Source organism: Enterobacter cloacae complex sp. P43RS, from assembly GCF_014930585.1.
In the GTDB taxonomy this organism is placed as follows: Bacteria; Pseudomonadota; Gammaproteobacteria; order Enterobacterales; family Enterobacteriaceae; genus Enterobacter; species Enterobacter bugandensis.
The window spans coordinates 1-107,680 of sequence record NZ_JADBRJ010000002.1; the positions used below are offsets into that span (position 1 = coordinate 1).

At 55.6% G+C, this 107,680-nt stretch carries 97 protein-coding genes, 1 tRNA gene, 1 other RNA gene, 1 pseudogene and 1 other annotated feature; of the genes and pseudogenes, 54 read left to right on the forward strand and 46 right to left on the reverse strand.

All coding sequences use genetic code 11. The features are described 5' to 3' along the window. Positions 1-217: 217 nt before the first annotated feature. The 3 genes from clpB to rluD form a co-directional block, all read right to left on the reverse strand. Positions 218-2,791: an ATP-dependent chaperone ClpB gene (gene clpB / locus IM294_RS03840; RefSeq protein ID WP_041908644.1), complete on the reverse strand. Its 2,574-nt coding sequence runs from the start codon at positions 2,789-2,791 to the stop codon at positions 218-220. 129 nt (positions 2,792-2,920) lie between these two features. Continuing rightward, positions 2,921-3,652, reverse strand: coding sequence for a purine nucleoside phosphorylase YfiH (gene yfiH, locus IM294_RS03845; protein WP_126345019.1), 732 nt, complete (start codon positions 3,650-3,652; stop codon positions 2,921-2,923). Then, on the reverse strand, positions 3,649-4,629 hold the full coding sequence (rluD, locus tag IM294_RS03850) for a 23S rRNA pseudouridine(1911/1915/1917) synthase RluD (protein ID WP_028014116.1): 981 nt from the start codon (positions 4,627-4,629) through the stop codon (positions 3,649-3,651). The genes yfiH and rluD overlap by 4 nt, the downstream gene beginning before the upstream one ends. 131 nt (positions 4,630-4,760) lie before the next feature. Between rluD and bamD the strand changes: the two genes are divergently transcribed. From bamD to pheA, 4 genes are all read left to right on the forward strand, one after another. After that, complete coding sequence (gene bamD / locus IM294_RS03855; protein WP_023308867.1) at positions 4,761-5,498, forward strand: outer membrane protein assembly factor BamD; 738 nt, start codon at positions 4,761-4,763, stop codon at positions 5,496-5,498. A gap of 268 nt (positions 5,499-5,766) precedes the next feature. Continuing rightward, the gene (gene raiA, locus IM294_RS03860; protein WP_003863162.1) at positions 5,767-6,108 is read left to right on the forward strand and encodes a ribosome-associated translation inhibitor RaiA; all 342 of its coding nucleotides are present in this window, start codon (positions 5,767-5,769) and stop codon (positions 6,106-6,108) included. Between the two features lie 103 nt (positions 6,109-6,211). Further along, positions 6,212-6,337, forward strand: a sequence feature (Phe leader region). Further along, complete coding sequence (pheL, locus tag IM294_RS03865; protein WP_100249759.1) at positions 6,213-6,260, forward strand: pheA operon leader peptide PheL; 48 nt, start codon at positions 6,213-6,215, stop codon at positions 6,258-6,260. It overlaps the preceding feature by 48 nt. Before the next feature lie 30 nt (positions 6,338-6,367). Beyond that, a complete protein-coding gene (gene pheA / locus IM294_RS03870) occupies positions 6,368-7,528 on the forward strand; it encodes a bifunctional chorismate mutase/prephenate dehydratase (RefSeq protein WP_028014117.1) in 1,161 nt (386 codons plus the stop codon). On the opposite strand, the gene IM294_RS03875 is transcribed toward pheA, so the two are convergent. Genes IM294_RS03875 through aroF form a run of 3 tightly spaced genes read right to left on the reverse strand, consistent with a single transcriptional unit; the run spans position 7,525 to position 10,660 of the window. Next, positions 7,525-8,397: an SMP-30/gluconolactonase/LRE family protein gene (locus IM294_RS03875; protein ID WP_126817371.1), complete on the reverse strand. Its 873-nt coding sequence runs from the start codon at positions 8,395-8,397 to the stop codon at positions 7,525-7,527. The two genes, pheA and IM294_RS03875, sit on opposite strands and share 4 nt — an antisense overlap. Before the next feature lie 60 nt (positions 8,398-8,457). Continuing rightward, a complete protein-coding gene (gene tyrA, locus IM294_RS03880; RefSeq protein WP_028014119.1) occupies positions 8,458-9,579 on the reverse strand; it encodes a bifunctional chorismate mutase/prephenate dehydrogenase in 1,122 nt (373 codons plus the stop codon). 10 nt (positions 9,580-9,589) lie between these two features. Next, complete coding sequence (gene aroF, locus IM294_RS03885) at positions 9,590-10,660, reverse strand: 3-deoxy-7-phosphoheptulonate synthase AroF (RefSeq protein WP_041908638.1); 1,071 nt, start codon at positions 10,658-10,660, stop codon at positions 9,590-9,592. A gap of 213 nt (positions 10,661-10,873) precedes the next feature. On the opposite strand from aroF, the gene IM294_RS03890 reads away from it, so the two are divergent. From IM294_RS03890 to IM294_RS03905, 4 genes are all read left to right on the forward strand, one after another. Next, entirely contained in the window at positions 10,874-11,248 is a 375-nt protein-coding gene (locus tag IM294_RS03890; RefSeq protein ID WP_126817369.1) for a DUF2799 domain-containing protein, read from the forward strand. A 228-nt stretch (positions 11,249-11,476) separates the two neighbouring features. Continuing rightward, positions 11,477-11,938 (forward strand): YfiR family protein, encoded by a 462-nt coding sequence (locus IM294_RS03895; protein WP_370528543.1) that lies wholly within the window; start codon positions 11,477-11,479, stop codon positions 11,936-11,938. Next, positions 11,931-13,151, forward strand: coding sequence for a diguanylate cyclase DgcN (gene dgcN, locus IM294_RS03900; RefSeq protein ID WP_049136910.1), 1,221 nt, complete (start codon positions 11,931-11,933; stop codon positions 13,149-13,151). The genes IM294_RS03895 and dgcN overlap by 8 nt, the downstream gene beginning before the upstream one ends. A 12-nt stretch (positions 13,152-13,163) precedes the next feature. Then, entirely contained in the window at positions 13,164-13,649 is a 486-nt protein-coding gene (locus tag IM294_RS03905) for an OmpA family protein (protein WP_088204855.1), read from the forward strand. Between the two features lie 2 nt (positions 13,650-13,651). Here the strand turns inward: IM294_RS03905 and IM294_RS03910 are convergent, their stop codons facing one another. From IM294_RS03910 to ffh, 7 genes are all read right to left on the reverse strand, one after another. Then, on the reverse strand, positions 13,652-15,022 hold the full coding sequence (locus tag IM294_RS03910; protein WP_126817367.1) for a PepSY domain-containing protein: 1,371 nt from the start codon (positions 15,020-15,022) through the stop codon (positions 13,652-13,654). Positions 15,023-15,061: 39 nt separating this feature from the next. Then, on the reverse strand, positions 15,062-15,466 hold the full coding sequence (locus IM294_RS03915; protein ID WP_126817365.1) for a DUF2946 domain-containing protein: 405 nt from the start codon (positions 15,464-15,466) through the stop codon (positions 15,062-15,064). 132 nt (positions 15,467-15,598) lie between these two features. Continuing rightward, positions 15,599-15,946 carry a 50S ribosomal protein L19 gene (gene rplS / locus IM294_RS03920; RefSeq protein WP_002914145.1) on the reverse strand — a complete coding sequence of 116 codons (348 nt, stop codon included), beginning with the start codon at positions 15,944-15,946 and terminating at the stop codon, positions 15,599-15,601. Positions 15,947-15,989: 43 nt separating this feature from the next. Beyond that, positions 15,990-16,757 (reverse strand): tRNA (guanosine(37)-N1)-methyltransferase TrmD, encoded by a 768-nt coding sequence (gene trmD / locus IM294_RS03925; protein ID WP_003863138.1) that lies wholly within the window; start codon positions 16,755-16,757, stop codon positions 15,990-15,992. Positions 16,758-16,788: 31 nt separating this feature from the next. After that, complete coding sequence (gene rimM / locus IM294_RS03930; protein WP_028014127.1) at positions 16,789-17,328, reverse strand: ribosome maturation factor RimM; 540 nt, start codon at positions 17,326-17,328, stop codon at positions 16,789-16,791. A gap of 15 nt (positions 17,329-17,343) precedes the next feature. Continuing rightward, a complete protein-coding gene (rpsP, locus tag IM294_RS03935) occupies positions 17,344-17,592 on the reverse strand; it encodes a 30S ribosomal protein S16 (protein ID WP_022649067.1) in 249 nt (82 codons plus the stop codon). 116 nt (positions 17,593-17,708) lie between these two features. Continuing rightward, the gene (gene ffh / locus IM294_RS03940; RefSeq protein ID WP_126817363.1) at positions 17,709-19,070 is read right to left on the reverse strand and encodes a signal recognition particle protein; all 1,362 of its coding nucleotides are present in this window, start codon (positions 19,068-19,070) and stop codon (positions 17,709-17,711) included. Positions 19,071-19,236: 166 nt separating this feature from the next. Here ffh and IM294_RS03945 point away from each other — a divergent pair, with 166 nt between their 5' ends. Further along, entirely contained in the window at positions 19,237-20,028 is a 792-nt protein-coding gene (locus tag IM294_RS03945; RefSeq protein WP_032645009.1) for an inner membrane protein YpjD, read from the forward strand. A 19-nt stretch (positions 20,029-20,047) separates the two neighbouring features. Further along, positions 20,048-21,334, forward strand: coding sequence for an HlyC/CorC family transporter (locus IM294_RS03950; protein WP_032644905.1), 1,287 nt, complete (start codon positions 20,048-20,050; stop codon positions 21,332-21,334). A gap of 51 nt (positions 21,335-21,385) precedes the next feature. Here IM294_RS03950 and grpE read toward each other — a convergent pair whose 3' ends face one another. Continuing rightward, entirely contained in the window at positions 21,386-21,979 is a 594-nt protein-coding gene (gene grpE, locus IM294_RS03955) for a nucleotide exchange factor GrpE (protein WP_032644906.1), read from the reverse strand. 122 nt (positions 21,980-22,101) lie between these two features. On the opposite strand from grpE, the gene nadK reads away from it, so the two are divergent. The 3 genes from nadK (at position 22,102) to bamE (ending at position 25,204) form a co-directional block, all read left to right on the forward strand. Continuing rightward, a complete protein-coding gene (gene nadK / locus IM294_RS03960; protein WP_008502500.1) occupies positions 22,102-22,980 on the forward strand; it encodes an NAD(+) kinase in 879 nt (292 codons plus the stop codon). Between the two features lie 85 nt (positions 22,981-23,065). Continuing rightward, positions 23,066-24,727, forward strand: a complete 1,662-nt coding sequence (gene recN, locus IM294_RS03965; RefSeq protein ID WP_126817361.1) for a DNA repair protein RecN — start codon at positions 23,066-23,068, stop codon at positions 24,725-24,727. Between the two features lie 138 nt (positions 24,728-24,865). Continuing rightward, positions 24,866-25,204, forward strand: a complete 339-nt coding sequence (gene bamE, locus IM294_RS03970; RefSeq protein ID WP_028014132.1) for an outer membrane protein assembly factor BamE — start codon at positions 24,866-24,868, stop codon at positions 25,202-25,204. Positions 25,205-25,307: 103 nt separating this feature from the next. Here bamE and IM294_RS03975 read toward each other — a convergent pair whose 3' ends face one another. Both IM294_RS03975 and IM294_RS03980 read right to left on the reverse strand, forming a co-directional pair. Next, the gene (locus tag IM294_RS03975; RefSeq protein ID WP_047366684.1) at positions 25,308-25,595 is read right to left on the reverse strand and encodes an RnfH family protein; all 288 of its coding nucleotides are present in this window, start codon (positions 25,593-25,595) and stop codon (positions 25,308-25,310) included. Further along, positions 25,585-26,022 (reverse strand): type II toxin-antitoxin system RatA family toxin, encoded by a 438-nt coding sequence (locus tag IM294_RS03980; RefSeq protein WP_205626239.1) that lies wholly within the window; start codon positions 26,020-26,022, stop codon positions 25,585-25,587. The genes IM294_RS03975 and IM294_RS03980 overlap by 11 nt, the downstream gene beginning before the upstream one ends. A gap of 156 nt (positions 26,023-26,178) precedes the next feature. Between IM294_RS03980 and smpB the strand changes: the two genes are divergently transcribed. The 5 genes from smpB to IM294_RS04005 all read left to right on the forward strand — a co-directional run bounded on the left by smpB (position 26,179) and on the right by IM294_RS04005 (position 33,523). After that, entirely contained in the window at positions 26,179-26,661 is a 483-nt protein-coding gene (smpB, locus tag IM294_RS03985) for an SsrA-binding protein SmpB (RefSeq protein ID WP_008502505.1), read from the forward strand. Between the two features lie 89 nt (positions 26,662-26,750). Then, positions 26,751-27,114: a transfer-messenger RNA gene (ssrA, locus tag IM294_RS03990) on the forward strand. A 204-nt stretch (positions 27,115-27,318) separates the two neighbouring features. Beyond that, entirely contained in the window at positions 27,319-28,560 is a 1,242-nt protein-coding gene (locus IM294_RS03995; RefSeq protein WP_025107349.1) for an integrase, read from the forward strand. Between the two features lie 138 nt (positions 28,561-28,698). Next, entirely contained in the window at positions 28,699-32,328 is a 3,630-nt protein-coding gene (locus IM294_RS04000) for an ATP-binding protein (protein ID WP_025107348.1), read from the forward strand. A gap of 577 nt (positions 32,329-32,905) precedes the next feature. Next, the gene (locus IM294_RS04005) at positions 32,906-33,523 is read left to right on the forward strand and encodes a hypothetical protein (RefSeq protein WP_163594495.1); all 618 of its coding nucleotides are present in this window, start codon (positions 32,906-32,908) and stop codon (positions 33,521-33,523) included. A 355-nt stretch (positions 33,524-33,878) separates the two neighbouring features. On the opposite strand, the pseudogene IM294_RS04010 reads toward IM294_RS04005, so the two are convergent. Together IM294_RS04010 and IM294_RS04015 are read right to left on the reverse strand one after the other, a co-directional pair. Further along, positions 33,879-34,715: pseudogene (locus IM294_RS04010) on the reverse strand (DEAD/DEAH box helicase); the annotation flags it as partial. A gap of 276 nt (positions 34,716-34,991) precedes the next feature. Beyond that, entirely contained in the window at positions 34,992-35,879 is an 888-nt protein-coding gene (locus IM294_RS04015; RefSeq protein WP_040018962.1) for a LysR family transcriptional regulator, read from the reverse strand. 142 nt (positions 35,880-36,021) lie between these two features. Here IM294_RS04015 and IM294_RS04020 point away from each other — a divergent pair, with 142 nt between their 5' ends. The 3 genes from IM294_RS04020 (at position 36,022) to IM294_RS04030 (ending at position 38,866) form a co-directional block, all read left to right on the forward strand. Further along, complete coding sequence (locus IM294_RS04020) at positions 36,022-37,419, forward strand: amidohydrolase family protein (RefSeq protein WP_040018961.1); 1,398 nt, start codon at positions 36,022-36,024, stop codon at positions 37,417-37,419. 14 nt (positions 37,420-37,433) lie between these two features. Further along, a complete protein-coding gene (locus IM294_RS04025) occupies positions 37,434-37,907 on the forward strand; it encodes a DMT family transporter (protein ID WP_012539997.1) in 474 nt (157 codons plus the stop codon). Positions 37,908-38,005: 98 nt separating this feature from the next. Beyond that, positions 38,006-38,866, forward strand: a complete 861-nt coding sequence (locus tag IM294_RS04030; protein ID WP_163594408.1) for an SMP-30/gluconolactonase/LRE family protein — start codon at positions 38,006-38,008, stop codon at positions 38,864-38,866. Between the two features lie 105 nt (positions 38,867-38,971). On the opposite strand, the gene IM294_RS04035 is transcribed toward IM294_RS04030, so the two are convergent. Beyond that, positions 38,972-39,925, reverse strand: coding sequence for an aromatic alcohol reductase (locus IM294_RS04035; protein WP_040018958.1), 954 nt, complete (start codon positions 39,923-39,925; stop codon positions 38,972-38,974). Positions 39,926-39,994: 69 nt separating this feature from the next. Between IM294_RS04035 and IM294_RS04040 the strand changes: the two genes are divergently transcribed. Together IM294_RS04040 and IM294_RS04045 are read left to right on the forward strand one after the other, a co-directional pair. Beyond that, positions 39,995-40,429, forward strand: a complete 435-nt coding sequence (locus tag IM294_RS04040; protein WP_197719739.1) for a helix-turn-helix domain-containing protein — start codon at positions 39,995-39,997, stop codon at positions 40,427-40,429. A 329-nt stretch (positions 40,430-40,758) separates the two neighbouring features. Further along, a complete protein-coding gene (locus IM294_RS04045; RefSeq protein WP_012539955.1) occupies positions 40,759-41,715 on the forward strand; it encodes an alpha/beta hydrolase in 957 nt (318 codons plus the stop codon). A gap of 512 nt (positions 41,716-42,227) precedes the next feature. On the opposite strand, the gene IM294_RS04050 is transcribed toward IM294_RS04045, so the two are convergent. From IM294_RS04050 to IM294_RS04060, 3 genes are all read right to left on the reverse strand, one after another. Then, positions 42,228-43,274 (reverse strand): bifunctional transcriptional activator/DNA repair enzyme AdaA, encoded by a 1,047-nt coding sequence (locus IM294_RS04050; RefSeq protein ID WP_126817395.1) that lies wholly within the window; start codon positions 43,272-43,274, stop codon positions 42,228-42,230. Further along, the gene (locus tag IM294_RS04055; protein ID WP_100170766.1) at positions 43,258-44,034 is read right to left on the reverse strand and encodes an isocitrate lyase/phosphoenolpyruvate mutase family protein; all 777 of its coding nucleotides are present in this window, start codon (positions 44,032-44,034) and stop codon (positions 43,258-43,260) included. The genes IM294_RS04050 and IM294_RS04055 overlap by 17 nt, the downstream gene beginning before the upstream one ends. A gap of 111 nt (positions 44,035-44,145) precedes the next feature. Continuing rightward, the gene (locus IM294_RS04060; RefSeq protein ID WP_311388844.1) at positions 44,146-45,051 is read right to left on the reverse strand and encodes a LysR family transcriptional regulator; all 906 of its coding nucleotides are present in this window, start codon (positions 45,049-45,051) and stop codon (positions 44,146-44,148) included. 119 nt (positions 45,052-45,170) lie between these two features. Here IM294_RS04060 and IM294_RS04065 point away from each other — a divergent pair, with 119 nt between their 5' ends. From IM294_RS04065 to IM294_RS04075, 3 genes are all read left to right on the forward strand, one after another. After that, complete coding sequence (locus IM294_RS04065; protein ID WP_049136903.1) at positions 45,171-45,776, forward strand: NADPH-dependent F420 reductase; 606 nt, start codon at positions 45,171-45,173, stop codon at positions 45,774-45,776. 18 nt (positions 45,777-45,794) lie between these two features. Continuing rightward, positions 45,795-46,676, forward strand: a complete 882-nt coding sequence (locus tag IM294_RS04070) for a helix-turn-helix domain-containing protein (protein ID WP_047367536.1) — start codon at positions 45,795-45,797, stop codon at positions 46,674-46,676. A gap of 101 nt (positions 46,677-46,777) precedes the next feature. After that, entirely contained in the window at positions 46,778-47,524 is a 747-nt protein-coding gene (locus tag IM294_RS04075) for an SDR family oxidoreductase (protein WP_047367535.1), read from the forward strand. 53 nt (positions 47,525-47,577) lie between these two features. On the opposite strand, the gene IM294_RS04080 is transcribed toward IM294_RS04075, so the two are convergent. Further along, complete coding sequence (locus tag IM294_RS04080; RefSeq protein WP_047367534.1) at positions 47,578-48,300, reverse strand: SDR family oxidoreductase; 723 nt, start codon at positions 48,298-48,300, stop codon at positions 47,578-47,580. 98 nt (positions 48,301-48,398) lie between these two features. Here IM294_RS04080 and IM294_RS04085 point away from each other — a divergent pair, with 98 nt between their 5' ends. The 8 genes from IM294_RS04085 (at position 48,399) to IM294_RS04120 (ending at position 66,795) form a co-directional block, all read left to right on the forward strand. Then, positions 48,399-49,301, forward strand: a complete 903-nt coding sequence (locus IM294_RS04085) for a LysR family transcriptional regulator (protein WP_028014144.1) — start codon at positions 48,399-48,401, stop codon at positions 49,299-49,301. Positions 49,302-49,717: 416 nt separating this feature from the next. Then, entirely contained in the window at positions 49,718-50,074 is a 357-nt protein-coding gene (locus IM294_RS04090) for a hypothetical protein (protein WP_028014145.1), read from the forward strand. An 821-nt stretch (positions 50,075-50,895) separates the two neighbouring features. Further along, complete coding sequence (locus IM294_RS04095) at positions 50,896-60,996, forward strand: BapA/Bap/LapF family large adhesin (RefSeq protein WP_193360305.1); 10,101 nt, start codon at positions 50,896-50,898, stop codon at positions 60,994-60,996. An 80-nt stretch (positions 60,997-61,076) separates the two neighbouring features. Beyond that, on the forward strand, positions 61,077-62,480 hold the full coding sequence (locus tag IM294_RS04100; protein WP_041908566.1) for a TolC family outer membrane protein: 1,404 nt from the start codon (positions 61,077-61,079) through the stop codon (positions 62,478-62,480). After that, positions 62,477-64,672, forward strand: a complete 2,196-nt coding sequence (locus IM294_RS04105) for a type I secretion system permease/ATPase (RefSeq protein ID WP_126817350.1) — start codon at positions 62,477-62,479, stop codon at positions 64,670-64,672. The genes IM294_RS04100 and IM294_RS04105 overlap by 4 nt, the downstream gene beginning before the upstream one ends. Positions 64,673-64,682: 10 nt before the next feature. Then, entirely contained in the window at positions 64,683-65,852 is a 1,170-nt protein-coding gene (locus IM294_RS04110) for an HlyD family efflux transporter periplasmic adaptor subunit (protein WP_088204896.1), read from the forward strand. A gap of 285 nt (positions 65,853-66,137) precedes the next feature. After that, positions 66,138-66,437, forward strand: coding sequence for a type II toxin-antitoxin system RelE/ParE family toxin (locus IM294_RS04115; RefSeq protein ID WP_126817348.1), 300 nt, complete (start codon positions 66,138-66,140; stop codon positions 66,435-66,437). 10 nt (positions 66,438-66,447) lie between these two features. Continuing rightward, on the forward strand, positions 66,448-66,795 hold the full coding sequence (locus tag IM294_RS04120; RefSeq protein ID WP_126817346.1) for a HigA family addiction module antitoxin: 348 nt from the start codon (positions 66,448-66,450) through the stop codon (positions 66,793-66,795). Between the two features lies 1 nt (position 66,796). Here the strand turns inward: IM294_RS04120 and IM294_RS04125 are convergent, their stop codons facing one another. After that, complete coding sequence (locus IM294_RS04125; RefSeq protein ID WP_047367526.1) at positions 66,797-67,528, reverse strand: helix-turn-helix domain-containing protein; 732 nt, start codon at positions 67,526-67,528, stop codon at positions 66,797-66,799. A 97-nt stretch (positions 67,529-67,625) separates the two neighbouring features. Between IM294_RS04125 and IM294_RS04130 the strand changes: the two genes are divergently transcribed. Then, entirely contained in the window at positions 67,626-68,045 is a 420-nt protein-coding gene (locus tag IM294_RS04130) for a nuclear transport factor 2 family protein (RefSeq protein ID WP_045260879.1), read from the forward strand. Between the two features lie 45 nt (positions 68,046-68,090). Here IM294_RS04130 and IM294_RS04135 read toward each other — a convergent pair whose 3' ends face one another. Then, positions 68,091-69,272, reverse strand: coding sequence for a PLP-dependent aminotransferase family protein (locus IM294_RS04135; RefSeq protein ID WP_063155566.1), 1,182 nt, complete (start codon positions 69,270-69,272; stop codon positions 68,091-68,093). Between the two features lie 20 nt (positions 69,273-69,292). Continuing rightward, complete coding sequence (locus tag IM294_RS04140) at positions 69,293-70,180, reverse strand: LysR family transcriptional regulator (protein ID WP_045260881.1); 888 nt, start codon at positions 70,178-70,180, stop codon at positions 69,293-69,295. Positions 70,181-70,277: 97 nt separating this feature from the next. Here IM294_RS04140 and IM294_RS04145 point away from each other — a divergent pair, with 97 nt between their 5' ends. Then, complete coding sequence (locus IM294_RS04145; RefSeq protein ID WP_028014155.1) at positions 70,278-70,880, forward strand: short chain dehydrogenase; 603 nt, start codon at positions 70,278-70,280, stop codon at positions 70,878-70,880. Here the strand turns inward: IM294_RS04145 and IM294_RS04150 are convergent. From IM294_RS04150 to IM294_RS04170, 5 genes are all read right to left on the reverse strand, one after another. After that, positions 70,874-71,608, reverse strand: coding sequence for a bifunctional 2-polyprenyl-6-hydroxyphenol methylase/3-demethylubiquinol 3-O-methyltransferase UbiG (locus tag IM294_RS04150; protein WP_126817344.1), 735 nt, complete (start codon positions 71,606-71,608; stop codon positions 70,874-70,876). The two genes, IM294_RS04145 and IM294_RS04150, sit on opposite strands and share 7 nt — an antisense overlap. A 74-nt stretch (positions 71,609-71,682) precedes the next feature. Next, positions 71,683-72,681 carry a transketolase family protein gene (locus IM294_RS04155; RefSeq protein WP_126817343.1) on the reverse strand — a complete coding sequence of 333 codons (999 nt, stop codon included), beginning with the start codon at positions 72,679-72,681 and terminating at the stop codon, positions 71,683-71,685. Next, positions 72,681-73,526, reverse strand: coding sequence for a transketolase (locus IM294_RS04160; RefSeq protein ID WP_126817341.1), 846 nt, complete (start codon positions 73,524-73,526; stop codon positions 72,681-72,683). Before IM294_RS04160 ends, IM294_RS04155 begins: the two co-directional genes overlap by 1 nt. Before the next feature lie 12 nt (positions 73,527-73,538). After that, positions 73,539-74,288, reverse strand: coding sequence for an SDR family NAD(P)-dependent oxidoreductase (locus IM294_RS04165; RefSeq protein ID WP_126817339.1), 750 nt, complete (start codon positions 74,286-74,288; stop codon positions 73,539-73,541). A 36-nt stretch (positions 74,289-74,324) separates the two neighbouring features. After that, complete coding sequence (locus IM294_RS04170; protein ID WP_041908551.1) at positions 74,325-75,656, reverse strand: MFS transporter; 1,332 nt, start codon at positions 75,654-75,656, stop codon at positions 74,325-74,327. A gap of 215 nt (positions 75,657-75,871) precedes the next feature. Between IM294_RS04170 and IM294_RS04175 the strand changes: the two genes are divergently transcribed. Next, positions 75,872-76,792 (forward strand): LysR substrate-binding domain-containing protein, encoded by a 921-nt coding sequence (locus tag IM294_RS04175; RefSeq protein ID WP_028014161.1) that lies wholly within the window; start codon positions 75,872-75,874, stop codon positions 76,790-76,792. Between the two features lie 18 nt (positions 76,793-76,810). On the opposite strand, the gene IM294_RS04180 is transcribed toward IM294_RS04175, so the two are convergent. From IM294_RS04180 to IM294_RS04205, 6 genes are all read right to left on the reverse strand, one after another. Further along, positions 76,811-78,190, reverse strand: coding sequence for an amidohydrolase family protein (locus tag IM294_RS04180; RefSeq protein WP_126817337.1), 1,380 nt, complete (start codon positions 78,188-78,190; stop codon positions 76,811-76,813). A gap of 1 nt (position 78,191) precedes the next feature. Continuing rightward, a complete protein-coding gene (locus tag IM294_RS04185) occupies positions 78,192-79,148 on the reverse strand; it encodes a carbamate kinase family protein (RefSeq protein WP_126817335.1) in 957 nt (318 codons plus the stop codon). After that, positions 79,145-80,695, reverse strand: coding sequence for a hypothetical protein (locus tag IM294_RS04190; protein WP_045260886.1), 1,551 nt, complete (start codon positions 80,693-80,695; stop codon positions 79,145-79,147). Before IM294_RS04190 ends, IM294_RS04185 begins: the two co-directional genes overlap by 4 nt. Before the next feature lie 11 nt (positions 80,696-80,706). Then, complete coding sequence (locus IM294_RS04195; RefSeq protein WP_185860336.1) at positions 80,707-82,122, reverse strand: DUF1116 domain-containing protein; 1,416 nt, start codon at positions 82,120-82,122, stop codon at positions 80,707-80,709. Beyond that, the gene (gene fdrA, locus IM294_RS04200) at positions 82,122-83,663 is read right to left on the reverse strand and encodes an acyl-CoA synthetase FdrA (RefSeq protein ID WP_126817333.1); all 1,542 of its coding nucleotides are present in this window, start codon (positions 83,661-83,663) and stop codon (positions 82,122-82,124) included. The genes IM294_RS04195 and fdrA overlap by 1 nt, the downstream gene beginning before the upstream one ends. A 107-nt stretch (positions 83,664-83,770) precedes the next feature. Next, positions 83,771-84,376 (reverse strand): ankyrin repeat domain-containing protein, encoded by a 606-nt coding sequence (locus IM294_RS04205; RefSeq protein ID WP_041908539.1) that lies wholly within the window; start codon positions 84,374-84,376, stop codon positions 83,771-83,773. 319 nt (positions 84,377-84,695) lie between these two features. On the opposite strand from IM294_RS04205, the gene IM294_RS04210 reads away from it, so the two are divergent. Further along, complete coding sequence (locus IM294_RS04210) at positions 84,696-85,625, forward strand: LysR substrate-binding domain-containing protein (RefSeq protein ID WP_028014168.1); 930 nt, start codon at positions 84,696-84,698, stop codon at positions 85,623-85,625. Here IM294_RS04210 and IM294_RS04215 read toward each other — a convergent pair. Continuing rightward, positions 85,622-85,780, reverse strand: a complete 159-nt coding sequence (locus tag IM294_RS04215; RefSeq protein WP_032644909.1) for a YqaE/Pmp3 family membrane protein — start codon at positions 85,778-85,780, stop codon at positions 85,622-85,624. The two genes, IM294_RS04210 and IM294_RS04215, sit on opposite strands and share 4 nt — an antisense overlap. A gap of 179 nt (positions 85,781-85,959) precedes the next feature. Here IM294_RS04215 and IM294_RS04220 point away from each other — a divergent pair, with 179 nt between their 5' ends. Both IM294_RS04220 and IM294_RS04225 read left to right on the forward strand, forming a co-directional pair. Continuing rightward, a complete protein-coding gene (locus tag IM294_RS04220) occupies positions 85,960-86,481 on the forward strand; it encodes a rhodanese family protein (protein WP_028014169.1) in 522 nt (173 codons plus the stop codon). Positions 86,482-86,560: 79 nt separating this feature from the next. Continuing rightward, positions 86,561-86,740 (forward strand): hypothetical protein, encoded by a 180-nt coding sequence (locus IM294_RS04225; protein ID WP_028014170.1) that lies wholly within the window; start codon positions 86,561-86,563, stop codon positions 86,738-86,740. Between the two features lie 38 nt (positions 86,741-86,778). Here IM294_RS04225 and stpA read toward each other — a convergent pair whose 3' ends face one another. After that, complete coding sequence (gene stpA, locus IM294_RS04230; protein ID WP_048959573.1) at positions 86,779-87,183, reverse strand: DNA-binding protein StpA; 405 nt, start codon at positions 87,181-87,183, stop codon at positions 86,779-86,781. Between the two features lie 493 nt (positions 87,184-87,676). Here stpA and alaE point away from each other — a divergent pair, with 493 nt between their 5' ends. Next, positions 87,677-88,126: an L-alanine exporter AlaE gene (gene alaE / locus IM294_RS04235; RefSeq protein WP_126817331.1), complete on the forward strand. Its 450-nt coding sequence runs from the start codon at positions 87,677-87,679 to the stop codon at positions 88,124-88,126. Positions 88,127-88,158: 32 nt separating this feature from the next. On the opposite strand, the gene IM294_RS04240 is transcribed toward alaE, so the two are convergent. Further along, positions 88,159-88,503: a DUF2002 family protein gene (locus IM294_RS04240; protein ID WP_023308923.1), complete on the reverse strand. Its 345-nt coding sequence runs from the start codon at positions 88,501-88,503 to the stop codon at positions 88,159-88,161. 160 nt (positions 88,504-88,663) lie between these two features. Between IM294_RS04240 and IM294_RS04245 the strand changes: the two genes are divergently transcribed. The 13 genes from IM294_RS04245 to leuA all read left to right on the forward strand — a co-directional run bounded on the left by IM294_RS04245 (position 88,664) and on the right by leuA (position 103,383). After that, positions 88,664-88,990, forward strand: a complete 327-nt coding sequence (locus IM294_RS04245; RefSeq protein ID WP_023308924.1) for a DUF883 domain-containing protein — start codon at positions 88,664-88,666, stop codon at positions 88,988-88,990. A gap of 243 nt (positions 88,991-89,233) precedes the next feature. Then, positions 89,234-89,473: a glutaredoxin-like protein NrdH gene (gene nrdH, locus IM294_RS04250; RefSeq protein ID WP_041908533.1), complete on the forward strand. Its 240-nt coding sequence runs from the start codon at positions 89,234-89,236 to the stop codon at positions 89,471-89,473. After that, a complete protein-coding gene (gene nrdI, locus IM294_RS04255) occupies positions 89,470-89,880 on the forward strand; it encodes a class Ib ribonucleoside-diphosphate reductase assembly flavoprotein NrdI (RefSeq protein ID WP_041908531.1) in 411 nt (136 codons plus the stop codon). Before nrdH ends, nrdI begins: the two co-directional genes overlap by 4 nt. Next, positions 89,853-91,997 carry a class 1b ribonucleoside-diphosphate reductase subunit alpha gene (gene nrdE, locus IM294_RS04260; RefSeq protein WP_059358057.1) on the forward strand — a complete coding sequence of 715 codons (2,145 nt, stop codon included), beginning with the start codon at positions 89,853-89,855 and terminating at the stop codon, positions 91,995-91,997. Before nrdI ends, nrdE begins: the two co-directional genes overlap by 28 nt. A gap of 9 nt (positions 91,998-92,006) precedes the next feature. Continuing rightward, positions 92,007-92,966 carry a class 1b ribonucleoside-diphosphate reductase subunit beta gene (gene nrdF / locus IM294_RS04265; RefSeq protein ID WP_045260892.1) on the forward strand — a complete coding sequence of 320 codons (960 nt, stop codon included), beginning with the start codon at positions 92,007-92,009 and terminating at the stop codon, positions 92,964-92,966. A gap of 332 nt (positions 92,967-93,298) precedes the next feature. Continuing rightward, positions 93,299-94,501, forward strand: a complete 1,203-nt coding sequence (gene proV, locus IM294_RS04270; protein WP_126344974.1) for a glycine betaine/L-proline ABC transporter ATP-binding protein ProV — start codon at positions 93,299-93,301, stop codon at positions 94,499-94,501. Continuing rightward, the gene (proW, locus tag IM294_RS04275) at positions 94,494-95,558 is read left to right on the forward strand and encodes a glycine betaine/L-proline ABC transporter permease ProW (protein ID WP_028014178.1); all 1,065 of its coding nucleotides are present in this window, start codon (positions 94,494-94,496) and stop codon (positions 95,556-95,558) included. The genes proV and proW overlap by 8 nt, the downstream gene beginning before the upstream one ends. Positions 95,559-95,567: 9 nt before the next feature. Then, a complete protein-coding gene (gene proX, locus IM294_RS04280) occupies positions 95,568-96,563 on the forward strand; it encodes a glycine betaine/L-proline ABC transporter substrate-binding protein ProX (RefSeq protein WP_045260894.1) in 996 nt (331 codons plus the stop codon). A gap of 172 nt (positions 96,564-96,735) precedes the next feature. Next, positions 96,736-97,920 (forward strand): MFS transporter, encoded by a 1,185-nt coding sequence (locus tag IM294_RS04285; protein WP_126817329.1) that lies wholly within the window; start codon positions 96,736-96,738, stop codon positions 97,918-97,920. Positions 97,921-98,235: 315 nt separating this feature from the next. Further along, positions 98,236-98,766 carry a transcriptional repressor MprA gene (gene mprA, locus IM294_RS04290; protein ID WP_041911975.1) on the forward strand — a complete coding sequence of 177 codons (531 nt, stop codon included), beginning with the start codon at positions 98,236-98,238 and terminating at the stop codon, positions 98,764-98,766. A gap of 128 nt (positions 98,767-98,894) precedes the next feature. Next, positions 98,895-100,067, forward strand: a complete 1,173-nt coding sequence (gene emrA / locus IM294_RS04295) for a multidrug efflux MFS transporter periplasmic adaptor subunit EmrA (protein ID WP_021241959.1) — start codon at positions 98,895-98,897, stop codon at positions 100,065-100,067. A 16-nt stretch (positions 100,068-100,083) separates the two neighbouring features. After that, positions 100,084-101,631 (forward strand): multidrug efflux MFS transporter permease subunit EmrB, encoded by a 1,548-nt coding sequence (gene emrB / locus IM294_RS04300; protein WP_028014182.1) that lies wholly within the window; start codon positions 100,084-100,086, stop codon positions 101,629-101,631. 96 nt (positions 101,632-101,727) lie between these two features. Further along, complete coding sequence (gene leuA / locus IM294_RS04305; protein WP_088204893.1) at positions 101,728-103,383, forward strand: 2-isopropylmalate synthase; 1,656 nt, start codon at positions 101,728-101,730, stop codon at positions 103,381-103,383. Here the strand turns inward: leuA and IM294_RS04310 are convergent. The 6 genes from IM294_RS04310 to IM294_RS04335 form a co-directional block, all read right to left on the reverse strand. Then, entirely contained in the window at positions 103,370-104,134 is a 765-nt protein-coding gene (locus IM294_RS04310; protein WP_126817325.1) for a helix-turn-helix domain-containing protein, read from the reverse strand. The two genes, leuA and IM294_RS04310, sit on opposite strands and share 14 nt — an antisense overlap. A 53-nt stretch (positions 104,135-104,187) precedes the next feature. Continuing rightward, positions 104,188-104,703 (reverse strand): S-ribosylhomocysteine lyase, encoded by a 516-nt coding sequence (gene luxS / locus IM294_RS04315; protein WP_008499539.1) that lies wholly within the window; start codon positions 104,701-104,703, stop codon positions 104,188-104,190. 153 nt (positions 104,704-104,856) lie between these two features. Next, on the reverse strand, positions 104,857-106,401 hold the full coding sequence (gshA, locus tag IM294_RS04320) for a glutamate--cysteine ligase (protein ID WP_126817323.1): 1,545 nt from the start codon (positions 106,399-106,401) through the stop codon (positions 104,857-104,859). An 83-nt stretch (positions 106,402-106,484) separates the two neighbouring features. Continuing rightward, positions 106,485-106,913: a YqaA family protein gene (locus tag IM294_RS04325; protein WP_008499541.1), complete on the reverse strand. Its 429-nt coding sequence runs from the start codon at positions 106,911-106,913 to the stop codon at positions 106,485-106,487. Continuing rightward, the gene (yqaB, locus tag IM294_RS04330; protein WP_028014186.1) at positions 106,910-107,476 is read right to left on the reverse strand and encodes a fructose-1-phosphate/6-phosphogluconate phosphatase; all 567 of its coding nucleotides are present in this window, start codon (positions 107,474-107,476) and stop codon (positions 106,910-106,912) included. Before yqaB ends, IM294_RS04325 begins: the two co-directional genes overlap by 4 nt. Before the next feature lie 125 nt (positions 107,477-107,601). Next, a tRNA-Arg gene (locus IM294_RS04335) sits at positions 107,602-107,678 on the reverse strand. Between the last annotated feature and the right edge of the window lie 2 nt (positions 107,679-107,680).

A 107,680-nucleotide genomic window follows, 5' to 3' on the forward strand; every position in this document is an offset into this window, starting at 1 on the left:
TTTATTTTCGCTGTTCTCTGCTGACCCGGCGGCGTGTGTGCCGTTGTTCCGTGTCAGTGGAGGCGCATTATAGGGAGTAATTCCGAAGCTGCAAGGATAAAGTGAAAATTATTTACTGACTGCTCACTTTCCAGGCAAAACGCATCCCAGACCTCAATTTTCGCCTGGTTTTTAAACAAAAACGAGCCGCAAGCGGCTCGTTTTTGCGTTTTGTGACTTACTGCACTGCCACAATACGATCGTCGTTGGCTTCCAGACGGATAACTTTGCCCGGAATCAGTTCTCCGGAGAGGATCTGCTGCGCCAGCGGGTTTTCGATCTGCTGCTGAATAGCACGTTTCAGTGGACGCGCACCATAAACCGGATCGTAACCATTCTCGCTCAGCAGCTTCAGCGCATCGTCGGAGATGTGAATTTCATATCCACGCTCTTCCAGACGTTTGTACAGACGCTGCAGCTGGATCTGCGCAATCGACGCAATGTGTTTCTCACCCAGAGGGTGGAATACCACCACTTCGTCAATACGGTTAATGAACTCCGGACGGAAGTTATGGCTCACCACACCGAGCACCAGATCCTTCATATGGCTGTAGTCAAGTTCACCGAAACGTTCCTGAATCAAATCGGAACCCAGGTTCGAGGTCATGATGACGACCGTATTACGGAAATCGACCGTTCTCCCCTGCCCGTCTGTCAGACGACCATCATCCAGCACCTGAAGCAGGATGTTGAACACATCCGGATGCGCTTTTTCCACCTCATCCAGCAGGATGACGGAATAAGGACGCCGGCGCACCGCTTCGGTCAGGTAGCCGCCCTCTTCATAACCAACATATCCCGGAGGCGCACCGACCAGGCGCGAGACGGAGTGTTTCTCCATGAACTCGGACATGTCGATACGCACCATCGCATCGTCGCTGTCGAACATAAAGTTTGCCAGCGCTTTACACAGTTCGGTTTTACCGACACCGGTCGGCCCCAGGAACAGGAACGAACCGATCGGGCGATTTGGATCGGAAAGCCCAGCACGGCTACGGCGAATAGCGTTGGAGACCGCTTCAACCGCCTCGTCCTGACCAATCACCCGCTGATGCAGATCCTGTTCCATACGCAGCAGCTTATCGCGTTCGCTTTCCATCATGCGCGCCACCGGAATACCGGTCCAGCGAGCGAGCACTTCGGCAATTTCGGCATCCGTCACTTTATTACGTAACAGACGCATGGTTTTGCCTTCAGACTGCGTGGCGATCTCAAGCTGTTTCTCCAGCTCAGGGATTTTGCCGTACTGCAGTTCAGACATACGTGCCAGGTCACCCACACGGCGAGCCTGCTCAATGGCAATTTTGGCCTGTTCGAGTTCCGCTTTAATGGTCTGCGTGCCAGAGAGGGAGGCTTTCTCGGCTTTCCACTCTTCTTCCAGCTCAGAATACTGGCGCTCTTTATCGTCCAGCTCTTCATTGAGCATATCCAGGCGTTTCTTACTGGCTTCATCAGACTCTTTTTTCAGCGCCTGCTGTTCCAGCTTGAGCTGAATGATGCGGCGGTCGAGTCGGTCCAGTTCTTCCGGCTTCGAGTCAATCTGCATACGAATGCTCGACGCCGCTTCATCGATCAGGTCGATTGCTTTATCAGGCAACTGACGATCGGCGATATACCGATGCGAAAGCGTCGCCGCCGCAACGATGGCCGGGTCAGTAATCTGTACATGGTGGTGCAGTTCATAACGCTCTTTCAGACCACGCAGGATCGCGATGGTATCTTCAACGCTTGGCTCAGCAACAAACACTTTCTGGAAGCGACGTTCCAGAGCGGCATCTTTCTCAATGTACTGACGATACTCATCAAGCGTAGTGGCACCGACACAGTGAAGTTCACCACGCGCCAGCGCAGGTTTCAGCATGTTCCCGGCATCCATTGCGCCGTCAGCTTTACCGGCCCCGACCATGGTGTGCAGTTCGTCGATAAACAGAATGACGTTGCCTTCCTGTTTCGCCAAGTCGTTCAGCACGCCTTTCAAACGCTCTTCAAACTCACCGCGGTATTTCGCCCCGGCCACCAGCGCGCCCATATCCAGCGCCAGTACGCGGCGGCCTTTCAACCCTTCCGGCACTTCACCGTTTACGATACGCTGCGCAAGCCCTTCAACGATGGCGGTTTTACCGACCCCCGGCTCACCAATCAGTACCGGGTTGTTTTTGGTACGACGCTGCAGTACCTGAATCGTACGGCGGATCTCTTCGTCACGGCCGATAACCGGGTCAAGTTTGCCCTGCTCGGCACGTTCGGTCAGATCGACCGTAAATTTCTTCAAAGCCTGACGTTGGTCTTCGGCTCCCTGATCGTTCACGCTTTCACCTCCGCGCATTTTCTCAATCGCCTGAGTCACATTGGCGGTGGTCGCACCGGCAGATTTCAGCAGGTCGGTCAAGGTACCGCGTGATTCAAGCGCCGCCAGAACAAAGAGCTCCGACGAAATAAAGTTGTCCCCACGTTTTTGCGCCAGCTTGTCGCAAAGGTTCAGCACGCGCACCAGATCCTGCGACGGCTGCACATCGCCGCCGGTACCTTCTACCTGCGGTAAACGGCTCAGCGCCTGATCGATAGCGGTGCGTAACTGGCCAGCATTAATGCCAGCAGACGTTAATAAAGGACGTACCGATCCCCCTTCCTGATTCAGCAAGGCGCTCATTAAATGAAGAGGTTCGATGAATTGGTTGTCGTGCCCCAGTGCAAGGGACTGGGCATCGGCGAGAGCAAGCTGGAATTTATTAGTAAGACGATCCAGACGCATAACTCCTCCCATAACAGGTCAAATTTGCTACTGGAGATTAAATGAGGTCATCCCTCAATTATTCAAGGTTAATGACCTGAATTATGTGAAAAGAAAACGGCACGTGCCGGATCGTCTTGATTCTTTAGGTTATATCAGCCAAATGAAACTTGCCATACGACCCGTCGTCTTGTCGCGGCGATAGGAGAAAAAATCATCCTTTTCGGTGAACGTACAGCGATCGCCGCCGAAGATCTGCGTTACGCCAATATTATTCAGACGCTGGCGGGCAAGCTGGTAAATATCCGCCAGATATTTTTCCCCGGCAGGCAGGAAGGCCTCAATGGCTTGCGGATCTTTTTCCATAAATGCTTCGCGAACCTCCGGCCCCACTTCAAAAGCATGAGGGCCAATCGCCGGACCTAGCCAGGCCATGATATTGGCGGGATCATCATTGAAGCAGGCGACGGTCTCTTCCAGCACGCCCTCGCATAAGCCACGCCAGCCCGCGTGCGCTGCTGCCACCTCCGTACCGGCACGGTTACAAAACAGAACCGGCAGACAATCGGCGGTCATTACGGCACAAACCGTGCCCGGCGTATTACTGTAAGAAGCATCGGCGCGTTTGGAAGCGTAAGGTTCTCCCGTCAGCTTCAGTACCGCTTTGCCGTGAACCTGCTCCAGCCAAACCGGCTTCGACGGCAGATTTCCTGCAGCAAACAGACGCGTGCGGTTCTCTTCAACGTGTTCCGGGCTATCGCCGCAGTGCGCACCGAGGTTTAAAGACTCCCACGCGCCCTGGCTCACGCCGCCAATACGGGTCGAACTACAGGCGGCCACGCCTGCAGGCAGCGGCCACTCCGGGACAATCAGTTTGGTCATAACCAGTCCACTTGATCCTTATGTTCTTCGAAATCGGCACGCATGGCATCAATGAGTTCCACCATATCCTGCGGGATAGGCGCATGCCATTCCATCTGGATACCACTGATCGGGTGATAAAGACGCAGCATGGTCGCATGCAGCGCCTGACGATCGAATTTACGCAATACGCTGATGAACTCATCCGACGCGCCTTTTGGAGGACGCGGACGACCGCCGTACACCTGATCTCCCACCAGCGGATGGGTAATGTGCGCCATGTGAACGCGGATCTGGTGAGTACGACCGGTTTCCAGGCGCAGGCGCAGGCGGGTATGAATACGGAAGTGCTCCATAATGCGATAGTGCGTCACCGCCGGTTTACCCATCGGATGCACCGACATATGGGTACGTTTCGTCGGGTGACGGCTGATCGGCTCTTCTACCGTGCCGCCAGCGGTCATGTGTCCAATCGCCACCGCTTCATATTCGCGAGTAATCTCACGCAGCTGCAGCGACTCCACCAGACGGGTCTGAGCGGGAACGGTCTTCGCCACCACCATCAGGCCGGTGGTGTCTTTATCCAGACGGTGAACGATGCCTGCACGTGGGACATCCGCAATCGGCGGATAATAATGAAGAAGTGCGTTAAGTACCGTACCGTCTGGATTCCCTGCGCCCGGATGAACAACCAGGTCGCGCGGCTTGTTGATCACCAGAATGTCATCATCTTCATAGACGATGTCCAATGGGATATCCTGCGGCTCGAAGCGGATTTCCTCTTCGATTTCAGCATTGATGGCAACAGCTTCCCCACCAAACACTTTCTCTTTTGGTTTGTCCCAGATCTTGCCGTTTACCAGCACGCGCTGGTCAAGGATCCATTCTTTTATACGTGAACGCGAATAATCAGGGAACAATTCGGCCAAAGCCTGATCTAAGCGTTGACCGAGCTGATTTTCGGAGACTGTTGCGGTGAGTTCTACTCGTTGTGCCATAAACTGCTTCTTTGTTTAACGTTGGGTTTTACGGCTTTGCCGTTTAATATAGTGTGCTATTGTAGCTGGTCTTAATCGGGAGCAGGAACAGAGTTTCTCCCGGACAAACATTTGAGGAAAGTCAAAACGTCATGACGCGCATGAAATATCTGGTGGCAGCGGCCACGTTGAGCCTGGCTTTGGTGGGCTGCTCCGGTTCGAATGAACAGGTCCCTGACAATCCGCCGAATGAAATCTATGCGACTGCACAACAAAAGTTGCAGGACGGTAACTGGAAACAGGCGATAACGCAACTGGAAGCGTTGGATAATCGCTATCCATTTGGTCCGTATTCGCAGCAGGTACAGTTAGATCTTATCTACGCCTACTACAAAAATGCCGATCTGCCGCTGGCTCAGGCAACTATCGATCGTTTCATGCGTCTGAACCCGACTCATCCTAACATCGACTACGTCATGTACATGCGCGGCCTGACCAACATGGCGCTGGACGACAGCGCCCTGCAGGGCTTCTTCGGCGTAGATCGCTCCGACCGAGACCCGCAGCATGCGCGCGACGCCTTCAATGATTTCTCCAAGCTGGTGCGCGGCTATCCGAACAGTCAGTACGTCACCGACGCGACCAAACGTCTGGTGTTCCTGAAAGATCGTCTGGCGAAATATGAGTACTCCGTTGCGGAATACTATACCCGCCGTGGCGCATGGGTTGCTGTGGTTAACCGCGTAGAAGGTATGCTGCGTGATTATCCGGATACTCAGGCTACGCGTGACGGCCTGAAGCTGATGGAAAATGCTTACCGTCAGATGCAGATGACAGCTCAGGCTGAAAAAGTGGCGAAAATCATCGCCGCGAACAGCAGCAACACTTGATATCGCTTCAATGCAAAACGGCAGCCCGAAGACTGCCGTTTTTTTATTCAATTCAGACATCCGCTGAAGCGCTTTAGCCTCAACACATCCCGTCAACTATGACCGTAATTCGTACCTTCCACAAGGTAAATCTCATCTCTTCCTGCCCTGCCTCACAAAAAAGATTCCCTGACAAAAACCGACAAAATAACGTGATCTAAATCACACATTTTGACATTAGGTCGGGTATGCTGGAATCACCAAGACGGAAAGACAAGAGGTAAAATTTATGACAATGAACATTACCAGTAAACAAATGGAAATTACTCCGGCAATTCGCCAGCACGTCGCAGACCGTCTCGCCAAACTGGATAAATGGCAAACACATTTGATTAATCCACATATCATCCTGTCCAAGGAGCCCCAGGGTTTCATCGCTGACGCAACTATCAATACTCCAAACGGCCATCTGGTCGCCAGCGCAAAACATGAGGATATGTACACCGCTATTAACGATTTGATCAACAAGCTGGAACGGCAGCTCAATAAAGTGCAACACAAAGGTGAAGCCCGTCGCGCCGCAACGTCGGTGAAAGACGCCAGCTTCGCGGAAGAAGTTGAAGAAGAGTAATCCTTTAAATTGAGTGTACCGCCAACGCGCCTTCGGGCGCGTTTTTTATTGACAGGGTGAAAACAGTACGGGTACTTTAACGGTATCAATCACAGGATGACTTTATGAAACTTACGCCGTTCTTCTTCGCATTCTTTTTTACCTTCCCCTGAACGGGAGGCGTTTCGTCGTGTGATAAAGAATGCGAAGACGAACAACAAGGCCTCCCACACCGGGGGGCCTTTTTTATTGATAACGATAAAATGAGACAGGCAACACTATGACACCGGAAAACCCGTTACTGGATCTGCGAGTAAAAATCAGCGCGCTGGATGAAAAATTACTGGCGCTGCTGGCCGAACGTCGCGCCCTCGCCGTTGAAGTGGGCAAAGCCAAGCTGGACTCCCATCGCCCGGTGCGTGATATCGACCGCGAGCGCGATCTGCTGGAGCGTCTCATCCAGCTCGGTAAAGCGCATCACCTCGATGCCCACTACATCACCCGGCTGTTCCAGCTCATCATCGAAGATTCCGTTCTGACCCAGCAAGCGCTACTCCAGCAGCATCTCAATAAAACCAACCCGCACTCGGCGCGCATCGCCTTCCTCGGGCCTAAAGGCTCCTACTCTCATCTGGCCGCACGCCAGTATGCCGCACGTCATTTTGAAGAGTTTATTGAGAGCGGCTGCGCAAAATTCGCCGATATTTTTAACCAGGTTGAGACCGGCCAGGCGGATTACGCCGTGGTGCCGATTGAAAACACCAGTTCCGGCGCCATTAACGACGTCTACGATTTACTGCAGCACACCAGCCTGTCGCTGGTCGGCGAGCTGACGATCCCTATCGATCACTGCGTGCTGGTCTCCGGTTCAACGGACCTGAACACGATCGAAACGGTCTACAGCCATCCGCAGCCTTTCCAGCAGTGTAGCCAGTTCCTGAACCGCTATCCGAACTGGAAAATTGAGTACACCGAAAGCACCTCGGCGGCAATGGAAAAAGTAGCGCAAGCCAACTCCCCAACCGTTGCTGCGCTCGGCAGCGAAGCGGGCGGCGCGCTGTATGGCTTACAGGTTCTTGAACGCAATCTTGCTAACCAGACGCAAAACATCACCCGCTTCGTGGTGCTGGCCCGCAAGGCAATCAACGTGTCAGACCAGGTGCCGGCGAAAACCACGCTGCTGATGGCGACCGGCCAGCAGGCGGGCGCGCTGGTAGAAGCCCTGCTGGTGCTGCGCAACCACAATTTGATCATGACCAGGCTGGAATCACGCCCAATCCACGGTAATCCATGGGAAGAGATGTTTTACCTCGATATCCAGGCCAACCTGGAATCTGCATCCATGCAGAAAGCCCTGCGCGAACTGGGTGAAATTACCCGTTCAATGAAAGTGCTGGGCTGCTATCCGAGCGAAAACGTCGTCCCGGTCGATCCAAGCTAGCATTCGATAAAACGGCTTTTCTTCATCCCTGCCACATTAACCGGCAGGGTGAAGACGGCTCCGGAAAGCGGATACTTCGCCACCTCCTCCGCATCCATATTTTCCCGCGTGGTGGTAATGAACAGCGTTTTCATATCATCGCCGCCAAAGCAGACCATCGTAGGGCAACGCACCGGCATGCGGTATTCTTCCAGTTGCTCCCCTTGTGGAGAAAAACGCGCGATACGCCAGCCGTCAAACAGCGCGCTCCAGTAGCAGCCTTCCACATCCATCGCCGCACCGTCCGGTATCCCTTCGCCCTCATTAAACTGCCGAAACACCTCGCGCCTGCCCGGTTCGCCCTGCTCATCAAGCGGGGTACGGAAGATCACACCGTTGGGCGTGTCTGAGGTAAACATCCACTGCTTATCCGGGCTAAACGCCAGGCCGTTGTGCCCGTGGATATCGCACTGGATCACCTTCGGCGTCAGGTCGTTGTCGATGCGCATCAGCAGGGCGCCGTTGTAATCTCCCGGCCCCCAGAACGTGCCCGCATAGAACCGGCCCTGATGGTCGGTGCCCCCATCGTTAAAACGCGCCAGCTGCGGGTTAGAGGGGTTATCACACACCTTGCGGCGCAGCAGTCCGTGTTTATCGGTCAGCCAGATGCCCGTGCGCATCGCAACGATAAAACCACCCTGCTCGCGCAGCGCGAAACAGCCCACCTCCTCGTGGAAAGAGAGCACGGTATGTTCCGCCGTCGGCAGGTGGTAGCGGTGGATCTCCCCTTCCAGAATATCCGCCCAGTAAAGCGCATTTTCTTCTGCGCTCCACGTCGGGCATTCGGGCAGATGCCCGGTGTAGTTCAACAGCAGCTGCGGTTCAGCCATGACAGTTCCCCAAAATGAAAAAAGCCAGCATTGCTGGCTTTCAGTATATACATCATTGGATTACTGGCGACTGTCATTTGCCTGGCGCAACAGCGTGCGGCTTTCACTCTGGAAACGCGTGGCGTAATCGCCGAACCAGTGCTCCACTTTGCGGAAGCTGTCGATAAACGCCTGCTTGTCTCCGTGCTCCAGCAGCGTAATGGCTTCGCCAAAGCGCTGATAGTAGCGCTTGATCAGCGCCAGATTATTTTCAGACGACATGATGATGTCGGCGTAAAGCTGGGGATCCTGCGCAAACAGACGCCCGACCATCGCCAGCTCAAGACGATAGATGGGTGAAGAGAGCGCCAGCAGCTGTTCAAGCTGCACGTTCTCTTCCGCCAGATGCAGACCGTAGGCAAAGGTCGCAAAGTGGCGCAGCGCCTGAATGAACGCCATGTTCTGATCGTGCTCGACCGCGCTGATGCGGTGCAGCCTCGCGCCCCAGACCTGAATCTGTTCCAGGAACCATTGATAGGCTTCCGGCTGACGGCCGTCGCAGTAAACCACCACCTGCTTCGCCAGGCTGCCGCTGTCCGGGCCAAACATCGGGTGCAGCCCGAGCACCGGGCCCGTATGCGCAGCCAGCATCGCCTGCAGAGGACCGTTTTTAACGGAAGCCAGATCCACCAGAATGCAGTCTTTTGGTAAAGGAGGAAGCTTCCCGATGATCTGCTCCGTCACGTGGATCGGCACGCTGACGATAACCATTCCGGCATCTTTCATCAGTTCCGGTGCTTGTGCCCAGTCCTCTTTTTCCAGAATGCGTACCTGATAGCCAGAAAGCGTCAGCATTTTCTCGAACAGACGCCCCATCTGCCCTGCTCCGCCAACAATCACCACCGGACGCAGGGACGGACAGAGGGTTTTAAAGCCCTTGTCGTTTTCGCTGGAATAGGATTCCCGCATCACGCGACGCAGAACATCTTCAATCAAATCCGGCGAAACGCCCAGCGCCTGCGCCTCTTTACGACGAGAGGCCAGCATTGAGGCTTCGCGCTCCGGGACGTAAATCGGCAGGCCGTATTTGCTTTTCACCTCACCGACTTCGGCAACAAGCGCCATGCGGCGCGCCAGCAGGTCCAGCAGCGCCTTATCCACTTCATCAATTTGATCGCGCAGTGCGGTCAATTCAGCAACCATAACTACCCTCTTAAGCCAGACGCGTCGCCAGCTGGCCGCTTAAATCTTTATGGATCTCACGCAGCAGCGCATCGGTGGTTTCCCAGCTGATGCAGGCATCCGTCACGGAGACGCCGTGCTTCATCGCGCTGCGCGGCTGTTCTGATGACTGATTACCTTCATGAATGTTGCTCTCAATCATCAGGCCGATAATCGAACGGTTTCCGTCTTTGATCTGTGCGACCACGGATTCCGCAACCGCTGGCTGGCGACGGTAATCTTTATTCGAATTACCATGACTGCAATCTACCATCAGTGCCGGACGCAGTCCCGCCTGTTCCATCTCTTTTTCACACTGCGCCACGTCCGCCGGGCTGTAGTTTGGCGCTTTACCGCCGCGCAGGATCACATGACCGTCCGGGTTGCCCTGCGTTTGCAGCAGGCACACCTGGCCCGCCTGGTTGATCCCAACAAAGCGGTGCGGCATGGCGGCGGCGCGCATGGCGTTGATCGCTGTCGCCAGGCTGCCATCGGTACCGTTTTTAAAGCCAACCGGCATCGACAGGCCAGACGCCATCTCACGGTGGGTTTGCGATTCAGTCGTACGCGCACCAATTGCGGACCAGCTAAACAGATCGCCCAGGTATTGCGGGCTGTTTGGATCCAGCGCTTCGGTTGCCAGCGGCAGCCCCATGCTGACCAGTTCCACCAGCAGGCGACGCGCAATCTTCAGGCCTGCTTCCACATCAAACGAGCCATCCATGTGCGGATCGTTGATCAATCCTTTCCAGCCAACCGTCGTGCGTGGCTTTTCAAAATAGACGCGCATCACCAGATAGAGGCTATCGCTGACCTCCTCCGCTAATGCTTTAAATCGACGCGCATACTCAATGGCGGTTTCAGGATCGTGAATAGAGCAAGGACCACAAACCACCAGCAGGCGCGGATCGCGGCCGGCGATAATGTCAGAAATGGTCTGGCGAGAGTGCTCGATCTGAGCCTCCTGCGCGGCGCTCAGCGGAAACTCCGCTTTCAGTTGATCCGGGGTAATCAAAACCTGTTCGTCAGTGATATGTACGTTGTTCAGCGCGTCTTTTTGCATGATAGCGATCCTGTAAAGCTCGTTTGCGATAGTTGTTTTCCTCAGTGAGGTGAAACCACGATACCATAAAAAGTAAACATTTCAATCCAAAATACGTACACATTAGTTTACATTGGCACAATAAAGGCAAAAATCAGCCGCTAAAATCGTAAACTTTAAATTACAGTCTAAATTTCTCCCGCCAGGCTATGCTGAAGAAAAAGGAGAAGGGTTATGCGATCGATTGCTTTCGTCCTGCTGTCGCTGTTTTTATCGGGCTGCCAGATTAATCCTTACACTTTCCAGCCCAACTGGACGAGCCCGGACTGGTTAAGCGCGGGTAAAGAAGACGCCATAAATGGCCTGCCGGTTAAAGATAACCAGACTCTGGCCGATAGTTTTAACGACCCCCACGTCGATCGTAATGAATATCTTCGCGGCTATGCTGATGGTCAGAAGAAAGTGTGTGAAGAAGGCTTTATTCATGCATGGGGATTAGCGGGCAAATCTTATCCAGCCAGTTGTGATACTGTTGAAAATGCAGCGAAACTGCATGCGTCATGGCAAAAAGGTATGGATGAAAGTATGCGTTCCAGCAGGCTTAATTAAGTCTGCTTTTATTCTTTAGAAAATAAACAACTGTAGGATTTAGCTTAGGTCAGCCATGGGCTATTTCTGACATAATGACGGTTCTGATAAACAATGGTATTCTGCCCGCAACTCTTAAGGACATCTATTTCCGGAGCGGTACGGCGGATTCTGGTGAGAAATTTATACTTGAACTCTTTGTTCCGACTCACTCTGGTGCTAATGCTGTTCCTTATGGTGGGCCCGGCGATGGCAGGCGCGCTCTCGGAGACAGATAAATCGGTACGTTCTATTGTCTCAGGCATAGTGAGTTATACGCGATGGCCGTCGCTTTCCGGTCAGCCTAAACTCTGCATCTATGCCACTTCTCACTATACGCACGCGCTCAGCGAAAACCAGGGGCATAACGAGTTACCTTATACCCCCGTTATTGTACGTAACGATCGGGAAGCCCTGGCCGCGACATGCGATGCTGTTTATTTCGGGACTGAACCACCTGCGAAACAACTTGAATTAATAAGTCAATATCAGGGCAGAGCATTGCTATTAATCTCAGAGCAAAATCCGGAATGTGTTATTGGCAGCGCCTTTTGCCTGATAATCGATCGTGGCCAGGTGCGATTTTCCGTCAATCTGGATGCGTTGACACGCAGTGGCGTCAGGGTTAACCCGGATGTATTGATGCTTGCACGGAATAAGCAGCATGGATAAAGATTTCATCTCGACGCAGCGTCCGACCTTTAAAAGAACGCTGAGGCGAAACAGCATGATAAGCGTCATCATCACAATGACGTTAATATGGCTGTTGCTCTGTTTTGCCTCGGTCGTAACATTAAAACAATACGCGCAAAAAAATCTCGAATTAACCGGCGCCACAATGAGCCACAGCCTTGAAGCCTCTCTGGTTTTCAACGATTCACTGGCGGCCAATGAAACGCTCGCTGCGCTGGGTAAGCAGGGGCAGTTTGCCGCAGCAGAAGTCATCAACGGGCATAAAAAGCGCTTTGCCTACTGGTCCTGGAACCCGAAGGATAATAACGACACGCTGGGGGCGCTGGTCAGCCGCTGGCTTTTCCCCGTTCCGGTTGCGCAGCCCATCCTGCACAACGGCGCGAAGATAGGTGAAATACGTCTTACCGCGCGTGACAGCCTTATCAGCCATTTCATCTGGATGTCGTTTGCCGTCCTCACCGGCTGTATTCTTTTTGCAACCGTCGTCGCGCTCACCATTACCCAGTCTCTGCACCGCGGCATGGTCACTGCGCTGCAAAATATCACCGACGTTGTGCATGACGTCCGCACCAATCGCAACTTTTCCCGTCGGGTGAAAGATGGGCGCATTGAAGAATTCCATCAGTTTGGAGAAGACTTCAACAGCCTGCTGGACGAGATGGAGGAGTGGCAGCTTAAGCTACAGGCGAAAAACGCTCAGCTGCTTCGTACCGCCATGCACGACCCGCTCACCGGTCTTGCTAACCGCGCTGCGTTTCGTAACAGTATTGCGGCATTAATGAATGACCCCTCGGCAAAAACAAACTCGGCCCTGCTCTTCCTCGACGGTGATAATTTTAAGTTTATTAACGACACCTGGGGACACGCGGCAGGAGACTGCGTGCTGATTGAAGTCGCCAGCAGGATGGTGGAATTTGGCGATAAACGCCATCAGTCCTACCGCCTTGGCGGTGACGAATTTGCCATGGTGCTGTACGGGGTGCATTCTGAACCAGAGGTTCAACACATTTGTGCTGCGCTAGCGCAGCAGTTTATCCGTCCGTTTGATCTGCATAACGGACAAAAAGCATCGATGTCACTCAGCATTGGCTTTGCTCTGGCGTGGGAAAATGCTTCCGTGGAAGCATTACTGGAGAGGGCTGACCGCAACATGTACCAGGTTAAAAACCAGCGTACGAAAACAATAAGTTAGAAAGGATACACTATGTTAAAACGTTACTTCGCGCCGTTAATTATGGCCTCACTGGTTCTGGCAGGCTGTCAGTCGCCGCCCCAGGGCAAATTTACTCCTGAGCAAATCGCGGCGATGAAGTCATACGGTTTTAACGAACTGAACGGCGACTGGTCGCTTGGTATGTCGGACACCATCCTCTTTGATAAGAATGACGCCAGACTGCGCCCGGAAAGTGAAACACAGATCCAGTCCATGGCCTCTCGTCTGGCGAAAACTGGCCTGAATCACGCGCGAATGGACGGTCATACGGATAATTACGGTGAAGCAAGCTACAACGAAGCCCTGTCGTTAAAACGCGCCAATGCCGTGGCCGACGCCTGGGCGAAAGGCGCGAATATCCCGCGCAGCAATCTCACCACCCGGGGATTAGGCCAAAAATATCCGATTGCGAGCAACAGCACTGCACAAGGGCGCGCTGAAAACCGCCGGGTGTCAGTGGTGATCAGCGCGCCATAGGATTATTTAGCGGATGATTCGGTGAGCGACACGCCTGTTGCCGCTCGCCAGCGCAGCCAGTCAATCAGAACAAACAGCGCCAGACTCACGCCCATCACCGGCAAAGCCAGCCCCAGCAGTGCGCTGATGACCACAGTAACACCTCTTCCCCACCCTGACAGCGCCAGCCAGCTCTGAGTAAGCGTCTGCACCGGACTCATTGCCGACTGTGCCGGACGACGCATCCACCACATCCGGTATCCCCAGATGATAAGCACGCACAGGGCAAGGCCGAAAGCAACGAGCAGCAGCTGATTCACCAGCCCGAATAAGATCCCCATATGGAAATCCACGCCCCAGCGGGTCAGCTTTGCCATGAGCGGGAAGTCCTCGAATCGGGTTCTGTCGAGGATCTGCATCGTACCGGGATCAACCGCAACGGCGTCCACCTGAGTCGGCCAGCTGCGGTCGATTTCCGTTACTGTCCATGCGCGATCCATTGTTTTCGCCGGGCGGATCTCCAGCCTGTTGGCATCAATCCCCGCTTTACGCGCCGCGCTTAACACACCATCAAACCGCGTCAGATCTATCGCCATTTCCGGCATCATCATTCCGCCGTGATGGCCACGGTGTTCGGCGTGCTCATCCACGCTCTCCGGCACGCCGGATAGCGTCGTATTCACCTGCGGGGTTAGCCAGTTCAACTCAGCGCGCAGCTTATCAACATTCCCCCCCGCCCACTGGGACCAGGTCAGGCCGGTTGCAGAGAAGAGCAGCATGCCCCCCAGTAATATCCAGCCGAGCGTCACATGCACCCGACGACGGTTCTGGAAGCGATTGTTAATCCGGCGTTTTGGTCGGGTATAAAACCACAGGGCAATCCCTCCCAATGCGGCCACCCACATCCAGGAAGCGGCCAGTTCGCTATAGAGCCGCCCGATATCGCCCAGCATCAGAGAGGTATGCAGATAATCAATGGTCTGACGCAGCGGTAAAATCCCGCTGGTGCCGTACACCGTCATATCCCCCCGCACCGCCAGGCTTACCGGATCGATAAAGATCGCCCGGTTTTCCGAGGGCCCAAGTTTCGGGTCAGCAAACATCACGCGGGTGGTTTCACCTTCAACCAGTCCCGGACGAACGGCGTGCAAACGCAAATCTGAGCCAACGGCCTTTTCCGCCGTGGCGATTTGTTCCGCCAGCGGCTTCGGCTCGCCCACGGAATCCGTATGGAGCGCGTGCCGGTAGAGCGCATTCTCGAGCTGCGGGGTCGCCACGTACAGCGTACCGGTCAGCGCGGCGAAGAAGATAAACGGGCCGACAAATAGCCCGACGTAGAAATGGAGGCGACGCAGCAGGTTTCCCCATGCCGCGCGCGGAGTGCAGGTAGTCATACTTTTCCTTTTTAAGGCAAAAAGTTATCGATTGAGTTTTTAAAGGGAAAAAGCAGACTGCCGCGGCGGCGCGCGGGTATCAGGGTAAAGCCAGGGGAAAAAGTGCCAGTGGCTGACCGCCTGACGTGGCGGCTTAACGCGAAGCCTCTGCAGCACGATACTGAGCAGCACAATCAGCGCGAGCATCACGCCCGGCACGTGGGCTAACAGCACGCAGTAGCCGCACGCCTCCGCATGGTCGACAGGCATCGTGTAAGGCATATCGCCGTGATGCTCGTCCATCGACATCATGCTCATGTCATGATGCATGCCCGGCATGGCGCTCATTGGGTCTTTCTGCAGCGAGACGGAGATAAGGGGTGCCACCACGATCAGCAGGATCGCAAACAGCGCGGTCAAAGCCGCTGCGCGTTTCCGGTTAGGCTGATGCAGTACGTTATCCACTACCCCTCCATTCAAGAGGCAAGCATTGTAAATGATTTATGACGAAAGGGTTAATGCGAGAGGTGCGATGGGATAAAAAAAGGGCCAGCCTTTCGGCCAGCCCTTTCTAACAGGATGTCGCTTAAGCGAATCTTAGTTCAGACGCTCTTTAATACGAGCAGACTTACCAGTACGCTCACGCAGGTAGTACAGTTTAGCTTTACGTACAGCACCACGACGTTTAACAGCAATGCTGTCAACTACCGGAGAGTGAGTCTGGAAGACACGCTCAACGCCTTCGCCGTTGGAAATTTTACGAACAGTGAATGCAGAGTGCAGACCGCGGTTACGAATAGCGATAACCACGCCCTCGAATGCCTGCAGACGTTTTTTGGAACCTTCAACAACCCATACTTTCACTTCCACGGTGTCACCTGGACGGAAGGAAGGTACGTCCTGCTTCATCTGCTCTTGTTCAAGTTGCTTAATAATGTTGCTCATAATTTAATCTCTTATCCTGGGTAAACTGATATTCGGGAGCGTATTACGCCTTCCCATCATGTTCATGCTGCTGGTGCGCGTGTTCAGTTTTGAACTCGGCCAGCAACTTTGCTTGCTCTTCAGTCAGAGCCAGGTTTTCCAGAAGTTCAGGTCTTCTAAGCCAGGTTCGGCCCAGCGACTGCTTCAAACGCCAGCGACGTATCTCGGCATGGTTTCCTGACAGTAACACTGCCGGTACTTCCATCCCTTCTAACACTTCAGGACGAGTATAGTGTGGACAGTCCAGCAACCCATCAGCAAAGGAATCTTCCGTTGCCGAAGCTTCATGGCCCAGTACCCCCGGAATAAACCGGGCGACGGAGTCAATCAGCGTCATTGCCGGTAACTCACCACCGCTGAGAACGTAATCGCCGATAGACCATTCTTCGTCAATCTCGGTTTGAATTACGCGCTCATCTATCCCTTCGTAGCGCCCACAGACCAGAATCAGCTTTTGATTCGTCGCCAGTTCGCTCACGCCCGCTTGATCAAGCTTGCGTCCCTGAGGTGACAGATATATCACCTTTGCGCCTTCACCTGCCGCGGCTTTTGCTGTGTGAATGGCGTCCCGTAAGGGTTGCACCATCATTAGCATCCCCGGTCCGCCGCCGTAAGGACGATCGTCCACGGTACGGTGCCGGTCATGAGTAAAGTCACGAGGACTCCAGCTCTGGATGCTCAGCAGGCCATTCTTTACTGCCCGGCCAGTTACCCCGTAATCGGTAATCGCGCGGAACATTTCAGGAAACAGGCTAATTATGCCAATCCACATAGCGCCGTCTTTTACCGTTTATCCGGAGAATTTAAAAACCAGGATCCCAATCTACTTCAATGGTTTGAGTAGCGAGATCGACTTTCTTGATAACCTGTCCATCGAGGAACGGGACCAGCCGCTCCTTGATGCCAAATGCATCTTTCAGGTTTGCCTTAATGACGAGAACGTCATTTGACCCGGTTTCCATCATATCGATGACTTTCCCCAGGCTGTAACCTTCAGTGGTGACTACCTGGCAGCCCATAAGGTCTTTCCAGTAGTAGTCGCCCTCTTCCAGCTGTGGCAACTGCGACGAATCCACGACAATTTCACAATTAGTCAGCGCATTCGCGGCATCACGATCGTCAATGCCTTTCAGCTTGATGATGATGTCCTGATTGTGGTGACGCCAGCTTTCCAGCTCGACCTCTTCCCACTTACCGGCTTTCTGGATGAACCAGGGCTGGTAATCAAAAATGCTATCAGCGTCTTCAGTGGAGGAAAACACTCTGAGCCAACCACGGATACCGTAGCAAGAACCCATTTTTCCCAATACGATCGGTTCAACAGGTGCTTTATTGCTCATCATGACCACCGTGACAGATTAAGCTGCTTTGTTTGCTGCTTTGATCAGCGTAGCAACGCGATCGGAAACAGTAGCGCCCTGGCCAACCCAGTGAGCGATACGATCCAGATCCAGACGGGTTTCTTCTTCTGCGCCAGAGGCCAGTGGGTTGAAGAAACCAACGCGCTCGATGAAGCGACCGTTGCGTGCATTACGGCTGTCAGTCACAACAACCTGGTAGAACGGACGCTTTTTAGCGCCGTGACGTGCTAAACGAATAGTTACCATAACATCCTCTTGTGTGAATAAAACAACCGGGCCCCATCGAGGAACGGAGCCCGGGTGTCATATTAAAAGCCCGAAAATTTTACTCATTTTCGGGCAAAAAGCAATCTCAAAAGCGATTAACGCCCTGGAAAACCGGGAGGCATCATGCCTTTCATGCCGCGCATCATCTTCGCCATGCCGCCTTTCTTCATTTTCTTCATCATGCGCTGCATGTCGTCGAACTGTTTCAGAAGGCGGTTAACGTCCTGCACCTGCATGCCGCAACCGGCAGCGATACGGCGCTTACGGGAACCTTTGATGATTTCTGGCTTGGCTCGTTCTTTCAGCGTCATGGAGTTAATGATCGCCTCCATACGCACCAGCACTTTGTCATCCATCTGGGATTTAACGTTGTCAGGGATCTGGCCCATGCCCGGCAGTTTGCCCATCAGGCTTGCCATGCCGCCCATGTTTTTCATCTGACGCAGTTGCTCAAGGAAGTCGGTCAGATCGAAACCGTCGCCTTTTTTCAGCTTGCTGGCGAGTTTTTCAGCCTGCGCGCGGTCAACCTTGCTCTCGATATCTTCGATCAGCGACAGCACGTCGCCCATGCCGAGGATACGGGAGGCGATACGGTCCGGGTGGAACGGCTCCAGCGCTTCGGTTTTCTCGCCCACGCCGAGGAACTTGATCGGCTTACCGGTGATATGACGAATAGAAAGCGCCGCACCGCCGCGGGCGTCGCCGTCGACTTTGGTCAGCACCACGCCGGTTAACGGCAGCGCTTCGTTAAACGCTTTCGCGGTATTCGCCGCATCCTGACCGGTCATGGCGTCAACAACAAACAGGGTCTCTACCGGGTTGATAGAAGCGTGCACCTGCTTGATTTCGTCCATCATCGCTTCGTCAACGTGCAGACGACCGGCGGTATCCACCAGCAGCACGTCGTAGAATTTCAGCTTCGCTTCTTTCAGCGCGGCGTTAACGATGTCGACAGGCTTCTGGGCAACGTCGGACGGGAAGAAGTCCACGCCGACCTGCTCGGCCAGCGTTTCCAGCTGCTTGATCGCCGCCGGGCGATAGACGTCCGCAGAGACCACCAGCACTTTCTTCTTGTGCTTTTCGCGCAGGAATTTACCCAGCTTACCGACGCTGGTGGTTTTACCCGCACCCTGCAGGCCCGCCATCAGCACCACGGCCGGCGGCTGAGCCGCCAGGTTAAGCACCTGGTTCTCTTCGCCCATCGCCGAAACCAGTTCGTTACGAACGATTTTGACGAACTCCTGACCCGGGGTCAGGCTCTTGTTAACTTCATGACCAACCGCCTTCTCTTTTACGCGGTTGATAAAATCACGAACAACCGGCAACGACACGTCTGCTTCCAGCAGCGCCATGCGCACTTCGCGCAGCGTTTCCTTGATGTTCTCTTCAGTAAGGCGTCCGCGGCCGCTGATGTTGCGCAGCGTGCGCGACAAACGATCGGTTAAATTATCAAACATTGTCTCTCGCCTGAGTAGAAACGTTGGGCCGCATTGAGCGACACATACACAGAATTTTGCCGGAGTATAACATGAAGGCGCCTTTGTTGTTATGCAACGGTTGGAGCAGGCGTCACGTAACGTTATACTGCTTCTCTTTCTTATTAAGACAACTGTCGATGCCTATATGCCTGTTTTCGCACTGATCGCCCTTGTTGCCTACTCTGTCAGCCTCGCGCTGATTATTCCCGGACTGCTGCAAAAAAACAGCGGCTGGCGGCGCATGGCTATTCTTTCGGCGGTCATCGCACTGATAAGCCACGCGTTTGCGCTGGAATCACGCATCATTCCCGGCGACGGCAGCGTGCAAAACCTGAGCGTCCTCAACGTCGGCTCGCTGGTCAGCCTGATGATCTGTACGGTAATGACCATCGTCGCGTCTAAAAATCGCGGCTGGCTGCTGCTGCCGATTGTCTATACCTTCGCGCTGATCAATCTGGCTTTAGCCACCTTTATGCCTAATGAATTCATTACGCATCTGGAGGCGACGCCGGGGATGCTGGTGCACATCGGCCTGTCGCTGTTCGCCTATGCAACGCTGATCATCGCCGCGCTTTACGCCATGCAGCTCGCCTGGATTGATTACCAGTTGAAAAACAAAAAGCTGGCGTTCAACCATGAAATGCCGCCGCTGATGGTCATTGAGCGTAAGATGTTCCACATCACCCAAATAGGCGTGGTGCTGCTGACGCTCACGCTCTGCACCGGCCTGTTTTACATGAAGAACCTGTTCAGCGTGGAGAATATCGATAAAGCAGTGCTCTCCATCATCGCGTGGTTTGTCTATATTGTCCTGTTGTGGGGCCATTATCATGAAGGCTGGCGCGGTCGTCGCGTCGTCTGGTTCAACGTCGCGGGTGCGGGCATTCTCACCCTTGCCTATTTTGGCAGCCGCTTCATACAGCAATTTGCTGGCTAAGTTATAAAAGGAGTTCCCCCTGGAACACATCTCTACCACCACGTTGATCGTTATCCTGATCGTCATGGTGGTCATCTCCGCCTATTTCTCCGGCTCGGAAACCGGCATGATGACCTTAAACCGTTACCGGTTGCGTCATCGTGCTAAACAGGGTAACCGTGCCGCCCGCCGCGTTGAAAAACTGCTCCGCAAGCCGGATCGGCTGATAAGCCTGGTACTTATCGGCAACAACCTTGTCAATATTCTGGCCTCAGCCCTCGGCACCATCGTTGGGATGCGCCTGTACGGCAACGCCGGGGTCGCGATTGCCACCGGCGTGCTGACGTTTGTGGTGCTGGTGTTTGCCGAAGTACTGCCAAAAACCATCGCCGCGCTTTACCCGGAAAAGGTGGCCTACCCGAGCAGCTTCCTGCTGGCACCGCTGCAGATCCTGATGATGCCGCTGGTCTGGCTGCTGAACATGGTCACACGCGTTTTAATGCGGATGGTGGGGATCAAAGCCGACGTCACTATCAGCAGCGCGCTCAGCAAAGAAGAGCTGCGCACCATCGTGAACGAATCCCGCTCGCAGATCTCCCGGCGCAATCAGGATATGCTCCTGTCGGTGCTGGATCTGGAAAAAGTGAGCGTGAACGACATCATGGTGCCGCGCAACGAAATCGTCGGTATCGACATCAACGACGACTGGAAAGCCATTGTCCGCCAGCTGACGCACTCTCCGCATGGGCGCATCGTGCTCTATCGCGACTCGCTGGATGACGCCATCAGCATGCTGCGCGTGCGCGAAGCCTACCGTCTGATGACCGAGAAAAAAGAGTTCACCAAAGAGGTGATGCTGCGCGCCGCCGACGAGATTTACTACGTGCCGGAAGGCACGCCGCTCAGCACGCAGCTGGTTAAATTCCAGCGCAACAAGAAAAAAGTCGGCCTGGTGGTCAACGAGTACGGCGATATTCAGGGCCTGGTGACGGTCGAAGATATTCTGGAAGAGATTGTCGGAGACTTTACCACGTCGATGTCCCCTTCTCTCGCGGAAGAGGTCACCCCGCAAAACGATGGTTCGGTGCTGATTGACGGTAGCGCGAACATCCGTGAACTCAACAAAGCCTTTAACTGGCATTTGCCGGAAGATGAAGCTCGTACCATGAACGGGATGATTCTGGAAGCGCTGGAAGAGATCCCGGCGGCGGGCACGCGGGTGCGCATTGAGCAGTACGATATTGATATCCTGGACGTGCAGGACAATATGATTAAGCAGGTGAAGGTGCTGCCCGTTACGCCACTTCGGGAAAGTATTGCCGAGTAAAGCGTAGGCCGGGTAAGGCGAATGCCGCCACCCGGCACTACAGGTAGCAAATTAGGCTTTCGCTTTCGCCACGGTCACCATCGCAGCGCGAATGGTACGGCCATTCAGGGTGTAACCTTTCTGCATCACGCCCAGCACTTTACCGGCTTCAATCTCTTCAGATTCCACCATCGCAATGGCCTGGTGAACGTTTGGATCCAGCGGCACATCGGTATCCGCAATCACTTCCACGCCAAACTTACGCACGACGTCGAGCATGGATTTCAGCGTCAGTTCGATACCTTCGATCATCGCCGCGTTGTCCGGATTCGCTTTGTCAGCCACTTCCAGCGCGCGGTCGAGGCTATCGATCACCGGCAGCAGTTCGTTGACGAATTTCTCCAGCGCAAATTTATGCGCCTTCTCAACGTCCTGCTCGGTGCGACGACGCAGGTTTTCCATTTCCGCCTTGATGCGCAGAACGGTGTCGCGTTCGCGATTCTGTGCTTCTACCAGTTGGGCTTCCAGATTCGCAATTTTTTCATCGCGCGGGTCCACCTGCTCAGCAGATGCGTCTGGCTCTACAGCCTCAACTTCATCGTGCTGTTCCGTGATAATTTCTTCAGGGGCTTGCCCCTCAGGCGTTTTCTGTTCTTTACTACTCATGAATTTCTCCGCGTTTTTCTGCATTCATCTCGCTAACTTCGCTTATTATGGGGATCAGTTTCCTGGATTCAAGGGAACAAGAGAGATTGTCATCATTCATCAGGCACAAGGACCTCCAGAAAATGAATAATCATTTCAGGTGTATTGGGATCGTCGGGCATCCGCGTCACCCTACCGCATTGACGACACATGAAATGTTGTATCGCTGGTTGTGTAGCAAAGGCTATGAAGTGATGGTCGAGCAGCAAATTGCGCAGGAACTGCAGCTGAAGAGCGTCAAAACCGGCACGCTGGCGGAAATTGGCCAACAGGCCGATCTCGCCGTGGTGGTGGGCGGCGATGGCAACATGCTCGGCGCGGCACGCACGCTGGCGCGTTATGACATCAAGGTCATCGGTATCAACCGCGGCAATCTCGGCTTTTTAACCGACCTCGATCCGGACAACGCGCAGCAACAGCTGGCCGACGTGCTGGAAGGTCATTATATCAGCGAAAAACGCTTTTTACTGGAAGCGCAGGTGTGCCAGCAGGACTGTCAGAAGCGCATCAGCACCGCGATTAACGAGGTGGTGCTTCATCCCGGCAAAGTGGCACACATGATTGAGTTCGAAGTTTATATCGACGAAATCTTTGCCTTCTCCCAGCGTTCTGACGGGTTGATTATCTCCACCCCGACCGGCTCAACCGCCTACTCGCTTTCTGCGGGCGGCCCGATCCTGACGCCCTCTCTGGATGCTATTACACTAGTGCCGATGTTCCCGCACACGCTCTCCGCGCGCCCGCTGGTAATTAACGGCGACAGCACGATACGTCTGCGCTTCTCGCACCGCCGTAACGACCTGGAGATCAGCTGCGACAGCCAGATCGCGCTGCCAATCCAGGAAGGTGAAGATGTTCTTATTCGCCGGTGTGATTACCACCTGAACTTGATTCACCCGAAAGATTACAGCTATTTCAACACATTAAGCTCGAAGCTTGGCTGGTCAAAAAAATTGTTCTGATTTTGCATCCAGCACTTTACTGTATAAAAAACCAGTTTATACTGTATGAAAACACAGTTATGGTTTTTCATACAGGAAAACAATTATGCTGGCACAACTGACCATCAGCAACTTTGCCATTGTTCGTGAGCTTGAGATCGATTTCCACAGCGGCATGACGGCGATCACCGGCGAAACCGGTGCGGGTAAATCCATTGCCATTGATGCCCTCGGCTTGTGCCTTGGCGGCCGTGCAGAAGGCGACATGGTGCGCATGGGCGCAAACCGTGCCGATATTTGCGCACGTTTCTCCCTGAAAGATACCCCTGCAGCCCTGCGCTGGCTGGAACAAAATCAGCTCGAAGATGGACGTGAGTGTTTACTTCGCCGCGTGATCAGCAGCGACGGGCGCTCCCGTGGCTTTATCAACGGCACGGCAGTCCCGCTCTCCCAGCTCCGCGAACTCGGCCAGCTGCTTATCCAGATCCACGGTCAGCACGCGCATCAGCAACTCGTCAAACCAGAACAGCAGAAAGCCCTGCTTGATGGCTATGCGGGTGAGTACGCGCTTACTCAGCTTATGGCGGAGCACTACCGCCAGTGGCATCAGAGCTGCCGCGAGCTCGCCCAGCACCAGCAGCAAAGCCAGGAGCGCGCCGCGCGTGCGGAGCTGCTGGCGTACCAGCTTAAAGAGCTGAACGAATTCAACCCGCAGGCGGGTGAGTTTGAACAAATTGACGAAGAGTACAAGCGCCTCGCCAACAGCGGCCACCTGCTCTCAACCAGCCAGAATGCCCTCAACATGCTGGCAGATGGCGAAGACGTTAACCTGCAGAGCCAGCTGTACAATGTCCGTCAACTGGTCACCGAACTGGCCGGCATGGACAGTAAACTTTCTGGCGTACTGGATATGCTGGAAGAGGCCGCGATTCAAATCTCAGAAGCCAGTGACGAACTGCGTCATTATTGTGAACGGCTGGACCTCGACCCGAACCGCCTGTTTGAGCTGGAGCAGCGCCTTTCTCGTCAGATTTCACTGGCGCGCAAGCACCATGTCACGCCGGAAGAACTACCAGGCTATTATCAGTCTCTGCTCGAAGAACAGCAGCAGCTTGACGATCAGGCGGATTCGCAGGAAACCCTCTCTCTGGCCGTGAACCTGCATCATCAGCAGGCGCTGACCACGGCGAAAAAACTGCATGAGATCCGTCAACATTACGCTCAGGAGCTAAGCCAGCACATCACCGACAGCATGCACACGCTGGCGATGCCGCACGGTGTATTCACCATTGATGTCCGTTTTGAAGAGAACCACCTGACGGCAGAAGGGGCGGATCGCATTGAGTTCCGCGTCACCACCAACCCGGGGCAGCCGCTGCAGGCAATCTCCAAAGTGGCATCCGGTGGTGAACTGTCGCGTATTGCGCTGGCGATTCAGGTGATTACCGCACGTAAAATGGAAACCCCGGCGCTGATTTTCGATGAAGTGGATGTCGGCATCAGCGGCCCAACGGCGGCAGTGGTGGGTAAACTGCTGCGCCAGCTAGGTGAGTCAACGCAGGTGATGTGTGTCACCCACCTGCCGCAGGTCGCGGGATGTGGTCATCATCACTTTATTGTCAGTAAAGAAACCGACGGCGAAATGACCGAAACGCACATGAAGCCGCTGGATAAACGCGCGCGTCTGCAGGAGCTGGCACGACTGCTCGGCGGCAGTGAAGTCACGCGTAATACGCTCGCGAACGCGAAAGAACTGCTGGCGGCATAAACTTTTTCGGGATCTCAGGGTCATACAGAACAACAAAAACGCCGCCAGACCGGTTTCAAAGTGGGGCAAGGTCTATTATCATCGGCATATTACATATGAGCCGCGTTCTGCTCGGGCCCGAAAAGGAATCAAATCACTATGCGTTGTAAAATGCTGACCGCTGCCGCAGCGGTTCTTCTGATGTTGACCGCAGGCTGTTCCACTCTGGAGAAAGTGGTTTACCGTCCTGACATCAACCAGGGGAACTACCTTACCCCTAACGATGTGTCCAAAATCCGCGTGGGGATGACACAACAGCAGGTCGCTTATGCACTGGGAACCCCGATGATGACCGATCCGTTCGGCACTAACACCTGGTTCTATGTATTCCGTCAGCAGCCTGGCCACGAAAGCGTGACCCAGCAGACCCTGACGCTGACCTTCAGCAGCGCCGGTGTGTTGACCAACATCGACAACAAGCCTGCGCTGACCAAATAATCAGGCGTCAGAAAAGCAAAAAGGTGCTCATTGAGCACCTTTTTTGTTTTGTGTTGATCCCCTCGCCGCTTTAGGGAGAGGAACAGGGTGAGGGGAAGAAGCGCTACTTACCCGCCTTCTCCGCACGCTGACGACGCAGCTCTTTCGGATCGGCAATCAGCGGACGATAAATCTCGACCCGGTCGCCCTCCCTCAGCACATCGCCCAGCTTCACCGGACGGCTGTAAATCCCGACCTTATTCTTCGCCAGGTCGATATCTCTGCGAAGCTCGAGGATGCCGGACGCGCGAATAGCCGCCTCAACGGTGGCACCCTCTTCCAGCATTACGCGCTGTAAGTACTGCTTCTCCGGCAGCGCGTAGACCACCTCTACAGCAATCTTATGCGACACTGTAAACCTCTTTGGCGCGGGTGGTAAACGCCTGAACCATATTTGACGCCAGCTCTTTAAAGATGCGGCCAAACGCCAGCTCAATTAGCTTATTGGTGAACTCAAAGTCCAGATGGAACTCAATGCGGCAGGCGTCAGCGCTCAGTGGCGTAAACTTCCAGCCACCCATCAGGGATTTAAATGGACCATCCACCAGATGCATCAAAATACTCTGATTGTTTGTCAGCGTATTGCGGGTGGTGAACGTCTTGCTGATCCCCGCTTTGGAGACATCCACCGCCGCAGTCATCTGCGTCGGGCCAGACTCCAGAACGCGGCTCCCGGTACATCCCGGGATAAACTCTGGATAAGACTGAACATCGTTCACTAACTGATACATTTGTTCCGCGCTGTAAGGAACGAGCGCAGTACGGCTAATCTGAGGCATAGCAATTTCCATGGTCACACAACGGACAAATAATAACATTTATCACCTGTTAAAAAAACGCTAAGCCTCATCTCGTGCTAAGATAGCGCGTTAGACCTCACAGGACGCAATGAGGTGACTTTTTGAAATCAGATTACCGACGGCTTTACGACACTTATGACGAAGAAAAAAGCACATAAACCAGGCTCGGCGACCATTGCGCTCAACAAGCGTGCTCGCCACGAGTATTTCATTGAAGAAGAATTCGAAGCTGGCCTTGCGTTGCAGGGCTGGGAAGTAAAATCGCTGCGCGCCGGGAAAGCCAACATCGGCGACAGCTACGTGATCCTTAAAGATGGCGAAGCCTTCCTGTTCGGCGCGAACTTTACGCCGCTGACCGTCGCCTCGTCGCACTACGTATGTGACCCAACGCGCACCCGTAAGCTGCTGCTGAACAAGCGTGAGCTGGAATCCCTCTACGGACGCATCAACCGTGAAGGTTTCACCGTGGTCGCCCTGTCACTGTACTGGAAAAATGCCTGGTGCAAAGTGAAGGTTGGCGTCGCGAAAGGTAAAAAACAGCACGACAAACGTACTGACCTGAAAGAACGCGAGTGGCAGTTGGATAAAGCGCGCATCATGAAAAACGCAGGACGTTGATTCTGCACACTTATTGTACTATTCAATAAGTTAGCGTTCCGGGCTGGTATCCAGGAAGTGAAATCTGGTATACTTAGTTCAACACTATTGGGGCTGATTCTGGATTCGACGGGATTTGCGAAACCCAAGGTGCATGCCGAGGGGCGGTTTGCCTCGTTAAAAGCCGCAAAAAAATAGTCGCAAACGACGAAAACTACGCTTTAGCAGCTTAATAACCTGCTCTGAGCCCTCTCTCCCTAGCTTCCGCTCTTAAGACGGGGATCAAAGAGAGGTCAAACCCAAAAGAGATCGCGTGGAAGCCCTGCCTGGGGTTGAAGCGTTAAAACTAATCAGGCTAGTTCGTTAGTGGCGTGTCTGTCCGCAGCTGGCGTGCGAATGTAAAGACAAACTAAGCATGTAGTACCGAGGATGTAGAAATTTCGGACGCGGGTTCAACTCCCGCCAGCTCCACCAAAATTCTCCATCGGTGATTACCAGAGTCATCCGATGAAGTCCTAAGAGCCCGCACGGCGCAAGCCCTGCGGGCTTTTTTGTGCCCTCATTTTGTCCCGCGAAGTCTGATGCCGACTAATTAAATCCGAACCTTTTAGGCACCTTGTTAGGCACCTCATAAAGCTTTATTGTTTTTGAGGTGCCTAAAACTATGGAAACCCGGCAATGGCAAGACAAACCAAACCTCTATCCGTTAAAGAAATTGAATCTGCTAAGCCCAAGGAAGCGGACTACGTTCTCTATGATGGTGATGGCCTTGAGCTACTAATCAAATCCAGCGGAAGTAAAATCTGGCAGTTTCGCTACATTCGCCCTGTCACTAAGAAACGTGCGAAGAAGAGCATAGGCCCCTACCCGTCAGTTACCCTTGCCGATGCCCGAAACTATCGGGCAGAGTCCCGCTCTCTTCTGGCGAAACAAATTGATCCCCAGGAACATCAGCAGGAACAACTGCGCAGTTCAATTGAAGCCAAAACCAATACTTTCCAGCTCGTAGCTGAACGTTGGTGGAATGTGAAGAAAGCAAGCGTAACAGCGGACTATGCAGAAGATATCTGGCGCTCTCTTGAGAGAGATGTCTTTCCTGCAATTGGGGACGTTAGCGTTACAGATATTAAAGCTCACACACTGGTTCAGGCCGTTCAACCTGTTCAGGCCAGAGGAGCACTGGAAACCGTTCGTCGACTGTGCCAACGCATTAATGAGGTCATGATCTATGCCCAAAACACAGGGCTGATTGATGCTGTTCCCAGCGTTAATATCGGTAAAGCCTTCGAGAAGCCTCAGAAAAAGAACATGCCCAGCATTCGACCGGACCAGCTACCTCAACTGATGCAGACAATGCGAACAGCCAGCATTAGCCTTTCCACACGCTGCCTGTTCATGTGGCAACTTCTTACTATTACCCGCCCTGCCGAAGCGGCTGAAGCTCGCTGGGAAGAGGTAGACATAGAAGCGCGAGAGTGGAAGATTCCTGCAGCACGCATGAAAATGAACCGCGACCATACTGTTCCATTGTCTGATGAAGCAATTGCTGTTTTGGAAGTGATGAAACCATTAAGCGGCAACCGAGAATTTATCTTTCCCAGCCGTATCAAACCAAAGCAACCAATGAATAGCCAGACCGTTAACGCATCGCTAAAACGTGCAGGTTTTGGTGGCGTGCTCGTTTCACATGGTTTGCGTTCTATCGCCAGCACAGCCCTTAATGAGCAAGGCTTTCCACCAGATGTTATTGAAGCTGCATTGGCACATGTGGATAAGAATGAGGTACGTCGCGCTTATAACCGCAGTGATTACCTTGAGCAACGGCGACCGATGATGCAATGGTGGGCTGATTTTGTTATGGCTGCTGATCGCGGAAGTATGATTGTGGGAGGTATGAGGGGAGAGCGTTTAACGGGATGACGGATAATTAATGACAGTTCCCACTTTAGTAGTGGGCCAGATGAGAATTTATATTTCAAGCGAAAGCTAATAGTTTTAGAAATCAAACTAATTAGCATAATATCTCTTAATTGAAGGGATATGGAGCCGCAGAAATAAATGAAGACACGGCAGTATGCGCAAAAATCAATCTTCGATCTGGAAGCAATCTTCGAGCAGTCCAGCAACAATGTTAGCGAACTTGAACAGTTGTTGAGCGAGCTGACCTTTCGCAACACTGCCAGGGCGCGGACGCTGACGGCTAAAATCGAGCAATCTCTATTTGCACTAAGCGGCCACAGCGTGGTCGCCATGTCGGCTTCCAGCCCATCAACACACCATCCCGATTCGGTGTCCATTCAATCTTCTCGAGTTGTGCCCCACAATTCGCCTGCTGCGGAAGAGCAACTTCAACTGAAGGCCATCCCAGACTCTGCCATACGAGAGCAATTCGACAAAGACCAAATCGACCTTGGTCCGATCCCGTCTTTTTCTCCATCAGGTAAGGCGAATGATGCGCGAGCAATACTGGCAGCATGGACAGCCCTCGAAGCACTGTCGCCTCAAGCTTATAAACGCCCAGAGGATATGGCAACCGGCGACCGCTCTAGGGTTGCTCTATTGGAGCGAGGTGTTCCATGGGGACCAAATGCCCGCAGCAAGCCCAGTTATAAGCTTTATTTCGAGGTCGTCCTCGGCTCCATCGCTCTCGACAAGGCGACGGACGAGCTGGTCAAGGTTTTTGGCGAGGATGAGGAGCGTTCACGCCCGGACGGTAAGAAAGCGGCCATCGGCTCGATCCTGATCGACAAAGAAGGCTTTGTGCTTGAGGACAAAGGCGTTGCCGTGTCCAGTTTTGCCTGGGCACTCAAGCCGGCTCTCGATCTGAAGCTTGGGAGTTTAGGGAATTGGCCGAATGTTGAGCCGCGCATTATCGAGCATCTGGATCGAATGGTTCGCCACCACAACAAAGATGGAGAACCCATACCGATCGATCTGAATGTTGTTCATAACGCTTATAAATGGCTTGTATCGCAGTTCAGTGTACCCGAGCATTTGGTTGAGCCACCCACATTCGCGATTAAGGTGTTTCATCATTTCAAGGCTAAGGCGCCGCCTGAACCTTCGTTACTGAATTCCTTCTATCTTGAAGATCTCGGTGAAGCAACCAAATTGCTCGAGACGGGCAAAGCCGGAACCGGTTTGCGCCGCTACATGGGAATTGGAAGACCTGACCAGAAAATCGACGTGCTATCGCCCATTTCCGCAGTTGAGCCGTTCGTCGCACCGTCGCTCATGCCGCAGGCTCGTTGGCCTTCGAAAGGCGGCCATCCACTGGTGCTGCTTCAACAGGCTGCCGTGAATGCGGCGCGTGCTGAGCTGAATGATGCTCCAGGTATCATCGGCGTCAATGGGCCTCCGGGAACCGGAAAGACTACTCTTCTCCGGGATATCGTCGTTGGATGCATTCTCGATCGGGCCACGGCGATGTCCGGCTTCAACAAACCGCAGGATGCCTTTTCCACAACAGGCGAGAAGCTGGCATTCGGTTCCAATGCATTCCTGCACTTCTACAAGTTACATGCATCCTTGAAGGGCCATGAGATCGTCGTAGCCTCCTCCAATAACAAAGCGGTCGAAAACGTCAGTAAAGAGCTTCCTCTCAAGGAAGCCAATGGTCGCCATGAACAGATCGCCTACTTCCGGTCCATCAGCGATCTGATTGCGAATCCCAAACGCGCCGGCTATTTCGAAGCCGAGGCCGAGGGGGACATCCCCTCCGACACTGTCGAAACCTGGGGGTTGATCGCCGCAGCTCTCGGCAAGAGCAGCAACCGAGGCGCGTTTCAGCAAGGTTTCTGGTGGAATGAAGACGGTGGTTTCCTTACCTACCTGAAAGCAGCTCGCGGCATAAATGTCATGCGTGAGATCAAGGACGAGCGAACTGGCGAAACCATCGATCGCGTGATGCCCAGCGTGGTTGTCAATGAGCGGCCCAGCACCAACGAAGCGGATGCTGCTGCGGCCTGGCAGAAAGCGCGAACCGCCTTTCTTAAACTTAAGGAGACGGTAGACGCCGAAATCGCCAGCATCGAAGAGATGCGACGGGATATCCAGGCGCTCAAGGGAGCGATCACCGAACTTCAAAGAGCTGAACAGCGTCGACCGAGTCTGAATGAAGCCGTCGAAGAGGCACACAAGACTGCTGAATCCTGCCAACGAGAGCATGAGAAGGCAAAATCGCAGATCGAGCAGGACAAGATCATGCTCGACAGCCATCTTGCTTGCCGTCCAGGTTTCTTCTCCCGTTTGTTTGCGACTGCGGCCTGGAAGTCGTGGAGATCGACACTGCAGAAGCTCTCGGCGACCTTGCAGCAATCAGTCATACGGGCGCAGGGGACGGACGGTGCCCTAGAGCTTGCAAGGGCTGAGTGGGGCAATACTGAGTCCCAGTTACAGCAACTCGACCAGGAAATTTCCAGCAAATGTCAGGCTGTCTCGGAATTGAAGGCAACCGAGGCACAGGCACGAAACCGTATGGGAGACAGGGTCGTTGATGCGAGGTTCTTCGAGCTCGAGCACGAGGCTATCCACCTCACTGCACCCTGGCTTCCCGATGAGGTTCATCGCCTGCGGGAGGATCTTTTCGCCGCTGCCCTGACTGTGCATAAAACGTTCATCGATGCTTCGGCCAGCCGCTTGCAACACAATCTTGGGTTATTGATGTCAGGCATGGTAGCTGGTGCCTTCCAGTCTTCCGCTCACCGTGAACTTCTCCCCGACCTTTGGTCAAGCCTTTTCGTGGTTGTGCCGACCGTGTCCACGACATTCGCCTCTGTTCGGACGATGTTCGGGGATCTGCCACCAGAGAGCATTGGTTGGCTTCTGGTAGATGAAGCGGGCCAAGCCGTTCCTCAGGCAGCAGTTGGAGCTATCATGCGGGCAAAGCGCTCCATCGTGGTAGGTGACCCGTTGCAAATCCCACCTGTAGTTTCACTTCCTGAAAAGCTGAACGCCGAAATCTGCAAGTTCTTTGACATTGACCAAGTCGAATGGTCTGCCCCCGCAGCATCTACGCAGACCCTTGCTGATCAGGCATCGCGCTTCAAATCCACCTTCGTCATGGACGTAGGTGATCGAGAAGTCGGGCTGCCATTGCTCGTTCACAGGCGTTGCCAGAACCCAATGTTTGATGTTTCTAACTCCATCGCCTATGCCGGGCAGATGGTCCATGCTGTCGGGCCTAAAAAACCCGGATCTATCGGCTCGGCTTTGGGGAGATCTCACTGGGTGGATATCAATGGCGATGCTGAGACGAAGTGGTGTCCCGACGAGGGCGAAGCGGTTGTGCGAATGCTCAAAGAGCTGGCAGCATCGGGCATTACAAATCCGGACGTATTTATCATCACACCATTCAAGATCGTAGAGCAGAACATGCGTCGGCGTCTCGACAGTGAAACTGATCTGCTGCGAACGTTCGGCGTAAAGCTGGATGAATGGTGCCGTGATCGTGTAGGCACAATCCACACGTTCCAGGGCCGAGAGGCGGACACGGTAATCCTGTTGCTGGGTGCGCCGAAAGCGAGTCAGCAAAGGGCACGTCAGTGGGCGGCAAGCCCACCAAACATAATCAATGTAGCCGTCTCACGCGCCAAGCAAAACCTGTATGTGGTCGGCTCGGCTGCTGCATGGGCAGGGGCGGGAACTAGCCTTCAGGTCCTGCATCGGCAATTGGCGAAATCAGCCTAACAATCTCCGAGGTGACCCTCATTATTGAGGGCTCATCGCGACTCATTTTTGGCTAACTTCAGTAATGGGCTGGCCGCTATGTGTTAAAATCTGACATTGCTCACATAATAGTCAAGCAGTCACTTTTCACCGCCCATCCAAGCTTGATAATTCTTACCGCTCCCCTTATATCCACACTGAGGAATAACCTCTGACATGGCTAAGGAGTATGATTATGGGGCTTAAACCTGGTCCAAAACCAATCGCAAAATCAACAGGAAAACCCGATCAACGCAGACGTGATAATAAGGATACACCCGGCAATACCCCAGGACTGAAACCAAGCAAATCAACTGGGAAGTAATCGTTTAAGGGTATGGAGAATTCATCTATACCCTTATCTCATCAAATCAGTCTGCTTTAGCCCGTTTAGTGCCAGAAGCGGACGTTGGGTCCGCTTATTTAAAAGCGCATGATTCGCCTGGATGGGATACTTACACTCCTACTGGCTTCGCTTCCTAGGAAAAACTACACTGAGCAGCATTTATAATGCCTTAACTTCGCATGGCTTAGCATATAGCTGGAGTAATAAGAAATAATGAAAAGTCGCTTTGAAAACGCTTTCCAAGAAGCAGCATCCGCTGCAAACCGTGCAGTCAGTGCTGTAATGCAGAAGTATTCGTCTGGGTTAGTCACGGATGAAGACGACATTACTGGAGCGCTGATCGGCCGGTTGGACGCAGCTTTTGACGGAAATATTGGTGGTATTACTTGGTCTTCATCCATTCTCAGGCATCGTAAGGGTGTCGCTGCACAAGAGAAGAAGGCCGGTGCTGACATGCTGATCCATGTCACAATTGACACACCGTCTCTCACCTATTCAAAGGGAGTTCTGATTCAGTCAAAGAGAGTTGATGAAGGTATTGCGATGACAGTACATGGTCACAGAGAACTGCTGAGACAGTGCGACAAAATGCTGAATATCACTCCGGCTTCGTTTGTTTTCAACTATACGAAGTCAGGGATGCGCTGCGCTTCCGCAATGAGGATTGCTGGGGAACTTAGCCCAATGTTAAACGACTCGTGCAACCTGACTTCATACCGCTTCTTCTTGGAGTTGTTCCGATGTACCATTGGAGATCGTAACATTACATCAGCTCAGTTTGATGATCTTCAGATACCTCAAGGCATCGCCATCAAAGGAACGCAAGGATAGGGACTGCTCCGTAGCTGGCTTTGAGGGGATGTATCCCCCAGTCGAAGGGCAGCATACTGTAAATGACAGTTTGAGTAGTTTCCGTAATTATTTACTAATACTAGGCTGGTGCCCGATTTTCGTCACATTTTTCCAGTCATATGAACGGCCCGCAAGATTTATAACCCTGAGAAATTACTTGCTACGAGCTGAATGCCCATCAGGCCTACTGATAAAAATAATTGAATGACTATATCTCGCTCAAAGCAGACCTTATGACCTCGATTTCTGGCAGATCCGAGCCAAGAGCAAAAATTGATATCCTCAATCGGCCTCAAGCTTAAGGGGAACATCTCCCCCTTTTTATGTAACCAGTTTACTGAAGATGTTCTTTCAGCCAGGTACACGCGCCTTCAATGTCATACGCTTTTTCCCCAAATCCTTTCGCAAGCAGAAACTCTGGTAAATATTCATCATATTTATCTAAGTACTTTTCTGGAACATTTACAGCAAGATCAAACGCTGAGGGCAAGCCTGACAGCAGCAGGCCTTTAAGGGCCTGTTGAACAGAAGTGATACTTGAGCCGTCAATTTCTATAACTCCAGCCAATGAATTAGCTTTAAAGCCACAACGTATGAGCAAGGCTGTAATCGTATTGACAACCTTATCTCCCATCCATGGGAGGATGTAACAGTATTGGCCGCTCGTAAGAAAATACTCATTTTGCAGGTTATAACTCTGGAAGTTACGACTGCCTTCCGCAAATAGGCTTCTGGCGGCAGAATCGGCATAATCTACTCTCTTGCTACCTATTGCTATGCGGTAATCACCTTCCCTATAGATAGCGAGCATTTCCTGACGAACGGCATCATGAACAGACATTCCCCCCCCACTAAATTGTGGTGGCTGACCGCCTTTGGTCGCCTCTACATAGATAACTTTTTTCTCTGTCTCGATCTCTGTCACTCTCCAGCGCCGCCCACCGAAGATGATGTGTTGATCTGGTAGCAGTGGGGAGTCCACAGGCACTGTTCCAAGGGTTCTGTTTCCGGTGACAATGCGGAACTCTTCTGGTGTGTTGAACACGGCATAAAACGTGTAATGGTTAGTCAGTTTCTCCCCCTCTGCCCCAACAACCATTTCTCCACTAGCGAGTTGAGTGAGCAGGCCACATGCCCCCATATGTTTAAGCAGGCTTTTGAAATCGCCTATAATCAGGCTAATACCGTTTTATATTGTTCGACCTGAGCTGCGATTTCTTCGTCAGTTATCGTCGCGCTTCCGCCTGTAATAAACGGCTTGATGTAGTTCATACCCAGATAGCCGGCGTCCTCCATAAAACGGAGATGTGAATTTTTGAGTACAATCTTTCTGCGGGAAGTCGCTGCTCCGGGATGCTCTTACCCGTAGAAACAAAGTCTGCCGTTCTTTCAGGGGGCCTGAATACTGGCGACTTTTAATGTGCAACGGGGAGCTGTGACAGGCGTATCAACTGAATATTTCACCTATCCAGTCTGCAAATGCACGTACAGCAGGGGAAAGAAAACGTTGATGAGGGTAAAGTAGCGTGACAGGAACAGACGGCGGCTGCCAGTCGGCCAGAACTTCAACCAGCGTTCCTTTCTCCATGTGTTCTGCTACAACATTTTCAGCAAGCTGCGCCAGTCCGAACCCTTCAAGGCACATTTTTATATAGAGTCCCGTCTCGTTGACGGCTGCCTGCCCCCTAACGGATACGGACAGCATTTCTGTTCCCTTTACAAAACGCAATTCGTCTGTACGCCGGTTTTGTCCGGAAAAATAATGAATAGCCCGGTGATGAGATAAATCTTCAGGTGACTGCGGAATACCGTACTCCCTGAGATAGTCGGGAGAGGCGCAGGTTATCCAGCGAAATTCCCCGAGCGGACGGGCTACAAGCGTGGAGTTAATTAACTCTCCGGTTCTGATCACGCAGTCTACACCCTCCTGAACCAGGTCAACCTGCCGGTCGCTGACGCCGATCATCAGGTAAATGTCAGGATAACGGCTGTAGAACTCTTTCAGGTTTGGCATGACGATGAAGTGCGCTATACCGCCGGGCATATCAACGCGTAAACGGCCACGGGGGCGCCTGTTCAAATCGGCCAGACTCGCTTCCGTATGTTCAACTAAGGCCAGGATTTCCCGGCACTGCGCCAGATACTGCAGACCTTCCGGAGTAAGGCTGACACGTCTTGTGGTCCGGTTCAGCAGACGCACCTGCAGATATTTCTCCAGGTTTTTGATGGTGCTGGTAACAGTAGAAGAAGGCAGGGAAAGTGTTTCCGCGGCCCGGACAAAGCTTCCGGCCTCAGCCACCCTTATAAAAACCTGCATAGCCTGAATACGATCCACCTGACTGCACTCCTGAATAGCATGTAACGGTGATAATACTCATTATTCGTAAATTGTGAATGATGAAAACAAGTTAGTCATCTTTTTCAGTTTAAACAGGAGGCGTATTGTTTCCCTTCTGAACCTGAAAGAGACGCTTCAAATGACCGATTACATCAGAAATATTGTTAATAATCATACGGATAATGCGCCGGTAACGCTGATCCGCGGTGCAACCATACTGAGTATGGATGAGAATGTTGGTAACCATGAACGTGGCGATATTCTTGTCACAGGTTCAACCATCACCGCAATCGGCAAGGACCTGAACGCCGAGGGTGCTCACGTCATTGATGCAACAAATATGATTGCCATGCCGGGAATGGTCGATTCTCATCGTCATGCCTGGGAAGGTCAGCTACGCCGTATTAACCCCAATGCCACCTGTCTGGACGATTACAGCAACGCCACGCACTTCTCGTTTGCGAAATACTACCGGCCAGCAGATATCTATGTCGGTAATCTCCTGACGGCGCTGGGCGCGATTGATGCGGGTATCACTACCATGATTGATAACTCGCACAACAGCCGTACCGCAGCGCATTCAGACGCCGCCGTTGAAGCCCTGCTTGATGCCGGTATTCGCGCTATTCATGCGTCCGGTGCGCCGGTAGCAGGCGAATGGGATAAAGCGCACTGGCCTGGCAACTGGCAGCGTCTGCAGGAAAAATATTTCAGGGATAATCCTGATAGTCTTGTGACGCTCGGCGTCATGGCCCAGCTGGAGCCGGAATTGTGGGCCGAGGCCCGCAGGCTGGGGCTGCCGATCGTGACCGAATTCTTTGGTGCTGAGATGGCCTCCGAGCTTGAATCGCTGCATCAGCAGGGCCTGTTGGGTCCGGACAATATCTTTAACCACTGTACCGCGCTGCCTGATGAGGGCTGGGAAATCCTGCGTGAAGCCGGCGTGCGGGTAAACGTCTGCCCGCGCTCAGATTCGCACTACGGTATTGAAAGCGGGATGTTTGCCATCGAGGCTGCGCTGCGTCATGGCATCAATCCTGGCCTGAGCGTGGATAACGAAACGTCTTACAGCACCGACATGTTTATGGAAATGCGCGTGGCGTTTTATCTGCAGCGCGTAATGGGCATGCATAAGCAGCACTGCTGTGAATCAGATCATTCATTGACAACGATCCCGGCAGCGCAGCTGCTTAAATCGGCAACGGTCGATGGTGCGTTTTGTGCCGGTCTGCAGGATAAAATAGGCAGCCTGACGCCGGGCAAACAGGCTGATCTGATCCTGATTAACGCGGCTGACCTCAACCTTTACCCGAACGGAAATGCATTCGGAACGGTGGTACATGCAGCTGAACGCAGCAATATCGATACCGTGATGATCGGCGGGCGCATCGTCAAGCAGAACGGCAAAGTGCTGGGTGTGGACAGTGAGCGCCTTCGCGCCGCCATTGATGAATCACGCGAGCACCTATTTGCGGCAGCCGGGTATGAGCCGGACATCTTTGCGGAGAAATTCCTGCCGCTGGTACAGGCAAACTGACAGGAAATAACAGCATGAGCGCGATTTATTACGTAATAGCTTTTGCAGCGGGTCTTGGTATTACCCTGCAGACGACCCTGAACAGTCAGCTCGCAAAAGGACTCGGAGGGGATCCGGTCACCGCCGCGTTCTTTTCCTTTACGGCCGGGGCGTTGAGCCTCGGGATTTACTCGCTGCTACGTGGAGGGTTATTTAGCTCTCTCGCTGCTATTCCTTCGCAGCCTGCGTGGAGTCTGGCGGGCGGCCTGATCGGTGCCTGTGCGTTGTTCAGCTACGTGGTGCTGGCACCGAAAATCGGTTTTTCAGCTCTGCTAGGGCTGGCAATCGTTGGGCAATTACTCTCGTCGCAAATGATTGACCATTTCGGTCTGCTGGGTGCTGTTAGGCGACCGGTTTCGCTGCTCAAACTGGGGGGCATGCTGGTCATGCTGGCAGGTCTCGCCATCATGCTTTTTGGTGACAAACTTTCAGCGCGTTTTTTGCCCTGACAGGGTGGGAATTACTCCTTACGGCGCTCTGCCATAGTGCAGATGGCCGTAAGTTTTTGGTCAGGCGATGCGAAACTTTTATATGCGGGAGAAATAACATGTTTTCAGTGGCTGCTGATGCCAGAAATTTGCTGGGAGAGTGCCCAATCTGGTGCGAGAGGACACGCAGGATTTACTGGACTGACATTGAAGGCAGCGAACTGCTTGCCCTTGAAGAAGACACCAGTGTTGTGATGCGCTGGTCCCTGCCGGAGCGCCTCGGTTCGTTTGCACTTACTGAAAATCCTGACGTTTTACTGATGGGGCTGGCATCCAGATTCGCCTTCTGCGATCTGAATACAGGTACCTTTATGCCGATAGTGGCGTCACCAGGAGGACCGGGAAAACGGACAGGGGATGGTCGGTGCGACCGTGAGGGTAATTTCGTCTTCGGGACCATGGATGACGGGTACCCCGCGAAAGTCATAGGAAGATTTCACAGGCTAAATGCAGCGACACTCAGCATTGAGACTCTACCCCTGCCTGAGGTGGCCATCCCGAACAGCATCTGCTTCAGTCCGGACGGCAGCACGATGTATTACTGTGACTCGATGCAGGGCCGTATAATGTGCTGTGATTACCCCTCTATGAATAACCAGCGCGTGTTCACTGTAACAGAAGGAAAGGGGGCGCCTGACGGCTCCTGCGTGGACGCAATGGGCTATATCTGGAATGCCGAATGGGGAGGAAGCCGTGTTGTACGTTATCGTCCGGACGGAACGACGGACCGTATCCTGCCCTCTCCAGGAATTCAGAGCACTTGTCCGACACTCGCGGGAGAAGCATTCACAACGCTGTATTGTACCAGTGCCAGCGTGGGTCTTTCTGTGCCGTCAAGGCATGATGGAGCGCTGCTGAGAGCGAAATCAGCCGTATTCCCCGGTTTACCGGAGAGCCGGTTTTCAGCGCACACAGCATAACCGCTTTGCTATCAGTGCCAACAGGGGGAACAGAGTCTTTCTCATCACCGTATTCGGATAGGCAGGAGAAAGACTCTGGTATTTATTACAGCAGCTTAAATACGTTTATAGCGAGCTGCCCGGGGTCAGGTTTGCATTAATCCAGGCTGCCACATCGGTGACCCGAATGTTATGGCGTTCATTGAATGTCTGCTTTTTATCCCATGCAACTCCCCGCCCCTGCGCAAAAACGGCACGATACTTAGACATCATGTCTTGTGGGTTGAGCGCCAGTTTATCCATCAGATATTGTTCGCTCCATACCGTGCAGTCGAAAGGGCGGCCAAGCGTTGATTGCAGCTTATCTGCAACCTCTGCGTAGGTCAGTGTATCACCGGCGATATACACAATTTCATTACGGATGCGAGGAGTTGTAAATACGATCGCTGCCGTCAGCATCCCGATATCATCAGGTGTTGTCAGCGTCATGGTGTTGTCAATGCTGCCGAGTGCGTGAACAGTATCGTTCTGCAGATCGACCACACCGAAGTCTGGTTCGAACAAATAGCTCATGAAGATGCCGGTCGAAATGATGACCCACTCAGTTTCATGCTGGCTGCGTAGTAAATCACGCACGTCAATCTGCGCGTCGAAGATGTCTTGTGGGCTGCCGCGTCCGATGGCATCAAAATCGGCACCAAACTGCCATGGAAAATAGCGTGGAATCCGCGCCTGCAGGGCCGCCTGCGCCAGTTTCATTGGTGTATTTATTCCGGCCGCGTACCCCGTGCAGCCAACGACTGTGTCAAATTGCGCAAAGAGGCTGGCCAAATCGTCGACAGAACTCATGACGAGATCGCCCGTGACTATATTAATACCGAGGTTTCTGATTTCCGTGATAACTATTTTTTTTACAGGTTCATCTGACGTTACGGTACTTTCGCGCAGCAGTACGCTGATTTTCGTTCCCTTCACATCTTTTGCCCGAAGGGCAAGATTTCGCAGAACGGGGAGGCCCAGCTCACCGGCACCGAGCACGAGGATTTTCTCAGACGTAGCGTTAAGATCAGTTTTGTTCATAATCTGGCCTTACATGAATTGTTGCGCCACTCTAGCAATTCATAACAGGCTAAAAAAGAAGGTACACGTATGATACCGGGAATCTGTGAAATGGATCGGGACGAAATTCTTCAGTATTCGCAGGCTGTTTGTAAGGGTCTGAAAGACGATGATGATGGCTTGCGGCGGGAGGTACTGGCTCATGCAGGCAGTCGATGGTCACTGGGTATCGTCAACACGCTTGGCGTTTATGGCAGACTACGTCACGCCGAAATTGGCAGGCGTATGCACGGAGTGACTCAGCGCATGCTGACACGTACATTACGACAGCTTGAGCGCGACGGACTGGTTATTCGCCATGATTTCAGTGAAATCCCGCCACGAGTCGAATACGAGCTGTCCGATACAGGTATGGAGTTACTTGTGCGAATGATCCCGCTGTGGACCTGGATTGTCGATAATGCTGATCGCTTTCGTGAAGACCGGTTGAGATATGAAAAAAATAACAATAACCCAAGGGCGTAACTGGCTATGAATATAAATATCAATTTTTGTGATTTGTAGATAATACAAGTGTTTGAATTGATGAGCCTTCCGATATGTATGTATACAGTAGTCATCCGGAGACAGAACCGATTTCACCAAGCTTGGTCGGGATGGTGTAATTACAGAGGATTATATTTTACGTATGCCTGACATCAATGTTAGTCTGTACATATTTCAAATGGGTGTTAAAGCGAATTTTATTTTTTGCTACCATTAATTCGGCCTTGAGAATTATCTGATAGGATGGCCTACCCTTTCAGAATTATAGGTGGGCTGGTGAAACAATATTTAAAAACTGGTGTTTTTTTATGATTTCTAAAGAAAATAATGAAATATCTTCTAATTATCATGATCTTCCTGGTTATGTTCATGGGGCAAAAATTATCCAAGTCGCCTTGACTAAAACCCCTATAGATAATATTAGTGATGTGGTTTATGAGACAGTAAAAAAAACTCGTTCTGTCAGACAATTGCATATGTCTTTTCTTGTTCCTCGTACCAACATTTTGAAACCAGGTATCATTTATTTTCCTGGGGGAGGGTTTATGACCGCTGAACACAACAAATTTGTGGAAATGCGCATGGCTTTAGCGGAGGCTGGCTTTGTTGTTGCAGCGGCAGAATACAGGACAATTCCTGATACTTTCCCTGCGCCAGTGATAGATGCTAAAGCAGCAGTAAGATACCTTCGTCAACATGCCCATGATTATGGAATTGACCCCTCACGAATTGGTGTAATTGGCGATTCTGCTGGAGGCTGGCTGGCGCAGATGCTTGGTACCACTAATGGCGATAAGTCATTCGATCACGGCGATTTTCTCAGCCAGTCCGCTGATGTGCAGGCTGTCGCTACGCTTTACGGAATATCAGATCTGCGTAACATAGGTGACGGTTTTCCGGATCTCCGACAAAAAGTGCATCAGTCTCCTGCAGTCACGGAGTCACTGCTAATTAATGGTGTGGCTTTCAAGAATTTTGCAGGTGCCTCAATCAGTTCTGTACCTGAAAAAGCGATAAATGCAAGCCCCATAGGGCGTCTCAAGGGATGTAAACCTCCGTTCCTAATAATGCATGGAAGTAAGGATACATTAGTATCACCTAAACAGAGCGCAACGCTTTACAAAGCCCTTTTGGAATCGGGAAACAAAGCGGACTACGTCCTTATCGAAGGCGCAGAACACGGTGATGATCACTGGTATCAACCCGTTGTCATAAATAGGGTTGTTGACTGGTTCCGCGTGCATCTTTGTCCTGAAAATATATGACGACTGACGCTTTGCTGAATCACTCAGACTGTTTGGTAGCAACGTCCGCTTTTGGCACATAGCGGCCAGCGTTGGGGTGGGCTGGTCCAGTCCACTCTAAGCGAGGAGAGGAAATCACAGCCGTTGTCACAACAGTTGAGGGTCAACTTAAGTTGTGGTCTGTTACTCAACGGTGAGCAGGTCAAGACTGTTTTTCAGCGTGACGACTCAACTAGAAATCACCACGCACAGTACCTATCTCGTCTCATTTTTCTCATCAAAGGGAGAAAAAAATTTTTAGGCACCTAAATAGGCACCAGCGAAAAGTCAAACTACTAGTTACCAAAGTGAATTCAATGGATTACACAAGCAATTCAGACTCCGCCAGCCCAAAATTCTCCATCGGTGATTACCAGAGTCATCCGATGAAGTCCTAAGAGCCCGCACGGCGCAAGCCCTGCGGGCTTTTTTGTGTCTGCATTTTATCCCGCGAAGTGCGTAAAATATTCCGGCAACAATGGAACATTACGCCATCAAACATTGTTTCGCTCATGCTCAATGAGCCATTCTTTGCGCGAAATACCACCGCCGTAACCCGTCATCTTTCCATCTTTGCCAATTATCCTATGACAAGGGATCACAATCGCAATCCGGTTTGCACCATTAGCTGCAGCGACGGCGCGCACAGCATTGGGCTTATTCATCCCTAGCGAAATGGCCTGATAGTGCGAGGTCTGTCCATAAGGAACTGCACGCAACTCATGCCAGACGGATTGTTGAAAATCACTGCCCGGGCCATCCACAGAGAGCTCAAACTGTCGGCGAGTTCCGGCAAAATACTCGCTGATTTCTTTTACTGTCTGCCGGGTATGGCTGTTTTCTCCGGTGACAATTCTGGCGTTAAATAAACGCTGGATATCGCGGAATTCCGTTTCTAACATCCGGCGATCGGTAAACTCCAGCAGACACACTCCCCGCTCTGTCGCGCAGACAAACATAGGCCCAAGCGTAGTGGTAAACCGATGAATGACAATCACCTCGGTTGCCTGAGTCGGCGCTGCGCCAGTAAGCCGCTTGTAGATGTAACCAAACCCGCTCAGGGATTCATAGCCATTGTCCAGCGCCACGTCAGTAGCCGCTCGTCCGCTTTTAAGCTCCTGCAAGGCAACGTTCACCCGCTGCATTCGCTGGAAAGCCTGGAAAGTGATGCCGTGATGTTGCAGGAACCAGCGTCTTACCCGCTCCGGACTGATTCCGTGCTGGCGAAGCTGCGCGTCAGCCACACGGGATTTAATATCGCGCCTGACAAGCGCAAGCGCCTGTTCAACAAATAATGGCGCGCTGTGCGCATTTTCAGCGGGTCTGCAGACCTTACAGGGACGAAAGCCATCCGCCAGGGCGGATTTGGCATCTTTATAAAATTCAACATTTTCGCGCCTGGGCTTTCGCGCCCGGCATACCGAAATGCAGAATACGCCAGTAGTTTTGACGCCAACAAAAAATACGCCGGTATATTCTGTATCTCGTTCGAGTAATGCCTGATACCAGATATCACACAAATTCTTATCGGTTATTTTCATCGCTAAAAAGTCCTGCAAATGACTGACGAGTTCGAATCGCATGCATTACATCACTCAGCGTTGACTGCATGGCTGAATGAACAAAATTGCCCATTGAAATGCGGTTTACCCCGGCCCGTTTCAGCCTGTCGAACGACGGAAGATCGGGCATACACATGACGTTCAGAGGCAGGTCCGTTGCCTCTGCAATGAGGCTGATGTCTTTCTCTGACGTAAGACAGGGAACAAAAAGGCCATCAGCACCTGCAGCTTTATAGCTCTGACCCCGTAATATCGTCTCCTGCAATGCGTCTTCATGCCCGAGCAGGTAAGTGTCAGTCCGAATGTTCAGAAACAGGCTACAGTTTTCACTTCTCAGCGCATTGCATACTGTTCTCAGATTACGGGAAAAATAAGAGATATCGTCAAGCTGACGCTTACCATTAATGACTCTGCTGTCTTTAAGGTTAACGCCTGCTACGCCTGTCTGAGCAAGGCGCCTGAGATTAGCGACTATCTCTTCGGCTGAATCACCATATCCTGCTTCCATGTCAACGCTCAATGGCAGGCTGCTGACAGCCCGGATACGGGTGACCACATAAAATAACGCATCAAACGGCATTCCCTGCCCGTCTTCATATCCCAGCATGGACGCTATTGCTGCACTGGACGTTCCCAGTGCCTGATAGCCTGCTTCTTGCGCTGCGACAGCACTGGCGGCGTCCCAAACGTTAGCGATAAGCAGGGGCTGATCCTGGTTGTGGAGTTCTACAAAATTCATATTCATTTCCTCTCAATAGATTGAAAATGAATCTAAGCATTCAGTATGAACGTCACAACCGAAATTCAGACGACCATTTTTTAGCAAGCGTAGTCTGGATTCGTAGACCAGTCAGATCTGTTGCAAACCAGCTGCGCTAACCTGCATTTTGAGCTTATTAATGAACCAGCGGCCAGCCGGGCCCGGAGGATGCTCTTCTAAATGCACGGCCTGCATGGCAAAACCCGGTCCGACGTCAGGCTGCATCTGCAAATTCAACGTGACCAATTTACCCGTCGCAAGATCCTCCTCAACCACTGGCAGCGGCATATAACCCCAACCAAGCCCGGCACGCAGGAAAGCGTGCTTCGCGCCCATATCGGCCAAATGCCAGGTTTTTGACGACATCACGCCAAAGCTCCGGCCCACGGTAAGCGACGAACGATCGGCCAGCACCAGCTGGACGTGTTCCGCTAAAAGCGAACGAAGGATCGGCCCTGGCAGGTTAGCCAGCAGATGTTCAGGAGAGACAACGGCCACGGCTGGCACGTTGAGAAGGAATTCAGAGGTGCATCCAGCCGGAATATGCGGCAGCGAGCCGATAATCGCCACCCGGCAGTGGCCATCCAGCAGAGGCTGGAGAACCGCCCCTAATGCTTCCACATACAAACGCAGCGGCGTGTCGGGAAATACCTGATGAAATGCCTGCACCGCAGCGGTGAGCTGCGCAACAGGAAACATCACATCGACGGAGACCGCCAGTTCAGGCTCCAGCCCTTCGGCTAAGGTGCGCGCCTTAGCCTTGAAGGCGTCCATCCCGGCAGCGGCAAGGCGTGCCGCTTCCAGCATCGCGACGCCCGCCTCCGTCAGTTTCGGATATCGCCCCGAGCGATCGAATAATGGGAATCCGACCTGCGCCTCAAGATTGGCCAGCGTCGCGCTGACAACCGACTGCGCGCGCCGCAGTTTACGCCCGGCGGCCGAAAAACTTCCCTCATCAGCGGCGGCAATAAATGTGCGCAGTTGATCAACAGACATACCGTCCAGCATGTATCGCTCCGGCAGATGGAACCCATCTAATTATATAGGCTATTCAGATAGGACGAAGATTACTACTCTCTACGCATGTTCACTACTCTTCCTGAAGGAAATTAAGCATGAAAACAACAACTGTAGGTATTATCGGCGCTGGTGCAATTGGGCAAGCCTTTGCGAAACAGCTGGTAAATGCGGGCATGAACGTTATTCTGAGCAACAGCCGCGGGCCGGAAAGCCTGTCTGATGTGGTTGAAGGACTGGGCCGCGGGGCTCGCGCAGGCACCGCACAACAGGCCGCTGAAGCTGACATCGTTTTTGTCAGCACTAACTGGGACAAAACCGAAGCCGCGTTAAGCGGAATTACCTGGAATGGACGCATCCTGATTGACGCCACGAACCCGGTACTTTTGCCCGGCTATAAACTGGCAGAACTGGGTGGAAAAAACTCAAGCCAGCTTGTGACCCAGTGGGCGCCAGGGGCACGCGTCGTCAAAGCTTTCAATACCCTTCTTGCAGGGGTGCTGGCTCAGGATCCGGCGCAAGCGGGTGGCCATCGTGTCGTCTTTATCTCCGGAGACGATGCAGAGGCGAAGGCGGAAGTGAAAGCGTTAGCCGGGCAACTGGGCTTCGCAAGCATTGATTTAGGCAGTCTTGAGATCGGCGGGACGCTACAACAATTCCCTGGAGGGCCTCTTCCGGGGGTAAATCTGGTGCAACTGGCATAGCAAAAGGCAACGCTAACGATGACTCAGCGAACTTCCGCAGAGACGTTTGAAGAATACCTTCCCGGCAAGCTGCTCCGGGAGCATCGGGCGCAATCTTCCCGGGATGTATTCGTTCAAATTCTGGCCCGCAGACAAGTCCAGGAAAACGTCATTATTCCGGCGGTTCCGGAGCCCTTTATCGTCTGGATCCTTTCTGGTCAAGCCGTTGTTGAGGAGCGTTCCCCCGGCGAGGCGTGGTTAGCAAACCGCGTTACCGCAGGCGATTTCTTTCTCACGACGGCGGCCTCTCCCACTGAAATGCGGTGGCAAGCCGAGCCAGATATACCGTTCGTCGTCATGCATGTGTATATCGGCGTGGCCATGATGCAGGAGTGTGAACTGCGGGAAGTCTCCGGCGCGCGCGACGAAACGCTATCCGCGCTGCTGGAGCAGATACGCCAGGAGCTGTATCTGCAAACTCCCCCAAGCGGCCCCTTTATCCAGGGGATTGCCCAAGCGCTGACGGTACACCTGGTTCGCACCTACGGCACGCATACGAAACGACACCGGGGAGGTCTGCAGGCATTTAAACTGCACCGGGTCTTTACGGCAATGCGGGAAGGGCTGGCCCAGCCGTTTGACCTGGCACGGCTGGCTAAGCTGACCGATCTCAGCGAATACCATTTTAGCCGCGCCTTCAAACAGTCGACCGGGCTTTCGCCCTCCCACTATTTTATCCGGCTACGCATGGAGGAAGCGCGCCGCATGCTGTCGGAAACCAATGATTCCATTATCAATATTGCCCTGAACGTGGGATATACCAGCCCCAGCCATTTTGCTGCCGTCTTCCTCAGGCATAACGGCGTGACGCCCTCGCACTATCGCAGCGATATCGTTCGCAGCAAAAGTCCGACAGTTTGAGCAAAAGCCCGCGCGAAGCCACCGCCTGAAACATCCATTATTGACCCGTACTTCAGACGTTCTTTCTGAAGCGTTGAAATTAACTCTCTCGAGGATCAGTTATGGAACTTAAAGATAAAGTCGCTCTCATCACCGGTGCTTCAAGCGGGATTGGTGCCGCCACGGCAAAAAAATTAGCGAAACAGGGCGTAAGGGTCGGTCTCGCCGCCCGCCGCCTGGATCGCCTGCAGGCGCTGGTCTCTGACATTGAGGCTGCTGGCGGTGAAGCCATTGCGCTGGTTATGGACGTCACTGACCCGGCCTCGGTTAATGAAGGGGTCGCGACACTGCATAAACGCTATGGCCACATTGATATCGCCTTCAATAACGCCGGGCTGATGCCGATCTCTGATATTGCCAGCCTCAAAGTCGATGAATGGCACCAAATGGTAGACGTGAACGTAAAAGGCCTCTTTAACACCGTAGCGGCCGTACTACCGATTATGCAGTCGCAGCGGTCTGGTCACATCATCAATACCTCGTCGATCGCTGGGCGCAAAACGTTCCCCGGACTTGGGGTGTACTGTGCAACGAAGCACGCCGTTGCCGCCTTCTCGGATATTTTGCGTATGGAAGTGGCGCCGCAGTTCAACATTCGCGTCACCTCACTCCAGCCGGGTGCCGTAGAAAGTGAATTATTCGAGCATATCAGTGACGAAAATTATCGTGCGCAGATGGAACAGCTGAAGGAGAAGATGACGTTCCTGAAAGCCGATGATATCGCCGACTCGATTGTTTACGTGCTGCAGGCACCGGAACATGTGGATGTGGCAGAGCTGTTTATTATGCCGACCGAGCAGCCGTGGTAAGAAAGTAAAGCGGGTCAGGCAATGGCCTGACCCGCTAATTTTCATCCGCAACGTTAGTTCGCAGATGCCGTCGGTCTGATCGTAATTTCTGTTGTATCGACACTCTCAGGCGCCTCGATGATGTGGCGCACAGCGCGGGCGATATCAGCAGGTTTGAGGGCAATAGCACGGTACGCGTCCATCGCCGCCATGGTTTCCGGGTGCGTAATGGTCGAGGCCAGTTCGCTTTCCACTACCCCAGGGTTAACGCAGGTCACGCGGATGTTCGAACTTTCCTGACGTAAACCATCCGAAATCGCCCGTACGGCGAATTTGGTGGCACAGTAGACAGCAGCCGTGGGCACCACGGACAAGGCACCAATCGAGCCGATATTAATGATTTGTCCCGAGCCCTGGGCTTCCATAATCGGCAGAACGGCGCCTATCCCCCACAGCACGCCCTTGATATTCACGTCAATGGTGCGCTCCCACTCATCCTGCTTGCCTGCCGAAAGCGGAGAAAGAGGCATGATGCCCGCGTTGTTAATCAGCACGTCAATGCGGCCCCACTTTTCACGCGCTGCCTGTACGAAGTCAGCCATCGACTGGCGGCTGGTAACGTCTAAGACTGCGGCCTCTGCTTCCCCCCCTGCACTGCGGATTTCAGCAGCCAGGGCGTTGATGCGATCCAGCCTGCGAGCGCCCAGGAAAACGTTCGCGCCTGCCTTGCCTAACTCTCTGGCAATACCTTCTCCGATACCGCTTGATGCACCGGTAATTAAGATAACTTTGTTCATGTTTTGCTCCTTACGTTGAGTTCAACGTGATAATAGATACTCACCATTGTTTCTTGTATCCTGCATTTACTGGACTCACTGGTTAGCAATGTTAAACAATGAAAATCGATCTCAATCTGTTACCTGTTTTTCTGGCGGTCGCCGAGGAGCGCAGCTTTAGCGCTGCCGCCGCGCGGCTGGGCATAACCCGCTCCGCTGTCAGCCAGGGGATTAGGCGTCTTGAAGATGGTTTTCAAACCCTGCTGGTGATGCGCACCACGCGCTCGGTAAGCCTCACTGAAGCAGGTGAACGGCTGCGTAAATCGTTGCAGGCCCCCATCGCCAATATTGAAGCGGCATTTGAAGACGTCGCGTCGGACAGCACACCGCGCGGCCAGCTCAGAATCGCGGTCACCTCAATCGCGGAAGCGTTTCTCTCTGGCCCGCTGCTCGCTTCGTTTGCGGCTGCGCATCCTGCGGTATCGCTTGATATCTTCGTGTCGGACGAGGAGTTCGATATCGTGGCGGCGGGCTATGACGCCGGGGTAAGGCTGGGTGAAGTTATTGAAAAAGACATGATCGCCGTTCCCCTTACGGGTCAGCAGCGTGAGAGGGTGGTGGCTTCACCGTCCTATCTGGCGACTCACGGCGTACCTGAGCACCCCCGCGAGCTGGTGGCTCACCGGTGTATCGGCTGGCGTCCAGCCCCGGACGTTGCCCCCTATCGCTGGGAATTTGAGGAGGCGGGCGTTCCTTTCGATGTGGCGATTGAACCGCAGATCACCACAAACGATCTGCGCCTTATGCTCAGCCTGGCACTGGCCGGCGGCGGCATAACCTTAGCCACGGAGGATACATTCACTCCGTATATCGAAACGGGGCAGCTTGTTGCCCTGCTGGATGCGTTTCTTCCGTCTTTTCCAGGCTTTTATCTCTATTTCCCCCAGCGTCACAATATGGCGCCCAAGCTAAGAGCCCTGATCGAGCACGTCCGCCAGTGGCGAGAGCCAGCGGCAACGTAAAGCGTTCAACGCTAACAAGGCCAGTAACTTTCATGCAGATTTTCCTTACCCTGCCGCTGCCCTTTGATAAACATCAACGACACCGCCCTCCTCCCATGGAAAAGTAAAAACGGACACAATTCACTCAGGGGATATGTCGTGCCGGGGATGGCTTAACGATGTATCCCGTACGCTGGACAAGACATCACACAAGGATGGAGCCTTAAAATGTACAGACCCATGGTCGTTATTTTCTTTATTCTGCTGACCCTTGCAGCCCTCATAGAAATAGGTTTTTTATCCTTCGGGTGATCCTCAAGCAAGGGGGCGCTAGCCTGGGTACTTTGATCTCATTACAGTTTTTTCCTAAAGCCACCCCGCTTCGTCTGTGCCATGCTGAATCACGCTCATAACCGATAACGTTAAATGAGGATATTATGAAAAAAACAATTATCGCATTATCTGCCGTTCTGCTGGCTTCCCCAGTATTTGCTGCGACCACACATGCAACTGACGATACCGTCGCTGCGGCGAACGCAAACGCCAACGAAGCGAAGCAAAAACTGCACGAAGAGCAGAACAAAGGCGAAGAGCTGAAGCTGAAACAGCAGCATGCTGCGGAAGGTAAGAGCGAAAGCTTTGGCAGCAAAGTCAGCGAAGATTCCCAGAAAGCCTGGCATAAAACCAAAGAAGGCACCGAGAAGGGGTGGGATGCCACTAAAGAAGGCGCAGAAAAAGGCTGGAACAAAACCAAAGAAGGTGCCAGCGAGCTGGAAAAGAAAGTCACTGAATAACCGACATACTCACCTCAGGGCCGCGTTAGCGGCCTTTTTTATTGCTTCGAATAAAAGCGATACGTCGTGTATATCTGCCCCTTTTTGTTCGCCGCCTTATGACGACAGATAGGATTGATGCAAATGTCCGGATGCCCATCCCTGCGGTCATTTTTTTTCGCCCTCAGTATCAGGTTAATGAATGACCGTATTGAAAATACAGCAGGTTATTATATTTCCTGCTCGCAGTAGCATAATTCCAACACCACATAAGAATATATTTTAAATCCCTATTAATATAATATATCCTACATCAAGAATGTTATCCTAACTTAAACCATGATTAAGCAGCTTTAAATAATAACATTTTTAATTGCATTCAAAAACGACACTACCAATTATTAAACCACATCTAAAACATAAATAAAAAAGTATACTGCAGTCATAAAAAATCCAACAAAAACAATATATTAATAAAAAAAATACATAAACCCCATCAATAAATTAATGACCTCTTTACGACCTACCTCTTTATTTACGAAAGCTTAATTTGCACATTCACCGTTTTCTGGCTATATCATTTTTATATCCTCAAAACCAAATCCTCTATTAATTACAGGGTTTTATAAGGCACAAAATACGCATAGCAAACATTCTGTCTCGTAAGTAATTACATTCGCTCTGATGTTGCCACTCTGAATCCTGGCGGGCATCGTTCGCTCTAAAAAAGACGGTGAGTGCTGTTTAAAAAACAGTAACTCCGCCGGGGGCGCCCTTTACCTTCTCCAGAGATGGCTCGTCTTGCTCGTCGTTCACGATAACTCTGCTGGAGTAATACCTAAATGAGCCAAATCTCTGTTATATCAAAACTCACTGGCGTGGAAACGACTACGGAAGGCACACAGGTTACGCTGAGCCATTCCTCTATCGTTGAGCTTCATGTAGAGCGAGCCGATGTCTCCCACTTCGCGCGAAGTGGTAACGATCTGGTGGTGACACTGCACTCCGGGGAAGTGATCACCCTTAAAAATTTCTATGTCACCGACGCACAGGGCGTGAGCCAGCTGGTGCTCCAGGAGAGTGACGGTGCGTTATGGTGGATTGAAGATCCCACCGGGGCCGCCACGTACGAATCCATCGCGTCCACGGACGCCTTGCTGGCCGCATCCGGGAGTGATGCAGGTGGTGCCGCCATCTGGCCGTGGGCGCTGGGCGGCATTGTCGCGGCTGGCGCCATCGCGGCGGTGGCAAGCTCCAGCGGCGGCGGGGATGACGATGATGGGAATAACAACAATCCTAACCCTAACCCCAGTACGCCAGTCGATCCCACCAACCCGGATACAACACCGCCGAATGCACCCTCCGGCCTTCAGTTCTCGTCGGACGGTAAAAGCGTCACCGGTACCGCCGAGCCCGGCAGTACCATCACGCTGAAAGACGCGAACGGCAACGTCCTTGGCACCGGAAAAACCGGCAGTGACGGAAACTTTACTGTGTCTCTCGGCACTCCGCTGACCAACGGCGAACAGGTGACCGCCACCGCGACGGATGCGGCCGGGAATACCAGCCAGGGCACAACGATTACGGCGCCGGATCTCACCGCACCCGATGCCCCAACGATCGGCAGCGTGACGGACGATATTGATCCTCAAACGGGGTCTGTCACAAACGGCGGCAGCACCAACGATCCACGCCCGCAGCTCAGCGGCACCGCGGAGGCGGGCTCCACCGTAACCATCTATGATGGCGGAGTCGCCATTGGCACGGCGCTCGTCGCCAGCAACGGCACCTGGACATTTATCCCGTCAACCGATTTGACTGAAAGCACCCACCAGATTACCGTGCGGGCAACCGACGCCGCCGGCAACCTCGGACCGGCCTCACCGGTATTTACCCTCACCGTAGATCTTACCCCGCCGACCGCGCCGACCGCGATTGTGCTGACCGACGACACGGGTGCGATCAGAGGGACCATAACCGCAGGCACGCCTACCGATGCGTCAAAGCCGATCCTGGCGGGAACGGGCGAGCCCGGTGGCACAATCACTATCTACGATAACGGCGTCGCGGTTGGAACCACAACGGTGCTGCCGAACGGCACCTGGAGCGTCACGCCAGACGGCCCGCTCGCGGACGGAACGCACACGATAACCGTCGTTGAAACCGATGCAGCCGGAAACCAGAGTGCGGCCTCAGAGCCGATCATCTTCACCGTGGACACCACGCCGCCGCTGGCCCCCGGCGACCTCGTCGTATCGAATGATGGCGGCACCATCACCGGCACCGCGGAGCCTGGCAGCACGGTAACCATCCGTGAAGGCGACGCTATCCTTGGCACCCCGGTGGCCGACAGCGAGGGCAACTTTAGCCTGACGCTGACCCCGCCTAAGCTCAACGGCGAAATCCTGACCGCAGACGCCACCGACGCTGCGGGCAACACGGGGCCAGCAACCTCCGCAGCAGCGCCGGATATCACCCCTCCGCAGGCCCCGGTTATCGTGTCGGTGATTGACGACGTGCTGAACACAACCGGTCCCGTGGACCAGAATGGGCTGACCAACGACCGGGCGCCGACCCTGAACGGCACGGGCGAACCCGGTTCGACCATCACGATTTTCAACGGCAGCGATATCATCGGCACGGTGGCCGTCCCCTCATCCGGCCTGTGGAGCTTTACGCCGCCCTCTCCGCTGGCCGATGGTACGTACGTGCTGACGGCAACGGCGACGGATGCCGCCGGTAACCCGAGCGGACAATCGAACGCGTGGACCATTATTGTCGACGGGACGGCACCGGCCGCCCCGGTGATTACGCAGGTCGTTGACGATGTGCCTGAACGTACTGGCTCGCTCGACCTCAATGAGACCACCAATGATTCAACTCCGACGCTCAGCGGTACCGCCGCGGCCAACGCCACGATCACCATCCGCGTGGATGGGGTTGATATTGGAACCACCGTCGCCGATGGCCTCGGCGCGTGGAGCTTTACTCCGGATACCCCGCTCGCTGAGGGTCAACATACCCTGACCGCCGTCGCAACTGACGCGGCGGGCAACATTAGCGACGTTTCCAACAGTTGGGGCATCATCATTGACAGCGTTGCCCCGGATGCGCCGGTCATTACCCAGGTGGTGGATGACGTGCCAGAGCGCCTCGGCGCGCTCAACTCTGGCGACAGCACCAATGACACCACGCCGACGCTCAACGGCACCGCGGAGCCGGGCTCAACCGTCACCATCCGCCAGGACGGCGTCGATCTCACTACCATTGTGATCGACAGCAGCGGCACGTGGACTTATACCCCAACCACACCGCTTGTTAACGGCACCTATACCTTTACCGCCGTCACCACCGATGGAGCGGGTAATACCAGCCAGCCGTCAGGCGGCTTTACCCTGACCGTCGATACCACACCGCCAGCGGCGGCCACCATCGCCACCGTAACCGATGACGTCGGCGGCGTTAACGGGCCGCTTACCAGCGGCGACACCACCGACGACACCCAGCCGCTGCTGCAGGGCACCGCGCCGGCAGATACGGTAATCACCGTCTATGACGGTACCACCCTGCTCGGCACCGCGACCCTCGACGGCAGCGGCGGCTGGAGCTTTACCCCCGTTATCCCGCTCACCGACGGCCCGCATACGCTGACGGTGCATGCCACGGATGCCGCGGGCAATACCACCATCTCAACGCCGTTTGAACTGACGGTAGATACCGTTCCGCCAGCCACGCCGGAGATCCCGGCAATCACCGTCAATCCTGACGGCACAGAAACGCCGCTGAACCCGGGAGAAACCACCCGCGACACCACGCCGACCCTGAGCGGCACCGGCAATCCGGGCGATACCGTGACCATCTACAACGGTGGGGTCAAGCTTGATGATGTGCTCGTGGACGGCACCGGCAACTGGACCTGGACGCCAGCTACCCCGCTGCCTAACGGCACCTATGACATTACCCTGACCGTCACCAATATGGACGGCACGGGCAACGAAAGCGCCCCGTCCCAGCCGGTCACCATCACCATTGATACCGATGCGCCAACAGCACCAGCAGCACCGGTGATTACCGACAGCGTCAGCCAGATAACCGGCCCCGTTCCCGATGGCGGAACCACCAACGATCCGCGCCCGGTCCTGAGCGGCACCGGTACGGCGAATGACGTTATCAACATCACTGATACCGTTAACGGCACACCGACCATCGTGGGCACCGTGACGGTAGACAGCAACGGCAACTGGAGCTGGCGTCCTGACAGTAATATTGGGGAAGGCAGCCACGTCTATACCGCCACCGCCACCGATGAGGCGGGCAACGTCTCTGACCCGTCGCCAGCGATTACGATTACCGTGGATACCGTAGCACCGGATGTTCCGGTATTTGACGCCGTCGGGGGCCAGCCGAATGGGGGCTTAATCACCGATGCGACGCCAACCGTCGGAGGTACCGGCACGACTGGCGATACGGTCATCGTTTACAATAACGGCGTTGAGGTAGGACGTGTCGATGTCGTTAACGGAGAATGGAGCTTTGTCCTGCCACCACAGCAGGACGGCCTGCTGAACATCACCGTTGCGGGAGTCGATGCCGCAGGTAACGTCAGCGCGCCGAGCCCGGTCGTTTCCGTCACGCTAGATACCCTTGCGCCTGAAGTCCCGGCCATTACCGAGGTTGAGGGCAGCCAGCTGTCTAATAACCTGCTTTATACGAATGACGGCACGCCGACCCTGACCGGGACCGGCGAGCCCGGCGCCACCGTTATCGTCTCCATCGACGGTACCCCGTCAGGAGCACCGGTAACGATACAGTCGGACGGCAGCTGGAGCTGGACCGCAGGCACAACGCTACCGGATGGCCAGTATGCCTTCACCGTCTCTTCCAGCGATCCGGCGGGCAATATTTCAGGGAGTTCCGCACCGGTGAGCGTGACGGTAGATACCGTTGCCCCGGCAGATCCGGGCAACATGAGCCTGCCAGATGAAGGAACACCGCTGACCGGTACCGGTGAAGCGGGCAGCATCATTACCGTGACAAACGGTACTACGGTCATTGGTACTGGCGTTGTCGGCAGCGACGGCAGCTTCTCCATTGCGCTGAGCCCGGCGCAGCTGGATCCAACCACGCTGACCGTGACCGCCACGGACGCAGCAGGAAATGCCAGCGCTGACGTGCCTTTTATCGTTACCGACTCGCCGCTTGAGCTGCCGCAGGTTCCCGTTATTACGGCCATCGTTGATGACGTGGACCCGGTCACCGGCGATGTGAAAGGCAAAACCACCAACGACACCACGCCAACGCTTACCGGTACGTCCGAAGCGGGCAGCGTGATTACTATCTATCAGGACGGTAGCACGACGCCATTGACAACGGTGACCGCCGACGGCAGCGGCAACTGGAGCTATACGCCGGCCGCGCTTGGCGAGGGGCTGCACACCTTTGAGGTGACTGCGACCCTCAACGGTGCCACCAGCGGCCGCTCTCCGGCGGCCAGCGTAACCGTCGATCTGACCGCGCCGGGCACGCCAACTATTGGCTCGGTCATTGATGACGTGGGCCCTGTCACCGGTCCGCTGACCAGCGGCCAGACCACCAACGACAGCCAGCCGACCCTCACCGGCACCGGCGCGGTGGGTGATACCATCTCCATCTACAACAACGGCGTGCTGCTGGACAGCGTGGTGGTTGGTAATACCGGCACCTGGAGCTACACCACGCCCGCCCTGCCAGAAGGCAGTAACGTTCTGACCATCCGCGAGACCGATCCGGCGGGAAATCAGAGCGGTCCTTCGGCTGACTTCACCATCGTGGTGGATTCCATTTCCACCACGCCGGTCATCACCAGCGTAACGGATAATGTGGGCAATACCGCCACCCCGGTAGCCAGCGGCGGCGAAACGAACGACGCCACGCCAACCCTTTCGGGGACAGCGGACGCAAACAGCATCGTAACCATTTTCGATGGCGCTACCCAGATTGCAGTGGTTACGGCTGATGGCACCGGCGCGTGGAGCTTTACGCCAGAGACCGCGCTTGTCGAAGGGCCACACGCGTTCACGGTTCAGGCAACCGATCCGCAGGGTAACCTGAGCCTGGCCTCCGCCCCGTGGAGCGTGGTGGTTGACCTCACGGCGCCGACAGTTCCAACTCTGGATACGGTAAGTGATAACGTCCCTGGCGGCGTCACGGGCAACCTCACCAGCGGGCAGGCGACCAACGACAACACCCCAACGATTAGCGGCACCGGACAGGCAGGCAGCACCATCTACATCATGAATAACGGTACGCAGTTGGGTACGACGACCGTCGACGGAAACGGTAACTGGTCCTTCACCCCGACCACACCGCTGGACGACGGCAGCTACTCCCTGCGCGCGTACGCAACGGATGCCGCGGGCAACGCCTCGGCGAACTCGTCGGTCTTCGCCTTCACCGTCGATACCGCAGGCCCTGGCGTGCCGGTGGTGACCAGCGTGATTGACGATGTCGCACCGACCACGGGGACGCTCACGTCGGGTAACAGCACTAACGACGCGCGTCCGACCTTCAACGGTACGGGCGACGTGGGTTCTACGGTGCACGTGATTGTTGATGGCAACGAAATTGGCACCGCCGTGGTCAATGCCCAGGGCAGCTGGACCTTCACGCCGGGTACCGATCTGATCGACGGACCGCATGCCATTACTTTCAACGCCACCGACGCGGCGGGCAACGTGGGTACTGCAACGGCACCATTTAACCTGACGGTGGATACGGGCGTGCCGTCTGCGCCGGTCATTTCAGCCGCGGCAGATAACGTGGGCAGTATTCAAACCCCGCTCACTTCCGGGCAAAGCACCGACGACACCACGCCAACGCTGAGCGGCACCGCGACGGCCAACGCCACGGTCACCATCTATGAAAACGGGCAGCCTGTCGGCACCGCGCTGGCAGACGGTACAGGTGCATGGAGCTTTACGCCATCCACGCCACTGGCGGCTGGCACCCACACCTGGACCGCCACGGTCACCGATGCCGCAGGGAACATCAGCCCCGCCTCGCCAGGCTTTACGCTGGTTGTCGATAGCACGGCACCCACCGCGCCGGTTATCAGCCAGGCGATTGACGATGTGGGGAGCATTACCGGGCCAATCACGTCCGGGCAGACGACCGATGACACCGTACCGCGGCTGGTCGGAACCAGCGAACCGTTTGCCACCGTGAATATCTATGAGGGAACCACGCTGGTCGGGACGGGCACCGCAGACGGCAGCGGCAGCTGGAGTATCTTACTCAATACCACGCTGACAGAGGGGGCGCACAGCTTCACCGCGCAGGCTACGGATGCCGCAGGCAACACCAGCGCGTCGTTCGCAAGCTTCAGTCTGACGATTGACACCGCGCCGCCAGCGCTGCCGGTGCTCACCAGCATTCTGGATGACGTCGGCAATGCGGCAACGCCAGTCGCGAACGGAGGAATAACCAACGACGCGCAGCCAACCCTCAGCGGTACGGCGGAAGCGGGTTCTACGGTGAAAATCTTCGATAACGGCGTGCAGATCGGCAGCGTGATCGCCACCGGCGGGGCGTGGAGCTATACGCCTTCTCCGGCGCTGGGCAACGGCCCGCACACGTTGACCTTTACCGCCACCGATGCGACGGGCAATGCCAGCGCGCCAACCGCCGGGTACACGATTAACGTCGATACTCTTGCCCCGGCAGCGCCGGTCATCAGCTCGGTAATTGATGATGTCGGTAGCGTCATCGGCCCGGTAACCGGCACCAACCCGACCAACGACACGCATCCGGCCCTGAGCGGGACCGCCGAAGCGAATGCAACGGTACGGATCTACGATGGCATCACGCTGGTGGGCACCGTCACCGCCGACGGCAATGGCAACTGGACGCTGCCGGAAACCACCACGCTGACGCAGGGCACCCACAACTTCACCGCCACGGCCACCGATGCCGCAGGCAACACCAGCCCGGCATCGGCCGTGACGACGATTATCGTCGATCTGACCGCGCCAACGGCCCCAACCGGAACCTTCAACGCCGACGGTAGCGTATTAACCGGCAATGCTGAAGCAGGCAGTACCGTCACCATCCGACTCACGGACGGCTCGACGGTCACGACCACAGCGGGCAGCAACGGCACGTACAGCTACACCTTCGTAAACAAACAGACTGAAGGCCAGACGCTGCAAATCACCGCCACCGACGCGGCGGGCAATATCTCGCAGCCCGGCTCGGCGCTCGCGCCGGTGGTGCCGCTCTCCGCCAGCAATAATGTCGAAGAGCTGGATCTCAGCACCACGGCCACCGTCACCAACAGCCAGTACAGCGACTACGGCTTCCTGCTGGTCGGTGCCGTGGGCAACGTCCTGACGCTGCTCGGTAATGACACCGCTCAGGTCAACTTCACCGTGGGCAGCGGCGGCAGCGCGGATATCGTCGTGAACGCCAACGCCACGGGCGCGGTGCTCTCTCTGCTCAACACCCTTGAGCTGGTGGTTCAGCGCTTTGACACCGTTAACAACACCTGGACTACCGTAGTCGATACCGGACAGCCGCAGTTTGCCGACCTGCTGACCCTGGGGGCAACCGGCGTTTCGCTAAACCTGACCGGGCTGGCGGACGGCAACTACCGCGTGCTGAGCTATAACACCAACCTGCTGGCAACCGGCTCCTACACCAGCCTCGACGTGGCGGTGAAAGAGACCGGGCCGGGCACCGTTACGGGCGACACCAGCCTCGGCGGTAACGTGATCACCGACGTTGACCCAACCGCAGGCAGCGACAACGCTCCGGCAGGGGCAACGGTCACGGCCGTCACCAACGCCCAGGGTGTCACCACCAGCGTCACTGCCGACGGCACGGTGATCCAGGGTCAGTACGGTACGCTGACCATTAACCGCGACGGCAGTTACACCTACGATCTGACCAACACCAGCGCATCGGTGATTGGCCGGACGGAGAGCTTCAGCTACACCATCACGCATAACGGCGTCAGCGCGTCGGCGAATCTGGTGCTGTCGCTGGGCACCGGTACCGCCACCAGCGGTATTGTCGCGGTTGACGATACGAACTCGCTGACCTTCGATACCACCGTCAACGCGATTAACAACGGTACGTCGTCCCAGGGCGGCTTTACCCTGGTGGGAATCAATCTCGGCAACACGCTGGGGCTGAACCTGCTGGACGATATGACCAATCCCATCATCTATAACGTGGAGGAAGGCACTACCCGCACCATGACCATCCAGGCCTCCGTGGGCGGCGTGGCGCTGGCGTCGGTGTTTGATCTGTACGTCTACAAGTTCAACAACGCGACCCAGACCTTCGAGCAGATGCGCGTTGAACCAGGCTGGCTGCGCGCGCCGCTGCTGGGCGGCACCTCGCCTCAGCTGACGCTGCAGCTGCCGGCCGGTGAGTACCTGTTCCTGCTGAATACGGCTGCGGGGATCACCGCCCTGACGGCCTACACGCTGAACGTGCTGCAGGATCATGTCTACAGCGTGGCGAGCGTCAGCGCGAGCACTACCGGGGACGTTCTGTCGGATGATATTGCGCCAGTCGGCACGCTGGTGACGGAAGTTAACGGCGTAGCGGTGAACAGCAGCGGTCTGACGAACATTACCGGCGAGTACGGTACGCTGAGCATCAACGCGGCCGGGGAGTACACCTACACCCTGAATAGCGGCGTCGGCGTTGACCACATCAGCACCCCGGATACCTTCGTCTACACCATTACCGCGCCGGACGGCACGAAAGACACGGCTTCGCTCAACATCACCCCAACCGCGCAGCCGATGGATGCGGTGAATGATGTCAGCACCGCGATGGACGTGACGTCGGTACACCACACCGCCGCGTACTCGGATACAACCGTCGGGTCGGCGAGCTGGAACGCCGCGCTGCTCGCTTCAACACAGGGCTCCGGCTCCGGCACCTTCGTGGTGGATGCCAATACCGCGCTGCACAACGTGGTGCTGTCGTTTAACGTCGCCTCGTTGCTGACGCTTACAGGATTGACGGTTGACTGGACGCTGACCAACGGCGCCACCACCGTCAGAACCGGCTCGTTCAACGGCGGGCTGCTGCTGGGCGACACGGCAACGGTCAACCTGACGGGTCTCGACCTGGAGGCGGGGACCTACACCCTGAGCTATACCGGCAGAATGGGGCCGCTGGGAGTAGGAAATATCACCATCACCCCAAGCGTCACCGGCACAAGCTACTCGCTGTCGCAGTTCGACGCCACGGGCACCCACACCGTTGACGGCAACATTTTCGACGGCACCGGTTCCGCAGGGACGATGGACCAGCTGCACTCGGTGGATACCCGCGTGAGCATTACCGGCTACGACGGCGTTACCACTACGCTGGATCCCTACACCGGCAGCACGCAGTCGAGCATCACGGGTCACTACGGCACGCTGGCGATTGCCGCAGACGGCAGTTACACCTATACGCTCAACCCGGGGATATCGCTCTCTACCATTACCACGAAGGAGGTCTTTAACTACACCCTGACCGATGCCAACGGCACCACGGACACCGCGTCGCTGACCATCAACATGGCGCCGAAATTTATCAGTTCGGAGCATAACGATGTGATTAGCGGTACGGCCTACGGCGACACGCTGATTTATCAGGTGCTGAACAGCACGGCGGGCAACGCGACGGGGGGCAACATCACCAGCGCCGGCGGCGACCACTGGACGAACTTCTCCCTGGCGCAGGGAGACAAGATCGACATTGGCGATCTGCTCGTGGGCTGGGACGGCAATACCGCCTCGCTGGGGAATTATATCAATGTCACGCAAAGCGGTAACAACACTGTGATCTCCATCGACCGTGACGGCGCAGGGAGCACCTACACTAATACTGCACTCGTTACGCTTGATAACGTGCAGACCACGTACGACGAGCTTGTTAACCAGCAACACATCATTACCTGATAGCACCTGCAGGACATGACCCGGGCGCACAGCGCCCGGGCATAAATAATAAAGCTGTACTTATTTATTAGGGACAAGACATGGGAATAAAGATGCCTTACTGGTGGCTCTCGTGCTGCCTGATATCTGTACCCGCCATCGCGGCAAACCCGGCGGCAACTATCAATACCGGACAGCTCCGCGAAACGCAGGAACTCCCCTCACTGAATGGCCGCGTCGCCCCGGTGGCAGGCAAAGCCGCTCCCGGTTCACTACAGCTTGGCGAGGCCGTTAATCGCGCCGTCACCTGGCACCCGGCGATCGCTGAAGCCGTGGGCAAACTCTACGAACAGAACGAAGAGGTCGACGTCGCCAAATCGAAATACTATCCGCAAATCAACGCCGGCATGGACAACGGGTATTCCCACGACGGCGACCAGAACGGCTTTACGCCGTCGCTGGTGCTCTCTCTTTCACAGATGCTCTACGACTTCGGCAAAGTGGCAAGCCAGGTGCGGGCCGAAAACGCCGGGGTCGCCCAGCAGCAGGCCAACGTGCTGGTCAGTATCGACACCATCGCCCACGATACCGCTATCGCCATGGTGCAGGTGCAAACCTGGCAGCAGATGGTCGACACCGCCAAAGAGCAGCTTGACGCCCTCTCATCAATAGGCACCCTGACCCGCCAGCGTAACGACGAAGGGGCCACTTCCCTGTCTGACGTGGTGCAGACCGACGCGCGCATTGAAGGGGCACGCGCCCAGCTGATGCAGTATCAGGCCAGCCTCGACAGCGCCCGCGCCACGCTGATGAGCTTTCTCGGCTGGAACAGCCTGAACGATATCAGCAATGACTTTCCGCAGAAGCTGGCCCGCAGTTGCGATATCGCCGAGCCGGACGATCGTCTGGTGCCTGCGGTCCTCGCCGCCTGGGCACAGGCGAACGTCGCTCAGGCTAACCTTGACTACGCCGACGCGCAGATGACGCCAACCGTCTCGCTGGAGCCGGAAGTCCGTCACTATCTGAACGATCGCTACGCGGGTAACGAAACGCGGGACCGCACCCAATATTCCGCCTGGGTGAAAGTCCAGATGCCGCTCTATCAGGGCGGCGGACTCACCGCCCGACGCAACGCCGCCGGTCACGCGGTGGAAGCGGCGCAGTCGACCATTCAGCGCACGCGCCTCGATGTCCGCCAGAAGCTGCTGGAGGCCCGCAGCCAGGTCATGAGCCTGCAAAGCACGCTGCAAATTCAGGGCCGCCAGGAGGCGCTCAGCGCCCGCACCCGCGAGCTCTACCAGCAGCAGTATCTTGATCTCGGCTCACGCCCGCTGCTGGACGTGCTCAACGCCGAGCAGGAGGTCTATCAGGCGCGCTTTACCCAGCAGCAGACCCTCGGTCAGCTGCATCAGCTGCAGCTCAACTGCCTCTATAACACCGGGCAATTGCGTCATGCGTTCGATCTTGATAACCGCACCATCCAGACCGTGGAGATCCAGCCATGAAGCAACGCGACATCCCGCAGGGGGAAACGATGACGGATGAGGCGCTGGAGCAGTGGGCTCAGGCGTTTGGCTTTGTCGCCACGCGCTACCGCGTTGCCTGTTCGCCAGGCTCGCTCGTTGCGGGCGCGCCGTGGCTGAAAGGCAAACCGATGGTGCCCGCACTGACTCAGCTTGCCCGTGAAGCCGGGCTGACGTTCCAGCTGCTGACGGCCGATCAGCAGTCGATCAACAGCTGGCGTCTGCCGGTGGTGGTGGCGCTGAACGACGGAAAAATCGGCGTGATCGAGAATTTCGACGGAGAAGATACGCTCGAGGTCAGCTTTTTCGACGACAAGACATACACCAACCGCCTGTCGATGAGCGCAATGCTGCCCGCCATCCGCCACGTTATCGCCCTGCGTCCGCTGGCCGCGCTGAAAGACAGCCGCGTGGACGCCTACATCTCAAAGTACCGTCCGGACTGGCTCTACCGGCTGGTGATGCGCGACCTGCGCCCCTACAGCTGGGTGATGCTGGCGGCGCTGTTTATCAATGTGCTCTCCCTCTCCGGCATTGTCTTTTCTATGCAGGTGTATGACCGGGTGATCCCCGCCCAGTCCTACCCGACGCTCTACGTGCTGACCATCGGGGTGCTGATCGCCACCCTGTTTGGCTTTGTGCTGCGCGTCGCGCGCGGGCACATTATGGATCTGCTGGGCAAACGCTCGGATCTGCGCGTCTCGGATCGCGTGTTCGGCCACGCGTTACGGCTGCGCCACAGCGCCATTCCGCGCTCCACCGGCAGCTTTATCTCCCAGCTGCGCGAGCTGGAGCAGATCCGCGAGATGGTCACCTCCTCCACCATCTCGACGATTGTCGATCTGCCCTTCTTCTTCCTGTTTGTGGTGGTGCTGGCGATCATCGCCCCGCAGCTGGCGTGGATCGCCCCGGTAGCGGCAGTGATCATGGTCCTGCCGGGCCTGCTGCTGCAAAAGAAGCTGGCGGAGCTGGCGAAGCAGTCGGCGCATGAATCCACCCTGCGCAACGCGGTGCTGGTGGAGAGCGTGCAGGGGCTGGAGGACATCAAGCTGATGCAGGCGGAGAACCGCTTTTTACAGCAGTGGAACAGCTATATCCAGATCACCGCGGAATCCGGCCTGCGCACCCGCGAGCTGACCCAGAACCTGATCAGCTGGGGGATGACCGTCCAGAGCCTGGTTTACGCCGCCGTGATCGTGGTTGGCGCGCCGATGGTGATTGACGGCACGCTGACCACCGGCTCGGTGGTGGCCGCCTCGATGCTGGCCTCCCGGATGATCGCCCCGATGGCGACGCTGTGCGGCGTGCTCGCCCGCTGGCAGCAGGTTAAGGCCGCCAAAGAGGGGCTGGACAGCATTATGCAGCTTCCTACTGAAAATCAACGTGAAGAGACGCCGATCCGCCAGGACGTGCTGCGCGGACACTATCTTTTCGAGCAGGCGCAGTTCCGCTATCAGCCGGAAGATCCGCGCATAGCGCTGCGCATTAACCGTCTGGAGATCAGGCCGGGCGAGAAAGTGGCGATCCTCGGGCGTAACGGCGCGGGCAAATCCACTCTCCTGCAGGCAATGGCGGGCGGCATGGATCTGGCGGCCGGCGAGTTGCGGCTCGACAACCTCAGCCTGCCGCATCTGGACGTGGCCGACGTGCGGCGAAACGTCGGCTTTATGACCCAGAACGCGCGGCTGTTTTACGGCACCCTGCGCGAGAACATCACCCTCGGCATGCCGCGCGCCACCGACGAAGAGATCTTCGAGGTGCTGGAGATGTGCGGCGCGGCCAGCTTTGTGCAGAAGCTGCCAAAGGGGCTGGACTACCCGATTATGGAGAACGGCGTGGGATTGTCCGGCGGGCAGCGGCAGTCGATTCTGCTGGCGCGGATGCTGCTGCGCGATCCGAATATCGTGCTGATGGACGAGCCGACCGCTTCCCTTGACGAACACACCGAGCGGGAATTTATCCAGCGCCTGGGGGCGTGGCTCGGCAACCGGACGCTGGTTGTCGCCACCCACCGCGTGCCGGTGCTGGAGCTGGTGGAGCGCGTGGTCGTGCTGAAAGATGGGATGCTGGTCATGGACGCGCCAAAAGCGCAGGCGCTGAACAACAGCCGCATGCAGCAACAGCAGCAGGCAGCAACCGGACGGGAGTGGAAAAATGAAAATCAGTCAGCGTGACGTAGCGGCGATGGACGATCTGGATAATGCGCTCGACTCCGAAAGCGGCTATACCGGCGCGCGGCGGATTGTGATCTTCTCGCTGCTGATGTTTGTGGCGCTAGGCGTCTGGGCGTGGTTTGGGATGCTGGATGAAGTCTCAACGGGAACCGGAAAAGTGATCCCCAGCTCGCGCGAGCAGGTGTTGCAGTCGCTGGATGGGGGGATCCTCACCGAGCTGAACGTACACGAAGGCGATCAGGTGCAGGCCGGACAGGTGCTGGCGCGGCTGGATCCAACACGTTCCGAATCGAACGTCGGCGAAAGCGCGGCGCGCTACCGCGCGTCGCTGGCCTCCAGCGCCCGTCTGTACGCCGAGGTGAACGATCTGCCGCTGAAGTTCCCGCCTTCGCTGGAGAAATGGACCGAACTGACCGCCGCCGAAACGCGGCTCTACAATTCGCGCCGCGCGCAGCTGGAGGACACGCAGCGTGAACTGCGTTCAGCGTTAGATCTCGCAAACAAAGAGCTGGCAATCACCCAGCGGCTGGTAAAAACCGGCGCCGCCAGCCACGTGGAAGTGCTCCGCCTGCAGCGACAGAAAAGCGACCTGGAGCTGAAGCTCACCGACGTGCGTTCCCAGTATTACGTTCAGGCGCGCGAGGCGTTATCCAAGGCCAACGCCGAGGTGGATATGGTCTCGGCGATCCTCAAAGGCCGCGAGGATTCCGTCACCCGCCTGACGGTAAAATCCCCGGTGCGCGGGATCGTAAAAAACATCAAAGTCACCACCATCGGCGGCGTGATCCCGCCCAACGGCGAGCTGATGGAGATTGTGCCGGTGGACGATCATCTGCTGATTGAAACCCGCCTCTCGCCGCGCGATATCGCCTTTATCCACCCGAACCAGGAGGCGCTGGTGAAGATCACCGCCTATGATTACGCCATCTACGGCGGGCTGCACGGGGTGGTGGAGACCATATCCCCGGACACTATCCAGGACGAGGCCAAGCCGGAGGTGTTCTACTACCGCGTGTTTATCCGCACCAGCCAGGATTACCTGGTGAATAAGGCGGGCAGGCATTTCTCGATCGTGCCGGGGATGATTGCCACAGTGGACATCAAGACCGGAGAGAAAACGGTACTGGATTATCTGATCAAGCCATTTAACCGGGCGAAGGAGGCGCTGAGGGAGCGATAGTCTTCGCCTCCCCTTCACCCTCTCCCCAAAGGGGCGAGGGGATGATTCGCTGCTCGCAGTAATTTGTGGGGATTCTTCAGCCCTGTGGGAGAGGGCATCATGCCGCACCCACACCACAATCCCCCTTTTCTGGAATCCGCCTCGAAGAAACCGCTTTTAACGACGCCTTCCGCTTTCCTTCAGCCTGCATCAGGGTAACATAGCCGCCAATCGAAACGCACTTGCGCACTGTGCAAGAGTGCATTATTATCCACATAGCTTCATGGAGTGGAGCTCATTAGCGCTATGATTAATCATTTTCGTTATCAATGGCTTAAGGATTTTTTTCTGTACGGGAAATCAAGCAATGTGATCCCTTCAAGCCTTGAATCAGCCTTAGCGAGGAAGCTGGATATGATCAACGCTGCCACCTCGCACCGGGAGCTGAGATCCCCGCCAGGCAATATGTATGAATCGCTGAATCCCCCGCTTGCAGGGTACTCTGCGAGTCGCGATAACAGGCAATACAGGTTGGTATTCAGGTGGTCAGAGGGCAAAGCAGACGATCTCTACCTCTCTCCGCACAAGTACACGCCATACAAATGAGGCATTACCTATGACTCTTCAACAGGCTCTACGCAAACCCACCACGCCGGGCGATGTGTTGCAGTATGAATATCTTGAGCCGCTCAATCTGAAAATTAGCGATCTCGCGGAAATGCTTAACGTGCACCGTAATACCATCAGTGCTCTCGTTAATAATAATCGTAAACTGACGGCCGATATGGCAATCAGACTGGCCAAGGCATTTGATACCACCATTGAATTCTGGTTGAACCTGCAGCTAAACGTCGACGTCTGGGAAGCGCAAACTAATTCCCGGACTCAGGAGGAGTTGAGCCGTATAAAAACGATTGCAGAAATCATGGCAAAAAGGAAATCAGGCCAGCCGGATGTGTCCTGAATCAAACCGGCTCTACAGCGCCACCTTTAATCCCCCACTGTCCCGGCGTTTTACCGGTCCACATTCTGAAAACCTCAATAAATGCGCTGACGCTGCTGTAGCCGCAGGACAGCGCAATCCATCCCACCGGCTTCCCCGCCGCCAGCCACTCCATTGCCTGCATGACGCGCGCCAGCTGCCGCCAGTTGACGAAGTTCATTCCCGTCTGGGCGCTAAATCGACGGTTAAACGTACGCACGCTCATCCCGGCATGGCTGGCATGGCTCTTGACCGTTTGATTATCATCGACACACTGCAGCAAGTGGCTGACCACGTTCTTCAGACGCGGATCCGTTGGTACGGGCAGATAAAAGCGCACCTGAGGCGTCAGGGCAAGCTCATCCAGCAGCAGGGTGAGCTTTCGCGGATCGTACTCGTTTTCTGCAACGCTTAAGCGGGAAAACAGTGCATGAGTGAGATCGTCGGGCTCGAACAGCGCGGGGGCATCGGGAAGCATTGCACAGCACGCAGGGTCAAGATAGATAGCGCAGCCTTCTATCGCGCTTTCAGAAAAGGCGGCGTGCTGCTGGCCCGGTGGGATCCAGCCAATATGGTTTGCCGGTACAACCGAACGCCCCTGTTGGGTCTCAATCACCAGCAGCCCCGTTGCAATACGCCAGAGCTGTCCGGTGGGATGGCTGTGCCACGCGGTGCGGTAACCGCCGGGATGGCGGAGCGTCTCTGTACCGATCATCTTATCCTGGCCGAAAATCGTTATTCATCGACGTATTACAGAAACTGCGCCGTCGACTGTCAAGGATAATGGTGGCTCAACTACACAAGGAGCCAACATGAGCATCATCACAACCCTGATAGCCCAGCCTGACAATACCCTACAGCGCGAAAAAATGGCGTGCCTGTTAAGCCGCTTGTTCAAAGGCGAATTAGATCCCGCAGAGGTGTTCACGCCCGATTACCAGCAGTACACGGATGGTCACGCGCTTGATTATCGGGGTTTTGTGCAGCACCTGAACCACGTCCGCTCGCAGATCCGCGCGATCGCATTCAGGGTAGAAGAGCTGGCCTGTCACGAGAATCTTTTAGCAGACCGGCACTGGGCTACGGTGACGTATCCAGATGGTCGCCAGGCGGAATTAGAGGTGTATATGTTTGCCACACTGCGCGAGGGGAAAATCTGTCGTATCCATGAAGTGACGCAGACGATCGGCGGCGATGCTTCAGACCGCGCGCTCGCCCACGCCACGCAATAAGCTCACCCTGCGCGCACAACGGCAACTGCCGTTATGCGCGCTCTGTTACAGGGAGATCTTCAGGCGTCGAACCGCTTCTTTAAGCTGCTCATCCGTTGGGGTGACGAATGACATGCGCAGCGTTGTCGGGTCCGGTTCGTTGCAGAAGAAGAACTCGCCCGGTACAAACACCACGCCGTTGCTTAAGGTTTTTTCCAGCCATTTCGTCGTATTCATGCCGTTGTTCATTTTTGCCCACAGGAACATCCCGCCCTTCGGCTTGTGGAACGACATCACATCGCCCAGCTCGGCTTCCAGTTCCGTTGCAAACGTCTGGTATTTCTGGCGATAGGCCTCGCGGATCATTTTAATCTGGTTCGCCAGACGCCCGGTTTTCAGATACTCGTAGGTCATCAGCTGGGACAGCGTGCTGGTGTGCAGATCGGTGGTTTGCTTGAGGTTCACCACCGCGCGCTTCAGCCATTCCGGCACCAGCACCCAGCCCACGCGGGTGCCCGGCGCGAGGATTTTGGAGAAGGTAGAGGTGTACACCACGTTATCCTCATTGCCGATATCTTTCGCATGGGCAATCAGCGGGCGGAACACGTCGTCGGTGTAGTTAATTTCGCTGTATGGATCGTCTTCGATAATCACGAAATCATAGCGCTTTGATAATTCCACCAGCTGTTTACGGCGCGCCTCGGAAAGCGTTACGCCGCCAGGGTTACCAAAGGTTGGAACGATATAAACCGCCTTGATGGTTTTCTTCGCCACCAGCGCTTCAAGTTCATCGACCTTCATGCCGTCGCCGTCGGTGCCGACGGATTCAAAATTCGCCTGTGCCAGGCCAAAGACCTGCAGCGCGGCGAGATAGGTAGGACGTTCAACGACAACCGTATCGCCCGGATTAATTAACGCACGCGCCAGCACGTCCAGAGATTGTTGAGAGCCGGAAGTAATGACCACGTCATCGGCCTTACAGGCGATGCCGCGCCCCTCGCAGATGCGTTTAATTTCTTCGCGCAGCCCCGGTACGCCTTCCGTCAGGCCATACTGGAACGCCTCGCCAAAATTCTGTGACAACACGGCATCGGCGGCAATTTTAAGCCCTTCGCGATCGAACAGGTCCGGATTAGGAATACCGCCGCCCAGCGAAATCACGCCCGCCATTTTGCTATGTTTTAATAATTCACGGATGGCAGATGATTGCAGGCCCTGCGCGCTGCTGGCGAGTTTGTTTGCAGACATTCTTTGATTACCTTCTTTTTTTATATTGTGCCCAATCTTAGCAGAATATGAGCAATAAATTCCGTTAGCTTAGGAAGGGGACGCAAATCCTGACGCCACAGTAAATGCACCGGCCTCGGCGCGGGCGTGAACGGCTCCAGCACACGCACCAGCCTGCCGCTTGCCAGCTCTTCCGCCACCAGCACTTCCGGTTGCAGCAGCAGCCCTGCCCCGGCTCGCGCCGCCATGCGTAAGCCGTAGCCGTCGTTGCATCTTAAGATCGCATCCCGCTTCCAGCGCACCTCCCCTTCCGCACCCGGCAGCCGCCACTCGTTGCGCGCGGTCCACACCGTGTGCGACAGGCACAGATGATCCACCAGATCGGCGGGCGTCTGCGGCGTGCCGTGTCGCGCCAGATAATCCGGCGCGGCGCAGATCACCATGTTGTAGGGACACAGATATTTCGCCACCAGATCGTCATTGCGGATATCGCCAATGCGAATGGCCAGATCGACCCCCTCTTCCACCAGATCGACCATCCGGTTGGTGAGATCCAGTTCGATACGCACTTCCGGGTAGCGCTGCAAAAATGTGGCCGTCAGAGGGGCGATCGCGCAGCCGCCAAACGACGTGGGGGCGGTGACGCGCAGGGTGCCGGCGGGCGCCGCGCGCAGCCGTTCAACCGCGCTTTCGGCAATCGAGACCTGCTCCAGCACGCGCCTGGCCTCTTCAAAATAAACGCGTCCGGCGTCGGTCAGGCTCTGGCGACGGGTATTGCGCTCCAGCAGCCGCGTGCCCAGCTGAGATTCGAGCAGAGCAATATATTTCCCGACCATCACCGCCGACATCTCCAGCCGCGCCGCCGCGCCTGTGAAGCTGCCGCTCTCTACCACCGCGATAAACGTCTCCATGCCGCGAAGTTTATCCATATTCCAAACCCCTGGTTAGTAATCATCTAACTTTAGCCCAGTTTATCTGACTTTTTATTTATTAAAGAATGAGGGCTCACAACATGAGGAGTCGGATATGAAAATCGTCATTATTGGTGCCAGCGGTACGGTCGGTCGTGCCGTAACCGAAGAGTTAAGCCGTCGTCACGAGGTCATCCGCGTGGGTCGCACGCGGGGCGACTACCAGGTGGATATCACCTCGCAGGCGAGCGTGCAGGCGCTGTTTGAGAAAATCGGCCCGGTGGATGCGATTGTCTCCGCCAGCGGTGGTCTCTACTTTGGCCCGCTCGCGACCATGAAGGACAGCGACTTCAACCAGGGCCTGCAGGATAAGCTGCTCGGGCAGGTGCGTCTGGCGCTGACCGGCCAGCATTATCTGAACGAAGGCGGCTCGATTACGCTGATAAGCGGGATTGTGGCGCACGAGCCGATTGCGCAGGGCGTAAATGCCACCACGGTCAATGCGGCGCTGGAAGGGTTTGTCCGCGCCGCAGCCTGCGAACTGCCGCGCGGGATCCGCATTAACCTGATTAGCCCAACGGTACTGACGGAATCCGCCGAAGCGTATGACGGGTTCTTCCCTGGCTTTGAAAGCGTTCCCGCCGCGACCGTGGCCCAGGCCTACCGCCGCAGCGTGGAAGGGGTGCAGAGCGGGCGGGTGTATAAGGTAGGTTACTGAGCCTTACGGGCGGACATCAGCACCAGCATCGGGCGCTCCGCCTCTTCGGACAATGCAGGCCAGGCGTCAATCTGCGCCTGCGTTGGTCCCCACTCATTGACTTCACTTATCGTTAACCCGGCCTTTATCAGCGCGTTAAGCGTGGTGCCCAGCGTGCGGTGGTATTTAATCACTCCATCCGCCAGCCAGTTGCTGACGCGCTGGCTTTCGTCCTGATAATGGTTCACGCCCCAGAACCGCTCGCCGCTGTCGTCGGTCAGCCAGCCCTGACGGGTGGCGCAGGTGTAAATCGGGTGCTCCATCGAGAAGACCAGGCTGCCACCCGGTTTTAGCGCACGCTGAACGTTGGCGAATAGCGTGCCCAGCTCCGGCAGGTAGTGAAGCGCCAGCGAGCTGTAGACCAGATCGAGACTGTTTTCGCGAAGCTGAAGAGATTCCAGATCGCTACGCTGATAGTGAATCTGTACGTCATCCGTCAGTTCAGCCGCGCGGGCAAGCATTTTTTCTGAGATATCGACGCCCGTAACGTCGCTAGCGCCCAACTCGCGCGCCGCGCGGCAGAACCAGCCGTAACCGCAGCCGAGATCGATAACCGCTTTGCCGGTTAAATCAGGCAGCATTGCCTTGAGCGCAGGCCACTCAGGCGCACCGTCCAGCCCGTGCACCGAACGCGGAAGCTGAGCGTAGCCTTCAAAAAACGCCGGGTTGTCGTAGATGTTTTGTGCCATGACGGACTCCTTTATCGCAACAGAGGCGAGGGTAAAGCACCCCTCGCTCGTTGGCAACGTATCCGTCTGATAAATCACAGCCTGCGCCGGATTTTCTCCACCATGGCTGTGGTTGAAATCCCGTAACGGTCATGGAGGGTGGGCAACGCGCCCGCATCAAGGAACGCGTCCGGCAGCGCGACGGTATCGAAATCCACGTTCACGCGGTTGCGCATCAACAGCGACGCGACGGCTTCGCACAACCCGCCTACGCTGCTGTGGTTTTCCGCCACGATGACCAGCCGTCCCGGCTTCGCGGCCTGCGCCAGGATCGTCTCTTCGTCCAGCGGCTTAATGGTGGGCGAGTGCAGCACCGCCACGCTGACGTTATCCTTACGCAGCTGCTTCGCCGCCCCCAGCGCACGCATGGTCATCAGGCCTGAGGCGACGATCAGGACATCGCTCCCCTCTTCCAGCAGCGCAGCTTTGCCAATCTTAAACTGGTAGTTGTACTGGTCCAGCACCACCGGCACCTTGCCGCGCAGCAGGCGCATATAGACAGGGCCATCGTGCGCTGCCATCGCCGGCACCGCCTGTTCCGTGTCGATTGCGTCACAGGGATCGATAATCGTCATGCCCGGAATACCGCGCATAATCGCAATATCTTCCGTCGCCTGGTGGCTCGGCCCGTAACCGGTGGTTAGCCCCGGCAGCGCCGCGCAGATCTTCACGTTCAGGTGCTCTTCAGCAATCACCTGATGGATAAAGTCGTAGGCGCGGCGGGTAGCGAAGACGGCATAGGTTGTGGCGAAAGGAATAAAGCCCTCTTTCGCCATACCGCCCGCGGCCCCCATTAACAGCTGTTCGGCCATGCCCATCTGGAAGAAGCGTTCCGGGTAGGCCTGGGCAAAAATGTGTAGATCGGTGTACTTCGACAGATCCGCCGTCATGCCGACGATCTCCGGTCGCTGTTCCGCCAGCTTCACCAGCGCGTGACCGAACGGTGCGGCGCGCGTCTCCTGGCCCTCTTCCGCGATAGAGGCAATCATCGCCGACGTGGTTAAACGCGGTTTTTTCTCCGTGGTCTGGCTCATTACAGCACTCCTTCAGGTTTGTTGGCATCCAGCACGGCGAGTGCCTTTTGCCACTCGTCAGCATCCACGCGAATAAAATGGTTCTTGTCACGCCTTTCGAGGAACGGCACGCCCTTGCCCATCATCGTGTCGCACAAAATGACGCGCGGCTGGTTTTCCGGGTAGCGTTTGGCGTTATCAAACGCCGTCACCAGCGCAGGAACATCGTTGCCGTTCACGCGCTGCACGTACCAGCCGAAGGAGGTCCATTTATCCTCCAGCGGCTCAAAGCCGAGGATCGCGTGCGAGTTGCCATCCGCCTGCTGGCGGTTAATGTCCACCAGCACGATCAGGTTCGACAGGCCGTGATGTGCCGCCGACATCGCCGCTTCCCAGGTTGACCCTTCGTCCAGCTCGCCGTCCGACATGGAGTTAACGACCCATGCCGCGCTCTGCTTGTGCTTCAGCCCCAGCGCCATGCCAACGCCAATGCTTAAGCCCTGCCCCAGCGAACCGCCAGAGATCTCCATACCTGGCGTGTAGGTTGCCATACCGGACATCGGCAGGCGGCTGTCGTCCGCACCGTAGGTCTCCAGCTCCTCTTCAGGAACGATCCCGGCTTCAATCAGGGCCGCATAACAGGCAATGGCGTAATGGCCGTGGGAGAGCAGAAAACGGTCACGCCCTTCCCACTCCGGCTCGCCCGGCTTAAGGTTCATTCCGTGGGTAAACGCGGTGGCCAGCACATCGGCATAGCCCAGCGCCTGCCCGATGTAGCCCTGCCCCTGCACTTCGCCCATGCGCAGCGCGTAGCGGCGAATGCGCCAGGCCGCGGCGGCAACCTGTTGAACTGTGGTATCCGTCATCGTCGTATCTCCTTAATGGATCAGCATCCCGCCGTTCACGTCGAGCGTGATACCGGTGGAGTAAGAAGAGAGGTCGCTGCCGAGGAACAGCGCGGCGCGGGCAATATCCTGCGCGTCTCCGAGGCGGTTAAGCGGAATGCCCGCCAGAATGGACGTTTTCATCTCATCGCTCAGCTTGCCTGCGGTGATGTCCGTCTGGATAAGACCCGGCGTGATGCAGTTTACCCGCACATTGTCGGGCCCCAGTTCACGCGCCATGGCTTTTGCCAGTCCCAGCACACCCGCTTTTGCAGCGCTGTAGTGTGGGCCGCCGAAGATGCCGCCGCCGCGCTGGGCCGATACCGATGAAATGCAGACGATGCTGCCCGACTTTTGCGCGCGCATAGTGGGAATAACCGCCTGGGACATTAGCAGCGTGCCGCGCAGGCTGACGTCAAGCACCGCATCGTAATTTTCGCGTTTGATATCCATCAGCTTGATCGGCTGAGTAATGCCGGCGTTATTCACCAGAATATCGATGCGCCCGTATTTCCCCAGCACCTGCTCAATGGCGGCATTAACCTGTAATTCATTGCTGACGTTCGCCGCAAGGCCCAGATGTTCGTCACCCAGACTCGCGGCGGCAACCCGGCTGGCTTCAGCGTTTAAATCGATAATCACCACTTTCGCACCCTGTTCGGCATATAATTTCGCCGTAGCGAAACCCAAACCGCGTACGGAAGCCGCGCCGGTAATAACGGCGACTTTATTTTTCAGTAGCATATATTTACTCCATTCGGACAAGAGAGATTTAATGATTTATTTCGGCTCTTCCAGCAGCATAATCATAATTAAGCCAATGGCTGCGCAAATACCGAAATAAATAAACACGGAATTAAAACTACCTGTTTTATCCAGCAGATAACCTGCCAGCATCGGGGAAACAAATCCGCCGAGATTACCGCCGCTATTGATGATGGACGCGGCAATGGGATAGGTTTTACTGTCCGCAACAGCCATGCCATAAGCTGTAAAAGCGGGCCAGCCAATATTCAGACAGAGACCGACAAAAAATAGTCCGACGCAAACCGCCACGGTGCTTTGCGGAATATTCAGCATAATGACCATCATTAAAACGGTGCTGATGGCGGTAAACATCATGGTCGGTTTACGTCGGCGGCCGAGCAGTTTGTCTGAGACGTAGCCGCCAAAAATCGCACCGATAAATCCACCGATGCACGGCATGCTGGCGACCAGCCCCATGCTCATAAACGTAAAGCCTTTCTCTTTCACCAGATAGAGCGGGATCCACGTCAACAGTCCGTACAGCACGCTGACCATCATAAAATAGGCCAGGCAGTCGCCGAGAATATTCTTCGAGGTAAACAGCCCTTTCACCGTGCTTACCGGGGCTAACTCCCGCACGCGGATCAGCCGATCGAGGCGTGCAAAGCCCGGTGAAATCACGATGTTTTCACGTCTGGCGTCCGGCGTCTCCTGACCGGCGGTAATGGTCTCCAGCTCCGCTTTAGAGACGAATGCGCTCTCGGACGGCTTCGTGCGTACCAGCAGATACCACAGGACGGCAATGACCAATCCTGGGATCGCAAAGGAGAAGAAGACCCAGCGCCAGCCCCAGGTCATGGCGATCCACACGGCCAGCGGCGGCACGAGGATGGGCGCGAACATGGTGGCGGCGATGTAGACGCCCGTGGCCGTGGCCTTCTCCTTTGGCGGAAACCAGTTATTGATGGTGGAGGCCAGCCCAACCGGGCACGGCCCCTCTGTTAACCCTAGCCCCAGGCGGATACACTTCAGGCCCAGAACCGAGGTTGCGGTGCCCATCAGCCAGGTAAAGGCAGAGAAGCCGAATATCGACAGTGCCACCATGCCGCGAATTCCCTTTTTGGCAATAAAAAAGCCCGCAGGAATTTGGCTCAGGGCGTATCCCAAAAAAAACATGCTGGCGATGGCACCGGCTTCGAAATTATTGATATGAAATTCGTCAATGATAAACGGCAGTACCGCACCAATATTTGTTCGGTCAGCATAGTTAATAGCATAAACAATAAAAATTAATGCCAGCACAACGAAACGGTAATTGGTTTTTTTAGTCTTTATGTAGGGGACAGCTTGTTCTATACGAGACATAACTTACCTCATTATTCGAACACCGTGAGTCGTTTTATTATTGCGTTCAACGTCAATATATCGGCTCACCCATGAAACGCCATTCAATAAAGCTCATTTATTGCTGAGATAAATTTGATTCGCGATACAGCTCAAAAAAATAACATCAGGATAAAATTGCCCGCTCGCAGTCTCAATGTTATGTTTTTTATCAATTATCGTGTAAGGAGTAGGCCATGTCCGCGCAGGATCGCCAGACGTTATCGCTGCCCTCGCTCAGAAATTTGCAGGCGTTTATCGCCGTTGCTAACGCCCTGAGCATCCATCAGGCGGCGGAACAGCTCAACGTCACGCCTTCGGCGGTAAGCCACCAGATCGCGTCGCTGGAATCGTGGCTGGGCAAGAAATTATTTATCCGCAGCGGCAAAGGGGTTCAACTCACCCCGACGGGAGAAAAATATTTGCGGGAGGTCTCGGCGGCGATGAGCGCCATTGGGCGCGCCACCGATCAGATCGTGAAAGAAAAAGACAATGCTGTGCTTCGCGTGCACTCTTCCCCCACCTTCGGACTGTCATGGCTGTTGCGCCGTCTGGGCAGATTCCGCGCCGAATATCCTGATATCACCATCAATCTCACCTGCTCCTATGAGAACCTGCAGTTCGCCAGAGATAATATCGACATTGATATCCGTCATGGTATTCCGGACTGGGATGCTTACCGGGTGATGACCATTAAAAACGACACGCTGGTAGTATTGGCCTCGCCGGGCTATGCAGAAGAGCATCCCATCAGCACGCCCGCCGATCTGCTGCAACAGTCGCTTATCTCCTCCACCAGCACTCTGGTGAACTGGGAAAAATGGTTCGCCTGGCACAATATCGACAGGCCCTGGCTCAATTTCAGCCTCAGCTTCGACCGTTCCTATATGAGCTTTGAAGCGGCGCGCATGGGGCTGGGGTTTATTCTGGAGAGCAAAATGATGGCTACCGATCACCTGAAGGATGGCTCGCTGGTACAGGTGCTGCCGGATGAGATGGGAATCGCCATTAACGCGCATCATCTGGTGATGCCGCACATGAACGAACGCGCGTGGAAGATCCAGCAGTTCGTCGAGTGGATTGATCGGGAGTTGCGATTGTCGGGGTATCACCTGTAGCGATACCCCATCGTGGCGTCAGGCGACCGTGCCCCAGACGAGATTCCCCTTGTGGAACGTCGCGGTACGCGGAGAAATGCGCGCCACGGCCTCGGCGGAACAGGAGGCGTCCACCAGCACAAAGCTGGCGTCGTCCTGCGCTTTCGGCCATACGCGTTCACCTTTATCGTTCAGCGGCAGCACGTCGCCGGTGGCGATGCCGAGCGCGCGGGAGAGCGTCTGCTCGTTCGGACGAATATAGAGCTGGGCGTACAGATTGGCTTTCTCCAGCATGTCCCCCAGACCGTACGGCGACCAGTGGTCGATCACGCTGTCGGTGCCGGTCATAACAAACACGCCCTTCTCCCGCAGTTGCTTCAGCGGCATGTGCAGGGTGCCAATCGGCACGGTGGAGGCGATGGTCACCTGCTGCGCCGCCATGCGGGTGGCAATCTCATCCACCTGCTGCTCGTTGAGCGTCGCCAGCGCGAAGGCGTGGCTGATGGTCAGCTTCCCCTTCAGCTCCGGCGTTTTCTCCACGGTTTCCACCATGTAGTTCACCGCCGCCACGCCCGCCGGGCTGGTTTCATGGAGGTGAATATCCACCCCTTTGTCGTAATCCAGCGCAATCTGGAACATAGTATCGAGCGATTTCTCCATCGCGCCGTCAACGCTGGTTGGGTCCAGCCCGCCTACGTAGTGCGCCCCCGCCTGCATCGCCTCGCGCATCAGCTTTTCAGAGTTGGAGAGCAGCAGGCCGTGCTGCGGGAAGGCAACGATTTCGCAGTCAAAACCTGCGCTGCGGCGCGCCAGCACCGCCTGCAAATTTTCCAGGTTTTTCAGGCCGGAAACCGGCTCAATATTGCAGTGGCTGCGGGCGATGGTGGACCCTTTGGACTGGATCAGGTCGATCAGCTTTTCGGCGCGTTCTTGCGTGTAGGGCTGTAACTCCGGCAGCAGCTTCTGCTCCAGGCGGATCATGTCCTGAATGGTGGTGCCCGCCGGACGGTTCAGGGAGCGCCACGGGCCGCCGTAGAAGGTTTTATCCAGGTGAATGTGCATGTCGCGCATCGCCGGAAGCATCAGCTTTTTACCCGCGTCGTAGTGCGGCAGGGTCGCGTCGGCGTGGCTGCCGTTATCGCGCAGGGCGACAATTTTCCCGTCTTTAATCTCCAGCGTTTTCAGCTCGGTGCGGGTGCTCGTCGCCACTCTGCCCTCGAAGTTGAACCCGGCCTCCAGCAGCACGTTGTCCAGATAGTAATGTTTTGCAGTGATGTTCATCGGTTTCCCCGTCTCGCAGGTTGCCTTTGCAGAGTCGGCAGCATACGCGACGGAGCCGGTGGCGCCAAACAGCGCGCAGGCGGTGACTATTTTGCCGCTCTGGCTGATAAACTCGCGGCGGCTTTTGTTTTCACTCATCTTATCTTCCTTCATTAACAATGTGGGTACCCGTTTCACCGCGCAGCGCCGCGGGCAGGCGGTCCGGCGAGGTAATGATCACGCGCCTGCCGCCGTGGCGTAAAAATGCCAGCGAGGCGACGATTTTGGGCAGCATGCTGCCCGCCGGGAAGTGGCCTTCGTCCATGTAGCGCGTCATCTGCGCCACGCTGACGGTGTCCAGCGCCTGCTGGTCTGGCTTGCCGAAGTTAACGCAGACTTTCTCCACGCCGGTGGTTATCACCAGCACGTCGGCGCAAATCTCACGGGCCAGCAGCGCGGTGGAGAGATCTTTATCGATAACCGCATCCACGCTCTGATAATCCCCTTGCTCGCTGCGCACCACGGGAATGCCTCCGCCGCCCGCGCCGATGACCACAAAACCTTTCTGCGTTAGCGCCTTAATCGCATCCGCCTCGACGATGCGCAGCGGCTGGGGCGAGGCCACCACGCGGCGATAGCCCCGGCCTGAATCCTCGACAAAATGCCAGTCCGGGTGCGCGAGCTGTAGCTCGTCGCGCTGCGCCTCGCTGAAGAACGCGCCGATCGGTTTTGTCGGGTGCGTAAAGCCGGGATCGTTTTTATCCACCTCCACCTGGGTGACGACCGTGACCGCCTTTTGCTCGCCACGCGCCGCCAGGCGGTTGTTGAGCGCCTGCTGGATCAGATAGCCGATACCGCCCTGGGTATCCGCCACGCAGTTTGCCAGCGGGGTCAGCGGCAGCCCTTCCCGCTCGTGAGCGATCTCGGCGCGGCGCAGATCCAGCCCCACCTGCGGGCCGTTGCCGTGGGTGAGGACGATGTCATAGTCGGAGGCCAGCATTTCGAGCACCGACTCGGCCACCGCTTTGACCGCCTGCGCCTGATGTTCAACCGACTGGCTGGCGTTGTCTTTGATAATGCTGTTGCCGCCGATGGCGACGACCATTAGCTCTTTCATACGTTTTCCTTCGCAACAGTAACTTCAGCGCTCGCAACTTCGCGGCTGTCGAGGAAATGCTTCACCACAAACATGCCACCCATCATCAGGTAGGCCGTGACGAACATCAGGGAACTGCCCTCGGCAAAGCCCACCACTGGCGCGTGGATCACGCCAAACAACGCCAGCAGGGCGCCTCCTGCGGCGGCGACGGCCCCGCGCAGCGGTTTGTTAATGATGGCGAAGATAGCGATACAGCCCCAGAGCATGCTGGCGAGCGGCGCACCGTTGCCGAGGTGCATCAGCCCCTCGTAGTAGATCCCTTTGCTGTGCAGCACGTCGGTGCCAATTTTCGCCGCGCTGGTTCCCGCCGCGCTCATCACGCTGTTCATCATGGTCAGCGCCCAGTTAGCGATCCACGGGAACAGGCAGATAAAGATGACGGGCACCTCTACTTTGGGGGTTTCCCGCACCACCTGGTTGGCGGTGACGACGCCGATAAACACCAGAATCGGCACGATAGCGGTCATCGGTATGATGGCGAGCATAAACGCCCCCAGCCCGAACAGCGGCACGATGAACATGGTCACGCCGGACGCCAGCGTGTAGCCGATGCTCGCCCCCATCGCCTTCCAGCCGGGATGGCCCACGTAGACCGTGACCGGGAACGGGTTGCCCATCAGGCAGCCGAGCATGGAAGCCAGGCCGTTCGCCAGCATCACCTTGCGGGTCGGGTACTCATCCCCCGCTGCGTGGGCGCTTTCGATGTTCTCCAGGTCAAAGATGTAGTTCGCCAGCCCCAGCGGTACGGCGGACGCCAGATAAGGCAGCGCGTGCGGCAGGCCCTGCATAAAGCTGTCCACGTGCACTTCCGGCGGGTTAAAGCCGAAGGATGACATGGACGCCTTAATGGCATCCGGGCTTTGCAGTCCGGAAATCCACGCCAGCGCCGTTCCGGCAATCAGCAGCAGCAGGCCGGTCGGGATTTTGGCGAAAATCGGCTTTTTACCGAACCAGTTAATGAAGATCAGCAGCAGAACGATGAACGACACGGTGGGCGCTTCGAACGCCTGCAACATCGGGTTCATCGCCAGCAGCAGCAGGCCAAGACCGGACAGGCACGACAGCAGCACGGTACGCGGGATCATCTTGCGGATGGTCTCACCCAGGAACGAGCCGCCCGCGAGGATCATCGCTTCCACAAAGCACCACACCAGGCCAATCTGAATCGCGAAATCCGCATCGCCGGTTTGCTGGTAGACGGGCATCAGGACCAGGAAGGTCACGGTAAAAATCGAGGGTGCGCTGGGGCCGGACGGCAGCGCGGTGACGTCCGTACGTCCGGTGGCGCGCGCCATTTGCAGGCCAAACCATGTGTAGCATAAGCTCGCTACCAGCACCGCCAGCCCGAAGGCCGGCGCGATGCGTCCATAAACAATCTCCTTCGGGATGCCGACGACAAAAATGAGCAGCCCCATCATGGTCAGCAAATTAGTCAGGTTGTTGGTCATCAACCCGAAATAGGCCGCCCAGTCACCTCTTTTCCACTCCAGTTTCATGTTTTTCATGGATGCATACCTTATAGAACGTAGCGATCGCGGAAGGTCAACAGCGCCTTTTCAAAACAGCTAAACGGCGGGTGAACGATGCCCGCCCCAATCATGCCGATACCCGCGTCTTTGTGGGCAATGGCGGTGTTGATCACCGGCAGAATGCCGCTGCCCGCCACTCTGGTGATGTCGATGGCGGTTGGAATGCCCATAAACGACAGCAGCGGAATGGTGACGTTCGGGTTCTCGCCGAGGGTGATTTCGCGCATCTGGCGCGAGAAGTCGATGGCTTCCTCCACCGTGCCGCCCACCAGCGCAACGATGGCCGGTGCCGTCGCCATCGCAAAGCCGCCGATGCCGTAGGTTTCGGTGATGGCGCTGTCGCCAATATCCAGCCCGGAGTCTTCCGGCTTATAGCCTGCGAACATCGGGCCAATCACCTGCTGCGCCGGGCCGGTGAACCACTGTCCCGGCAGGCCGGAAACGCGCAGGCCGAACTCGTAGCCGTTGCGCGCCATGGTGGTAACCACGGTGCTATATTCAATGCCGTGAGCGGCATCCAGCGCGGCTTTACACATCGCCATCCACGTCGGGCCGGAGAAGTAGTCGCTGCTGGCGACAAACTCAAACACCTCGCGCTGCTGCTCCACCGGGTAGCCCGCCTGAATCAGCCCCGGCGTCAGCGCCTGGATCAGCAGCGTGGTGCCGGCGTTGTTGCGGTTGTGGCACTCGTCGCCCATGTGCAGCGCCTGGGCCAGCATCAGGCGCAGGTCGATTTCGCCGATGATATTCATCGCGTCGCGCAGCATCGGACCGAGCACGTCGCGCATCCAGTTCAGGCGGTCGATCACGCTCTGGTCGTTAGCGCCCATACGCAGGATCTTCGCCATCTGCTCGCTGAGGTTGGTGAAGGCGCGGTTGCCGTAGGTTTTGTTCTCAACAATGTGCATAAACATTGACGCGGAGGTGACGCCCGCCATGGAGCCCACGCAGTCGTGCTCGTGGCACGGCGAGAAGGTGATCTCCCCGGAAGCCGCCAGCCTTGCGGCATCCTCCAGATCCGTTGCCAGCCCTTCAAATACCAGCGCACCGGTAACCGCGCCCTTCATCGCGCCGCACATGTTTTCCCATGCGACGGGCGGACCGGCGTGCAGAATGGTGGTGCGGGTCATGCCCGGCACTACGTTAATTGCCTGGTCATAGCCCACCAGCACCGGATGGGACTGGATAATGCGCTCAAGGGCGATTTTGTTCGCGGCGGCGATCTTCTCCGCCAATGGTTTTTCCGCCAGCTGGTCGAGCGCTTCCACCACCTGCATGTTGCCCTGCCCCGGCGGCGTCCAGTCGAGCTGGGTCACGGGAACGTGCTGCTTTTTGAGGTCTTCGCTGAACATTGCAATGCCGACGTTAATGACGTTAAGCGGCTGGTTGAATAAAGTGGTCATTATGCTTTCTCCCCTTTGCAGACAAATTCGCGTGCCAGTAATCCGGTGTTGGTGCTGCTGCTGGCCCAGATGACGCCTGCGTCGGTCAGCCGCTGGCACTGCTGCGCCAGCGACTGCGGATCCTGGTCGGTGCCGAGCACGTAGCCGAGGATCTCCAGCGGACGGTTATCGGCCTTCGCGATCGCCTGCGCCTCTTTGATCGCGTCGATCATCACCCCCACCGGATCCTCGTGTGCGCCAAAGCCGAGCACGAAGTCCATCACGATGACGCCCACCTGCGGATCGCGCGCCTCCTGTAGCAGGCGGCTGATGCGGTTGGTCGGGTCGATCATTGGGTGCGGTTTGCCGTTGGTGAAGTCGTCGTCACCGAAGTCAAGGAAGGTGTGGGCCTGGCTGACGCTGATGTCCTTCAGGCGCTTAGCCGGATCGGGCTGGATATTGCTCCAGGCATCGTCGAACTTCTCCAGCGCGGCAAACATCGCTTCGTCGCACAGGGTGCCGCCACAGAACAGGCCGCGAATGTACTTCTGCTGCGGGGTCAGGCGGGCGCGCACCTCTTCAATCAAAGGCCAGTTGAGCGGATGCAGATCCAGGGACTCTTTTTTAATGCCGGTAAGCAGCACCGCCTTCAGCGCCGCTTCTTTGGTGCCACGCGCAAACTGCAGGCCGTCTTCATCGGCGGGCGGTTCGCTGCGGCCGAGGAAGCAAACAACCACCGGCTTGCGGCAGGCTCTGGCGCGGGCCAGCACCTTTTCTGCCACCGCTGGCGCAGGTGGCTTGGAGATGAGCGCAATCACCTGAGTGACCTCATCCGCCTCAAGCATGTCGATGGCGTCGAGCATCATCAGGCCGCCGATTTTCTCGCTGAGATCGCGCCCTCCGGTGCCGATCAGCTGCGACACGCCGCCGCCGAACTCGTGAATGCGCACGCTCAGCTCCTGGCTGCCGGTGCCGGAGGCGCCAACAATCCCAATCGGCCCGCGACGCACCGCGTTGGCGAAGCACAGCCCCGCACCGTTGATGATGGCGGTTCCGCAGTCAGGCCCCATCATCAGCAGCCCTTTCTCATGCGCCAGCAGCTTCAGCGCCAGCTCGTCGTCGAGCGACACGTTATCGGAGAACAGCATCACGTTAAGATCGTTTTCCAGCGCCTGACGCGCTTCGCGGGCGGCAAAGGTGCCGTTGACGGAAATGACCGCCAGGTTGCTGTCCGGGCGATGAGTTTTGGCGCTGGCAATCGTCGCGTAGCGTGCTTCATGGGTGCCGCCGCTCGCTTTATGGGTAAATAAAGCTTCTATTTCCGCCAGCGTTTCATCGTTCGCTGCGTCGCCTTTAATCACGATCATGAGGTCGCCATTTTTGGCTTCCGCCAATTCCGGCGTGAGCAGCCCGAGATTTTTCAGAACGCCTTTATTCATTTCCGTCGCCATTGCCACAAACGCCTGTTCGACGCCCGGCAATTTATTGGCTTTGGTGGAAACCGACATTAAGGAAACCGAATCGAAATACGTGTTCTTTTTTATGACGATTTTGGTTGGCATTGTTTTCTCCTGAATACGGATAAAAGGGGGCCGCCGTCGCGCAGAATGCACGTCGGTAAAAATACTGTTTGAATTAACGGCCAGCCGGACGTGGCTGGCCGAATGCGTTATGCGCCCGCCGCCAGCAGCAGGTCGGCTATTGCATCGAAGCCTTTTTCCCGCGCCAGTTCGAGCGGGGTTTTGCCGTATTTATCGGTCATGTGCGGATTCGCGCCGTGATCCAGCAGCAGCTTCACAATTTCCTGCTGCTTTGCGCCGCCGTCATTCAGCACGATGGCTTCCAGCAGCGGCGTCCAGCCGACAAAGTTAGTGTGGTTGACGTTAATATCGGTTTTTTCCAGCAGCTCGCGCACGATTTCAACGTGGCCTTTTTCACTGGCAGGGGTAATGCCCACGCCGCCGAAGCGCGTCAGACGGTCGAGATCCGGATTCGCCGGAAGAACGATGCGCAGCAGGGTTAAATCATTAGTCAGGCAGCTTATCAGGAAGGGGTTAAAACAGGTCTGGTCCTGTTTATCAATATCCGCGCCGGCGGCAATTAAAAATTCCACGCAGGCGTAATGCTTTTTCAGGCTGGCAATAATAATGGCGGTTCTTTTCTGGCGGTTGGTGGCGTTAATATCCACGCCGTTATCCAGGCAGGCTTTTAGCGCGTCGATGTTGCCCTCTTCTGCCGCCAGCAGAAATTCCGTAACGAGTGCGTTTGCAGACATATTCAGTCTCCCAATGTTTCACTTCTGATGACCTGAGAATAGCAACAGCCTGGTCACAAAAGAATCCGCTTAAAAATGATTCATCGACACGCAATTCATTGTTGAGTTAAATTCAACAGTCAAGCTAAAACGTGCGTCTGTGCAACCTTTTTCTTATGGTTTACCGTTTTTTAGCGCCTCAGGCAGCATTATCCTTATGGTTGTAAAAGCCTTGCAGGACGCGGCTCCGCGTAAATAGTCAGAACTGTGACACACTTCAAATATGATGTAACGGCGCTGTTAAAATATGTTCAAAACTGATGGCTGAGGATGCTGTGATATGAATTCCATCTTTACCGAAGAGAACCTGCTGGCCTTCACCACCGCGGCACGCTTCGGCAGCTTCAGCAAAGCCGCCGCCGAGCTGGGCGTGACGACCTCCGCCATTAGCTACACCATTAAGCGCATGGAGACCGGGCTGGACGTGGTGCTGTTTGTGCGCAACACGCGCAGCATCGAGCTGACGGAGTCCGGGTTTTATTTTTACCGTAAGGCCACCGACCTGCTGAACGACTTCCACGCCATCAAGCGCGGGATTGATACCATTTCGCAGGGCATCGAGGCGCGAGTGCGCATCTGCATTAATCAGCTCTTGTATACGCCGCGCCATACCGCGCGTTTGCTGCAGGTGCTGAAAAAGCAGTTTCCCACCTGCCAGATCACGGTGACGACCGAGGTGTATAACGGCGTCTGGGATTCGATCATCAACAATCAGGCCAACATCGCGATTGGCGCGCCGGATACGCTGCTGGACGGCGGCGGGATTGATTACACCGAAATTGGCGCCATTCGCTGGGTGTTTGCCATCGCGCCGGAACATCCCCTCGCCTTTGTTCCCGAACCGATAGCGGAGAGCCAGTTGCGCCTGTACCCCAACATCATGGTGGAAGATACCGCGCATACTATCAACAAGAAGGTCGGCTGGCTGCTGCACGGGCAGGAGGCGATTCTGGTGCCGGATTTCAACACCAAATGCCAGTGCCAGATTCTGGGGGAAGGGATTGGCTTTTTGCCGGAATACATGGCAAGAGAAGCGATGGAAGACGGTCTGCTCATCACGCGGCGTATTAACAATCCGCGTCAGGACTCGCGCATGCTGCTCGCCACGCAGCATGCGGCGACCGGCCAGGTGACGCGCTGGATCAAACAGCAGTTTGGCCCGGAAGGCGTATTAACCGGTATATACAGTGATTTACTGTGGCGTGCTTAGTTTTTCGTCTGCACCCAAAACGCGTGGATAAGGCCCGGGAAGTAACCCAGGATGGTCAGAAGGATGTTCAGAATAAACGCCCAGCCCAGTCCCTTGCCAAGCAGCACGCCCAGCGGCGGGAGAATAATCGTAAAAACAACGCGCCAAAAACCCATAATCACTCCGTGCAAGCTAACCAATTGAAAATTAAAAAGAGACATTTCTCTAAGCATAGCCAGTTTACGGGTTACTGCCATTCGTCTCTCGCGCTTTTACCTGCCTTTACCCTCTTTACACTGGCTTAAGCCCTTCCTTAAATGTTCTACTACCCATAAATTGACCGTAAGGAAACACCATGTCTCTTTCTCTTATTTCGCCACAGCAGGCGAACGCGCTTATTAAAGAAGGCGCAAAACTGATTGATATTCGCGATCCCGATGAGTATGCCCGCGAGCATATTCCGGCAGCACGCTCCATACCGCTGGATTCTTTACCCGGCGGGCTCAACGCTGCCCCTGGTGAAACGGTGATTTTCCACTGTCAGTCCGGGACACGGACATCAAACAATGCTGCGCGTCTTGCGCAGGCAGCGTTGCCAGCTCAGGCCTTCGTGGTTGAGGGGGGCATTCAGGGCTGGAAGCAGGCCGGGCTGCTGACCGTTGAAGATAAATCCCAGCCGCTCCCGCTGATGCGGCAGGTACAAATTGCCGCCGGGCTGCTAATCCTCTGCGGCGTGGTGCTGGGTTATAGCGTCTCCAGCGGCTTTTTCCTGCTGAGCGGTTTCGTCGGTGCCGGGCTGCTGTTCGCCGGTGTGACAGGTTTTTGTGGTATGGCACGGTTGCTGAAAGTGATGCCGTGGAACCGTCATACCTCATAAGCAGTAATCAATGAATTACGCTGTACCCGGCTTCAGACGTCGGCTAAGGTGAAGATCGCTAAAACGAAGAGGAGGTTATATGTTTTCTGTCGGTGATTATGTGCAACCGCTAAAAGGCGGCCCAAAGCTGAAAGTGCTCGAAGTGAACGGTGAAAACGTGGTGGCGGTACAGGCCAGCAATGAACAAGGCGAGAAATATACGCTGAAAGCGGCCGATTTGGCGCCGTATACCGAAGAAGGTGATTTCGGCGTCTGCTGAACAGACAACCGGGCGGCTTGTTCCGCCCGGTCCACGTATTAGATCAGAAAATCATCCAGTGATTTACCCTCTGCCAGTGCGCTGGCAATAGGCTTCGGCGTGCGGCCCTGGCCGGTCCACGTTTTTTCTTCACCGTTCTGGTCAATAAAGCGATATTTCGCTTCACGCGGTTTACGCTTTTTAGTCGGTTTACCCGCCTGCGCCAGTTCTGAACCCAGCAGGTCAGTCGGAGAAATACCATCGGCTTTCATCAGTTCCAGCAGGTTATTAATTTTTTCCTGCTGTTCAGCGCGCTGCTGCTCTAATTCCGCCAGCTCATTGCGTTTTTCTTCAGTAACGACCCTGACCTTTTCCAGCATTTCCTCAAGAACGTCCAGGGTTAATTCTCGCGCCATCGCGCGCAGGGTTCGGATATTATTAAGATTCTGTAACGTCAAAGACATATTATTGAAAACCTTTTCTTTGGGGTAAATAGATAAATCGCCCCAAGAATAATTCATTTCAGTTGAAATATCTACCCAAAGGTCCAAACGGGCATAAATGTAAATATATTTAAATATCGCCGTTAATAATAGCGCATAGCATTGGCGGGAAACACGTAGATCTAATCACCGAATCAATATAAATGGTCAACTTTAATCCAAATCACAGCATACTGCGCTATCATCAGGGGAGTGGATTTCTGAGTCAAAAGCAAAACATCTAACCCACTGATTTATATAAGTAAAACATTTGATGAGACAGATTATAACGAACCGGATAAAAAACAACCAATTTTAGAGAATTTTGTGGACAAAAGGCGAGTAAATAAAAATTAATCACTAGTTGTTAGTTCAAACATAGAGATATACGCTATACACCTCAAACAAACCAACCTAAAGCACTAGCCGCTGAAGGAAAACCGATTCCACTGCGTTCTTCTCAAGGAGTTCAGACATGTTCTCGCCGCAATCTCGCCTGCGCCACGCGGTGGCGGATACTTTCGCGATGGTTATCTACTGTTCCGTTGTGAACATGCTGATTGAAATATTCCTCTCCGGAATGACCTTCGAGCAGTCACTTTCTTCTCGTCTGGTGGCGATCCCGGTCAATATTATTATCGCATGGCCTTACGGGCTATACCGCGATGCCGTTATGCGTTTCGCGCGCCGCATCAGCCCGGCGGGCTGGATGAAAAATCTTGCCGACGTGCTGGCGTACGTCACGTTCCAGTCGCCGGTCTACGTGGCTATTCTCCTGACAGTGGGCGCGGACTGGCACCAGATCGCCGCAGCGGTCAGTTCGAATATCGTGGTATCAATGCTGATGGGTGCGGTATACGGCTATTTCCTCGACTACTGCCGCCGCCTGTTTAAGGTCAGCCAGTACGGCCAGGTAAAAGCGTAATGTGAAGCGACTGGCGAAAGCCAGTCGCAGATTTACTGTACGTCGCCAAACAGTCCCTTCAGAAACCGCTCCAGCGCCATACGCGAACTGAAACCGTGCGGAATACCATAATGCTCATGCCGTTCACCGCCTAAATAGAGCGGAAATTGCTGATAGTGGTCGCAGGTTTTAATATCCGAGGCAGGCTCAGCAAATGACAGACTTCTGTCTTTCAGCGTCGGGTGAATAATGAGAGCGGTACGTCCCATCCTGGCTTCACGATTAACATAAACATAATTCTCGCCGCGGCGATATCCATACGCTTTTGGCGTCACCTCATCCATGGTGAATCCCTCTTTTTCAAGAACGCGTGCCACCTCGTCAGGTCGTAAATACATATCTTTTCCTCGTTATCTTTTCCTGCCCGGCAACCTTACAGTAATCAGCATTAGCAGGGCTTTCAGAATAGTCCATAAACTGGCGGATAACGCGTGACGCGCTTCAGATATTAAATTTCTGAACTAAACTAAACGGGAACACAAAATTACGGAGGATCGTATGTTTAACAGACCGAACCGAAACGATATTAACGACGACGCGCAGGATATTCGTAATGATGTCAGCCAATTAGCGGACACGCTTGAGGAAGTGCTGAAATCCTGGGGATCGGATGCGAAGGATGAAGCAGATGCTGCGAAACGTAAGGCTCAGTCTCTGCTCCGTGAAACCCGCGCCCGTATGAACGGACGTTCACGCGCTACGCAGGCGGCCTGCGACATGGCAAGCTGTGCTACGACCTTCGTACGTGAAAAACCACTGTGTACGCTGGGAACCGTCGCGGCGGTCGGCATTTTTGTCGGAGCCCTGCTCAGCCTGCGTAAGTAAGCCCGCATTCTCAACCCCGGTAGCCTCAGGCACCGGGGCTTTTTTATGCCTGTAAGCCTGAAAAACCCGTACAGCCCGCCCTGCCCCGCTGTGCTCATCATCAGGGCAATATTAATCTGAATTTCCCATATCTTGTATGGTTGAATCTTTTATCAACTACATCTAGTATTCTCTTTAGAAAGACACACACTCTATGACGCGTTAACTCGCGCCGTTTTCTCATTCTAAATGGAAATACGAATCATGAGCATTATTATTTACACTCGTAACGATTGTGTTCAGTGCCACGCCACCAAACGGGCGATGGAAAGCCGCGGCGTGGCGTTTGAGATGGTAAATATCGACCTGGTGCCCGATGCTGCGGATACCCTGCGCGAACAGGGATTTCGTCAGCTTCCGGTGGTGGTTGCCGGTGATACCAGCTGGTCTGGCTTTCGCCCGGACATGATTAACCGCCTGAGCGCTCAGGCCACGCGTGCATGAGTGGGCTGGTCTTCTTCTCCAGCAGCTCAGAAAACACGCTGCGCTTTATTGAGCGCCTCGGGCTGCCTGCGGTGCGTATTCCGCTCAACGAGCGGGAGCGCATTCAGGTAGACGAACCTTACATTCTGGTGGTGCCCAGCTATGGCGGCGGCGGTACGGCAGGAGCAGTACCCCGCCAGGTGATCCGCTTTCTGAACGATCCTCATAACCGGGTACTGATTCGGGGCGTGATCGCGGCGGGCAATCGTAATTTTGGCGATGCCTTTGGCCGCGCCGGGGATGTCATCTCTCAAAAATGCGGCGTGCCGTATCTCTATCGTTTTGAACTGATGGGGACACAGCAGGACGTAGAAAACGTGCGTAAAGGAGTGAACGAATTTTGGCAACGACAACCGCAGAACGGGTAATTCAGGCGACGCCGGACTACCACGCATTAAACGCGATGCTTAACCTCTATGACCGGGAGGGGCGCATTCAGTTTGGCAAAGATCGCGAGGCGGTAGAGGCTTTTTTCGCCGCCCACGTGCGGCCCAACAGCGTGACGTTTTCAAGCCAGAATGAACGTCTCGACTATCTGGTTAACGAGGGCTACTACGAGGAGCGCGTCCTGGCCCGCTACGATCGTCCCTTCGTGGTAAGACTGTTTGAACGTGCGCACGCCAGCGGTTTTCGCTTCCAGACGTTTCTTGGCGCATGGAAGTATTACACCAGCTACACCCTGAAAACCTTCGACGGCAAACGCTACCTGGAAAGCTTTGAAGATCGCACCGTGATGGTGGCCCTGACGCTGGCCCAGGGCGATGAAGCGCTGGCTGAACGGCTGACGGAGGAGATCCTCTCCGGCCGCTTCCAGCCCGCTACGCCCACCTTCCTCAACTGCGGCAAGGCCCAGCGCGGCGAGCTGGTCTCCTGCTTCCTGCTGCGCATCGAAGACAATATGGAGTCGATTGGCCGTGCGGTGAACTCGGCGCTGCAGCTTTCCAAACGCGGCGGCGGCGTGGCGTTTCTGCTCTCGAACCTGCGGGAAGCGGGCGCGCCGATCAAACGCATCGAAAACCAGTCTTCCGGCGTCATCCCGGTGATGAAGATGCTGGAAGATGCGTTTTCCTATGCCAACCAGCTTGGCGCGCGCCAGGGGGCGGGGGCGGTTTACCTGCACGCGCACCACCCGGACATCCTGCGTTTTCTCGATACCAAGCGCGAAAACGCCGACGAAAAAATCCGCATCAAAACCCTGTCGCTCGGCGTGACGATCCCGGATATCACGTTTAAGCTGGCCAAAGAGAATGCCGATATGGCGCTCTTCTCGCCATATGACGTGGAGCGGATCTACGGCAAAGCGTTTGGCGACGTGGCGATAAGCGAGCTTTATGACGAGCTGGTTGCAGACGATCGCATCCGCAAGAAATACATCAACGCCCGCGATTTCTTCCAGACGCTTGCGGAAATTCAGTTTGAATCCGGCTATCCGTACATCATGTACGAGGATACGGTTAACCGCGCCAACCCGATTGCCGGGCGCATCAACATGAGCAACCTGTGCTCGGAAATTTTGCAGGTCAACAGCGCCTCCGCTTACGACGAAAACCTGGACTACGCGGAGATCGGCAAAGATATCTCCTGCAACCTCGGGTCGCTCAATATTGCCCACACCATGGATTCGCCGGATTTTGGCCGCACGGTGGAGACCGCCGTTCGCGGGCTGACGGCGGTATCGGACATGAGCCACATCCGCAGCGTGCCGTCCATTGAGGCGGGCAACGCCACGTCGCACGCCATCGGCCTGGGACAGATGAACCTGCACGGCTATCTGGCACGGGAAGGCATCGCCTACGGCAGCCCGGAAGGGCTGGATTTCACGAATCTCTATTTCTACACCGTCACCTGGCATGCGCTGCATACCTCAATGATGCTGGCGCGCGAGCGCAACCAGCGGTTCGCAGGCTTTGAGCAGTCGCGCTACGCCAGCGGGGCGTATTTCAGCCAGTATCTGGAAGGCGACTGGCAGCCGAAAACCGAAAAAGTGCGCGCGCTGTTTGACCGCGCCGGCATTACCCTGCCGACGCGCGAGATGTGGCAGCAGCTGCGCGACGACGTGATGCGCTACGGCATTTATAACCAGAACCTGCAGGCGGTACCGCCAACCGGTTCGATTTCCTACATCAACCACGCCACGTCGAGCATTCACCCGATCGTGTCGAAGATTGAAATTCGTAAGGAAGGCAAAACCGGACGCGTCTACTACCCTGCCCCGTTTATGACCAATGAGAACCTGGCTCTGTACCAGGACGCGTACGAGATCGGCCCGGAAAAAATCATTGATACCTACGCCGAGGCGACAAAACACGTGGATCAGGGGCTGTCGCTGACGCTCTTCTTCCCGGACACCGCCACCACGCGGGATATCAACAAAGCGCAGATTTACGCCTGGAAGAAAGGCATCAAAACGCTGTACTACATTCGCCTGCGCCAGCTTGCGCTGGAAGGCACCGAAATCGAAGGCTGCGTGTCCTGCGCGCTGTAAGGAGAAAGGATGAAACTGTCACGCGTGAGTGCCGTTAACTGGAACAAGATTCAGGACGATAAAGACCTGGAGGTGTGGAACCGCCTGACCAGCAACTTCTGGCTGCCGGAAAAGGTGCCGCTCTCCAATGATATTCCAGCCTGGCAGACGCTGAGCCACGCCGAACAGCAGCTGACGATCCGCGTCTTTACCGGTCTGACGCTGCTGGACACTATTCAGAATACCGTCGGTGCGCCCGCGCTGATGAGCGACGCGCTGACGCCGCACGAAGAGGCGGTGATGTCGAACATCAGCTTTATGGAGGCGGTGCACGCCCGCTCCTACAGCTCGATTTTCTCGACGCTGTGCCAGACCAAAGACGTGGATGCGGCCTACGCCTGGAGCGAAGAGAGCGCGTCATTACAGCGCAAGGCGGAGCTGGTGCTGGAGTATTACCGCGCCGACGAGCCGCTGAAGAAGAAGATCGCCAGCGTGTTCCTGGAATCCTTCCTCTTCTATTCCGGCTTCTGGCTGCCCATGTACTGGTCGAGCCGGGGCAAGCTCACCAACACCGCCGATTTGATTCGCCTCATTATCCGTGACGAGGCGGTGCACGGGTATTACATCGGCTATAAGTATCAGAAAGGGCTGGAGAAAGTCAGCCCGGAAAAACGCGAGGAACTCAAAGGTTTCGCCCTCGATTTGCTGATGGATCTGTATGACAACGAGTTGAGCTATACCGAAGAGCTGTACGCCGGAACGGGCTGGGAAGAGGACGTGAAAGCGTTTCTCTGCTACAACGCGAACAAAGCGCTGATGAACCTGGGCTACGACGCGCTTTTCCCGCCGGAGATGGCGGAGGTAAACCCGGCGATCCTCGCGGCGCTGTCGCCCAATGCGGACGAAAACCACGATTTCTTCTCCGGGTCCGGATCGTCGTACGTGATGGGTAAAGCGGTGGAGACAGAAGATGAGGATTGGGATTTTTAATGTATGAATTAACGTTCATTAATTAAATATAAATCTCATTATTTCCATACCACTATTTCACCAGGCACTACACTGTAATTTACCCGTCATATTCGCCTGAATCACACCGATTCAGGCGAATTTCCCAACGCAGCAGCAAAAAATTGAGAAAAATTCAAACCGCCCTCAGCCCTTTATTCATGGGAAATTCAGCCGTTTCGCTTGCAACAAAATTCCGGCGTCAGGCCAACTCAGGGTTGTCTCAGATTCTCAGTATGTTAGGGTTATGCCCGTTAACAATTTACCATGGTAATCATATCGACATAAACAAATAACAGGACACTCTCTATTGCATGGCAATTAAATTAGAAGTGAAAAATCTTTATAAAATATTTGGCGAGCACCCGCAGCGCGCATTCAAATATATTGAGAAAGGCCTTTCGAAAGAGCAAATTCTGGAAAAAACCGGGCTGTCGCTTGGCGTTAAAGACGCCAGTCTGGCCATTGAAGAAGGCGAGATTTTTGTCATCATGGGATTATCCGGTTCGGGTAAATCCACTATGGTTCGCCTTCTCAATCGCCTGATTGAACCCACCCGCGGACAGGTGCTGATTGATGGCGTGGATATCGCCAGAATATCAGACGCTGAGCTTCGCGAGGTGCGCAGAAAGAAGATTGCGATGGTATTCCAGTCATTCGCGCTGATGCCGCACATGACGGTGCTGGATAATACCGCCTTCGGCATGGAATTAGCCGGTACGCCCGCGCAGGAACGGCAGGAAAAAGCGATGGACGCCCTGCGTCAGGTTGGGCTGGAAAATTATGCACATGCGTACCCGGACGAGCTTTCGGGCGGGATGCGTCAGCGCGTAGGATTAGCCCGCGCATTAGCCATTAATCCAGACATTTTATTAATGGATGAAGCCTTCTCCGCCCTCGATCCTTTAATTCGCACCGAGATGCAGGATGAACTGGTAAAATTACAGGCCAAACACCAGCGCACCATTGTCTTTATTTCTCACGATCTGGATGAAGCCATGCGTATTGGCGACCGCATTGCCATTATGCAAAATGGCGAAGTGGTGCAGGTCGGCACGCCGGATGAAATTCTGAATAATCCGGCGAATGATTACGTGCGTACCTTCTTCCGCGGCGTGGATATTAGCCAGGTATTTAGCGCGAAAGATATTGCCCGCCGAACGCCAAACGGCATTATTCGAAAAACGCCAGGCTTCGGCCCGCGCTCCGCGCTGAAGCTGTTGCAGGATGAAGACCGTGAATACGGTTATCTGGTTGAACGCGGCAATAAATTTGTCGGCGTTGTCTCCATCGACTCTCTGAAAAACGCCCTGAGCGAAAACCAGGGAATCGATGCGGCGTTGATTGACGCTCCGCTTGCCGTGGATGCCGAAACGCCGCTTAGCGAGTTGCTCTCTCACGTGGGTCAGGCGCCTTGCGCCGTGCCGGTTGTCGGTGAAGAACAACAGTACGTTGGCATCATCTCAAAACGGATGCTGCTACAGGCTTTAGATCGCGAGGGGGCAAACAATGGCTGATCAATCAAACCCATGGGGTACCACTGAAGCTGCGGACAGCGCGGCGCAATCTGCCGATGCGTGGGGTTCCACGCCCGCACCTGCCGACGGCGGCGGCGCAGCGGACTGGCTCAACAGCGCACCCGCGCCTGCGCCAGAGCATTTCAATATTATGGATCCGTTCCACAAGACGCTGATCCCGCTGGACAGCTGGGTGACAGAGGGGATCGACTGGGTCGTTACCCATTTCCGCCCGGTGTTCCAGGGGATCCGCATCCCGGTGGATTACATCCTGAACGGCTTCCAGCAGCTGATGTTGGGCATGCCTGCGCCCGTGGCGATAATCCTGTTCTCGCTGATCGCATGGCAGTTCGGTAGCGCAGGTATGGGCGTCGCCACGCTGATCTCCCTGATTGCCATCGGCGCGATTGGCGCGTGGTCTCAGGCGATGATTACCCTGGCGCTGGTGCTGACCGCCCTGCTCTTCTGCATTGTCATCGGCCTGCCGATGGGGATCTGGCTGGCGCGCAGCCCGCGAGCGGCGAAGATTATTCGTCCCCTGCTGGATGCGATGCAGACCACCCCGGCGTTCGTCTATCTGGTGCCTATCGTGATGCTGTTCGGCATCGGTAACGTGCCGGGCGTGGTGGTGACCATTATCTTCGCCCTGCCGCCGATTATTCGCCTGACGATCCTGGGGATTAACCAGGTGCCGGCGGATCTGATTGAGGCCTCGCGCTCGTTCGGCGCCAGCCCGCGTCAGATGCTGTTTAAGGTTCAGCTTCCGCTGGCGATGCCGACCATTATGGCGGGCGTTAACCAGACGCTGATGCTGGCACTGTCCATGGTGGTGATCGCCTCGATGATCGCCGTTGGCGGTCTCGGCCAGATGGTGCTGCGCGGTATTGGCCGTCTTGATATGGGGCTGGCGACCGTCGGCGGCGTCGGAATTGTGATCCTCGCCATTATCCTTGACCGCCTGACCCAGGCTGTCGGTCGTGATTCACGCAGTCGCGGCAACCGTCGCTGGTACACCACCGGCCCTGTCGGGTTACTGACCCGCCCATTTACAAAATAAGGAACAACGATGCGACATAACGTACTTTTTGCCACAGCGTTTGCCACCCTTGTCTCCACCAGCGCGTTTGCCGCTGACCTGCCGGGCAAAGGCATTACCGTGCAGCCGGTGCAGAGCACCATTTCGGAAGAGAGCTTCCAGACCCTGATCGTCAGCCGCGCGCTGGAGAAGCTGGGCTATACGGTCAACACGCCGAGCGAAGTGGATTACAACGTGGGCTACACCTCGATTGCCTCCGGTGATGCCACCTTTACCGCCGTGAACTGGCAGCCGCTGCACGACGACATGTATGCCGCCGCAGGTGGCGATAAGAAATTCTATCGCGAAGGCACCTTCGTGACCGGCGCGGCGCAGGGTTATCTGATCGACAAGAAAACCGCTGATAAGTACCACATCACCAATATTGAGCAGCTGAAAGATCCGAAGATCGCCAGACTGTTCGACACCAACGGTGACGGCAAGGCCGACATGATGGGCTGCTCGCCGGGCTGGGGCTGCGAAGCGGTGATTAACCACCAGAACAAAGCGTTCGATCTGGCGAAAACCGTCGACGTGAGCCACGGCAACTACTCCGCGATGATGGCCGACACCATTGCCCGCTTTAAAGAAGGCAAGCCGGTGATCTACTACACCTGGACGCCGTACTGGGTGAGCGACGTGCTGAAGCCGGGCAAAGACGTGGTGTGGTTACAGGTGCCCTTCTCCTCCCTGCCGGGCGAGCAGAAAGATATCGACACCAAACTGCCGAACGGCATGAACTATGGCTTCCCGGTGAACACTATGCACATCGTGGCGAACAAAGCCTGGGCGGAGAAAAACCCGGCTGCGGCGAAGCTGTTCTCGGTGATGAAGCTGCCGCTGGCGGACATCAACGCCCAGAATGCGATGATGCATGCGGGCAAATCCTCTGAGGCGGATGTCAAAGGCCACGTGGATGGCTGGATCAAAGCCCACCAGCAGCAGTTTGATGGCTGGGTGAAAGAGGCGCTTGCGGCGCAGAAGTAAAAACACAACACAACCTTACCCCTCCCCCCAGCCCGTCCCCCCCTCTGGGGAGAGGATTAGGGTGAGGGGATTAACCGCACAAACACACACATAACAATCCCCCAACATTCTCAATCATTAGCTATTATGGTTTCCGGAAAAATAATCACTTAACTCACGATTCCTGAAACTAATGACAAAACCATCTCAGGGGCTTAGCCCCGCACTCATCCTTTTAATGTCCGTGGCAACGGGTCTGGCAGTCGCCAGCAACTATTACGCACAACCTCTGCTTGATACTATCGCGCGCGCCTTCGATCTTTCAGCCAGCTCCGCCGGCTTTATCGTCACCGCTGCGCAGCTAGGCTATGCGGCAGGGCTGCTGTTCCTTGTGCCATTGGGCGATATGTTTGAGCGCCGGATGCTTATCGTCTCTATGACGCTTCTGGCGGCAGGCGGCATGCTGATCACCGCCAGCAGCCAGTCGCTGACGATGATGATCGTCGGTACCGCGCTAACGGGGCTTTTCTCCGTCGTCGCGCAAATCCTGGTGCCTCTCGCCGCAACGCTCGCCTCGCCGGAAAAACGCGGCAAGGTGGTCGGCACTATTATGAGCGGCCTGCTGCTGGGCATTCTGCTGGCGCGAACCGTTGCGGGGCTGCTGGCAAGCCTCGGCGGCTGGCGCACCGTCTACTGGGTGGCGAGCGTATTGATGGTGGTGATGGCGCTGGCGCTGTGGCGCGGGCTGCCGAAGGTGAAGCAGGAGAACCACCTGAATTACCCGCAGCTTCTGGCCTCCGTGTTTAGCCTGTTCACGCAGGATAAACTGCTGCGCACCCGCGCTCTGCTGGGGTGTTTAACCTTCGCCAACTTCAGCATTCTCTGGACGTCGATGGCATTTCTGCTGGCAGCACCCCCGTTCAATTATTCCGAAGGGGTGATTGGTCTGTTCGGTCTGGCCGGTGCAGCAGGTGCACTGGGCGCTCGCCCGGCAGGCGGGCTGGCTGATAAAGGCAAATCGCACATGACCACGACAGCCGGACTGATTTTGCTCCTGCTCTCCTGGGCGGCCATCTGGTATGGGCACGTCTCGGTGCTGGCGCTGATCGTCGGTATTCTGGTGCTCGATCTCACCGTACAGGGTGTTCACATCACCAACCAGACCGTGATTTACCGCGTGAAGCCCGAGGCGCGTAACCGCCTCACGGCCGGATACATGACCAGCTACTTTATTGGTGGTGCGGCGGGTTCGTTAATATCAGCGTCGGCGTGGCAGCATGCCGGCTGGTCAGGCGTGTGCGGGATAGGGGCACTCGTCGCCGCGCTTAACCTGGTTGTATGGTGGCGCGGCTATCATCGTCAGGAAGCAATTCATTAAGTTTTACATTGCTTTGGGCCTCTTAGGGTGTAAAGGGGCCCGGCAGTCTGTTAATGTAAACGTAATCATTTATCCCAGAAATTTTAATGTGGGTGACATATCTACAATTGGCATGAATAGTTCAGACCCCCGTCCCCACATCCTCTCTTCAGCGGGTTTATACCCTACGCTTTCTGTGCTCACCGGGTCACGGACTTACCCGGCGCTCTTTGATGGTGGCATTCGTTTGGCGGATATAACCGCACAAATAATTCATTTACATTATTTGTCACCATCGTTACTATATCGGCTGTAATTAATGAGGTTATGCCCAAAATGGATAGTTCGTTTACGCCCATTGAACAAATGCTTAAATTCCGCGCCAGTCGTCATGAGGACTTCCCGTATCAGGAAATCCTGCTGACCCGCCTGTGCATGCACATGCAGGGTAAGCTACTGGAAAATCGTAATAAAATGCTGAAAGCTCAAGGGATTAACGAGACGTTGTTTATGGCGTTGATTACGCTGGAGTCTCAGGAAAACCATAGCATTCAGCCTTCTGAGCTGAGCTGCGCGCTGGGATCGTCCCGTACCAATGCGACCCGTATTGCCGATGAGCTGGAAAAGCGCGGCTGGATTGAGCGCCGTGAAAGCGATAACGATCGCCGCTGCCTGCATCTGCAATTGACCGATAAAGGTCACCAGTTCCTGCGTGAGGTGCTGCCACCTCAGCACAATTGCCTGCACAAACTCTGGTCTGCCCTCAGTACTTCCGAGCGCGACCAGCTTGAGCACATCACTCGCAAGCTGCTCACCCGTCTGGACCAGATGGATGAAGAAGGCGCTGTTCTTGAGGCGCTGCGCTAACGCGACGACACGCTCAACAATCCAGATTTATATAAGAAAACCGACAGGCCAGCACGTCACACTGCTGGCCTTTCTGACAACAGGTCGGCTTAGCCGATGTGAAAATAAGAAGATCGTGGAGAACAACAATGAGCGCAAATGCGGAGAGCACTACCCCGCAGCAACCGGCCAATAAGAAAGGCAAACGTAAAAGTGCCCTTCTTCTGTTGACCTTGCTCTTTATTATTATTGCCGTGGCATATGGGATCTATTGGTTTTTAGTATTGCGTCATGCAGAAGAGACTGACGACGCATACGTGGCAGGGAACCAGGTACAGATTATGGCGCAGGTGTCGGGCAGCGTGACGAAAGTCTGGGCTGACAATACCGACTTTGTGCAAAAAGGCGATGTGTTGGTGACCCTCGATCCAACCGACGCCCAGCAGGCCTTTGAGAAAGCCCAGACCGCGCTGGCCTCCAGCGTCCGTCAGACCCGCCAGCTGATGATCAACAGTAAACAGCTGCAGGCCAACATCGACGTGCAGAAAACCGCACTCGCGCAGGCGCAGAGCGACCTGAACCGCCGTGTACCGCTCGGCACCGCTAACCTGATTGGCCGTGAAGAGCTGCAGCACGCGCGCGACGCGGTTGCCAGTGCCCAGGCACAGCTGGACGTGGCGATTCAACAGTACAACGCCAACCAGGCGATGGTGCTCGGCACCAGCCTCGAAAACCAGCCCGCCGTACAACAGGCGGCGACTGAAGTACGCAACGCATGGCTTGCCCTGCAGCGTACCAAAATCGTCAGCCCAATGACCGGCTACGTCTCCCGCCGTTCCGTCCAGCCAGGGGCGCAGATTAGCCCGACCACGCCGCTGATGGCGGTCGTGCCGGCAGACAACCTGTGGGTTGACGCCAACTTTAAAGAGACGCAGCTCGCTCATATGCGTATCGGCCAGACCGCGACGGTCGTCAGCGACATCTACGGCGATGACGTGAAGTACACCGGGAAAGTGGTGGGTCTGGATATGGGGACCGGCAGCGCTTTCTCCCTGCTGCCTGCGCAAAACGCCACCGGTAACTGGATTAAAGTGGTTCAGCGTCTGCCCGTGCGTATCGAGCTGGATGCCAAACAGCTGGCGGATCACCCGCTGCGTATCGGCCTCTCCACGCTTGTGACGGTCGATACCGCCAACCGCGACGGTCAGATCCTGGCAAGCCAGGTGCGTAGCAGCCCGGTTTATGAAAGTAACGCCCGTGAAATTAGCCTCGATCCGGTCAACAAACTGATCGATGACATCGTGAAGGCAAACGCCGGTTAATCCGAAGGTGAGCGTTATGCAACAGCAAAAGCCGCAAAAACCGCTGGAAGGCGCGCAGCTGGTCATTATGACCATTGCGCTGTCGCTGGCGACATTCATGCAGGTGCTGGACTCCACCATCGCAAACGTGGCGATCCCAACCATCGCCGGCAACCTTGGCTCATCGCTGAGCCAGGGGACCTGGGTCATTACTTCGTTTGGGGTGGCAAACGCCATCTCCATCCCTATCACCGGCTGGCTGGCGAAGCGCGTCGGTGAGGTGAAGCTGTTCCTCTGGTCCACGGTAGCGTTTGTTCTTGCCTCCTGGGCGTGCGGCATGTCCAGCAGCCTGACGATGCTGATTTTCTTCCGCGTCATTCAGGGGATTGTCGCCGGGCCGCTGATCCCGCTGTCGCAGAGTTTGCTGCTGAGCAACTACCCCCCAGCAAAACGTTCGGTCGCGCTGGCGCTGTGGTCAATGACCGTTATCGTCGCGCCTATCTGCGGACCGATTCTGGGCGGGTACATCAGCGATAACTACCACTGGGGCTGGATCTTCTTTATCAACGTACCGATTGGCGCCGTCGTGGTATTGATGACGCTGCAGTCGCTGCGGGGACGAGAGACGCGTACCGAACAGCGCCGTATCGACAGCATCGGGCTGGCGCTGCTGATCCTGGGTATCGGCAGTCTGCAGATCATGCTCGACCGCGGTAAAGAGCTCGACTGGTTCAACTCGCAGGAGATCATCATCCTGACCATTGTCGCGGTGGTGTCGATAAGCTTCCTGATTGTCTGGGAGCTGACGGACGACAACCCGATTGTCGATCTCTCGCTCTTCAAATCGCGAAACTTCACCATCGGCTGCCTGTGTATCAGCCTCGCCTATATGCTCTACTTCGGCGCGATTGTTCTGCTGCCGCAGCTGTTGCAGGAGGTGTATGGCTATACCGCGACCTGGGCAGGGCTGGCCTCGGCGCCCGTTGGGGTGATCCCGGTTCTGCTGTCGCCGATTATTGGCCGCTTCGCCCACAAGCTCGACATGCGTCGGCTGGTGACGTTCAGCTTCATTATGTACGCCGTGTGCTTCTACTGGCGCGCGTATACCTTTGAGCCGGGAATGGACTTTGGCGCCTCGGCGTGGCCGCAGTTCATTCAGGGCTTTGCGGTGGCGTGCTTCTTTATGCCGCTGACCACCATTACGCTCTCTGGCCTGCCGCCTGAGCGTCTGGCGGCGGCATCAAGCCTGTCGAACTTCACCCGTACGCTAGCAGGTTCCATCGGGACGTCGATCACCACCACCCTGTGGACCAACCGTGAATCGATGCACCACGCCCAGCTGACCGAAGCGGTGAACCCGTACAATCCGAATGCCCAGCAGATGTACAGTCAGCTTCAGGGCATGGGGATGACGGAGCAGCAGGCATCCGGCTGGATTGCCCAGCAGATCACCAACCAGGGGCTGATTATCTCGGCAAACGAGATTTTCTGGATATCGGCGGGGATCTTCATCGTCCTGCTGGGGCTGGTGTGGTTTGCCAGACCGCCATTTGGCGCCGGTGGCGGCGGCGGAGGGGCGCACTAATTCGCGTTGTCCAGAACGCGACAGCGATTGTCAGTTTCGATAAAGCAGCGCTCCTGAAATCACTTCACGATAGTGAAAAGACAACAGGAGCGCATCATGCTGAATACACCCGCCGACAAATACCAGCCTTATCCCACCGTTTCATTGCCCGACCGCCGCTGGCCGGAGCAGACCATCACCCGCGCGCCGCGCTGGCTCTCGACAGACTTACGCGACGGCAACCAGGCGCTTGCCGAGCCGATGGACAGCGCGCGCAAGCTGCAGTTCTGGGATTTGCTGCTGGGCTGCGGATTTAAAGAGATTGAGGTCGCCTTCCCGTCCGCCTCGCAGACCGACTTCAACTTTGTCCGCCAGCTTATCGAAGAGAACCGCATTCCGGATGACGTCACGATTCAGGTGTTAACACAGGCGCGGGAAGATCTCATCCATCGTACTTTTGAATCCCTGCGCGGCGCGAAGCAGGCCACCGTCCACCTGTATAACGCCACCGCCCCGCTGTTCCGCCGCCTGGTGTTCGGCATGGAGAAAGCGCAGATCGTCGAGCTGGCCACCCGCGCCACGCGGCTTATCCGCCAGCTTTGTGAAGAGAACCCTGAAACCCGCTGGCAGTACGAGTACTCCCCGGAAACCTTCTGCTTTACCGAGCCGGAGTTTGCGCTGGAGATTTGTGAAGCCGTGGCGGAGATCTGGCAGCCGTGCGATGAACGGCCAATGGTGATCAACTTACCCGCTACCGTCGAGGTCAGTACGCCGAACGTCTATGCCGACCAGATCGAGTATTTCTGCCGCCACTTCAGCCGCCGCCGCGACGTGTGCATCAGCGTGCATCCGCATAACGACCGCGGAACGGGCGTCGCCAGCGCGGAGCTGGCGGTGATGGCCGGGGCCGACCGCGTAGAGGGCTGCCTTTTTGGCAACGGCGAACGCACGGGCAACGTTTGCCTGGTAACGCTGGCGATGAACCTCTACAGCCAGGGCATTAGTCCCAATCTGGACTTTAGCGATATGAATCGGGTGGTCGAAACGGTAGAGGCCTGCAACCAGTTGCCTGTCCATCCGCGCCATCCGTGGGCAGGACGGCTGGCCTATACCGCCTTCTCCGGCTCGCACCAGGACGCCATTAAGAAAGGCTTTGATGCCCGCAGGCCTGGCGATCGCTGGGAGATGCCCTATCTGCCCGTCGATCCGCAGGATATCGGCTGCACCTACGAAGCGGTGATCCGCGTGAACAGCCAGTCAGGAAAAAGCGGCAGCGCCTGGCTTATTGAGCAAAACCACGGCCTGAAGCTGCCCCGCGCTCTGCAGCAGGATTTTAGCCAGCACGTGCAGCAGGAAACGGATCGCCACGGGAAAGAAATGACGCAGAACGCACTGTGGCAGCTATTCCGCACCCGCTACGGGCTGGTAACGACGCCGCAGCTGGCGCTGCAATCCTACCGCAGCGACGGCCAGCAGGACGGCCAGCTGCGGCTGACGGCAAGCGTCGTCACGCAGGGGGGAACGCGCCAGCTGGAGGGTCAGGGCAACGGTCTGCTCTCCGCTGCCGCGCAGGGCCTGAGCCGCTGGGTCAACGCGCCGTTTGTGATTAAGGATTATCACGAACATACGCTGGGCGAACGCAGCGACAGCCGTTCGGTGGCCTATATCCGCTGCCTGTTCCAGGACGGCACCAGCAGTTGGGGCGTGGGCATTGACAGCGACGTGGCGCGCGCGTCGCTTCAGGCGCTGTTTAACGCGGTCAGTCGTTCTTAAAGTAATCGCTGGGAGAGATACCCATCGCCCGGCGGAACATCGCCGTAAAGGCGCTGTGGCTGCCGTATCCCAGATCCAGCGCCACGCGCAGCACCGGCTGGCCCTGAGCCAGCCGCACTAAGGCTTCCAGCAGGCGCGCCCTTCTCACCCACTCGCCGTAGCTTAACCCGGTCTGCTGCTGAAAATGGCGGTTCAGCGTACGCTCGCTCATTCCGAGCAAACTCGCGCTCTGTTGACCGCTCCAGCTTTCACCTGGTAACTGACGGATCTGCCGACACAGCTGGCGTAACGCTTCACTTTCCGGTTCCGGCAGGTGAAACGGCAGCACCGGCATGATGCGAATTTCATCCAGAATGAGCTCATACACGCGCTCGTCACGGCTCCTCGGCGAGTACGACTCCGGTAGCGTCAGGGAGGTGAGGATCAGCTCGCGCAGCAGCGGGGAGATCTGCACGATCTGACAGGTCGCCGGGAGATCGGCTCGCGCCAGCGGATCGATAAACAGCGTGCGGGCTGCAACGTTGCCGGTGATGCGAAGCGAGTGCTGTGTCCCCGCCGGTAGCCAGACGCCGCGCCCGGGCGGCACTACCCAGCAGCCGGATGCGGTATCGACCCGCACGACGCCCGTCAGGCTGTGCAGCAACTGCGCGCAGTCGTGCTCATGCCACGGCTCGCTATCGCCATGAGCATAATCATGCGAAAACGGCACAAGCGGGCGATGGGTAAAGGAGAAGGTGGTGGTTGTCGTCATGAGGATTGTAGGCCCGGCCAGCGAAGCGCCACCGGGCATCCACAGGCACAATACTAGATGTGCAGCTCCTGCAGTTTTTCTTTTGGCAGGGCCAGCTCTTCATTGCTGTTTACGCGAACGTCACGCTCGATGATGTGACGGGCAATTTCCTGGGCTTCTTCCAGAGAGTGCATCTGGTAAGTGCCGCACTGGTAAACGTTCAGCTCAGGGATCTGGTTCTGCTCTTTCACTTTCAGCACGTCTTCCATCGCCGCTTTCCACGCATCGGCGACGCGTTTCTCTTCAGGCTGACCAATCAGGCTCATGTAGAAGCCGGTACGGCAGCCCATCGGAGAGATGTCGATGATCTCAACACCGTTGCCGTTCAGGTGGTCACGCATGAAACCGGCGAACAGGTGTTCCAGGGTGTGAATGCCTTTCTCCGGCATCACTTCTTTATTCGGCACGCAGAAGCGCAGATCGAAGACGGTGATCGTGTCGCCGTGCGGGGTGTGCATGGTCTTCGCCACGCGGACTGCAGGTGCTTCCATACGGGTATGGTCGACAGTAAAGCTATCTAATAACGGCATACGTCACCTCCGATAGTGATTTTTTTTAAAATAAACTGAACTCTTCTACAGAATGCACGTCTGAGTATATGAAAGACGCGCATTTGTTATCATCATCCCTGAATTCAGAGATGTATATTTTGGCCACAGCGATGTGGCCTTTTTCTTTTCTGCTTAAGCCTGCTTCGCCAGAAACGCCTCAAACGACTCCGTATCCGCCGCTTCAACCTCTTTCTGACGCACCAGGGACGCGTCGCGCTCCGCGACAAAATCCGCTTCGCTCAGGATCTCTAACGGCTCCTGCATCAGCATCTCACGGTACTCCGCTGAGAGTGAACGCCCCGTGCCGCCAATCCCCTGCTCGATCATGGTGCGCAAAATGCGCGCAGAGAACGTCAGTTCCGGGTTATCAAAGCATTCCACCAGCTGGTCGCAAATCTGTTGATACGCGTCGCCGCCGTCGATGCTGTCCAGGGTGCGGGCAACACGCTTCAGGTCACGGAACAGATCCTTACCTACCTTAGCCAGCGGGAACTGCGCTGTTTCGCAGCCAATACCCAGCGTCAGACCCGGTTTACGGCCTTCCAGAATCACGCGGTTCCAGTTCGTGCGCGTACAAAGCAGTTCGTCTGAACTCATTTCCGGCGCATCCGCCAGCGCGCACCAGACCATAAACAGATCCAGGAAGCGAACCTGCTGCTCGTCAACGCCAACCGGTGAGAACGGGTTGATGTCCAGCGAGCGCACTTCAATGTATTCAATGCCGCCGCGCTGCAGCGCATCCGACGGCGTTTCACCGCTGCGCGTCACGCGCTTCGGACGAATTGGCGCATACAGTTCGTTTTCAATCTGCAATACGTTGCTGTTGATTTGCAGGCGCTTTCCGTCTTTTTCGAGGCCGATTTTCGCGTACTCTTCCGACGGAGTTTTAATCGCCCGCTTCAATCCTGCCACATATTCGTGCAATTCGTTAAACGTAATACCGAGATTGCTTTGCGATTTATTGGTATAGCCCAGATCGCTCATGCGCAGAGAAGTCGCGTACGGGAGATAGTACATTCCGCACTCGGTTTTTTCGAACGGCAGCGTGGTCGGTTTCCCCTGCAGGAACGATGAACAAATGGCAGGCGACGCGCCAAACAGATACGGAATCACCCAGCCAAAACGGTAATAGTTGCGGATCAGACGGAAATAACCGGCGGAGATCGCTTCTTTATCCGTTTCTCCCCCCTTCGCCTGCCAGAACGCCATCGGCAAAGAGAAATTGTAGTGCACGCCAGAGATCGTCTGCATCAGCGCGCCGTAGCGATTTTTAAGACCTTCGCGATAGAGCGTTTTCAGCCGACCAATGTTTGACGTGCCGTACTGCGCCAGCTCAATCTCCTGGCCCTGCTCGATATAGCACGGCATGCTGAGCGGCCACATACGCTCATTGCCGAGATTGCGCGCGGTGTAGCGATGGATGTCGCGCAGGATCGTCAGCATATGATCAATATCGCCGTCCACCGGCGTAATGAACTCCAGCAGCGCTTCAGCGAAATCGGTTGTGATCCATTTATGTGTCAGCGCCGAGCCTAACGCCTTCGGGTGACCCGTCGTCGCTAAGCTACCGTCCGCGTTAACGCGCAGCGTTTCACGCTCAAGACCACGCTGAATACCCTTCAGAGCCTGAGGGTGGTTTTCCAGCCAGGCCAGCGCCTGAGATACGTCCGGGATCAAATTGACCTCCCGCCTGTCAAAGTAATGTTACTCAGCATAATTGTAATGGTTGACGATTGAAGGTCGCGTATTCATTCCACCAATTAGTGCCACCACGTCATACCCTGTAGTGTTGCCCACGCCACGAGAACATAGCGCAACGCCTTGCCAAGGCACAAAAAAAAGAGCACCGGTCCCCAGGAGATGCGCATCCATCCCGCCAGCAGACACAGTAAATCGCCTATTACAGGCATCCAGCTTAATAACAGCGTGGCAGCGCCATAGCGTTTTAGCCAGCCGACTGCCTTTTCCTGCCAGCGCGATTTTTCGCGCAGCGGAAAGAAACGCCCAAGAATAACGTTAGTCAGCCCTCCAAGGCTATTACCCATTGTTGCTATTAATACAAGCAGCCAGGGCTGACTAACGCCGGACAACAGCATCGCCACCAGTACCACTTCCGAATTTCCCGGTAACAGCGTGGCGCTTAGAAAACTGCTGGCGAATAATGAGGCAAGTGACAGCGCGTCACTCACAGTAAGCGCACATCCACCGCCGCCATTCCGGCATCACGCGCGGCCTGAATACCGAAGTCGGCATCTTCAAACACGACGCATTTTGCCGCCGGTACGCCCATTAATTCTGCGCAAAGCAGGAAGGTGTCCGGCGCGGGCTTGTGATTTTTAACATGATCGGCGGCCACCACGGCAGAAAAATAGTGGCGCAGGCCAAGATGGTTGAGCAACGCTTCTGCTATCGCGCTCTCGCTGCCCGTCCCGACAGACATCGGGCGACGCCCGTGCCACTCTTTTACCACATCAATCAGTGGCAGAGGGCGTACGGTATCTAAAAGCATGGCTTTTACCGCATCGGTTTTTTCACGCGCGAGAAGGTGTGGGTCGAGATCGGCCTGATTCAGTTCAATCACGGCCTGCGCAATACGCCAGGTTGGGGATCCGTTGAGGGCAATCATCGCCTGAAGGTCGAAACGCATGCCGTAGCGGCCAAGGACCTCGGTCCAGGCTTGACGATGCGTGGGTTCAGTATCCAGGATGGTGCCATCCATGTCGAAGATCAAACCGTCATACTGTGCGTACATCGTGCTCTCGCTAAACGATTAACAAAGCATTACTTTATCGTAAAAGGTGGTTTTTGTCGCTGATTGAGAAGTGATAACTACGAGAGTGATTAAGAACTAAACATCGAAGGGAATAATAGAAGGGATGGTGCATCCGGGAGGATTCGAACCTCCGACCGCTCGGTTCGTAGCCGAGTACTCTATCCAGCTGAGCTACGGATGCAT

Coding starts and splice junctions, on each gene's coding strand:
- yqaB (WP_028014186.1), bottom strand. CDS start 107,476: ATGTACGCACAGTATGACGGTTTGATCTTCGACATGGATGGCACCATC.
- IM294_RS03895 (WP_370528543.1), top strand. CDS start 11,477: ATGGCAGGCGCGCTCTCGGAGACAGATAAATCGGTACGTTCTATTGTC.
- IM294_RS04175 (WP_028014161.1), top strand. CDS start 75,872: ATGTCCGCGCAGGATCGCCAGACGTTATCGCTGCCCTCGCTCAGAAAT.
- proX (WP_045260894.1), top strand. CDS start 95,568: ATGCGACATAACGTACTTTTTGCCACAGCGTTTGCCACCCTTGTCTCC.
- leuA (WP_088204893.1), top strand. CDS start 101,728: ATGCTGAATACACCCGCCGACAAATACCAGCCTTATCCCACCGTTTCA.
- ffh (WP_126817363.1), bottom strand. CDS start 19,070: ATGTTTGATAATTTAACCGATCGTTTGTCGCGCACGCTGCGCAACATC.
- rpsP (WP_022649067.1), bottom strand. CDS start 17,592: ATGGTAACTATTCGTTTAGCACGTCACGGCGCTAAAAAGCGTCCGTTC.
- IM294_RS04155 (WP_126817343.1), bottom strand. CDS start 72,681: ATGAGCCAGACCACGGAGAAAAAACCGCGTTTAACCACGTCGGCGATG.
- IM294_RS04000 (WP_025107348.1), top strand. CDS start 28,699: ATGAAGACACGGCAGTATGCGCAAAAATCAATCTTCGATCTGGAAGCA.
- proW (WP_028014178.1), top strand. CDS start 94,494: ATGGCTGATCAATCAAACCCATGGGGTACCACTGAAGCTGCGGACAGC.
- nrdI (WP_041908531.1), top strand. CDS start 89,470: ATGAGTGGGCTGGTCTTCTTCTCCAGCAGCTCAGAAAACACGCTGCGC.
- IM294_RS03995 (WP_025107349.1), top strand. CDS start 27,319: ATGGCAAGACAAACCAAACCTCTATCCGTTAAAGAAATTGAATCTGCT.
- IM294_RS04050 (WP_126817395.1), bottom strand. CDS start 43,274: ATGAAAATAACCGATAAGAATTTGTGTGATATCTGGTATCAGGCATTA.
- IM294_RS04030 (WP_163594408.1), top strand. CDS start 38,006: ATGTTTTCAGTGGCTGCTGATGCCAGAAATTTGCTGGGAGAGTGCCCA.
- IM294_RS04220 (WP_028014169.1), top strand. CDS start 85,960: ATGTCTCTTTCTCTTATTTCGCCACAGCAGGCGAACGCGCTTATTAAA.
- IM294_RS04020 (WP_040018961.1), top strand. CDS start 36,022: ATGACCGATTACATCAGAAATATTGTTAATAATCATACGGATAATGCG.
- clpB (WP_041908644.1), bottom strand. CDS start 2,791: ATGCGTCTGGATCGTCTTACTAATAAATTCCAGCTTGCTCTCGCCGAT.
- IM294_RS04185 (WP_126817335.1), bottom strand. CDS start 79,148: ATGAAAGAGCTAATGGTCGTCGCCATCGGCGGCAACAGCATTATCAAA.
- bamE (WP_028014132.1), top strand. CDS start 24,866: ATGCGTTGTAAAATGCTGACCGCTGCCGCAGCGGTTCTTCTGATGTTG.
- IM294_RS04195 (WP_185860336.1), bottom strand. CDS start 82,122: ATGACCACTTTATTCAACCAGCCGCTTAACGTCATTAACGTCGGCATT.
- rplS (WP_002914145.1), bottom strand. CDS start 15,946: ATGAGCAACATTATTAAGCAACTTGAACAAGAGCAGATGAAGCAGGAC.
- IM294_RS04040 (WP_197719739.1), top strand. CDS start 39,995: ATGATACCGGGAATCTGTGAAATGGATCGGGACGAAATTCTTCAGTAT.
- IM294_RS04215 (WP_032644909.1), bottom strand. CDS start 85,780: ATGGGTTTTTGGCGCGTTGTTTTTACGATTATTCTCCCGCCGCTGGGC.
- IM294_RS04210 (WP_028014168.1), top strand. CDS start 84,696: ATGAATTCCATCTTTACCGAAGAGAACCTGCTGGCCTTCACCACCGCG.
- IM294_RS04170 (WP_041908551.1), bottom strand. CDS start 75,656: ATGTCTCGTATAGAACAAGCTGTCCCCTACATAAAGACTAAAAAAACC.
- IM294_RS04070 (WP_047367536.1), top strand. CDS start 45,795: ATGACTCAGCGAACTTCCGCAGAGACGTTTGAAGAATACCTTCCCGGC.
- IM294_RS04135 (WP_063155566.1), bottom strand. CDS start 69,272: ATGTCTGCAAACAAACTCGCCAGCAGCGCGCAGGGCCTGCAATCATCT.
- IM294_RS04130 (WP_045260879.1), top strand. CDS start 67,626: ATGAGCATCATCACAACCCTGATAGCCCAGCCTGACAATACCCTACAG.
- IM294_RS04105 (WP_126817350.1), top strand. CDS start 62,477: ATGAAGCAACGCGACATCCCGCAGGGGGAAACGATGACGGATGAGGCG.
- recN (WP_126817361.1), top strand. CDS start 23,066: ATGCTGGCACAACTGACCATCAGCAACTTTGCCATTGTTCGTGAGCTT.
- proV (WP_126344974.1), top strand. CDS start 93,299: ATGGCAATTAAATTAGAAGTGAAAAATCTTTATAAAATATTTGGCGAG.
- IM294_RS04165 (WP_126817339.1), bottom strand. CDS start 74,288: ATGCTACTGAAAAATAAAGTCGCCGTTATTACCGGCGCGGCTTCCGTA.
- IM294_RS04075 (WP_047367535.1), top strand. CDS start 46,778: ATGGAACTTAAAGATAAAGTCGCTCTCATCACCGGTGCTTCAAGCGGG.
- fdrA (WP_126817333.1), bottom strand. CDS start 83,663: ATGCCAACCAAAATCGTCATAAAAAAGAACACGTATTTCGATTCGGTT.
- IM294_RS04245 (WP_023308924.1), top strand. CDS start 88,664: ATGTTTAACAGACCGAACCGAAACGATATTAACGACGACGCGCAGGAT.
- dgcN (WP_049136910.1), top strand. CDS start 11,931: ATGGATAAAGATTTCATCTCGACGCAGCGTCCGACCTTTAAAAGAACG.
- yfiH (WP_126345019.1), bottom strand. CDS start 3,652: ATGACCAAACTGATTGTCCCGGAGTGGCCGCTGCCTGCAGGCGTGGCC.
- IM294_RS04005 (WP_163594495.1), top strand. CDS start 32,906: ATGAAAAGTCGCTTTGAAAACGCTTTCCAAGAAGCAGCATCCGCTGCA.
- IM294_RS03945 (WP_032645009.1), top strand. CDS start 19,237: ATGCCTGTTTTCGCACTGATCGCCCTTGTTGCCTACTCTGTCAGCCTC.
- IM294_RS04090 (WP_028014145.1), top strand. CDS start 49,718: ATGAAAAAAACAATTATCGCATTATCTGCCGTTCTGCTGGCTTCCCCA.
- IM294_RS04180 (WP_126817337.1), bottom strand. CDS start 78,190: ATGAGTGAAAACAAAAGCCGCCGCGAGTTTATCAGCCAGAGCGGCAAA.
- IM294_RS04080 (WP_047367534.1), bottom strand. CDS start 48,300: ATGAACAAAGTTATCTTAATTACCGGTGCATCAAGCGGTATCGGAGAA.
- smpB (WP_008502505.1), top strand. CDS start 26,179: ATGACGAAGAAAAAAGCACATAAACCAGGCTCGGCGACCATTGCGCTC.
- IM294_RS03890 (WP_126817369.1), top strand. CDS start 10,874: ATGCGATCGATTGCTTTCGTCCTGCTGTCGCTGTTTTTATCGGGCTGC.
- IM294_RS04240 (WP_023308923.1), bottom strand. CDS start 88,503: ATGTATTTACGACCTGACGAGGTGGCACGCGTTCTTGAAAAAGAGGGA.
- IM294_RS03875 (WP_126817371.1), bottom strand. CDS start 8,397: ATGGCTGAACCGCAGCTGCTGTTGAACTACACCGGGCATCTGCCCGAA.
- emrB (WP_028014182.1), top strand. CDS start 100,084: ATGCAACAGCAAAAGCCGCAAAAACCGCTGGAAGGCGCGCAGCTGGTC.
- nrdH (WP_041908533.1), top strand. CDS start 89,234: ATGAGCATTATTATTTACACTCGTAACGATTGTGTTCAGTGCCACGCC.
- raiA (WP_003863162.1), top strand. CDS start 5,767: ATGACAATGAACATTACCAGTAAACAAATGGAAATTACTCCGGCAATT.
- nadK (WP_008502500.1), top strand. CDS start 22,102: ATGAATAATCATTTCAGGTGTATTGGGATCGTCGGGCATCCGCGTCAC.
- IM294_RS04025 (WP_012539997.1), top strand. CDS start 37,434: ATGAGCGCGATTTATTACGTAATAGCTTTTGCAGCGGGTCTTGGTATT.
- grpE (WP_032644906.1), bottom strand. CDS start 21,979: ATGAGTAGTAAAGAACAGAAAACGCCTGAGGGGCAAGCCCCTGAAGAA.
- tyrA (WP_028014119.1), bottom strand. CDS start 9,579: ATGGTTGCTGAATTGACCGCACTGCGCGATCAAATTGATGAAGTGGAT.
- mprA (WP_041911975.1), top strand. CDS start 98,236: ATGGATAGTTCGTTTACGCCCATTGAACAAATGCTTAAATTCCGCGCC.
- IM294_RS03910 (WP_126817367.1), bottom strand. CDS start 15,022: ATGACTACCTGCACTCCGCGCGCGGCATGGGGAAACCTGCTGCGTCGC.
- luxS (WP_008499539.1), bottom strand. CDS start 104,703: ATGCCGTTATTAGATAGCTTTACTGTCGACCATACCCGTATGGAAGCA.
- pheA (WP_028014117.1), top strand. CDS start 6,368: ATGACACCGGAAAACCCGTTACTGGATCTGCGAGTAAAAATCAGCGCG.
- IM294_RS04120 (WP_126817346.1), top strand. CDS start 66,448: ATGACTCTTCAACAGGCTCTACGCAAACCCACCACGCCGGGCGATGTG.
- IM294_RS04045 (WP_012539955.1), top strand. CDS start 40,759: ATGATTTCTAAAGAAAATAATGAAATATCTTCTAATTATCATGATCTT.
- IM294_RS04035 (WP_040018958.1), bottom strand. CDS start 39,925: ATGAACAAAACTGATCTTAACGCTACGTCTGAGAAAATCCTCGTGCTC.
- IM294_RS04060 (WP_311388844.1), bottom strand. CDS start 45,051: ATGTCTGTTGATCAACTGCGCACATTTATTGCCGCCGCTGATGAGGGA.
- aroF (WP_041908638.1), bottom strand. CDS start 10,660: ATGCAAAAAGACGCGCTGAACAACGTACATATCACTGACGAACAGGTT.
- emrA (WP_021241959.1), top strand. CDS start 98,895: ATGAGCGCAAATGCGGAGAGCACTACCCCGCAGCAACCGGCCAATAAG.
- IM294_RS04125 (WP_047367526.1), bottom strand. CDS start 67,528: ATGATCGGTACAGAGACGCTCCGCCATCCCGGCGGTTACCGCACCGCG.
- IM294_RS04115 (WP_126817348.1), top strand. CDS start 66,138: ATGATTAATCATTTTCGTTATCAATGGCTTAAGGATTTTTTTCTGTAC.
- rluD (WP_028014116.1), bottom strand. CDS start 4,629: ATGGCACAACGAGTAGAACTCACCGCAACAGTCTCCGAAAATCAGCTC.
- nrdF (WP_045260892.1), top strand. CDS start 92,007: ATGAAACTGTCACGCGTGAGTGCCGTTAACTGGAACAAGATTCAGGAC.
- IM294_RS04150 (WP_126817344.1), bottom strand. CDS start 71,608: ATGGCACAAAACATCTACGACAACCCGGCGTTTTTTGAAGGCTACGCT.
- IM294_RS04205 (WP_041908539.1), bottom strand. CDS start 84,376: ATGTCTGCAAACGCACTCGTTACGGAATTTCTGCTGGCGGCAGAAGAG.
- IM294_RS04160 (WP_126817341.1), bottom strand. CDS start 73,526: ATGACGGATACCACAGTTCAACAGGTTGCCGCCGCGGCCTGGCGCATT.
- IM294_RS04190 (WP_045260886.1), bottom strand. CDS start 80,695: ATGAAAAACATGAAACTGGAGTGGAAAAGAGGTGACTGGGCGGCCTAT.
- IM294_RS04285 (WP_126817329.1), top strand. CDS start 96,736: ATGACAAAACCATCTCAGGGGCTTAGCCCCGCACTCATCCTTTTAATG.
- IM294_RS04085 (WP_028014144.1), top strand. CDS start 48,399: ATGAAAATCGATCTCAATCTGTTACCTGTTTTTCTGGCGGTCGCCGAG.
- IM294_RS04095 (WP_193360305.1), top strand. CDS start 50,896: ATGAGCCAAATCTCTGTTATATCAAAACTCACTGGCGTGGAAACGACT.
- trmD (WP_003863138.1), bottom strand. CDS start 16,757: ATGTGGATTGGCATAATTAGCCTGTTTCCTGAAATGTTCCGCGCGATT.
- bamD (WP_023308867.1), top strand. CDS start 4,761: ATGACGCGCATGAAATATCTGGTGGCAGCGGCCACGTTGAGCCTGGCT.
- IM294_RS04225 (WP_028014170.1), top strand. CDS start 86,561: ATGTTTTCTGTCGGTGATTATGTGCAACCGCTAAAAGGCGGCCCAAAG.
- IM294_RS04310 (WP_126817325.1), bottom strand. CDS start 104,134: ATGACGACAACCACCACCTTCTCCTTTACCCATCGCCCGCTTGTGCCG.
- stpA (WP_048959573.1), bottom strand. CDS start 87,183: ATGTCTTTGACGTTACAGAATCTTAATAATATCCGAACCCTGCGCGCG.
- IM294_RS04065 (WP_049136903.1), top strand. CDS start 45,171: ATGAAAACAACAACTGTAGGTATTATCGGCGCTGGTGCAATTGGGCAA.
- IM294_RS03905 (WP_088204855.1), top strand. CDS start 13,164: ATGTTAAAACGTTACTTCGCGCCGTTAATTATGGCCTCACTGGTTCTG.
- IM294_RS04055 (WP_100170766.1), bottom strand. CDS start 44,034: ATGAATTTTGTAGAACTCCACAACCAGGATCAGCCCCTGCTTATCGCT.
- IM294_RS04100 (WP_041908566.1), top strand. CDS start 61,077: ATGGGAATAAAGATGCCTTACTGGTGGCTCTCGTGCTGCCTGATATCT.
- rimM (WP_028014127.1), bottom strand. CDS start 17,328: ATGATGAGCAATAAAGCACCTGTTGAACCGATCGTATTGGGAAAAATG.
- IM294_RS03980 (WP_205626239.1), bottom strand. CDS start 26,022: ATGCCTCAGATTAGCCGTACTGCGCTCGTTCCTTACAGCGCGGAACAA.
- IM294_RS04140 (WP_045260881.1), bottom strand. CDS start 70,180: ATGGATAAACTTCGCGGCATGGAGACGTTTATCGCGGTGGTAGAGAGC.
- IM294_RS04110 (WP_088204896.1), top strand. CDS start 64,683: ATGGACGATCTGGATAATGCGCTCGACTCCGAAAGCGGCTATACCGGC.
- IM294_RS04145 (WP_028014155.1), top strand. CDS start 70,278: ATGAAAATCGTCATTATTGGTGCCAGCGGTACGGTCGGTCGTGCCGTA.
- alaE (WP_126817331.1), top strand. CDS start 87,677: ATGTTCTCGCCGCAATCTCGCCTGCGCCACGCGGTGGCGGATACTTTC.